The sequence below is a fragment of the Micromonospora sp. B9E7 genome, from assembly GCF_039871815.1.
Classification (GTDB): domain Bacteria; phylum Actinomycetota; class Actinomycetes; order Mycobacteriales; family Micromonosporaceae; genus Micromonospora.
In genome coordinates, this window is sequence record NZ_JBDPLX010000011.1 from 56,615 (window position 1) to 171,957 (window position 115,343).

A 115,343-nucleotide genomic window follows, 5' to 3' on the forward strand; every position below is an offset into this window, starting at 1 on the left:
GAGCCGGCTGCCGAGTGCGGCGGCCCGCTCCAGGTTGACCGGGTCGCCGACGCTCAGCGCGCCGAGCGCGGAACGGCGCAGCGTCTCGCCCATCACGTCGGCGGTGAAGACCCCGTCGGCCACCTCCACGACGGTCAGGCAGACGCCGTTGACCGCGATGGAGTCGCCGTGCCGGGCGTCCGAGGTGACCAGCGGGCCACGTACGCCGATCAGCGCGGAATCGCCCGCCGTCGCCGTGACCCGGACGATCTCGCCCAACTCCTCGATAATGCCGGTGAACATGTCAGCCCTCCCTTTTGCGGGGCAAAGCGGTGATCCGGATGTCCGGACCGATCTGCGTAACGTCGACGAACTCCAGATCGATGGCCTCAGCGATGGTGCTCACTCCCGCGTCGACCAGCGCGGTCGGGCCGGCGCCGAGCAGCCGGGGCGCGACGTACCCGATGACCTTGTCGACCAGGCCGGCCTGCAGGAACGCGCCGGCCAGCCGAGGGCCGCCCTCCAGCAGCAGGGAGCGGACCCCGCGCTGGTGCAGCGCCGCGAGCAGCGCCGGCAGGTCGACCCGGCCGTCCGGACCGGCGCCGACCTCGTCGGCGGTCGCGATCCACGTCCGCGCGGCGCCGTCGCGGACCCGGGCGTCAGCCGGGGTACGCCCCGAGCTGTCCACCACCACCCGCAGCGGCTGCCGGATGGCCAGGCTGCCGTCGCGCAGGTTGCGAGCGGTCAGCCGGGGGTCGTCGGCGAGCACGGTGCCCACCCCGGCGAGCACCGCGTCGACGGTGCCCCGCAGCGCGTGCACGTCGATCCGGGCCGCCTCCGAGGTGATCCACATGCTGGTGCCGTCCAGTGCGGCGGCGCGCCCGTCGAGCGTGGCGGCGTACTTCCAGATGACGTACGGCCAGCCCCGGCGCATCGAGGTCAGCCAGGCGACGTTGCCGGCCTCGGCCTCCTCGCCGCGTACCCCGAGATCGACGCGGACCCCGGCGGCGCGCAGGGTGGCGGCGCCGCCGGAAGCGACCGGGTTGGGATCGGGTACGGCGATGACCACCCGGGCGACCCCGGCCTGGACCAGCGCGGAACTGCAGGGGCCGGTGCGGCCGGTGTGGTCGCACGGTTCCAGAGTGACGACGGCGGTGCCGCCCTTGGCTCGCTGCCCGGCCTGCGCCAGGGCGACGATCTCGGCGTGCGGCCCGCCGGCGTACGCGTGGAAGCCCTCACCCACGACCTCGCCGTCCTCGTCGAGCAGCACGCACCCGACCACCGGATTGGGGCTGGTCGTGCCGAGCCCGCGCGCCGCCAACTCGATCGCACGCCGCATCGCCTCGTCGACGGAGACGCTGGCCATCGCCCTGCCCTGCCCTCTCACTCGCCGTCCGCGCGCTGGCGATCAGGGAGGCTGCGGCCATTGGGGCCGCGGGCAGGCGGAGGCGGAGTCCGGGAACGGCACAGCCGCCCCGGGAGGTCGGCACGGCACGCTGAAGGCAGCGGCCGGCTCGGACCGTCCGTCCCGCGCGCTGTCTCCCATCCGGACTGTCTGGGCGCGGACGAACCGCCCCCAACCGTCGGCCCTGGATTTTCACCAGGTCCACCGGGCGGCAGAGCCGTCCGGGTCGCGGGCTGACCACGGTTGGACCGTGGATCACCGCCGGTTCGGAATTTCACCGAGTCCCGCCAGCGCGTGGTGGGTTATACCGGCAGTCTTACACGCTGAAGCGCGTCCGCCGCCACCTAGGCGAGCTACTTCACAGCGGGTTCACGCGTCAGGTGACGCCGCGACGCCGGTCCACGGCCACGTACGACCCGGGTTGGCTCTTGGCGACCGTCTTCATCTCCGAGGCCACCGCGATCACCTCCAGGGGGTCGGTGAACCGCTTGCCGTCGTCGGAGAGGGACACCCCGATGGACAGCGTGACCAGGGCGGCGCGACGGATGTTGCCGCGCCGGTCCTTCAGCTCGACGAAGCCGCGCTCCCGGTCGGTCGGGTCGTAGAGCGTGTCGGCGGCGTTCTCGAAGTCCACCACCGCCTGGGAGGTCAGCGGGCGGACCTGGTCCGGGGCGCAGACGATGACGAAGTCGTCGCCGCCGACGTGTCCGAGGAAGGCCGGCGGTAGACCGACACCCACCACCGCCCGGTGCAGGCTGCGGGCCAACGCGGAGATGAAGTCGTCGCCACGGACGAAGCCGTACCGGTCGTTCACGCTCTTGAACCGGTCGATGTCGACGTAGCCGACGGCGTAGTCCACGCCCTGTCGTACCCGGTCGCTGATCTCCCGCCGGATCCGGCTGTTGCCGGGCAGCCCGGTCAGCGGGGAGACCTCCCGGAACTCCTTGTTGCGGCGCAGCGTGGACGAGACCCGGGCCACCAGCTCGGCGGTGTCGAACGGCTTGACCAGGTAGTCGTCGGCGCCGGCGCTGAGCCCGAGCACCTTGTCGACGGTCATCCCCTTGGCCGTCAACATGATCACCGGCAGGGCGGAGGTCATCGGGTCGGCGCGCAGCCGGCGGGTCAGTTCCAGCCCGTCGATGCGGGGCATCATGAGGTCGACCACCGCCAGGTCCGGACGCTCGCGTTCGATGATCTCGAGGGCTTCCTGGCCGTCGCTGGCGTGGACCACCTCGAAGCCGTGCAGCCGCAGGTTGAACTCGACGAAACGAGCGATGTCCTCGTCGTCGTCGACGACGAGGATGATGTCCTTGCGGTCGCCGTCGGGTTCCACGTCAGGCGCCGGGAGCCGCGCGTTCCGCCAGCGAACGCAGGTGCCGTACCGCCTCCGCCGGGTCGGCGGCGCCGTACACGGCGGTGCCGGCGACGAACGCGTCGGCGCCCGCCGCGGCGGCCTGCTCGATGGTGTCGGCGGCGATCCCGCCGTCCACCTCGATGCGCAGCTCCAGGTGCCCGGCGGAGACGTGCCGGCGGGCGGTACGAACCTTGTCCAGCAGTTGTGGGATGAACCGCTGCCCACCGAAGCCGGCCTTGATCGTCATGATCAGCAGGGTGTCGAAGCTGGGCAGCAGGTCCAGGTACGGCTCGATCGGGGTGTCCCGGTCGATGGCCAGGCCCGCCTTCGCGCCGGCCGAGCGCAGGTCCTTGGCCAGCGCCACCGGGTCGTCCGATGCCTCGGCATGGAAGGTGACGTTGTACGCCCCGGCGTCGGCGTAGCCGGGGGCCCACCGGCGCGGATCCTCGATCATCAGGTGCACGTCGAACGGCATCGCGGTGACAGCCCGCAGGCTCTGCACCACGGGCAGCCCGATGGTCAGGTTCGGCACGAAGTGGTTGTCCATCACGTCGACGTGCAACCAGTCCGCGGCGTCCTCGACGGCACGGACCTCTTCGGCGAGGCGGGCGAAATCGGCGGCCAGAATGCTCGGCGCGACGATCGGCGGCGGTACGGTCACCTCGCCAGTGTACGAACGTGGCCACCCGCGACCCGCATCGCGCCACCTTCGGGGACGCGCTGTGACCCGGCAGTGACCACTGGTGCAGAATTAGTCACTCCGGACCACAGGTTCCGGACGAACAGACGTCAATGGCTGGCCGATCGACGGAAAGGCGACGACACTCCAACCGGGACTGTGCCATAGGCTGCACGCCCGCCGGGGTCTCGCCGCGGGGCGCGGTGACCGGCCGCCAGCTCCCGGGAAGGGCGGACGATGCGACGGTGGTTCCCAGCGCTGGTGCTGGCCGGCGTCACGACGATACTGCTGGCCAGTTGCGCGCCGGCACGAGGCGCGGACGGTGACCTCACCGACGACTGGCCGGCGCTACGGGTTCCGAAGCCGTTCAGCCCGGCCACCGACACCTGCCTGCCCCGGATCATCCCGGTCGTGCAGGCCAGCACGTACGAGACGGTGGACTGCGCGCGTAACCACGTGGCCGAGACCATCCACGTCGGCACGTTCGTGGGGCCCGACGCGCTGACCGAGACCCGGCCCGAGCCCGGCTCGTCGGCGTTGCGCACCGCCCGCGCCGAGTGCGACCAGCGGGCCCGGGAGGTGCTCGGCGGCGACTGGCACACCGCGCGGCTCGCGCTGACCCTGGCGTTGCCGTCCGCGCCCGCCTGGTCCGGGGGCGCGCGCTGGTTCCGCTGCGATCTCAGCGAGACCGGCAGCATCGACAACACCCGCCCGGTCAACCGCACCGGCAGCCTGCGCGGCGCGTTGATCGGCGACAGCCCACTGACGCACCGCTGCTTCGACCCGAAGCTGATCGGCGACAACCTCAACTACATGGCACCCGTGCTCTGCACCGAACCGCACCGCGCCGAGTTCGTGGGCGTCTACGAGGAGCGCGACATGAGCTGGGCCGATTTCAGCAAGGCCGCCGCCCAGGCGCACCAACGCTGCATGGAGCTGATCGCCACGTTCGCGTCCGTGCCGAACAACAGCGAGCTGCCGTACCGGGCCGGGTCCATCTACTACCCACCGTCGCAACGGGAGTGGGAGGAGGGCGACCGTGGAGTGCGCTGTTTCCTGTGGAGCGACGACCGCAAACTCACCCGTTCGATGCGCGGCGCCGGCCCGGAGGGACTTCCGGCGATCTGAGGATCGGTGCCGTATGCTGCTGCGCCGTGGCGCTACCGGCCGGCCGGGTCCGGTCGGCGGCCACCAGCGGCGGGGAGGTCAGGGATGCGACGGTGGTTGACGGCGTTCGCCGGAGGTGCGGCCCTGGCGCTGGCCGGGTGCAACGCGCCCGCCGGACTCGACCGTGACCTCGTCGACGACTGGCCGGCGCCCGTCGCGGCGCAGCAGTTCGTTCCCGCCGCCGACGTCTGCCACCAGACCGCCCAGCAGGTCGGCTTCCTGACCGGCTACAACCCGACGGCGTGCACCGAGTCGCACCGGGTCGAGACCATGCACGTCGGCACCCTCACCGGCCCGGCCGCCGAGCCCGGCACGCCGCCGCAGCCCGGTTCGGCGGGCATGCGGGCCGCGCAGTCCGCGTGCGACACGCAGGTCAACAAGGCGGTCGGCGCCGACTGGCGCTCCGGGCGACTCGGCCTGACCGTCGTGCTGCCGTCGCCGCAGGCCTGGGCGGGCGGGGCCCGCTGGTACCGCTGCGACGTCACCGAGATCGTCAGCATCGACGACACGACTGTCGGCCTGCGCACCGGCAGCCTCCGGGGCGCGTTGTCCGGCGCGGCTCCCCTGGCGTACCGCTGCTTCAACCCGAAGATGGTCAAGGACGACATCGACGAGATGGTGCCGGTCTCCTGCACCGCGAAGCACCACGCCGAGTTCGTCGGGGTGTGGCAGGGGCCGGACGTCAGCTACGCCGAGTTCACCCGCGCCACCAAGCGCACCCACCGGGCCTGCCAGACGATGATCGCCAAGTACGCGAAGGTGCCGGACAACTCCCAACTCGAATTCCGCGCCGGAACGATCTACTACCAGCCGTACGAGGAGGAGTGGAAGAACGGCAACCGTGGCGTGCAGTGCTTCCTCTGGATCTCCGACCGGGACCTGACCCGCTCGATGAGGAACGCCGGCACCAAGGGTCTCCCGGTCACCTGAGCGCCGCCGCTGAAAGGAAGGGTCCCTTATTAACGCTCCGCGTTAATAAGGGACCCTTCCTTTCAGCGAAGCGAATCAGTTTCGACGCAGGACGGCGAGGAACATCGCGTCGGTGCCGTGGCGGTGCGGCCAGAGCTGCACGGTCGGCCCGTCGCCCAGACCGGGCATGCCGGCCGGCAGCAGCGGGCGGGCATCCACGAAGTCCACCGCGACCCCGCTGCGGCGGGCCGCCTCGGTCACCGTCACGTGCGTCTCGACCGTGTGCGGCGAGCAGGTGACGTAGGCGACCAGGCCGCCGGGGCGGACCGCCCGCAGCGCCGCACCGAGCAGCTCCCGCTGCAACCGGGTCAGTGGGGGCAGGTCAGACGGTTGGCGACGCCACCGCGACTCCGGCCGGCGGCGCAGCGAGCCCAGCCCCGTGCACGGGGCGTCGACGAGCACCCGGTCGAAGTGCTGCTCGGGCAGCTTCGGGTCGCCACCGACCTCCCGACCGTCCATGGCCAGCACGGCCACCGGCAGGCCCCGGGTCGCCTGGGACACCAGCCGGGCCCGGTGCTCGGCCACCTCCACCGCGGTCACCCGGGCGCCACGCTGCGCGGCCAGGGCACCCAGCAGACCGGCCTTGCCACCCGGACCGGCGCACAGGTCCAGCCAGCGCCCGTCCGGACCGTCGAGCGGCGCGTCGGCGAGCGCGGCGGCCACCAACTGGGAGCCCTCGTCCTGGACGTGGGCACGGCCGTCAGCCACCGCCGGCACGTCGCCGGGCGCCCCGCCGGGCAGATAGACGGCGTACGGCGAGAAGGCGCCGGGCGCCCCGCCGACCTGGTCGGCCAGCTCGACCGGGTCGATCAGCCCCGGTCGGGCACAGAGGTGCACCGGCGGGCGCTCGTTGTCCTCGATCAGGAGGCGGGCCGTCTCGCCCAGGTCACCGCCGAGCGCCTCGGAGAAGGCCCGCACGATCCACTGCGGATGGCTGTACGCCAGGGCCAGGTGCCCGACCGGGTCGGTCTCCATCGGCGGGGCGAGCTTCGCCACCCAGGCGTCCGCGTCACGGGTGGACACCTCGCGCAGCACGGCGTTCGCGAAGCCGGTGGCACCCGGCGCGACCGAGCGGACCAGGTCCACGGTCGACGAGACCGCGGCGTGGGCCGGCACCCGGGTGTGCAGCAGTTGGTACGCCCCGAGCCGCAACGCGTCGCGTACCGGCGGGTCGATGCGGGCCACGTCCCGGCCGGCCGCGTCGGTCAGGATCGCGTCCAACGTGCCCAGGTGGCGCAGGGTGCCGTAGGTCAGCTCGGTGGCGAAGGCCGCATCCCGACCGAACAGCCCCTCCTCCCGCAGGATGATCGGCAGCACCAGGTTGGCGAACGCGTCGTCGCGGTGCACGGCGGCCACCGCCTCGTACGCGGCACGACGCGGGCGGTCCAGTGGTGGCCGGACCGGCCGGCGGTCCCCGCCACGACCCGCGGGCGGGCCCGAGCGGGTGGGACGGGTCCCCTCCGGGGCCGTCACGCGAAGTCCTCGCCGGCGCCGACGCGCACGCCGCGCGCCCAGTCGGTCGCGCCCATCGCCCGCTTACCCGCGGCACGGACCTCACCGAGGCGCACCGGCACGGTCGCCGTGCCGGCGAGCACCCGGGACTTCTCCACCAGCAACTCCCCCGGCTTCAACTCCGGGCCGTCGGGCACCGGCACGACCGGGCCGAGCTTCACCCGCTCCCCGCGGAACGTGGTCCAGCCGCCCGGGGCCGGGGTGCAGGCCCGGAGCCGACGGTCCACGGCGAAAGCCGGGTCGCCCCAGCGCACCCGGGCGTCGTCCACGGTCAGTTTCGGCGCCAGCGACACCCCGTCGGCGGGCTGCGGCTCGGCCCGAGCGGTGCCGTCGGCGATCGCGTCGAGCACCGCCACCAGCAGCCCGGCGCCGGAGTCGGCGAGCCGCCCCAGCAGGTCGCCGGAGGTGTCGGCGGCGCGGATCTCGTCGGTCAGGGTGCCGTAGACCGGGCCGGTGTCCAGGCCCTCCTCCAACTGGAAGACGCTGGCACCGGTCAGCTCGTCGCCGTGCAGCACGGCGTGCTGAACGGGCGCGGCGCCACGCCACGCGGGCAGCAGCGAGAAGTGCAGGTTGATCCAGCCGTGCCGGGGGATCTCCAGGGCGGCCGGCGGCACCAACGCGCCGTAGGCGACCACCGGCACGCAGTCCGGCGCGAGCGTGCGCAGCCGGTCGAGGAACTCGGGCTCGCGGGGGCGGGCCGGCGTGAGCACCTCGACGCCGTGCTCGTCGGCCCACTCGCCGACCGGGGACCGGGACAGGCCACGCCCGCGTCCGGCAGGCGCGTCGGGTCGGGTGACCACGGCGACCAGCTCGTGCCGCGAGGCGGCGACGGCGGCCAGGGCGGGGACGGCGACGGCCGGCGTACCGGCGAAGACCACACGCATCCGGGTCACCGACCCAGACCGAAGGGGTCGCTGATGTGCGGGCTGAGCTTGACCGTGGGCGGGGCTGCCGCGTCGTACCAGTCGGCCTGGCGGATCGCCTTCATGGCCTCCTTGCGACCGGCGGCGTCCAGCCGGTCCAGGAAGAGCACGCCGTCGAGGTGGTCGGTCTCGTGCTGCACGCAGCGGGACATCAGGCCGGTGCCGACGATCTGCATCGGGTCGCCGAACGCGCTGAAGCCCTTGGCGACGACGTTCTGGCGGCGCTTGGTGTCGAAGTAGAGCCCGGGGATGGACAGGCAGCCCTCGGGGCCGTCCTGCTCCTCCTCGTCGGGGAACTCCAGCACGGGATTGACCAGGTGCCCGAGCACGTCGTCGACGTCGAAGGCGAACACCCGCAGGCTCACACCGAGCTGCGGGGCGGCCAGGCCGGCGCCGTTCTGCTCACGCATCGTGTCGGTCAGGTCGGCGACCAGCCGACGCAGCTCGGCGTCGAAGTCGACCACCGGATCGGCCGGCGTGCGCAGCACCGGATCCCCAAACAGACGGATGGGCTGGACGGTCACGCGGGGTGGCTCCTTCACGGGTCGGAGAGGGGTGCCGTACCAGTCTACGGAGTGCCCCGCCGCGTGCCGGCCGGCGCACCTCGATCGGCGACGGCCGGTGTGCCCAGCGTCACCGGCGGGCTCCCGGGCCCGGGGGCTCGGCCTCGAACCGGGTCAGTAGATCCCGTACCCGCTCGTTGTCCGGATGACCGAGGTCGTCGAGGATGCCCAGCGCCCGCCGCCAGGTACGCACCGCGCCGGCCGGGTCCCCCGCCGCGTGCCGGCTCACCCCGAGCCGGGACAGGGTGTCCGCCTCGTCGTAGCGGTCGCTGATCCGCCGGTACAGCCGCAGCGCCCGCCCGTAACAGCGGATCGCCTCGCGGTGGTCACCCAGCTGGGCGTGGATGAAGCCGAGGCTGTCCCAGGTGTTCGCCTCACCGTGCCGGTCACCGGTCGGGCGCAGCAGCGCCAACGCCTCCCCGCAGTGCGCGAGCGCCGGCCCGTACTGGCCGAGCTGGGCGTGCGCCCAACCCACCGCGTTGCGGGCGCTGGCCTCCCCCGCCAGGTGGCCGGCGGCCTGGTACAGCGCCAGGGCGCGGTCCCCGTGGTCGAGGGCCTCGGCGTACCGGCCGAGCCCGTCGAGCATCGCGCCGAACGCCCGGTGGGTACGCGCCTGCCCGGTGTGGTCACCCAACGACTCGAAGATCACCAGCGCCTGTCGGTAGTTCCTCGCAGCCTCGTCCACCCGGCCCAGCCGGTACAGCACCCGCGCGAGGTCCCGGTGGGCGTTCGCCTGCCCGAGCCGGTCGCCCGCCCAGCGGGCCCCGGCCAGGGCGGCCCGTTGGGCGAGGACCAGGTCGGGCCAACGCCCCCGGCGTTGCAGGAAGTCCACCAGCGTCCAGGCCAACTGCCAGGCATGCCCGTCGAACCCGGTACGCCTCGCGTACCCGACCGCCGCCAGCAGCACCGGGTACTCGACGGTGAACCAGGCGAGCGCCGCCCCGTGGTCGGTGATCTCCTCGGGCACCACGCCCGGCCCGGCGGCGGCCAGGGTGACCGGATCCCGCCCCGGTTGCAGCAGCAACGCGGCCGCGTGCGCGGTGTGCAGGTAGTGGTCGAGGCCTCGTCGGATCGCGGCCCGCCGGGACTCCGCCGGTTCGAGACGTTCGGCCTGCTCGGCCGCGTACGCCCGGAGCAGGTCGTGTGCGCCGAATCGGCCGGGGGCATGCTCGGTGACCAGATGCGCGTGAGCCAGCTCCGCCAGCAGTCGGGGCACCTGGGCCCGGGGCAGCCCGGCCAGGCTGGCCGCTGCGGCGACCCCGATGTCCGGCCCCGGGTGGCAGCCGAACAACCGGAACAGACGTGCCGCCGCCGGCGTCAGTCTCCGGTACGACCAGGAGAAGACGGCCTGCACGTCGGTGCTGGCATCCCCGCCGTCGAAGGAGTCCAGCGGGCGCGGCGCGTCGCGCAGCTCGGCGGCGAGGGCGGCCAGGGAGAACGTCGGATTCGCCGCACCCCTCGCGGCGAGCACCGCCAGTGCCAGCGGCAGCCGCGCGCACCGCTCGATGATCTCGTCCACCGCCTTCGGCTCGACCGTCAACCGCTGGGCGCCGAGCCGCCGGGCCAGCAGTTGCCAGGACTCGGCGGCGCTGAGCAGGCCGACGCCGATCGGCCGGGCACCCTCGGCGGCGACCAGGCCGGCGAGCCGGTTGCGACTGGTGACCAGGACCAGGCAGCTCGGGCTGCCGACCAGCAGGGGCCGAACGTGGTCGATGTCGCGGGCGTTGTCCAACAGCACCAGCATGCGGCGGCTGGCGAGCAGACTCCGGTAGAGGCCGACCTGCGCGGTCAGGTGGGTGGGTATTCGTTCGGGCGGCACCTCGAGGGCCTCGAGGAAGCCGCGTACCGCCTCGACGGCCGTCATCTCCGTCCCGGTGGAGTCGAAGCCGCGCAGGTCGACGTAGAGCTGGCCGTCCGGGAAGCGGTCGGCGACCCGGTGCGCCCAGTACACCGCGAGCGTCGTCTTGCCGACCCCGGCCGTGCCGGACAGCGTCATGATGGTGACCGGCGCCACGCCGCCGTCCTCGGACGGGGCGGGGCTGACGCACTCGGCATCGAGTTGGGCGAGCTGAGCGACACGTCCGACGAATCCGGGTAGCGCCGGGGGCAGTTGGCGGGGAACGGGCAGTCGGGTCGGCGTCGTACCGGCCCGCTGGCCGCCGCCCCGGGCCCGGACCGGCCCGACGCCCGACCGCCCGGTGGTGGCGTGGTCCCGGTTCGGGCGTCGACGTCCCTCCTCGACCCGGTCCCGCGCGGTGGCCAGCACCCCCTGCTCGGCGGGGCTCGCCCCGAGCACCCGGATGAGGGCGTCGAACCGCTCCGGCGGAGGCAGGATGTTGCCGGCGAAGTACTCCCCGATGATCCCGCGTGACCAGCCGGTCTTCGCGGCCAGCTGCCGGTACGTCAGTTGGGTTTCACCCTGCTGCCGGGCTTCCCTGCGGCGCAACTGGCGTAACAGCCTGGCCAGCTCCTGCAGTGTCTGCACGTCGACGGCGGCGCGGGCCACCTCGAACGCTCCGGGCGGCCCCTGCTCCGCCTGCCGAGCGCCGGGAGGTACCCGTTGGTCGGACATGCGGCTCTCACCCCCGGTCACCCGGCCGCCCCGGATGCGCACGGGCAGGCTAATTCCACCTCCAGGGCGATAGATAGGCAGCCGCCGATGTCTGACAGATCCACTTCGGACCGCTGATCGTCCGACGATGTCCGGCGCTGTCCAGTGCCGTCCAGGATGCGCGACGCGGAGCCGACATCCCGTGTCACCGTCCCGGTGCGGGTTCGACCCGCTCCACGATCCCTGGGGGAAGAGGTACCTGATGACCCGTCCACACCCGACCGTCCGACGGTCCACGACGATGCTGCGTCGCGTCGCCGTCACCGCGTTCGGCCTCACGCTGCTCGTCGCGGGAGTGACCGCCGCACCGGCCACCGCCGCACCGGGCGGCAATGCTGGCACCGCCGCCACGGGCGGCAATGCTGGCACCGCCGCCACGGGCGGCAATGCTGGCACCGCCGCCACGGGCGGCAATGCTGGCACCGCCGCCACGGGCGGCAAGGCCGCGAGCACCGGATCGTTCGTCGACAACGCTCCGGTGCCCGGCGGATTCGCCTCCTGGGCGGAGCTGCTCCGCTTGCAGCAGCGGATGAACACCGCCGCCGCCCGGATCACGAACGCGGCGGAGCGCAGCGCGAGATCCGGCTTCGCCGGTGTCGTCGCCGACCCCACGAATCGGCAGCTCCAGGTCTACTGGAAGGGTGAGCCGCCGGCCAACCTGGTAGCCGACGCCCGGGCCACCGTCGCGACCCAGGTGCTGCCCGCGCCGTACTCCCAGCGGGAACTCATCGCCGCGGCCGACCGCCTACGGGCCAAGGCGGGCGACGAGATCACCACGGTCGGGCCGCGCGCGGACGGCGCCGGCCTGCTCGTCGGTACGCAGGACGGGTTCCTCGGTGCGACGGCCCTCGCCGGCGTACCGGTGACCGTGCAGACCGGCGTCGCCGCCTCGCCCGCCACCCGATGGGACGACACGGCGCCGTGGTGGGGCGGCGCCGCCTGGCGCAATGCCACCACCGGCGGCGGCTGCTCAACCGGCTTCGGGGTCTTCCAGGGTGGGGCCGCGCGGATACTCTCCGCCGCGCACTGCGGCAACATCAACAACGCCGCGACCGACCCGACCGGCCAGTCGATGGGCATCGTCGGCACCCGCAACGCCGGCACCGACACCCTGCTGCTGTCGGGCAGCTCGGGTGGCCGGGTCTTCAACAACAGCACGAACGCCGCCGGCCAGGTGGTCAGTGAGTTCAGCAACCAGGTGATCGGCGCGTCGGCCAGCCAGGTCGGCAACTTCGTGTGCACCTCCGGCGCGTACTCCGGCACCCGCTGCTCGATCCAGGTGAAGGCCCGCAACCTGTGCATCAACGTGCGCGACTTCGGCCAGGTCTGCGGCCAGGTCCAGGCGGAGAACACCACCCGCACCAATGCCGTCGGCCAGGGCGACAGCGGTGGCCCGGTGGAGATCGTGAACGCGGCGAACACCCTCCAGGTCTGGGCCACCGGCACCAACACCGCCATCGACGACACCAACACGTCGACGGCCTGTACGGGCTACGTCACCACCGGCCGGGTCTGCGCCTGGCGGTTCTACTACGAGGACATCTTCTCGGGCATGGCCGGCGTCGGCGCCTCGGGCGTGGTCCTCGGCTGAGGAAGCTCGGCTACCCGCCGTCGTCTCCCTTGAAAGGCCGGGCCGGTGCGCATCCCGCGTGCCGGCCCGGCCCTTCGCTGGGCTGGGCTCAGGCGGCGGCCGGGTACCCGCCTACGGAGCGCTCGGCCGCGTGCCGGCCGGCGCACCTCGATCGGCGACGGCCGGTGTGCCCAGCGTCACCAGCAGGCTCTGGTAGCCGCGCAGGGTCAGCCGGGTCCGGTGCCGGGGCGGCTCGATCAGAGCCAACTCGGGGAGGCGGCGCAGCAGCATCGGGATGGCCAACTGCGCCTCCAGCCGTGCCAGGCCGGCGCCGAGGCAGTAGTGCGGGCCGGCGCCGAAGGACAGCGGGTGCGCCTGCTCACGAGTCGGGTCGAAACGCTGCGGGTCGGGAAACCGGCGCGGGTCGCGGTTCGCCGCGCCGAGCAGCAGCAGCGCCGTGCTGCCGGCCGGAAGGTCGAGCCCGCCGCAGCGCACCGGCGCCGTGCTGGTCCGGGTGGTCAACTGCACCGGCGAGTCGTAGCGCAGCAGTTCCTCGACGTACGCCGGGGCGAGCGCGGGATCGGCCCGCAGCTCGGCGGCGGCGGCCGGGTGACGCAGCAGCACGACGAGACCGTTGCCGAGCAGGTTGGTGGTGGTCTCGAAGCCGGCCACCAGCAGCACCACCAGGTTGGCCAGCAGTTCGTCGCCGGTGAGCCGGTCGCCGTCGGCGTCGTGCACCTGGACCAGCGCGGTGGTCAGGTCGTCGGCCGGTGCCCGCCGCCGGGCGGCGATCAGCTCGACGAAGTAGTCGCGCAGCTCGGAGGCGCCCGCGTCGGCGACCGTCAACTCCTCGGGGGTTATCTCCGGTTCCAGCACCCCGGTCAGGTCACCGGCCCAACGGCGGAACAGCGGCCGGTCGGCCGCGGGTACGCCGAGCAGCGCGCAGATCACCCCGACCGGCAGCGGGTACGCGAAGTCGGCCAGGATGTCGACCGGAGCGCCGCCCGCGGCACGGGAGACCATCACGTCGAGCAGTTCCTCGGCCTGAGCCCGCACCACGTCGCGCATCCCGGCGATCCGGCGCGGGCTGAACGCCCCCGCGGCCAGCCGACGCATCCGGCTGTGGTCGGGCGGGTTGGTCCGCAGCATGGACCGCGCGATCGACGACACTGCGGGGCTCTGCCGCCAGTTCGGCCAGACCTGGTCACGTAGCGCGTCGTCGAGCACCCCGAGCCGGGGGTCGCGCAACAGCTCGTCGGCCTCCGGGTAACCGGTCACCACGTACAGGCCCGGCGACGCCTGCACCACGGGCCCGTGGGCGCGCAGCCGCTCGTACGTCGGGTACGGGTCGACGCGCCCCTGCGGCGACATGAGCAGTGTGAACGCTTCGGCAGCTTCCACGGCCGGCCTCCCCCGTCGATGCGTCGGAGGTTCCATCATCCCGGTGCGGCCGCGATCCGGCAGCCCTCGACGCCGTGCGGTCGACGCCGAGGGGTCAGGCACGGACGGCTCGGCGTCGGCACCCAGGGCTCAGGCGCGGGCGCCCAGGACTCAGGCGCCGACGGCCGGGTCCCCGGCGAGCACCGCGTCGCCGCGGAGCAGCGCGGGCTCGGGCAGCGGAAGCTGGATCTTGTGGGCCGCCTCCCAGTCGTAGACCAGGCCGGGACGGACCTGGGCGGCGAAGTAGTCGATCGCCGTCATCCCACCCACGACCGGCTCGTCGACCTCGGCGACCAACTGGGCGGGGACCAGGGAGAACCCGTTCTGCAGGGCGGCGCTGAGCCGGCGGTGACCGTCGACCACGAAGAAGTACTCGCCGGTGAACCCGATCTTCAGCGGTTCGAGGGCCTCGTCGCCGGCCTCGGCCACGTCACCGACGAAGTCGGTGTCCCACAGACCCCGCAGGGTGGCGATGTCCTCGGTCGGGTAGACGCGGGCCGGGTCCAGCAGCAGCAGCGGTGGCGCGTCCCGCAGCACCTCAGCGCCGAGCGTCCCCTCGTACGCGGCGACGATGTGCTCGATCACCTCGGTGGCGGTCGCCCGGGTGGTGTCACAGATCAGGTCGTAGTTGCGCAGTCGGGCCTTGTCCACCCCGTAACGGATGATGAACCGGCTGCGCTCGCTGGCGCTGCGCTCCCGGAGCTTGGCCTTGGCCTCCTCCAGTGAGGCGTAGCTCTCCGCCGGACCGGAGGGCCGGGCGAGCACCCGACGGGCCGCCTCGCCCGGTTCGGTGATCATGTGGACCTTGAGCGCGTCGGTGAAGAAGTGCCAGGCCAGCCGGGAGTCCATGACGAGGCGCTCACCGGAGGCGGCGATGTCCCGCTGGAGCTGGTCGACGTAGCCGTCGACGGCCTGGTCGAGCTCGGCGTGCAGATTGAGTTGCAGAGCGGTCATCTGCCGCTGCTGCGCCATCTCCCGGTAGAGGTCTCCCACGCTGACCCGGCGCATCCCGAGCCGCTTGGCGATCTCGACCGACACGGTGCTCTTGCCGCTGCCGAGGTCGCCGTTGAAGACGATCGATTGTCCAACGGTCACGACTTGTCCACCCCTGATCACCGGCTCATTGACATCATCGACACCGCGTCCGACCGACGCGTTCCCGCCATCGTCGCGCCAACCCGCGGCGGCCCCAACTCGGCGCGTCTGACGCTCCGTCGCGACCTGGAGCCGCCGTACGCCTCGGCATGACGGGCGATGCTACCACTCCGGCGCCACCCCCCTGCCGGACGCGGTGTGCGGGGGCCCTTCCGACGGGCGAGGCCCGCCACCGCCGACACCAGCCGAAACTCCTCAGAACAGGCTCAGCGGGTCGACCTGGAGACGGACCGGGTCGGCGGCCTTGCGGGCGGCGCGAGCGCCGGCCGCCGAGTGCAGCGCCTCGGCGAGCGCGGCAGCCCGGGCCCGGGGCACCCGGACCAGCATCCGCTCCCGACCCTCCTCGGCCGGCACCGGCCCGAGCACCTCGGCGTCCTCGGGCAGCCGGGCCGCGGTGAGCAGGTCCGCCACCGCCTCGGCCGGGCCGGTGACGCTCGCCATCCGGACGGCCGGGGGGAAGCCCAACTCCCGGCGCTCGGCCAGCTCCCGGCCGGCGAACCAGCCCGCGTCCCAGCGCAGCAGCGCCTGCACCGGGGCGAGCGCGCCGTCGGCGACCACCACCACCCGCCCGGCCGGGGCCGGTCGGGCCAGCGCCGCCGCAGCCAGCCAGCGACGCAGCGCCTCCTCGCCGGCACGCAGGTCGGCCCGGGTCAGCAGGGCCCACGAGTCGAGCAGCAGCACCGCGCCGTAGCCGCCCTCGGCGACCGGTTCGGCACCGGGCGTGGCCACGACCAGGGCCGCGCCGCCGGGTACGTCGGTCAGCACCTCCTCGCGCCCGGAGGTGCGTACCGGCACGCCCGGGAACGCCCGGCCCAGTTCCTCGGCGGTCCGCCGGGCACCCGTCACCGCCGCCCGCAGCCGCCGCCCACCGCACTCCGGGCAGGCGTACGCGGCGGCCACCCGAGCGCACCACCGGCAGGCCGGGGTGCCGCCGGCCGAGGGCAGCGCGAGCGGGCCGGCACAGTGCGCGCAGCGCGCCGGGGTACGGCAGTCGGCGCAGGAGATCGACGGCAGGTAGCCGCGCCGGGGCACCTGCACCAGCACCGGCAGGTCCTGCCGCAGGGCGTCGCGGGCGGCCGTCCAGGCCAGGCTGGGCAGCCGGGCGGTGGCGGCCCCGGGGTCACGGGCCAGTTGGGGGTCGTCGCCGGTCGGCGCGATGGCCGGGATGCGCGCCCGCACGGTCGCGCGGTCGGCGACCACCTCCCGAGCCCAACCGGTCTCCAGCAGCAGTTGCGCCTCGGCGCTACGCGCGTAACCGCCGATCAGCGCCCCGGCCTCGGCGAGCTGGCCACGGGTGAGCAGCACGTCCCGGGCGTGTGGGTAGGGGGCCCGGGGTTCGGAGTGCAGGTCGTCGCCGTCGTCCCAGACGGCGACCAGACCGAGGCGGTCCACCGGGGCGAACATCGCCGCCCGGGTGCCGATCACCACCGGCACCTGTCCCCGGCGGGCGGCGAGGAAGGCTCGGTAGCGGCGCGCCGGCCCGAGCGCGGCGGTGAGGCTGACGTGCCGCCCCGGCCCGAGGACGGCGGTGAGCGCGGCGTCCAGCCGGTCGAGGTCGCGGGCGTCGGGCACCACGACGACCGCGCCGCGCCCCCCGGCCACGGTGGCGGCGACCGCGTCGGCGTAGCGGGCCGCCCAGTCCTCGCCCGGCAGCGCCGACCAGACCGCGCGGGGAGCCCGCCCGTCGGTGAGCGCCCGCAGCAGCGCGGGACCGGTCGGGTAGTCCTGCCAGCCGCGCGGGTCGACCAGCGCGTCCTCGGCGACCGCCGCCGGAGCGGGCTGGTCGTCGCGAGGCTCCTTCTCCACCCGCGCGTGCCGGGGCGGCACGGCGAGCCGGAGCACGTCGGCGAGGTTGCCCGCGTACCGGTCGGCGACCGCGCGGGCCAGCCGGGCGATCTCGGGTGCCAGCACCGGTTCCGGCGAGACCACCTTCTCCAGGTACGCGAGACGGCCGGTGTGCCCGGAGTCGTCGGCGCGGGACAGCAACCACCCGTCGACGAGTTGCCCGGCGAAACGCACCTTGACCCGGGTGCCGGGCACCGCCACCTCGTCCAGCTCGGCTGGCACCAGGTAGTCGAACGGCCGGTCCAGGTGCGCCAGCGGGACATCCACGCAGACGCGCGCGACCGGCGACCCGTCCGCGGGTCGCCGGTCGCTACGCCTGGTGGCGGTCAGGCTCCCGCGGCCGACTTGAGGTCGGCGGCCCGGTCGGTGCTCTCCCAGGTCAGGTCCGGCAACTCGCGGCCGAAGTGGCCGTACGCGGCGGTCTGCTGGTAGATCGGGCGGAGCAGGTTGAGGTCCCGGATGATCGCGGCCGGGCGCAGGTCGAACACCTCGGTGACGGCCTTCTCGATCGAGGAGACCGGCACGGTCTCGGTGCCGAACGTCTCGATGAACAGGCTGACCGGGTGCGCCTTGCCGATGGCGTAGGCGACCTGCGCCTCGCACCGCTCGGCCAGACCGGCGGCGACCACGTTCTTGGCGACCCAGCGCATGGCGTACGCGGCCGACCGGTCCACCTTCGACGGGTCCTTGCCGGAGAACGCGCCACCGCCGTGGCGGGCGTACCCGCCGTAGGTGTCCACGATGATCTTGCGGCCGGTCAGCCCGGCGTCACCCATCGGGCCGCCGATCTCGAACCGGCCGGTCGGGTTGACCAGCAGCCGGTAGCCGTCGGTGTCCAGGCCGAGGCTCTCCAGCTCGGGGGCGATGACGTGGTCGCGCACGTCCGGGGTGAGCAGCGAGTCCAGGGAGATGTCCGCGGCGTGCTGGCTGGACACGACGACGGTGTTCAGCCGGATCGGGCGCAGCCCTTCGTACTCGATGGTGACCTGGGTCTTGCCGTCCGGGCGCAGGTAGGGGATCGTGCCGTCCTTGCGGACCGCGGCGAGCCGGCGGGCCAGTCGGTGCGCGAGGGCGATCGGCAGCGGCATCAGCTCCGGCGTCTCGGAGCAGGCGAAGCCGAACATCATGCCCTGGTCGCCGGCGCCCTGCGCGTCCAGCGCGCTCTCCGACGCCCCGGTCCGCAGCTCGAAGGCGTTGTCCACGCCCTGAGCGATGTCCTCGGACTGTGCGCCGATGGAGACGCTGACCCCGCAGGAGGCGCCGTCGAAACCCTTCTTCGACGAGTCGTAACCGATGTCGAGGATGGTCCGGCGGACGATGGTCGGGATGTCGGCGTACGCCTTGGTGGTCACCTCACCGGCGATGTGCACCTGGCCAGTGGTGATCATGGTTTCCACCGCCACCCGGCTGTGCGGATCCTCGGCCAGCAGCGCGTCGAGGATGCCATCGCTGATCTGGTCGGCGATCTTGTCCGGGTGGCCTTCCGTGACCGATTCGGACGTGAAGAGACGGCGTGTCACGGCACTCCTAAGCGTGTGAGGTCGTTCCGCGGCAGTCTAATCACCACTGCGGCCGGTGTCGGGATCGGTCGCGCCCTTTACCACCCGTCAGGAACTGCCGGGCAGCCTCGCCACGACGAGATCCCACACCGCGTCGGCCACGGACTCCTTGGCCTGCTCGGGCAGCTGGGCGACCGAGCCGTCCGCGCCGATGACCGTCACCGTGTTGGTGTCGGCGCCGAAGACCAGGTCCGGACCGACCTCGTTGATCACGATGAGGTCGGCCCGCTTCCGGGTGAGTTTCGCCCGACCGTTGGCCTCGGCGTCGCCGGTCTCGGCGGCGAACACCACCAACAGTTGCCCCGGTCGCTTGCGCTGGCCGAGCTCCGCCGCGATGTCGGGATTCGTCACGAGCTCGATGGTGGGCGCGACACCATCGTCCGACTTCTTGATTTTGCCAGGCGCGTACGTCGCCGGCCGGAAATCGGCCGGAGCCGCCGCCATCACCACCGCGTCGGCCTCGACGGCGGCCTGCACCGTCGCCTCCCGCAGCTCGGCCGTGGTGCCCACCCGGATCAGGTCGACGCCGGCGGGGTCGGGAAGGGAGACGTTGGCGGCGATCAGGGTGACCTGGGCACCCCGGGCGACCGCCGCGCGGGCGAACGCGTACCCCTGCTTGCCGGAGGAGCGGTTACCCAGGAAGCGGACCGGGTCCAGCGGCTCCCGGGTGCCACCCGCGGTGACGAGCACGCGACGGCCGGCCAGGTCGGCGGGGGCGGAGCCGCCCCGGGCCAGCACCTGCCGGGCGACGGCGAAGATCTCCGCCGGGTCGGGCAGCCGCCCCTTGCCGGTGTCGGCGCCGGTGAGCCGGCCCACGGCGGGGTCGATGACCCGCACGCCCCGGGCGCGCAGCGTGGCGACGTTGGCCACGGTGGCCGGGTGCTCCCACATCTCGGTGTGCATGGCCGGAGCCAGCAGCACCGGGCAGCGGGCGGTCAGCAGGGTGTTGGTCAACAGGTCGTCGGCGAGCCCGTGCGCGGCCTTCGCGAGCAAATCGGTGGTGGTCGGCGCGACCACCACCAGATCGGCCTGCTTACCGAGGCGGACGTGCGGCACCTCGTGGACGTCGGTCCAGACGTCGTCGGCGACCGGCTGGCCGGAGAGCGCCGCCCAGGTCGGCGCCCCGACGAACCGGAGCGCCGACGCGGTCGGCACGACCCGAACCCGGTGACCGGATTCGGTGAAGAGTCGCAGCAGCTCGCACGCCTTGTAGGCGGCGATGCCGCCGCCGACCCCGAGGACGATCGAGGCGGACATCGGCCAGCGAGTGCTTACGGCTGGTCGGTCGGCTCGGCGGTGAGCAGGCCCGAGTTGATCTCGCGCATGGCGATGGAGAGGGGCTTCTCCTGGGGGGTGGTCTCGACGAGCGGGCCGACGTACTCCAGCAGACCCTCACCGAGCTGGCTGTAGTAGGCGTTGACCTGGCGCGCGCGCTTGGCGGCGAAGATGACCAGCGCGTACTTCGACGTCGTCTTCTCGAGGAGCTCGTCGATCGGCGGGTTGGTGATGCCTTCGGGGTTGGCGATGGATCCCACGAATTAACCTCTGCGTCTTTCGAGCCGCGCGGACGCGGTGCTGAGTCTCAACAGCGGCCGACCGTCAGCCACGCACGCGCGACCAGGTCGGATCCGGATAAGAAGAACCGAGTAAGCCTACCAGCTCTTCGACGACCCGCTCGGTGAGGTCGTGCGTCAGCGTGTGCTCGAAGGCCGCCGCCACCAGGGCGTCGGGTCGGTAACCCGGTGGGCTCAGCAGCACCAGCCGGGAGTCGGGCAACCGCGCGCGTACCAGCGGCGCACCGGGCAGGTCGAGCGGGAGCAACACCGGCTGCCCGGCGTCGAGCCGGGCACGCAGCGGTGGATACGGGGTGCCCCGGCGGTACGAGCCGATCCGGGACCACTCCAACAGCTCGCCCGCGACGAGCCGGCGATCGAACTCGGCCGGGGCGAGGAAGACGCGGTCGACCCCGTCGACCTCCGACTCGCGGCGCGGCCGCGTGGTCGCCGGCACGGGCAACCACACGGACGGAGAACGCGCCCGGACGAGCTCGACGACACTCTCCCTGCCGGAACCCGAAGGTCCAGCCAGGACAGTGAGCCGAGCCGCCGGGCGCGCCTCGTCATCCGTGCTCACTGCTTGTTTCTACACGCTGCCAGGTTCAGTTGGCGGCGAACTCTCCAAGCAGTGCCTTGCGCTGCTGCTCGCCGAGGCCACGCAGGCGACGGCTGTCGGCGATCTTGAGCTTCTCCATGATCTGGGTAGCCCGGATCTTGCCGATGCCCGGCATGGCCTGCAGGACGGCCGAAACCTTGAGCTTGCCGACGACGTCGTCGCTCTCGGCGCGCTCAAGGACAGCACCGAGGGTGGTCTTGCCCTGCTTGAGCTGCTCCTTCAGCTGAGCACGGGCCTTGCGGATCTCCGCGGCCTTCTCGAGCGCGGCAGCGCGTTGTTCGGGGGTCAGTGACGGGAGCGGCACCAGTTCTCCTCAGGTCCCTATCGCGGCGGGCGGGGCGCACCGCCGCATCTGTGAAACGTGGTGTCGCTGTGAACCAAGGGGTCCGTGGTTCCCAGCGCGGGGAAAACTAGCGGTCAACGGAGCTTTCGGCAACGTGGGGGGCCCATGATCAACGGAAAGTGACCGACCCGTCAGTCAGTCAGCGGGCAGGCAGAACGGCCCGGCAGTCGGCCAGAACCCGGTCCGCAGCGGCCCGCAGGGCAGCGACGTCGGGGCCTGCCGAGAGCACCTCCCGGGAGTACGACGGGAGCACCGAGGCGAGGCTCGAACCGAAGACGGTCCGCAGATCGGCTGCCCCGGCACCCTGCGCGCCGAGGCCCGGGGCGAGTAGCGGACCCCCTACGCCGGAGAGGTCGTGACCGGTGTCGCCGATGGTCGCCCCGACCACCAGACCGAAGCTCCCGAGCGGGCTCGCACCACTGTTGAGCTGGGAAATCTCGTCGATCACGGTTTGCGCCACGGTGCGGCCGTCGGCCGTACGGGCCCGCTGCACGGCCGCTCCCTCGGGGTTGGAGGTGAGAGCCAGTACGAACACCCCGCCGCCGTGCTCGGCGGCCAGTTCGAACATCGGCGCCAGCGAACCGACGCCGAGGTAGGGGCTCGCGGTGACCGCGTCGACATACAACGGGCTGGATGGATCAAGGTACGCGGAGGCGTACGCGCTCACCGTCGAACCGATGTCGCCGCGTTTCACGTCGAGGAGAACGAGCGAGCCAGCATCTCGTAACTGTCGGATAGTTGACTCAAGAATGGCCACGCCGTGGGACCCGAACCGCTCGAAAAAGGCCGACTGAGGCTTGACCACCGCAACCCGGTCACCGAGGGCTTCCACGACGGTCCGGGTGAAGCGGTCAAGGCCCTGAAGGTCGTCGGCGAGGCCCCAACTGGCCAGCAGACCGGGATGCGGGTCGATGCCCACACAGAGCGGCCCCCGCTCGGCGACCGCCCGGTGCAGCCGGGTTCCGAAGCTCTCCATCCGGTGCTCCCTCTCTCTTCTCGTCCGGGCGGCGACGCGCCTCCCGGGGGTACCCGTGGGGGTCAGCCGGCCGCCACGGCCGCCGCCACGCCGGACGCGATCCGGGCAAGGTCGGCGTCGTCGGTGACGTACGGCGGCATCGTGTAGACCAGATCGCGGAACGGGCGCAGCCACACCCCCCGCTCGGCCGCGGCCGTGGTGGCCGCGCCGAGGTCGACCTCGTGATCGAGCTGGACCACCCCGATCGCGCCGAGCACCCGCACGTCGGCAACGCCCGGCGTACCGCGCAGCGGCTCCAGGCCGGCGCGCAGGCCGGCGCCGACCCTGGCGACCTGCCCGGCCCAGTCCCCGGCCCGCAGCAGGCCGATGGAGGCGTTGGCCACCGCGCAGGCCAGGGGGTTGCCCATGAACGTGGGTCCGTGTGCCAGCACACCGGCGGCGGAGATGCCCCGGGCGACCTCCGGGGTGCAGAGCGTCGCCGCGAGCGTCAGGTAGCCTCCGGTGAGCGCCTTGCCCACGCACAGCACGTCCGGGGTCACCCCGGCGTGCTCGGCGGCGAACATCGCACCGGTACGGCCGAACCCGGTGGCGATCTCGTCGAAGATCAGCAGCACCCCGTTGGCGCGGGTCACCTCACGCAGCACCTGGAGGTAACCCGGGTGGTGGAAGCGCATCCCGCCGGCGCCCTGGACGACCGGCTCGACGACCACGGCGGCCAGTTCGTGGGCGTGCCGCTCGACGGTCTCCACCAACGCCGCCACGTAGGCGTCGTCGGGTGGGTCGTCGAAGCCGCCCGGCGGCACCGGGGCGAACACCTGTCGGGGCAGCACGTCGCCCCAGAGGTGGTGCATCCCGCCCTCCGGGTCGCAGACGCTCATCGGGTGGAACGTGTCACCGTGGTAGCCGCCCCGCCAGGTCGCCAACCGGCGCCGCTGCGGCTGCCCGACGGCCCGCTGGAACTGCAGGCACATCTTCACCGCCACCTCGACGCTCACCGACCCGGAGTCGGCCAGGAACACGTGCTCCAGGCCCTCCGGTGTCAGCTCGACCAGGGTGCGGGCGAGCTGCACGGCGGGCTCGTGGGTGAGCCCGCCGAACATCACGTGGCTCATCCGACCGAGCTGGTCGGTGACCGCCGCGTCCAGCACCGGGTGCCGGTACCCGTGGATCGCCGCCCACCAGGACGACATCCCGTCCACCAACTCACGCCCGTCGGCCAGCCGCAGCCGTACGCCCTCGGCGCTGCGCACCACGTAGGGCGGGTTCGCCGGTGGCAGTGCCGCGTACGGATGCCAGACGTGGGCCCGGTCGGCGGCCAGGATCTCCTCGGGGGTCACACGTACTCCTCTCGGGCGTGAAGCGGCCGCACGGCGGACGTCCCGCGGCCGGTCGAACCACTCCGTCGCCGCCTTTGCTCTGCACCCGCGGGCGCGACACCCGGTGGCCGGGTGCCGCGCCCCGGGGTGACGCACCCACGGGTGCAGAGCGACCGGGCGAAGGTGGTGCACCCACGGGTGCAGAGCAAAGGGTCCGTAGCGGGGGTGGGCTCCCTGGCGGGAAGCCGGCTCGGCGCCGGGTTGGGCCGAGCCGGCACCACGCCGGGTACGGTCACCGGCCGGCGACCCGATCCGGTGCCGCCGTCGTGGCCGACGCGCGGGCGACGGCACGGACCAGGGCCGGACCCCGGTAGATGAAACCGGTGTAGAGCTGGACCAGTGCGGCGCCGGCATCGAACATCCGCGCCGCGTCGTCCGGGTCGAGCACCCCGCCGACACCGACGATCGGTAGCCGGCCGCCGGTCTCGGAGTGCACGAAGGCGACCACCTCCCGAGCGCGCCCGGTGAGCGGACGACCGGAGAGACCACCGGCCTGGGCGCCGCGCTCGACGTCCGCCGAAGCCAGCCCGGTACGGGCCAGGGTGGTGTTGGTGGCGATCACCCCGGCGGCGCCTCGAGCCAGGCAGACCTCCAGCAGTTCGGCGATCGCCGCCTCGGTCAGATCAGGGGCGATCTTGACCAGCACCGGCTTCTCCCCCACCAGCGCGCCGAGCAGCGCGTCCAGGTGGGCGCGATCCTGCAACGAGCGCAGGCCCGGAGTGTTCGGTGAGGACACGTTCACCACGAAGTAGTCACCGTGCCCGCGCAACGCCCGGTACGAGGCGAGGTAGTCCTCGACCGCCTCGTCGAGCGGGGTCACCTTGGACTTGCCGAGCGAGATGCCCAGCGGCACCCCGAGCGGGCGCGGCAGCGCCGCCAGCCGGGCGGCCAACGCGGCGGCGCCGGCGTTGTTGAAGCCCATCCGGTTGACCACCGCCTCGCTGGCCGGCAGGCGGAACAGCCGCGGCCGGGGATTGCCCGGCTGGGCGTGCGCGGTGACCGTGCCGACCTCGACGAAGCCGAAGCCGAGCGCCGGCCAGGCCGGCAGCGCCGCCCCGTCCTTGTCCATCCCGGCGGCCAGCCCGACCGGGTTGGGGAACCGCACACCGAACACCGTGCGCGGCGCGTCGACCGCGTACCGGGCCCGCAGCGCGGCCAGGGCGGCCGGACGCCGCGACACAGTGGCCAACCGCCGCAGTGTCCACTCGTGCGCCGCCTCGGCGTCCCCGCCGCCGAGGCGGAACAACCGGGGTCGTACGACCCGCTCGAACAGGGTCACTGGGCCGCCCGCAGGGTGGCGTGCAGATCCTGCAGGGGGCGTACCCGCATGTCGCCCCGGAGCCGCGCCTCGATGCCCATGACGGCAGCGGCGGCACCGGGGACGGTGGTGATGCAGGGGATGTCCGCGGTGACGGCCGCGCTGCGGATCTCGTAGCCGTCGGAACGGGCGCTGGCACCCGAGCCCTGCGGCGTGTTGATCACCAGCGCCACGTGGCCGCCGCCGATCAGCGACACCGCGTCGTCGCCCTCGCCCGCCTGGTAGTGCTTGCGGATCTGCTCGCAGGCGATGCCGTGCCGGCGCAGCACCTCGGCCGTGCCGGCGGTCGCGACGATCTCGAAGCCCAGGTCGGCCAGCCGCTTGATCGGGAAGATCATGCCGCGCTTGTCCCGGTTGGCCACCGACACGAAGATCTTCCCGGCGGTCGGCAGCGAGCCGTACGCGGCCGACTGGCTCTTGGCGAACGCGTGCCCGAAGTTGGTGTCGATGCCCATCACCTCACCCGTCGACTTCATCTCCGGCCCGAGCAGCGAGTCGATCCCCTTGCCGGAGCGGGTCCGGAAACGCTTGAACGGCAGCACCGCCTCCTTGACCGCGACCGGCGCGTCGGCGGGCATCGTGCCCCCGTCACCGGTCGCCGGCAGCAGACCCTCGGCGCGCAGCTCGGCGATGGTGGCGCCGAGCGCGATCCGGGCCGCCGCCTTGGCCAGCGGCACCGCCGTCGCCTTGGAGACGAACGGAACGGTCCGCGACGCCCGCGGATTGGCCTCCAGCACGTAGAGCACGTCGTCCTTGAGCGCGTACTGCACGTTGAGCAGGCCACGGACGCCGACGCCACGCGCGATGGCCTCGGTGTAGCGGCGGACCTCGGCCAGGTGCGAACCGGCGAGGGTGATCGGCGGCAACGCGCAGGACGAGTCACCGGAGTGGATCCCGGCCTCCTCGATGTGCTCCATCACGCCGCCGATGTAGACCTCGCCGTCGGCGTCGCAGAGCGCGTCCACGTCGATCTCGATGGCGTCGTCGAGGAACCGGTCCACCAGCACCGGGTGATCCGGGGAGATGTCGGTAGCCCGCCCGATGTAGTCGCGCAGCGTCGGGTCGTCGTAGACGATCTCCATGCCCCGCCCGCCCAGCACGTACGACGGCCGGACCAGCACCGGGTAGCCGATTTCGTCGGCGATCGTCTTGGCCTCCTCGTACGAGGTGGCCATGCCGTGCGCGGGCGCGCGCAGCCCGGCCCGAGCCAGCACCGCGCCGAACGCGCCCCGCTCCTCGGCCAGGTGGATCGACTCCGGGGAGGTGCCGACGATTGGCACACCGGCGTCCTTGAGCCGCTGCGCCAACCCCAGCGGGGTCTGCCCACCGAGCTGAACGACCACCCCGACCACACCCGGCCCGCCGGCCGCCCGCCCGGACGAGTCCTCGGCGTGCCAGACCTCCACGACGTCCTCGAAGGTCAGCGGCTCGAAGTAGAGCCGGTCGGCGGTGTCGTAGTCGGTGGACACCGTCTCCGGGTTGCAGTTGACCATGACCGTCTCGTAACCGGCCCCCCGCAGCGCCTGCACCGCGTGCACACAGGAGTAGTCGAACTCGATGCCCTGGCCGATCCGGTTCGGGCCCGAGCCCAGGATCAGCACCTTCGGCCGGTTCGACGGCACGACCTCGGTCTCCAGGTCGTACGTCGAGTAGTGGTACGGCGTGGTCGCCTCGAACTCGGCCGCGCAGGTGTCCACCGTCTTGTAGACCGGACGCACGTCGAGGCGGTGCCGCAGGGTCCGTACGCCGTCCTCGGCGGCCAGCTCCGGGCGCAGCGCGGCGAGTTGCCGGTCGGACAGGCCGGCCCGCTTCGCCACCCGCAACAGGTCGGCGTCGAGCACCGGCGCGTCCACGATCTCCGCGCGCAGCTCGATCAGCGCGGCGATCTGGTCGAGGAACCACGGGTCGATCCCGCCCGAGGCCTCGGCGACCTCGGCGATCGACGCGCCGAGGCGCAGCGCCCGCTCCACCGTGTACAGCCGGCCGTCGTGCGGGATCCGCAACGCGGCGAGAGTGTCCGCGAGGGTGACGCCGGCCGGGTCCGGCACGGTCCAGAAACCGGCGGCCTTGGTTTCCATCGAGCGCATCGCCTTGTTCAGCGCCTCGGTGAAGTTGCGCCCGAGGCTCATCGCCTCGCCCACCGACTTCATCGTGGTGGTCAGCTCCGGGTCCGCGCCGGGGAACTTCTCGAACGCGAACCGGGGGATCTTCACCACCACGTAGTCCAGGGTCGGCTCGAAGGCCGCCGGGGTCTTCAGGGTGATGTCGTTGGGGATCTCGTCGAGGGTGTAGCCGATGGCCAGCTTCGCGGCGATCTTCGCGATCGGGAAGCCGGTCGCCTTGGAGGCCAACGCCGACGAACGGGACACCCGGGGGTTCATCTCGATCACGACGATCCGGCCGTCGACCGGGTTGACCGCGAACTGGATGTTGCAGCCACCAGTGTCCACCCCGACCTCGCGGAGCACGGCGATGCCCAGGTCACGCAGGCGCTGGTACTCCCGGTCGGTGAGGGTCATGGCCGGGGCCACGGTGACGCTGTCGCCGGTGTGCACACCCATCGGGTCGACGTTCTCGATCGAGCAGACCACCACCACGTTGTCGTGCCGGTCGCGCATCAGTTCGAGTTCGTACTCCTTCCAACCGAGCACGCTCTCCTCGATGAGGACCTCGTGCACCGGGCTGGCGGAGAGCCCGTCGCCGGCGATGCGGGCCAGGTCCTCCGGGGTGTGCGCCATGCCGGAACCCAGGCCACCCATGGTGAACGAGGGCCGGATCACCACCGGCAGACCCAGCTCGGCGACGGTCGCCTCGACCTCCTCCATCGAGTGGCAGACCCGGGAGCGGGGCACCAGCCCGGTCGGGTCGTCGACACCCAGCCGTACGCCGGCCTTCGCCACGATCTCCTTGAACAGCTGCCGGTCCTCGCCGCGGTTGATCGCGTCGATGTTCGCGCCGATCAACTCCACGCCGTACTTCTCCAGGACGCCGCCCTCGTGCAGGGCGACAGCCGTGTTCAGCGCGGTCTGCCCACCGAGGGTCGCCAGGATCGCGTCCGGGCGTTCCTTGGCGATGACCAGCTCCACGAACTCCGGGGTGATCGGCTCGACGTACGTCGCGTCGGCGAACTCCGGGTCCGTCATGATCGTCGCCGGGTTGGAGTTGACCAGGCTGACCCGGATCCCCTCACTGCGCAGCACCCGGCAGGCCTGGGTACCGGAGTAGTCGAACTCGCAGGCCTGCCCGATGACGATCGGCCCGGAGCCGATTACCAGGATGTGCTTGAGATCGGTCCGCTTAGGCATTGCTGCGCCCCTTGCTGTGGGTCCGGCCCTCGATGAGTTCGGCGAATCGGTCGAAGAGGTAGTCCGCGTCGTGCGGGCCGGCCGCCGCCTCCGGGTGGTACTGCACCGTGAAGGCGGGTACGTCCACGGCCCGCAGCCCCTCGACCACGTTGTCATTGAGGCAGACGTGCGACACCCGTACGCCACCGAAGTCGGTGTCGATCACCTGGTCGGGGACGACCGCGCCGTTGCCCGAGCCGGGGACCTGCACGGCGAAGCCATGGTTGTGGCTGGTCACCTCGACCTTGCCGGTGGCCCGGTCGAGCACCGGCTGGTTGATCCCCCGGTGGCCGTAGCCCAGCTTGTAGGTGCCGAAGCCGAGCGCCCGGCCGAGGATCTGGCTGCCGAAGCAGATGCCGAACAGCGGCACCTCCCGCCGCAGCGCCTCCCGGGCCAGGGCCACCGGAGCGTCCGCGGTGGCCGGGTCGCCCGGACCGGGCGACAGGAAGATCGCGTCGGCGCCGGTGGCGAGGAGCTGGTCGATGGTCGACGACGCCGGCAGCACGTGCGTGGTCACCCCGCGCGTGGCGAGCCGACGGGGCACGTTGCGCTTGATGCCCAGGTCCAGCGCCGCCACGGTGAACCGGTGCTCGCCGAGCGCCTCGACGACGTACGGCTCGGCGGTGGTCACCTCGGCGGACAGATCCGCGCCGGCCATCTGCGGCGCCTGGCGGACCCGGGTCAGCAGGCTCTGCGGGTCGCTGTCGACGCTGGAGATGCCGACCCGCATGGCGCCCCGCTCACGCAGGTGCCGGGTCAGCGCCCGGGTGTCCACCCCACTGATGCCCACCACGCCCTCGGTGGCGAGGCGGTCCTCGAGACCGCCGGTGGCCCGCCAGTTCGAGCCGATCCGGGCCGGGTCGCGCACGACGTAGCCGGCCACCCAGATCCGGCCGGACTCGTCGTCCTCGCCGTTGACGCCGGTGTTGCCGATGTGCGGCGCGGTCTGCACCACCACCTGCCGGTGGTACGACGGGTCGGTGAGCGTCTCCTGGTAACCGGTCATGCCGGTGTTGAAGACCGCCTCGCCGAAGGTCTCCCCGACGCTGCCGTACGCCTCACCGGGGAACGTGCGCCCGTCCTCGAGCACCAGGATTGCGGGTCTGCGCTTGACCATTACTTGACAGCCTTTCCGTCCAGGACCGTCGGCTCGCCACGCAGGAAGGTCGCCACGATGCGACCCGGCAGCGTCATGCGGGCGTACGGGGTGTTGCGACTGCGACTGGCCAGCTCCGCCGGGTCGATGGTGCGGCGGGCGGCCGGGTCGACCAGGGTCAGGTTGGCCGGAACGCCGGGTGCCGGGTCGACGCCGTGCCCGGTCAGCCCCGCGATCCGGGCGGGGGTACGCGACATCCGCTCGGCGATCAGGTCCCACTCCGGGCCGAGCACGTCGAGCGCGATGGACAGGGCCGTCTCCAGACCGAGCATCCCCGGCCGGGCGTACGCCCACTCGCACTCCTTGTCCTCCACGGCGTGCGGGGCGTGGTCGGTGGCGATGATGTCGATGACGCCGTCGGCGAGCGCGGCGCGCAGCGCGGCGATGTCCGCAGCCGTCCGCAGCGGCGGGTTGACCTTGAAGACCGGGTCGTAGGTCTCCGCACGCTCGTCGGTGAGCAGCAGGTGGTGCGGGGTGACCTCGGCGGTGACGCGGACCCCGCGTGCCTTTGCCTGGCGCAGCACCTCGACGCTGCCGGCGGTGGAGACGTGGCAGACGTGCAGTCGGCTGCCGACGTGTTCGGCGAGCAGCACGTCGCGGGCGATGATCGCCTCCTCGGCGACCGCCGGCCAGCCGATCAGCCCGAGCCGGGTGGAGACCTCGCCCTCGTGCATCTGGGCGCCCTCGGTGAGCCGGGGCTCCTCGGCGTGCTGGGCGATGATCCCGTCGAACGCCTTGACGTACTCCAGGGCCCGGCGCATCAGCTTCGGGTCGGCGACGCAGTGCCCGTCGTCGGAGAAGATCCGCACCCGGGCCGCGGAGTCGGCCATCGCGCCCAGCTCGGCCAGACGCTCGCCGGCCAGCCCGACGGTGACCGCGCCGATCGGTTGCACGTCGACCAGGCCGGCTTCCCGGCCGAGCCGCCAGACCTGCTCGACCACACCGGCGGTGTCCGCGACCGGGGAGGTGTTCGCCATGGCGCAGACCGCCGTGTAGCCGCCCAGGGCCGCCGCGCGGGAGCCGGACTCGACGGTCTCGGCGTCCTCCCGGCCGGGCTCGCGCAGGTGGGTGTGCAGGTCGACGAGGCCGGGCAGGGCGACCAGCCCGGTGCCGTCGACGCCTCCTGCGTCCGGCGCGGACAGGCCGGAGCCGACCTCGGCGACCACGCCGTCGCGGATCAGCAGGTCGGTCGGCGGGCCACCGACGACACTCACGTTGGTGATCAGGTACGCGCTCACCGGTTGTTCCCTCCGAGCAGCAGGTAAAGGACAGCCATCCGCACGGAGACCCCGTTGGTGACCTGTTCGACGATGGTGGAGCGGGGTGAGTCGGCGACCTCGGGAGTGATCTCCATCCCCCGGTTCATCGGGCCGGGGTGCATGACGATCGCGTGCTCGGGCAGCCGGCGCATCCGAGGGCCGTCCAGCCCGTAGCGGCGGGCGTACTCGCGCGCGGAGGGGAAGTAGGAGTCGTTCATCCGCTCCCGCTGCACCCGCAGCATCATCACCACGTCCACGTCGGGCAGCACGGAGTCGAGGTCGTAGGAGACGTCGGTGCCGGGGGCGAGGGCTCCGACGATGTCGACCGGGATGAGGGTCGGCGGGCCGACCAGGGTGACCTTGGCGCCGAGGGTGGAGAGCAGCAGCACGTTGGAGCGGGCGACCCGGGAGTGCAGCACGTCCCCGACCACCGCGACCGACAGGCCGGCCAGCCGGCCCAGCCGGGCCCGCATGGTGTACGCGTCCAGCAGCGCCTGGGTGGGGTGTTCGTGGGTGCCGTCGCCGGCGTTGACGACCGACCCGTCGACCCAGTTGGCCAGTCGGTGCGGAGCGCCGGAGGCGGGGTGCCGGACGACGACGGCGTCGGCGCCCATGGCCTGCAGGGTCAACGCGGTGTCCTTCAGGCTCTCGCCCTTGGTGACGCTGGACCCCTTCGCGGAAAAGTTGATCACGTCGGCGCTGAGTCGCTTCGCCGCCGCCTCGAACGAGATCCGGGTACGGGTGGAGTCCTCGTAGAAGAGGTTCACCACGGTCCGGCCGCGCAGCGCGGGAAGTTTCTTGATCTCCCGGCCGGCGACGGTGGCCATCTCGGCGGCGGTGTCCAGGATCTCGGTGGCGGTGGCGGCGTCCAGGTCCGCACCGGAGAGCAGATGCTTGATCATGAGGCGGTTCCCCCGTACAGCTTGACCTCGTCCGTCCCGTCGATCTCGGCGAGCGTCACCTTCACGCTCTCGGCGAGCGAGGTCGGGATGTTCTTGCCGACGTAGTCGGCGCGGATCGGCAGCTCCCGGTGTCCGCGATCGACCAGGACGGCGAGTTGCACGGAAGCCGGGCGGCCGACGTCGTTGAGCGCGTCGAGCGCGGCCCGGACGGTGCGGCCGGAGAACAGCACGTCGTCGACGAGGATGACCCGCTTGCCGTCGATGCCGCCGGACGGCAACTCGGTCGGGCCGACCGCGCGGGTGGCGTGCCGGCGCAGGTCGTCGCGGTAGAGGGTGATGTCGAGCACACCGACGGGAACGGCGACGTCCTCGAAGGTGCTGATCCGGTCGGCGAGCCGCCGAGCGAGGGGGGTACCTCTCGTGGGAATCCCAAGAAGCACCGTGTTGGCGGCACCCTGGGTCTTCTCCAGGATCTGGTGGGCGATGCGGTCGACCACGCGCTGCACGTCGGCGCTGGCGAGGATCACCTTCACCGAGGGTTGTCGCGGTGGTGACGAGCGGGCAGCCGGTGGGTATGCCACGGCGGACCTCCTTCCCCGCCTCACGGGACGGGTCGTTAAAGGATGTCGGGCACCTCCGGCCGGACCGTAGGAACGGACCTGGGCCGGGGCTTCACGCCACGTTACCAGTGGTCACCGGGCCGATGGACGGCGGCCGCTGACCACCGGATCAGCACCACGAAACGGCGATAACTTCCCGGACGCTCCTCAACGGTAGGGTCACGACCACTTGACCACGTGTCGCATTCCCCGTACCGTCACGCTCCGTAGCGATCGACGGGAGAACCCCGAGCAGCACTGGGAGTGTCCGAATGCCCTCTGAATACGCCAAGTCGCTGGGCGCCCGCCTGCGCTCCATCCGCCAACAGCAGGGTCTCTCCCTGCAGGGTGTGGAGGAGAAGTCGAACGGCCGGTGGAAGGCCGTGGTGGTCGGCTCGTACGAGCGCGGCGACCGGGCCGTGACGGTGTCCCGTCTGGCCGAGTTGGCCGAGTTCTACCGTGTCCCCGTCTCGGAGTTGCTGCCTGACGGCAGCGGCGTCCGGCACGAGCCCACCAGCAAGATCGTCCTGGACCTGGAGCGGCTCTACGACGAGGCCTCCGAGGACCTGGCCTACGTCGCGCGCTACGCCCGCGCCATCCAGCAGCAGCGTGGTGACTACAACGGCCGGGTGCTCTCCATCCGCGCCGACGACCTGCGGGCACTCGCGATCGTGTACGACGCCTCACCGTCGGGCCTGATCGAGCGGCTCACCGAGCACGGTGTGCTGGTGGCCGACCCCCGGGCGTTCTTCGCCTCCTGAGCGGTAGCTCCACCCGAAAGGGCCCGTGCCGGATGGCACGGGCCCTTTTCGATCGTGGTGCTGGTGCCGGCTCGATCAGCGGGTGGCGTACTCGGCGATCCGGCCGAGCACCCCGTTGAGGAAGCGCGGCGAGTCGTCGGTGGACATCTGCCGGGCCAGCTCCACGGCCTCGCTGATCGCCACCGCGTCGTCGATCTCGTCGACGTAGAGCAACTCGTAGACAGCGATCCGGGCCAGATTCCGGTCGACGACCGGCATCCGCTCCAGCGTCCAACCCTCGGCGTAGCTGGCGATCAGCTCGTCGATCCGGTTGAGGTTCTCGGCGACACCCTCGACCAGACCCACCGCGTAGCCCAGGTGCTCCGGTCGGGGCTGCTCGATCCGCTGCACGTAGCCGGCGAGCACCTCCACCGGAGGCTTGTCCCGTAGGTCGGCCTCGTAGAGGACATCCAGCGCCCGCTTGCGCGCCTTGCGGCGCGCCGGCATCTGCTGCTTGGAACCCTCAGCCATCAGGCGCGGCCGAGGTAACGGCCGTCGCGGGTGTCGACCTTGATCTTCTCACCGGTGGTGATGAACAGCGGCACCTGCACGGTGGCGCCGGTCTCCACCGTCGCCGGCTTGTTGCCACCGGTCGAACGGTCGCCCTGCAGGCCAGGCTCGGTGTAGGTGACCTCCAGCACAACGCTGGTGGGCAGCTCGATGTAGAGCGGCACCCCCTCGTGCTGGGCGACGGTCGCCTCCGCCTCGGGCAGCAGGTAGTTGGCTGCCTCGCCGACGGTGCCGCCAGGCACGGTGATCTGGTCGAAGGTCTCCAGATCCATGAAGACGAAGTCCTCGCCGTCGGCGTACAGGTATTGCATCGTGCGCTTGTCAACGGTCGCGGTCTCGACCTTGGTGCCCGCGTTGAAGGTCTTGTCGACCACCTTCCCGGACAGCACGTTCTTCAGCGTGGTGCGCACGAAGGCACCACCCTTACCGGGCTTGACGTGCTGGAACTCGACGACGGCCCAGAGCTCGCCGTCCAGGTTGAGTACCAGGCCGTTTTTGAGGTCGTTGGTGGAGGCCATTTCCTGCCTTGATCATCAATTGGCGGACAGACCTGGGAAGTCTACTCTCCGCGCCGGACGTCGGCCGCCGCCGTCTCAGCACCGACGGCCTCGCCCGGGGGCGCCCCCTCCGTACCCGCCGACAGATCCCACGCACATCGCCTACGCCCTTTGCTCTGCACCCGCCGAGGCGACGGTCACGATGAGTTCCGTCATGGTCCCGACCGCCGCGGGCATCGTCGGGCGAAAGCGCAGATCAGCCGGGTGGTGCGGATAGGGCAGCAGAGCAAAGGGAGGCGGTGGGTCGGGATCGACCGGGGCCGTCGCCACTCAGTGTGAGATCAGGGAAGCAGGAGTACGTGCGAAGCCGGCGTGCCGGGCCGCTGTCAGCTGTCGACGCCCAGCGCGGCCAGATCCAACGCAGCCAGATGATGCAGCGCGAGGCGGTAGCCGTCCACGCCGAGCCCGCAGATCACCCCGGTCGCCACCGCGGACACCACCGAGTGGTGCCGGAACTCCTCGCGGGCGTGGATGTTGGAGAGGTGCACCTCCACCAACGGCCCCCGCAGCATGGCGCAGGCGTCCCGCACGGCGTACGAGTAGTGCGACCAGGCGGCCGGGTTGAGCACCACCGCCGCGCCCTCGTCGGCCGCCGTGTGCAGCCAGCCGAGCAGCTCGTGCTCCGCGTCGGTCTGCCGGACCGTCACGTCCAGCCCCAGCTCCCGACCGGTGGCCTCGCACAGCGCGACCAGGTCGGCGTAGGTGGTCGCGCCGTACACCTCGGGCTCGCGGGTGCCCAGCCGGCCCAGGTTCGGCCCGTTCAGGACGTAGACCTTCACGGGACGGCCACCTCCTGGTAGGCGGCCTCCAGCAGCGCGTCGTCCGGGCCCTCCAACATCGCCGGGCGGGCCAGCCCGTCGAGCACCACGAACCGCAGCCGGTTGCCCCGGGCCTTCTTGTCCACCCGCATGGTGGCCAGCAGGCGCGGCCAGGCGTCGGCCGGGTAGCTCACCGGCAGACCGAGCGCGGTCAGGGTGACCCGGTGCCGGTCGGCGGTCGGGGCGTCGAGCCGTCCGGCGAGCCGGGCCAGCGCGGCGGCGTACACCAGGCCGACGGCGACGGCGTGGCCGTGCCGCCACCGGTAGCCCTCGTTCTGCTCGATCGCGTGGGCGAGGGTGTGGCCGTAGTTGAGCACCTCCCGCACGCCCGACTCGCGTAGGTCACCGGCGACCACGTCGGCCTTGACCCGGATCGCCCGTTCGATCAGCTCCCGCGTCGCCGGCCCGCGCACGTCGGTGGCCGCCGCCGGGTCGCGCTCGACCAGGTCGAGGATCGCCGGGTCGGCGATGAACCCGCACTTGACCACCTCGGCGAGCCCGGCCGCCAGGTCGACCTCGGGCAGGCTGTCCAGCGTGGCCAGGTCGGCCAGCACACCGACCGGCGGGTGGAACGCGCCCACCAGGTTCTTGCCGGCGGCCGTGTTGATCCCCGTCTTGCCGCCCACAGCGGCGTCGACCATGCCCAGCAACGAGGTCGCCACCGGAACCCAGCGCACCCCGCGCAACCAGCAGGCCGCGACGAACCCGGCCAGGTCGGTCACGGCACCGCCGCCCACCCCGACCACCGCGTCGGTACGGGTGAACCCGGCCTCCCCGAGCCGGTCCCAACAGGCGGCGGCGACGTCGATCTGCTTGCCCGACTCGGCGTCGGGTACCTCGATCGGCAGCGGCTCGACACCGGCGGCGCGCAGCCGCTCACCGACCGCGTCCGCGAGAGCCTTGAGCGGGGGCGCGTGCAGCACCGCCGCCCGACTCGCGCCGGGCAGCAGGCCGGGCAGCGCGCCCAGCAGGTCACGCCCCACCAACACGTCGTACGGCCGCTCGCCGCCGACCGGAATCCGGGTCACTTCGTCCATCGCCGGCAGCCTAGTCCAGCGGGCGGCGCGGCGACGGCGTCTGTCCACCTGCTGGCCGGGCGGCCCACTCCGCCAGTCGGCGGGCGTGCTCGGCCACGGCGGCGCGCAGCGCGTCCGGCTGCCGCACGGTGAAGGGGCAGCCCAGGCCGGAGAGCAGCGCGGCCATACCGGGCAGGCTCTCCGCCCGGGCCCGCAGCAGCACCCCGTCGGTGGTGGCGGTCAACTCGGCCACGCTGGGCGGGATGCGCCGACGGGCGGCGACCAGGTCGGTCTCCAGCAGCACCTCCACCTCGTGCTGGTACGGCACACCGGCCAGCGACCGGGTCACCCAGGCGACCGCCTCGAAGCCGTCCGGCACGGTGAACATCGCCTCGCCCGGCGTGACGGCGCCGATCCGGTCCAGCCGGAACATGCGGACCTCGCCGCGCCGGTGGTCGTGGCCGGTGACGTACCAACGGCCGGCGTGGAAGACCAGCCCGTACGGGTCGAGCTCCCGGTGCGAGCGCTCGCCCCGCCAGGAGCGGTAGTCCAACGCCACCCGCTGCCGGTGTCGAGCCGCCGAGGCCAGGGTGAGCAGAGTACCCGACGCCGGTCCGCGTTCCTGCTCCGGGCGACGCAGGGTGAAGCCCAGGTGCTCCTGTACGGCGGCGAGCCGGTCGGCGAGTGCCGCCGGCAGCACCCGACGGATCTTCGCCAGGGCGGTGGCGGTGGCCGGCTGCTCGGTGGCGAGCCCGACCCGTTCGGCGACGACCAGGCCGAGCAGCACGGCCACCGCCTCGTCGTCGGTGAGCATGAGCGGCGGCAGCTTGTACCCGGAGTGCAGCCGGTAGCCGCCGTGGCGGCCCCGGTCGGCGGTGACGGGAATGCCCAGCTCGACCAGGGTGGCCGCGTACCTGCGCACGGTCCGCTCGTCGACGCCGAGCCAGCCGGCCAACTCGGTGGCGGTCGCGCGGTGCCGGGCCTGCAGCACCTCGAGGAGAGCCAGCACCCGACCGGCGGGATGTGACACGGGCCACTCCTCCAAACCGGGCGGATTCTGTCCGCATTCGATCGTACGGTCTGTCGGTAACCGAGAGAAGGAGCGACAGATGGCGACGTTCGTGCTGGTTCCGGGGTTCTGGTTGGGCGCCTGGGCGTGGCGGGAGGTGACCACGACGTTGCGCGCGCAGGGCCACGAGGTCCACCCGATGACCCTGACCGGATTGGCCGAGCGCGACCACCTCGCCGGGCCGGAGGTCGGCCTGGAGACGCACACCGCGGACATCGTCCGGCTGATCGAGGTCGAGGATCTGCGCGACGTGCTGCTGGTCGGGCACTCCGGTGGCGGCATGCCGGTCGCCCAGGCGGCCGACCGCATCCCGGACCGGATCGCCCGGGTGGTCTACGTGGAGAGCGGGCCACTGCCGGACGGCACCGCGCAGTTCGACACGGTGCCGCCGGAGGAGCAGGAACGGCTCCGGGCCGCGATCGGTGACGGTGACCTGCTGCCGCCGCCGGCCTGGGATCCGACCGCCGACCCGACAAACCTGGCTGGTCTGGACGAACCCATGCTGGCTCTGCTGCGCGCCCGGGCCACGCCGCAGCCGCTGCGCGCGGCCACCGACCCGGTCCGACGCACCGGCGGCCGTCCGGTGCCGACCGCCCTGGTCGCCAGCACCTTCCCGCTCGCCGTGGTCCGGCAGATGATCGACGAGAGGCACCCGTTCTTCACCGGGCTGGCCGGCGGCCGACTGTTCGAGTTGCCGACCGGGCACTGGCCGATGCTCAGCGAACCGAAGGCTCTCGCCGACATCCTCGACGCGGCCACCCGGGGCTGAGCACAGACCCGAAGTGGGGGCTGCCCGCCCGGCCGGTGGCCCACCGGCCGGGTGCGGGCGTCAGCGCGGCAGCAGCGCGGCGATCTCGGCGACGATCGCCGTCGGGGTCCGGCCGTCGGTGGTCACCGTCTCGGTGGCCACCTCCGCGTAGAGCGGCCGACGCTGGTCCAGAAGGTGCTTGAGGGTGGCCCGCGGGTTGATCGCCAGCAGCGGACGGCCGGCGCCGAGCCCGACCCGCTTCACCGCGTCGGGCAGCTCGACCGAGAGGTGCACCACCCGGTGCCCGACCAGGGCGGCCCGGGTCTCCTCGGCCAACACCGCGCCGCCGCCGAGGGCGAGCACGCCCGTGCCGCCGGCCAGCGCCGCGGCCACCGCGGCCCGCTCCAGGGTACGGAAGTGAGCCTCACCCTCGTCGATGAAGATCTCCGGGATCGGCTTGCCGGCCATCTGCTCGATGTCGATGTCCGTGTCGCGGAACTCCACCGAGAGGGCGTCGGCGAGCGCCCGCCCGACGGTGGTCTTGCCGCAGCCGGGCGCTCCGACCAGCACGACGACCGGTGCCATCAGCGGATGACCAGCGCGTCGAGGTAACCGGCCAGGTTGCGGCGGATCTCGGCGATCGAGTCGCCGCCGAACTTCTCGGTGGCCGCCTCGGCGAGCACCAGCGCCACCATCGCCTCGGCGACAACCGCCGCGGCCGGCACCGCACAGACGTCGGAACGCTGGTTGATCGCGGTGGCCGGCTCACCGGTGGTGACGTCCACTGTGGAGAGGGCCCGGTTCAGCGAGGAGATCGGCTTCATCGCGGCGCGGACCCGCAGCGGCTCGCCGGTGGTGATGCCACCCTCCAGACCACCCGCCCGGTCGGTGACCCGGCGGACGCCGGTGGCCGACGGAATGATCTCGTCGTGCGCCTCCGAGCCACGGGACCGGGCCTGCTGCCAGCCGTCGCCGATCTCCACGCCCTTGATCGCCTGGATCGACATCAGCGCGGTGGCCAGTCGGGCGTCGAGCTTGCGGTCCCACTGCACGTGGCTGCCCAACCCCGGCGGCACCCCGTACGCCAACACCTCGACCACGCCGCCGAGGGTGTCCGCGGCCTTCTTCGCGGCGTCGACCTCGGCGACCATCAGGGCGCTGGCCTCCGGGTCGAGGCAGCGCAGCGGGTCGGCGTCGATGCGGGCGGCGTCGGACGGGACGGGGCGCAGCCCGGGCTTCGCCGCCACCGGGCCCAGCTCGACGACGTGCGAGACGATCTCGATGCCGAGCGCCTGACGGATCAGTGCCTTGGCGACCGCGCCGACGGCGACCCGGGCGGCGGTCTCCCGGGCGCTGGCGCGTTCCAGGATCGGCCGGGCGTCGGTGTGGCCGTACTTCTGCATGCCGGCCAGGTCGGCGTGGCCCGGCCGGGGGCGGGTCAGCGGGGCGTTGCGGGCCTGCCGGGCCAGCTCGTCGGGGTCGACCGGGTCGGCGGCCATCACGGTCTGCCACTTCGGCCACTCGGAGTTGCCGACCCTGATGGCCACCGGGCTGCCCAGGGTGACGCCGTGCCGCAGGCCGCCGAGCAGCTCGACCTCGTCCCGTTCGAACGACATTCGGGCGCCACGGCCGTAGCCCAGCCGCCGACGGGCCAGCTCGTCGGCGATCACGGTGGTGGTCACCTCGATGCCGGCCGGCACCCCCTCCAACATCGCGACGAGGGCGGGACCGTGCGATTCACCTGCAGTCAACCAGCGCAACACGGTGCTCAGTCTGTCACGCCCGGTCGCCGCCCCACCGTGCCGCCCGGCGCGTCCCGCCCTGCGGACGCCGCCGCCCGGTCGGGCCGGGCGGCGGCAGCTCAGATCCCCCGGCCGCGCTTGTGCAGGCTGCGCAGCACCGCGTCGGCGCGGACCACCCGGCCGGCGACGGCGAGCGCCAGGTAGGCGCGCGGCTCGCGGGGATTGCTCCGCAGGGTGCGTCGCGCCCAGCGCAGGGCGCCGCGCCGGTCACCGGAGGCGGCCTGGGCGAACGCGATCTGCCCGGCCACCCGAGCCTCGCCGGCCGGCTGGGTGGCGAACTCCGGGTAGCGCCGCAGCAGCCACTGCAGGGCCTCGGAGATGGTGTCCCAGCGCTGCGCGAAGTACGAGCGTTTGTGCCAGCGGACCAGCACCGACGGCGTCCGCAGGTTGATCAGCGGCGCGCTGCGCGCGGCCCGGAGCAGGAACTCGTAGTCCTCCGCGTAGCTGCCCGGGATCTCCTCGTCGACCAGACCGAACCCGTCGCGCAGCGCGGTGGCGCGGATCAGGAAGGTCGACGGGTGCAGCTCCGTCATCCGGTCGCGCAGCAGGTCGTCCAGGGTGATCCGCTCCTTGTCGAGCACCCGGTCGACGGTGCTGCCGTCGTAGCTGACCCGGATGCCGCAACAGACGAACTCGGACCCCGGGTCGGCGGCCAGCGCGTCGACCTGGGCAGCCAGCTTGCCGGGCAGCCACTCGTCGTCGTCGTCGCAGAACGCGACCAGCTCGCCCTGCGCCGCGAGGGTGCCGCTGTTGCGCGCCCCGGCCAGCCCCGGGGTACGGACGTTGCGGATCACCCGCACCGCCCGATCCGGGCCGCGCCCCAGGTCGGTCAACGACTCGTCCGGAGCGGACTGGTCGAACACCACCACGACCTCGATCGGGCCCGGGTACTCCTGGCCCAGGATCGCACCCACCGCCGCGCGCAGCAGCTCGGGACGGTCCCGGGTGGGCACCACGACGCTGACGTTCGACTGCGGGGTCATCGGGAGGTCTCCTTCGTGCCCGGACGCGGGCGGGGCCGGACCCGCCACCGGGACAGGCGCGGGGTAGAGCCGGCAACCAGGTCGTCGACGATCCGCCCGACCCGGGCCACCGCCGCCCGTCGCGCCTCGTGCGCCTGCGGGTCGGTGGCCACCGCATAGCGGGTCGGGTCGGCCAGCCCGGCGGTCAACGCGTCGTGCAGCGCCTCCCGGGTCTCGCAGAGCGCCACCAGTCCGGCGGCGCCGAGACGGCGGGCGAAGAGGAGCTGGTGGTCGTCGACGTGCTCACCGCGCGCCGGGTTGCGGGGCACCACGATGGGCAGGTGGCCGTGCCGGCGGGCCTCCAGGATGGTCGCCGGGCCGCCGTGGCAGACCACCAGGTCGGCGTCGGCCATCGCCTGCTGGAGCGCGTCATGACCGAGGAACGGCACCGCGCCGGGCAGCGGTGGCACAGCGGTGTGCCCGTGCTGCACGGTCAGCCCGACCGGGTCGGCGACCTGCGCGTGCCACTGCGCCAGCCAGTCGACGAGCCGGTCGAAGGGGTGCTTGTCGGTGCCGACCGCGACCAACACCCGGACCTGGGACGTCGACGTGCTGTCCCGCTGGCGGGGAAGGCGGGGCGCCTCGACGGTCGGCTGCGGACGCCGGGCGGTGCCCGTCTCCCCGGTCACAGCAGCGTCCCCACGACGGTCGCCTCGGGGTACTGCCGGCGCTGCTCGTCCCACTGCACGAGCATCGCGGACAGGAACGGGCGGCAGAGGCGGGCGGTCAGGGTCGGGGTGTCGATCCGGTCGTACACCTCGATGTAGACGGTCGGGATGCGCCGCATCCGGGCCAGCACCACGAACGGGACCGCCACCCCGGCACCGGTGGTGACCACCGCGGCGACCCGCCGTGCCCGCAGGACCCGCCAGGCCAGCAGCGCGTTGCGCAGCAGGTTCGGCACGTTGCGGGTGGTCGGGTGGTGCGCCGGCACCAGATCCTCACCGGCCAGCAGGGACAGCGCCTCCGGAGTGTCGAAGGTGACCCAACAGCGCCGCCACTGCTCGTACCACGGCCTCAGTGCGAGTAGTTGGGCCAGGTGGCCGCCGCTGGATCCGACCAGCAGCAGCACCGGTGCCGCACCGTCATCGTTCTTCGTGTCCACGCGACTCCCCACAAGTTCGCTTGGAATTTCAGTTCACGCCACGCAGAAGCAGATCACACGATGTCCGGTCGTTGAATAGCGCGACCGGACGAGACGTCGATCTCCACATCGGGCTGTCGGACACGCCGATCGTCCAAAGTCCATCGATCGTCATCACCACCTGCGATTTTGTCGTCACTCTGCGACGCATCCCCGACGCCGCGATTCCCCCGGATCAGCCGCTATGTCTTTTCTCGATGACATCCAGCAGTGCGGGATGCAGCGCGGCGTTCCAGCCCGCGCCCGCGTCGGCCAGCCGCCAGGTCCGCAGCCACATCTCCACCAGGTACGCGTCGGCGACCAGCCGCCGCTGCGCGGCGTCGAGGCCGAGCCGCTCGCCGTGTCGGCCCAGGTGTCCGTCGACAGCCGATGCCGCCGCGCCTGCCGACTCCCCCCGCAGCACCAGGGCACGCTGGAACGCGTCGTGCGCCAGGTCGAAGCCGACCGGCACGTCCGGGGCGCTGTGTTCCCAGTCCCAGGCGACCAACCGGCCGGCGTGCCAGCCCAGATTCCACGGCACCCAGTCACCATGCCAGTGGCCGAACTCCACACCGGTGTCGCCATGCCGGCGGGCCAGCGCGGAAACCGCGGCGACCGCCCGCGTACCCGTCGGCTCGGCCGCGGCGGCCCGATCAGCCAGCCCGGCCAACCGGGTCAGGAAGGTCGACCCGGCCAGTGGTCGGGGCGTACCCGCCGGACCGCCACGCCGGGCGACCGCGAGCAGCGCCGCGATCCGCGGAGGGTCGTCGACCGGCACACCGCGTACCGCCGGTGGCAACGGCTCGATCACCGCGACCACCTGGCCCGCCCACGCCGTCTCGCTGAGCAGCCTCGGCGGCGTCGGGTGGTCCGCCACGCCGACGACCGCCCCCAGCCCGCGCAGGGCCGCCGCCTCCGCGGTGACCAGCGCGCGTGTCGCGTCGTTCCAGCCGATCTTCGCGTAGCCGCGCGGACGACCGTCGGCGGTGAAGAGCTGCAGGGTCGGCTTGCCGTTCGGGTCGGGCGGCCGGACCCCGCACGCGGCCAGCAGCGGCGTGCCACCCAGGTCGGCGGCGAGCCGCTCGGTCAGCAGCAACTCGGCCGCCGACGACCCGGCGGGCACCGAGACGGTCAGCGTCGGAAAGGGCGCGAGCCCCACCCGACCGAACCGGGCCAACCCGCCCAGGACCGCCCGCACCGCGCGCACCTTCGGTGGCCGCAGCGCGTTGTACGCCAGCAGCGACGCCGCCCCGGCCCGTGGCGCGCCCAACGGCACCAGGAACCGGGCCCGGGCCACCGACGGCACCACCGCGTACCGGGCCACCGACCGGTGACCGTCCGGCGGGGCGCCGCCCACGGTCAGGCCGACCCGCTCGTCCGGGAAGACCGCGCGGCTCACCCAGCCCAGACCGTCCACCCGGGAGCGTGGGTCGGCGTCCGGGCCCACCCGCGTCGTCACGCCGCCCGGTCCGCCCAGTCGAGGTCCAGCCCGAGCCGCTGACGCAGCGCGTCGTTGTACGGCCGGTAGTAGTCGGTCAGCTCAGCGCGCACCGCCGGCTCCAGCGGTGCCGAGCGCCTGTCGTTGTAGACCTTGAAGTTGGGCAGGTCGTACGCCGGCAGCCCGAGGAAGTCGAGGGTACGCCGGTAGGTAGCGCGGGAGTCGCGGTACAGATCCTCGCTCGGCAGGAAGAGGATCTGGTCGGAGTCGAAGCGCTCCAACCATGGCTCCAGGTGCTCCAGGTAACGCCCCCGGGCCCGGTACGTGTACCAGTCGTACGCCTCGCTGAACGACTCCGGCTCGGCGATCAACCGCTCCCGCTCCCCCGCCGTGCGCTCCGGCTCGGCGGCCAGCGCCGCGGCGAAGTCCAGCGGCTCGATGCCGTGGGTGCGGCGTTCCTTCCAGTGCGAGTACGCCCGCTCCACCGGGTCACGCAGCAACACGATCAACTTCACCGTCGGCATCAGCGCCGAGACCCGCTGCGCGGCGAGGGGATGGAACATGTACAACGGGGCGGCCTCACCGACCCGGACCGGCCCGCCGTGCCGTTTGGCCAGGGCATCCCGCTGCCGTTCGGTCGGGAAGTGCGAGCGGTACCACGCCTCGCCGCGACCCCAGTGCTCCTCGAAGTAGTGCGCCGACTTGGTGTTCCACGCCGGGAACAGGCGGGGCACCAACGGGTGCTGGATGAGGTAGTTCCACAGGGAGGTGGTGCCACCCCGCTTGGTGCCGATGATCAGGAAATCCGGCAGCGGCCGGCGATCACTGGTGCGCACCCCGTAGTCGACAAGCGACTCCTTCAGCCGGGTGGTCACCTGGGTCGGGACCAACTGCTTGACCCGGTCACGGATGGACGCCACGACGGACCTCACCTGCCTCTCGTCGATGCCGGGTTGGGCTCGGCGGCCGTAGCCGCGTGGTCCCCTCCACGGATCTGCCTCATGGTCCCCCGGATGCCGGCGCGCACCCGGGGCAACGTCAACATGCCGACGCAGCCGGCCAGCAGCACCACCAGCGCCACCGCCAGGCCGGGCAGGCCTCGACCGCCCGCCAGCACGCCTGCGGCGGCGGCCAGCCCCACCCCGGCGACCGTGGCGCCGGCGGCCCGCACCATCGCCGCGTCGAACAGCGGCTCCCGGACCACCGACCGGGCGAAGCCGGCCGCGGTGAGGTTCTCGGTGGCGATGCCGGCGGCCCAGGCCACCGCCGCGCCCGTGGCGCCGTAGCGGGGGATCAACCAGAGGCCCAACGAGACGGTCACCGTCAACCCGGCCACGGTGGCCACCAGGTGCAGCCCGCTGCGCCCGCCCATCAACAGCAGGCTCTGCACGTTGCCCACCCCGGTGTTGACCAGCATCGCCAGCGCGAGCACCGTCAGCGCCGGAACGCCAGCGGTGAACTCCGGCCCGAACAGGTGCAGGAACGCCGACGCGAAGACCGCGAGCAGCAGGTACACCGGCCAGGACAGCACCAGCCCCCAGCTGGTCAACTGCCGGTGCACGGCCGCCGCCGCCGCCCGCTCGCCGCGACCGAGCAGCCGGGACAACTGCGGCGACACCGCCACCCGCAGCCCCTGCATGGCCAGTTGACCGGCCAGCACGTACCGGCCGACCGCGCCGAACACGCCGGCGTCCGCCGGCCCGGCCAGCACCGAGGTGAGCAGCACACCCACCCACATGCTGCCCGCGTCGATGGCCGCCGAGGCGGCCCGGGGCAGCGCGAAGCGCCAGAACGTCGACCAGTCGGAGCGGGTCGGTGCGAGCGTCGCGCCCCGGCCCAACCCGAGCGGGCCGGCGACCAGGGTGAGGCAGACCAGCAGCGCCAACGCCGCCGGCACCAACCAGCCGGTCATGCCGGCGAGCAGGCCGCCGCCGGCCAGCGCGGCGGCGCCGACCAGCACCGGGCGGGCGATCGGCAACAGGAGGAACTGCACCCCGACGTACGCCCGGATGGGCCGTACGCAGCGCAGCGCGGCCAGCAACAGGGTCATCGCGACCACCACCGGCACCGCCGCGAACGTGACCGTGAGCAGCGCGTCGCCGCTCGCGCCGGAGCCGCGTAGCAGCCGGGGCGCGAGCGCGTCCGCGGCCAGCACGCCGACGCCGGCGACCAGGAGCCCGGCCAGCAGCGGCGGGATCAGCGCCACCGGGAGCAGCCGCGCCGCGTCCCCACGCGCGCCGGCCGTGCGGCGGGGCAGCGCCCACATCAGACCCGTCTCCGCCCCGAGCGTGCAGACCGCGGTGGCCACCGTGACCACCCCGATCGAGGCGAAGAACGCGCCCGCGCCGGCCGTGCCGTACCCCCGGGTGATGACCACGGCCAGCAGGAACCCGAACAGCCCGCTGGTGGCCGCGCCGAGCAGCCCGGTGACGCCGCTGCGCGCGCTGCGGCGGGTCTCCGCCGAACCTGCCGCCGCGCCTGCGACCGGCTCGTCCGGGACGGCCGGAGGTCGGGTGGCGGCGGTCATGCGGGCACCGCCGCGTCCCGCGTGGCCGGCGGTCGCGGTACGGCCAACCGGGTCAGCCGTTCGCGTTCGGTGAGCGCCATCGCGAAGGCGACCGCGAAGAACGCGACCGACAGGTTCTGGTTCGCCATGCCGTAGAACGGGACCTGGACCAGGCAGACCACCGGCACCACCGCCAACCACTGCCCGGCCGCCGAGGTCGCCCGCGCGCAGATCACCGCGGACGCGACGAACCAGGCCAGGAAACAGACGAGCGCGGGTACGCCGTGACTGAACAGCACCATCCACAGCTGACCCTGGGTGCCGATCGGGGCGGCCGCCGACACGGTGTCGACGTTCACCGGCGCGCCGTAGCCCAACCACGGCGACTCCTGCACCCGACGGATCACCTCGGTGTAGAGCGAGAGTCGATCGGTGTTGGTGTCACTGGAGTCGACCCGCTGGCTGATCAGGTCGGTGATCGGAATGAACAACGTCGCCAACGCGCCGATCACCACGACCCCGACGATGGACGCGGCGACCCGGACGTTGCCGCGCAGGCTGGCCCGCACCCCGAGCACCGCCAGCCCGGCGCCGAGGCTGAGGAACATCGCCCGGTTGAGGGTGAGGAACGCCGGCGCGAGCGACAGCGGCAGCGACGCCAGCAGCGCCCAGCGCAGCACCCCCTGCCGGCGCAGCATCGCGTACGCCACCACGCACGGCATGGTCATCGCGTATGCGCTGCCGTAGTTGTTGGTGTACGCGAACGGCGCGGCCGGGCGGTAGATCGGGTTCAGCGAACGGGCGCTGTACTCAGCCGTGGTCAGGTGCACCATGTCCTGGATGAACGGGGTGCCGGCCACCCCTCCGGGCAGCAGCACCTCCATCGGGGTGGTCATCGCGAGTCGGGGCACCAGCACCCCGAGCCAACCCAGCGCCACCAACCCGAACCAGAACGCACAGAGCGGGGTGAGCACCGCCACCAGGCTGGCCCGTTCCCGGGCGGCGGCGTAGACGTAGACCCCGACCACCAGCGCGGTCAGGTAGAAGGCCAGGCGCAGCGCGAACGTCAGCAGCGAGGCGGGCGACGCGAGCTGGGTGGCGCTGACCAGCACGATGGCGAGGAAGAGCAGCCAGATGCCCACCACCGGTGGCAGCGGCACCCGCCCTCGGGTGAACAGCAGCGCCAACAGCAACGCGCCCAGCAGGGGCCAACCGAGGTAGAACGCTCCGAGCAACCACCAGAGCGGCACCAGGCCGAACATCAGCGACAACGGCCAGATCGGCAGCCGGGGCGGCGCGGGCCGGGGTGCGGGCACGACGACGGCCGGAACGCCTCCGGGCGGCGGTTCGGTCGCCGGGGCGCGGGTGACCGACACGCTCAGGCCCGGCCGTTACGCGTGAGCACGAAGCCCAGCGGGGTGACGCCTGCGGCACGCAGCCGCTCCACCAGGCGGCGCAGGTCGCTCTGCCGGGTGCGGTCCCGTTCCACGACCACCACCGCGCTGCCCTGCCGGGCAACCGCGACGCCGCGCTCGTCGGACTCCGCCGGTGGGGCGTTGAACAGCACGAGGCCGTGGTCCGCGCCCTGTCGCCAGGTGCCGAACCGGACACTGCCCACACCCACGGCCACCTCGTCCGGGTCGGTGACCCGACCGTTCTCCGGGCGGGCCGACGCCACCCGGGGCAGCGTCAGGGTGGCGTCCGGGTCGGTGGACGGACGGGCGCCGGGCGGGTGCGGGGAGGGCCGGCGGGTGGCCGTGCCCTCCGCGCCGCCAGCGGCAGTCGAGGTGCTGCCGGCCGGGCGAGGCTTGGGGACCAGCGGTCGGGACGGGTCGATGGGCAGCCGCCCCCGGTCGGCGAGGACGGCGGTGCGCAGTCGCTCGACGCGCCCGTTGTCGTCGGCGACGAAGACCTCCCGACCGTCGGCGGCGAGCGCCACCGCGAGTCCAGCGGTGAGCGCGGTGGCGTCCTCCCGGGCGGTCACCAGCGCCACCCGGGCGGGTTGGCGGACCCGTTCGGCGACCGCCATCGCCACGTACCGGATATCGGCGTCGACCGCCCGTGGGCTGCCGCGCAGCGCCGGCCGGCGCACCGTGCCGAGCAGCGGCAGCCCGGTGGCGTCCCGGCCGTCGGCGACCGAGCGGACCCGCCGGTCGGTCGACTCCCAGGCGTACGCCAGCACGATGCCGACCAACGCGCCGCCGAGCAGGCCGGCGACCAGGTAGAGCGGCCGGTGCCCGGCGGAGGTGACCAGTGCCTTCTCCGCGGTCTGGGTGACCCAGCCGGGGTTGACGTCGACCGCGGCGATCTCGGTGCGGGCGGCGTTGAGCTGGGTGAGCTGGTTGTTGATTCCGGCCAACTCGGCCACCACCGCGTCCCCCGCAGCGGTGTCCTTGACGGTGCTCGCCCGCTTCTGGAGCGCGGTCTGCTGGGCGACGACCTTGGTGATGCTGGCGTCGTAGGAGCGCAGCATCTCGGCGCGCTGCTGCTCGTACATGGTGCGTCGCACGTCCAGGTAGGCCTGGGCGGCCATGTTGGCGCTCTGCACCGCACGCTGCGCCTCGCCCGCCTGGTAGGTGAAACGCAGGATCTGCCCGCCGGTGGGCACCTCGACCTCCAGCGCGTTACGGATGTCCCGCGGGTCGCCGCCGGCGGAGTTGGCGAGCCGCTGCACCACCTCGGTGCCGGTGGCGATGCCACTCTCCACGTTCATGTTGACCGCGCGGTCGGCACCCGCGCCGCTGGGGGTGAACGCGTCGGTGACCACCGGCCGGACCGCCACCACGGCGCTCGCGCTCATCGCCGCCGGCACGAGCAGCACGTAGCCGAGTGCGGCGAGCAGACCGACCATCGCCACCGCCGCGACCAGCCGTATCCGGTGCAGCGGCACCCGCAGCAGGTCGGTCAGTGTCACGGTGCCGGGGGTCCCCGAGGTCGGGCCGTCCGTGGACCAGGGGCCGGGCGTTGCATCAGTCATGGAACTTCTTCACCGTCTGTTGAGGATTGCCGACGACCACGACACCGGGTGGTACGTCCGTGCGGACCACCGTCGCCGCACCCACGACACTGTCCCGGCCGACCCGGACGCCCTTCATCACCAGTGCGTGCGCGCCGACCCACACGTTGTCCTCCAGCACGATCGGCGCACGGGTGGCCGGGCCGGGCGGCTCGTGCCGCTGCGCGGGCGGCAGGTTGTGGAAGTCGTTGTCGAGCAGCTCGCAGTCCGACAGGAGGCAGCGGTCGCCCACGGTCACCGACGTCCAGGTGCCGATCCAGGTGGCGTTGAGCAGACAGTCGGCCCCGACGCGTACCTCGCCGGGGCCGGCGAAACGGACGAGCTTGTTCAACCGGGTGCGGTCACCGATGGTCACCCGCACCCCGCGGCGCAGCCGGATCCGACCACGGATCTCGACATCGCGGCCGAGCGTCAACTGCCGATAGCGGAGCTGGTACCAGCCGCGTTTGACCGCGAAGATCAGACGCACCGCGCGTTTTCTACGGATGCCAGCGGCGCCGAGCAAGGACCCTCCCCACATCGTGGGGCCGGCAGCGGTGTACCCCGCCGCCGGCCCAACGTGAACAATCTACCGATGCTTCGTTACGAACGGTTGACCGTTACTCTACGGAGAAGAATGTCGATGGGGTAGACCAGGACAACTCGGGCGTCGCCGTGGTGATGACAGTCGCTGCGGCACCGTTGACCGCTGCGGTCGGCGCGGCCGTCGGGTCGAACGGCACGCTACGCAGAGCCCCGTCAGTGGCACCGTAGACGATCCGGCCGCCCACCCACGCCATGCCACGCACTCCGGACCAGGTCACGCCCGTCGTCGGCAGGGTGAACTCGGTGGCACCGAGGTAGTTGCCGTCGATCTCGAAGTAGCGGTAGTAGAGGTTGTTGGCCCCGGTACGGGTGTAGTAGAGCCGGCCGTCGAGGAAGAACGCGCCGGTCAGCAGCGCCGGGTTGTACCAGTCGTTGTATCCGGACGCCTCCCACGGAGAGCCGATCGCCCCGCCGTTGAACAGCGACACGTCGATCCGGCTGCCGGTGGGGGTGCCGGCCACCGTGTGCGACCAGTAGATCCGGTCGTCCACCCGCCAGGTCGCGCCGGCCGACGTGTACGCGGGCTGGCTGACAGTGACCGGGGTGCCCAGCGCGGCACCGTCGAACGGCACCTTCGCCAGGGTGCCCGAGGCGGTGTTCAGGTAGAGGTTGCCGGTGGTGGCGGCGGGCGGGTTCTTCGGCGTGAAGGTACGCCCACCGGCGAGCGGGAACATGCCGAGACGGCCGTGGTACTCCTCGCCCATGCCGTCGGAGTTGTGCCCGAAGTAGAGGCCGTCCGACCCGCGCCAGAGCACCGGCACCGAGGAGCCCCAGTTGCTGGTGCCCGAGGGCATCGAGGCGCTGCCGCTGCGCCGCGGGTTCCAGTTCACCGGCATACCGGTCGCCGGGGTGACGGCGGCGATGCCGAGTCGGTCGACGGCGCCCGAGCCCGCTTTGTCGCTGGCGTTCGGGTTGTTGAGCCAACGGAAGTGCCCGCCCAGGTAGATCACGTTGTCCGCGACCTCGACCGAGGTGATGGTGTCGTTGCCGGTGAAGTCGACCCAGGTGGCGAGCTGGCCGCCGCCCCGCGCGGCGGTCTCGAAGCGGACCAGGGCGTCGCAGTACGCGGACGGCCAGCCGCCGCCGCCGTTCGTGCCGACCACGAACCACGTGCCGTCGCCGCCGAACTTCACGTCCTGCACGTAGTGCACGAAGGTCGCCGGCGACGCGCAGGGCGCGACGAACTTGTCACTGCTCCAGTCGATCAACGTGGGCGTCGCGGAGACGTCCACCAGGGCGATCTGGTTGCGCGCCAGGTCGTTGACGAGGGTGAAGTTGCCGCCGACGACAAGCGTGTCGCCGTCCGGCGTGACGTCGATGGTCCAGACGTACGACGTGGTGCCGTGCCGTCCGACGGTCGCGTCGATGACGAAACTCGGGTCGATCGCGCCGGTGGTCGCGTCGAGCCGGCCGAGACCGACGTGCGCGGTGCCGTTGAGCCAGTTGAACGCGCCGGCGACGTACAACCAGTTGCCGTGCAGAGCCAGGTCACGGACGGTGCCACCGTCGGAGCGCCCGACCCAGCTGTCGATGGTCGCGCCGGTCGACGGGTCGAGCGCGACCAGGTTCTTCCGCGAGACGCCGTTGACGTTCTTGAAGGCGCCGCCCACGATCAGCGTGCCGCCGGGGCCGGCGAGAAGCGTGTTGACCGCCCCGTCGAGCACCGGCAGGAAGGTGGTGGACATGGTCCCGGTGGTCCGGTCGTACGCGAAGAGGTAGCGCTGCGTCACCCACGCGGAGGCGGCGGTCTGCCGGAGCTGGGTGAAGCTGCCGCCGACGAAGACGGTGTTGCCCACCTGTGCGAAGGCACGGGTCTCACCGTCTCGGGCGTGCGGAGTGGTGTCGGCGGGATTCGCCGACACCAGGGTCGCCGTCTCCGGGACCGGTACGACCGCAGCCGACGCGGTGGTGGGCACGCCTAGAACCGCGGCGACGATCGCCAACGCGACCACCCCCGCCCGAGCACGACGTCGTCCTGCAAAACGCCACAAGTGCGAGAGTTTGGGCACGCTGCGCCTCCAGATTGGATGAGAACCCGAGGTAGCGTGCCTCGTCCAGCCTGGTTAACAAAATCCGCCGATTGGGCGGTGCATGAATCCGCTAGCCGACAGAACGCCGGGAGGTCAAGTGCCCGACCCCCGGCGAACGGCGTTCCGTCAGCGCGTCGTCGTGGAGGTCAGCGGCTCCCCCCGGTGGGCTGCCGCAGGTACGGGTCCTGCCCGGCCTTCGCGAAGCCGGCCAGTGCCGCGGCGTTGTGGTTCATCGTCATGTCGCAGGTCGACGTCCGGCTGGTCATGCCGGCCGAGTTGAAGTAGATGGCTGCCTTGATCTTGGGGTGCGCCTTCAGCGCCGCCGGGAACTCCTGGAACCAGCGCTGCTTGGCGCCCGGGTCGGCGGAGTCGAAGTTGGTGCCGAACTCGGCGAGCATCCGGGGCTTGCCGGCGCCGATGCCGTTGTCGTCCAGCCACCGGTAGAAACCGCCCACGGTCGTGCTCGGGCTCTTCCACACCGTGCTGCCGTTGCAGACGTGGAAGTTGTACGGGTCGTAGGCCACCCAGTCGACGTACCGGTCACCGGGGTACAGGCCGGCGTAGCGCGAGTAGTGGCCGGACCAGCCCATCATCGTCCAGACCCAGACCGCGTTGCTCGCGCCGGCCCGGGCGAACCGCTCGTGGACGTAGCGCCAGGCGCGGACGAAGTCGGCGTCGCTGCCCTTGTTCGGCTCGTCCTCGGGCTCGTGGTCGAAGCCCATGAAAACCGGCACGCCGGCGGCGCGGATGCGACCCGCGACCGCGTCGATGGTCTCGTCCTGCCGACCACTGTAGACATCGGACCACTTCAGCGTGGTGCCGGTGGAGAAGTTGCGGGACTCCCAGGCGAAGAACATGAGCCGGCCCTCGCGCATCTGCTGCTGCTCGTACGCGTCCGGGAAGGCGCCGTTGCTGCCGGTGTTGGAGAAGTCGTGGTAGCGGTGCACGATGTCGAACTTGCGGCCGACCTGCGCCTCCACGTCGGTGACGGCCTTGCCGTGGTCCCAGCCGCCGGCAGAGCCGGCCGGCGAGTACATGCCCCACCAGGCGCCGCAGGAGGGAACGAGCTTGTCCGACACGGACCCGCACTTGCCAGTCGGCAGTGTGCTGCTCGCGCTCGGGGTCGCCGTCCGGGTGGGTGCGACGGTCGGCGAGGGCTTCGGCGAGGCGGTGGTCGGCGAGGCGCTCGGCGTCGGCGGCGGTGCGGGCCGGGTGGTCGGCGGCGCTGACGGCCGGGACCCGAGGTCGTAGCTGATCACCAGGCTCGGGCGGAGGTCCGGGCTACGGTTCTCGACCGACGCCCAGTAGATCCGGCTCTCCAGGCCGGCCTGGACCAGCGAGACCGTCCAGATCCCGTTGCCGGTGACCAGTTTGGAGACATCCCACTCGTTGAAGCCCTTGGACACACCGTTCACGCTGTCCAGCACGTCACCGGCCGGGCCGAGGGTCGGCCGCGCCTCCCGGGCGCTCAGCGGCGAGGCGTTCGCCGTCACGGTGGCGGCGAACTGCTGCCAGGCGTGCACCCGCAGCGTCGCCCGGACGTTGACCGCGGCGGCCGGCACCGTGGTCACCGCGAACTCGATGACCGCCTGGCGACCACCGCGCGGGTTGCCGTCGCACCGCGTCGCGCAGGTGGCCAGGGTCGTCTTGGCGGAGTTGTCACCGTCCTGCGACACAGTGGTCGCGGTGGTGTCCGCCACCGCTCGGATCGACAGATCGTCGCTGGCCAGCAGCGGCATCATGGTCGCCACGATGCCGGCCACCACCGACCCGCCGACCACGCCGATGGCGATCGCCTTGCGCCGGGGCCCGGAGCGGAACCGGGTGATGCGGTGCAGTCCGTGCCTGGTCAAGGAAACTCCCTGTGTCTGCGTCCGTAACGGTGAGCAGCGTATCGATGACCAGCGCAGGTCGCAGGTAGGACAGTTTTCCGTAAGCGCGTCTTAACCGTCAGCTAAGGAAATCGACCGACGTCGCCTCTGCCAGCGCTCCGCGCATCGCCTCGACCGGGGCGGTCACACCGGTGAACTGCTCGAACTGGCCGATCGCCTGCGCCAGCAGAAGATCCAGACCGGACACCAGGCGGAGGCCGGCCGCAGCGGCGGAGGCGGCCAACGGCGTCGGCCACGGGTCGTAGATCGCGTCGAAGAGCACCGTCCCCGGCCGCCAGGCCACCGTGCCGGCCAACGGGTCGGCGACTCCCTTCGGCACGGTGGAGACCACCAGGTCAGCGGTGCGGAGGTGGCGGTGTGCGTCGGCCCAGCCCGCGGGTGTCAGCACGACACCCAGTGCGTCGGCCACCGGCCGCAGCTCGTCGATCGCCTCGGGTCGGCGGGCGACCACCGTCACCGCGGGGCAGCCCACCTGCGCGGCGGCAGCCAACGCCGCCCGGGCCGTTCCGCCCGCGCCGAGCACCGTCACCGCGGCACCCGCGCTCACCCCGGCCGCGGTCAGCACCCGCACCATGCCGGCGACGTCGGTGTTGTCGGCATACCAGGAGCCGTCCGGACGGCGTACCAACGTGTTGGCCGCGCCGACGGCGACGGCGACCGGCGAGGCCTGCGCGGCCACGGCGAGCGCGGCCTCCTTGCCCGGCATGGTCACCGACAACCCGGCCCACTCCGGGCCCAGGCCGGCGACCAGATCCGGCAGCTCCGCCGCCGCGCACTCGATCCGGGTGTACGACCACCCGGTCAGCCCGGCGGCGGCGTAACCGGCGGTGTGGATCACCGGCGAGAGGGAGTGCGCGATCGGCTTGCCCAGCACCGCAGCCCGACGGGTCGCCACGATCACCCCGCACCACCCGGGACCCCTGCCGTGTTCCGCATCACTCTCCGCCCTCCCGCAAGACTCGGATCGACCCTACCGAGCCTGCCGGCCAGACCACCAGAGAACCGGGCTGCGGACGACGCTCGACGGCCCGACTTTCGCTTTACGGGCCATCGACGAGAGCGAAAGCATTCCGGCCATCGTACGACCGATCCGAAAGTGGGGAACCTTCTACAAACGCCTTCTGCGTGCCCTTATCGCGATTGCCGCGGTCTTCCGTCCTTCGCTGATCATGGCCCGCGCCCGCGAAGGCCGACCCGGCGGCGGGCAGCTGGTCCGGACGTTCCTGAATTGACGATGACGCGACAGCCGCGCACATATCAAAAGGCTCCCTTCCCGACGCGACCGCATTTTCGGTCAACGGGAGGGGAGCCTTCTGATATCGGCGACAGGGCCGGTCAGATGATGCCGGCCTCCCGGGCCTTCGCCTCGTTACGCTGATGCTGCTCGTACGTCTCGGCGAACTCGGAGTGCCCCTCCTTGTCGATCGCCACGAAGTAGAGCCACTTGCCCGTCGGCGGGGCCATCGCCCCTTCCAAGGCCTGCTTACCCGGGTTGTTGATCGGGGTGGGGACCAGACCCCGCAGCTTGCGGTTGTACGGGTTCTTCTGGTCGTCCAGCTCGGCCGCCGTCATCTGCTTGGACGACTTGGTCGGCTTGCCGATCGACTCCAGGTAGTAGTTGACCGTGACGTCCATCTCCAGGCAGTTGCAGTTGAACTCGCCGTACACCCGGTTGTAGGCCACCCGGGCGACCTTGCCCAGGTCGTCCTTGTTGCCCGCCTCGGCCTGGGCCAGCGAGGCCACGATCAACGCCTCGTACGGGCTGACCTTGCGTTCCTTCTGCACCCGGTCGGCGAACTTCATCTCACCGGACACCGAGAGGAAGTTGTCCACCATCAGCTTGAGGATGCTCTCCGCGGTGGCCTTCGGCGGGATCTCGTAGGTGTCCGGGAAGAGGAAGCCCTCGACGGACTTGACGACCTTCTTGCCGTCCTCGCGCGCGAACCACCAGTCCGGGACGCCGAGCGCCTCCGGGTCCTTCGCGGCGGCCTCGAAGTCCTTCACCGGGATCTTGGTCTTGTCGGAGAGCAGCTTGTAGATGTTCTTGGCGGTACGGCCCTCGGGGATGGTGAGGCCGTTGACGATCTTGTTTTTCAGGTCGAGCATCGCGGTGACCGCGCTGGCGCCGCTCATCTGCTTGCGCAGCTTGTACGTGCCCGGCTGGATGTTCTTGCTGCGTGAGTTGGCCTCGGCCGCCTCGATGAACGCCTTCTGGCTCTTCACCACGTCGGCCGCGACGAGGGCGTCGGCCATGTCGGCGAGCAGCGCCCCGTTCTTGATCTCGACGGTGATCTCACCGGCCCCGGCACCGTCGTAGTCGGGGGTGACGAAGTAGTTCTGGATCCGGTCGAAGCCGTAGAACGCGACGCCGCCGATGCCACCCAACAGGACCAGAGCCATCAACAACGCCAGGAAGGTCTTGCCCCGGCCGCCACCGGACCTGCCGTTGCGCTTGCGGAAGCCGCGCCGGTGCCGGCCCTTCTCCCCCCGCTCCGGCTCGTCGAACCCAAGGTCCAGATCGTCGATCATTACGTCCGCCTCCGCTGCGCGTCCAGCCAGCTCTGCAGAATCTCCACCGCGGCCGCCTGGTCGACAACCGCACGTTGACGTTTACCTCGGACGCCACGCTCGGCAAGCCTACGAGAAGCGACCACGGTCGACATCCTCTCGTCAGTGAGCGTTACCGGGACGGGCGCTATCACATCGACCAGTCGGTCAGCGTACGCCTTCACGTGGACAGCCGCCGGGCCGTGTTTGCCCGCGAGATTGACCGGAAGGCCGACGACAACCGCGACGGCCTCATGTTCGGCCACCAACGCGGCCAGCTCGGCGAGGTCGCTCGGGACCGCGTCCGGTGCCGCCGTGAGGTCACGAGCGAGCGTGACCAGGGGCGTCGCCAGGATCCCGTCCGGATCCGAGCGCGAAACCCCCACCCGCACCTGACCGACGTCGACGCCGATCCGCACACCGCGCGTCATGTCAGCCACCGACGGTCACCACCGGGTGGGTACGAACCAGGGCGGGCCGAAAGGCCCGCCCTGACCGACAGTGATCGTCCATCACGCCTCGGTGATCGCCTTCTCGACGGTGAGCAGCAGGTTCGGCGCCTCGGCCGCCGGCAGACCGCCGCCCTGGGCCAGGTCGGGGCTGCCGCCGCCGCGCCCGGAGAACGCCGCCTTCACCAGATCCGACGCCGCCAGGCCCCGACCGCGCGCGGCCGCGTTGACCGCCACCACCAGGGACGCCTTGCCGTTCGACCGGGCCGCCACGGCGACCACCGCCGGCCGCGCCGGGTCGATCTTGCCGCGGATCTCCTGGGCCAGCGTCCGCACGTCGTTTCCGGCCGCGCCCTCCGGCGCCTCGGTGCCCACGTACGCGACCCCGCGCACGTCCTTGGCCTGCGCCGCGAGCGCCGCCGCGCCACCCAGCACCAGCTGGGCGCGGAGCTTCTCCAGCTCCTTCTCGGCGTCCCGAAGCTGGGTGACGGTCTGCTCCACCCGGTCGGCGACCTGGTCGTTGGGCACCCGGTACAGCTCGGCCAACCGGGACACCAGCAGGTGCTCCTTGGCCAGGAAACCGAAGGCGTCCATGCCGACCAACGCCTCGACCCGGCGGACACCGGAGCCGATCGACGACTCGGAGAGGATCTTCACGAGGCCGAGCTGGGCCGACCGGGCCACGTGCGTGCCACCGCACAGCTCCCGGGCGTAGTCACCCACCTCGACGACCCGCACCTCCTCGCCGTACTTCTCGCCGAAGAGCGCCATCGCACCGATCCGCCGCGCCTCGTCCAACGAGGTGATGAAGGCGTGCACCTCCAGGTCGGCCAGCAGCACCTCGTTGACCTGCTGCTCCACATCACGCAGGACACTCGGCGACACCCCGGTCGGGGTGTTGAAGTCGAACCGGAGCCGGCCGGGCGCGTTCAGCGACCCCGCCTGGGTGGCCGACTCGCCGAGGAAGTTCCGCATGGTCTGGTGCACCAGGTGGGTGGCGGTGTGCGACCGGGAGATCGCCCGGCGCCGAGTCGTGTCGATCTCGGCGAAACCGGCCTCGCCGGCACGCACCTCACCCCGGATCACCCGGGCGCGGTGCACGATCAGGCCGGGCACCGGCTGCTGTACGTCGAGCACCTCGACCTGCCCGCCACCAACGGTGATCATGCCCTGGTCGGGCTGCTGTCCACCGCCCTCGGCGTAGAACGGGGTCGTGTCGAGGACCAGCTCGATGGTGTCGCCCTCGGTCGCCGCCTGACGCGGGCCGTCGGCGCCGAGCAGCGCCCGCACCGTCGACTCGCGGGACACCTCGCTGTACCCGGTGAACGTCACCGGCCCACCCGCGTCCAGCACCGACCGGTACGCCGACAGGTCGACGTGCCCGGTCTTGCGCGCCTGCGCGTCCGCCTTGGCGCGGGTGCGCTGGTCGGCCATCAACCGGCGGAAACCCTCGTCGTCGACAGTGAGGCCCTGCTCCGCGGCGATCTCCAGGGTCAGGTCGATCGGGAAGCCGTACGTGTCGTGCAACTGGAACGCCTTCGCCCCGGAGAGCGCCGAACCGCCCGCGGTACGCGTCTCCGCGATCGCCGTGTCCAGGATCGTCGTGCCCGCCCGCAGGGTGGACAGGAACGCCTCCTCCTCCGCGTACGCGTAGTCCGCGATCCGGTCGAAGTCGGTCGCCAGTTCCGGGTACGACGGGGCCATGCAGTCCCGCGCCACCGGCAGTAGCTCGGGCAGCGCCCGGTCCTGCCAGCCCAGCAGCCGGATCGACCGGATCGCCCGCCGCATGATCCGGCGCAGCACGTACCCGCGACCCTCGTTCGACGGGGTCACCCCGTCGCCGATCAGCATCAACGCCGTCCGCACGTGGTCCGCGATCACCCGCAGCCGCACGTCGTCCGGGTGCGACTCGCTCGCCACGTGGCCGGAGTGCGCGCCGTACCGCTTGCCGGTCAGCTCCGCCGCCCGGGTCAGGATCGGTCGGACCTCGTCGATCTCGTACAGGTTGTCGACGCCCTGCAGGATCGAGGCCATCCGCTCCAGGCCCATGCCGGTGTCGATGTTCTTCGCCGGCAGGTCACCCAGGATCGGGTAGTCCTCCTTGGTCGTGCCCGGACCCCGCTCGAACTGCATGAAGACCAGGTTCCAGTACTCCATGTACCGGTCCTCGTCGACCGCCGGACCACCCTCGCGGCCGTACTCCGGACCCCGGTCGTAGAACAGCTCCGACGACGGACCGCACGGCCCGGGGATGCCCATCGACCAGAAGTTGTCCGCCTTGCCCCGGCGCACGATCCGGTCGGCCGGAACCCCGACCGACCGCCAGATCTCGAACGCCTCGTCGTCGTCGAGGTAGATCGTCGGCCAGATCCGCTCCGGATCCAGCCCGTAACCACCCTCGGAGATCGGCTTCGTGGACAACTCCCAGGCCAGCGGGATCGCGCCGGCCTTGAAGTAGTCCCCGAAGGAGAAGTTGCCGTTCATCTGGAAGAACGTGCCGTGCCGGCTGGTCTTGCCGACCTCGTCGATGTCCGGGGTACGGATGCACTTCTGCACGCTGACCGCCCGCTGGTACGGCGGGGTCTGCTGACCCAGGAAGTACGGGACGAACTGCACCATGCCGGCGTTGACGAACAGCAGGTTCGGGTCGCTGATGGCGGGCAGCGGAGCGGACGGCACCACGGTGTGGCCATTCGCCTCGAAGTGGGCGAGGTACCGCCGCTTGATCTCCGCCGTCTTCATCGCTGGTGTTCCTCCGGAAAGATTTCTCGATCGCCGATTCGCGGGTCTTCCCGCAGGTCGGCGAACTTGTCGTCGAACGCCTCGCCCTGGGCGAACGCGTGGTGGATCTCCTGCTCGCGTTCGGCCATCCCGACCCGGACGTCCTCCACGAAACTACGCAGCGACTCGACCAGCCCGCCAGCGGATTCCGTCAGCGAGCTGGCGATGCCCGCCGGGGTGTACGCCTGCGCGGTCCGGGTCGCCTTGCGGACCACGATCACACCGACGGCCACCCCGATGCCGAGCCAGAACAAGCGCCTCATGTCTCGCTACCTCCTGGTGCGCCGGCCGGTCAGCTGTTGCCGCGTCGCGCGGCCCGTCGCTGCTGCTTGATGGTGTCGCGGACCTCACGCTCGGTCTCGGCGTGCCGGCGGCCGGCGGCGGCCTTACGCACGCCGTAGCCGAACGCGGCCACCTTGACCAGCGGGTTGGCGGCCGCGGCGGAGACGACGGTGGCCAGGTTGGCGATGTTGGCGGTGACGTTCTGCGCGTGGCTGGTCATCGTGTCGACCTTCGCCAACTGGAGGTTCACGCCGTCGAGCGAGGTCTGCACCTGCTCCAGCGCCGTGTTGACGTTCTTCACCGTGGTGTTCACGTCACCGAGCAGCGGCGCGGTCCGATCGTTGAGGTCGTTGATCATCCGGGTGGTGGCGTCAACCGTGTGCCGCAGCCGCAGGATGGGCAGCGTCAGGATGAGCACCAGCACCGCGAACGCGGATGCCGCGATCAGCGCCGCGATCGCTCCAAAGTCGCCCACGCCTGTCCTCCTCAAGCAGAGTTCCGCAGGACCCGACGTCCCCGGAACGCAGAACCATGGCACCCGTACCGGCCGCCACGCCGTCGACGGTCATCGGTAGCGGGCGTGCCCGCCAGCCCCAGACCCTACCGTCCGTGATGGAGCCCGGCTCACGACGGTGAGGGTGTCAGCTCACCCAGCGGATCGCCGCTGACCGTCGGGAACGGATCCTCTCCGGTCAGTGACGGGTCGGTGGTCGGCTGCGGCCTGGTCCGCTCGTCGTCGATCGCGTTACGCACCTTCACCGACACCAACGAGCCGGTGCACTCGGTCGCAGCGGCCGACGGATCGGCAGACGGATCGACAGACGGCACGACGGCCGGCTCGCCGTCGACCGGCGGCGGCACGCAGGTCGGCTCGCGGACCCACAGATCGAGCGTCAACTCGTCGCGCCGCCAACAGGTGTAGCTGCCCTTCGTCTCCTGCTCCGGGCAACGGCTCACCTTCCACGGCTGCCAGCCGTCCTGACGCAACGCGTCCTCGTAGGCCTTCGCCGTCTCCTCCGGCGCCTTCTCCGAGGTGACGGTGCGTTCCCGCAGCCGGCAGTCCAGCAGACACCACCGGCTCCCGCTGACGTCGTCGACCGTCTTCGCGGCCGCCCAACCCGGCACGTCGAGCTTGTCCAGGTTGTCGAAGACCGGATCACGGCTCAACGTCCGGATGCCGAAGAAGAGCGGCACCGCGCCGAGCAGCACGACGCTGACCAGCGCCAGCACCGCCGCACGCAGGCGCCGCCGTTCCCGCGACTCCCGGCGTGCCTCGGACCGGGCGCCCGCCGCGTCGGCGTCACCGGGCGAGCCCTGGTCGGCGGGACGCAGCGCGGGGCCGCCGGCCGGCTCCGGTGCCGGCCGTTCCGCCGGCCCGGACGGGGACGGCACCACGGCGGCGGCACGGGCCACCCCGACGGGATCGCCGGGGCGGCCGGGTGGCGGCACCGGGGCGACGCCGCTCGGTTCGGCGCGGCCGGGCTCCCGATTCGGTGGCAGGGCGCGTCCGGCGGCACGGTCGGAGGGGACGGGTCGGCCGAGCGGCGCCCCACTCCCCCGGTCGTCGGCGAGGGGCGGCTGGGCGGCGCCCGGTGGGCGGACGGCGGCACGAGCCGGACCCTCCGGACGCGGACGCGGTGGGCCGTCCACACCGGGAGGCACCGCGCCACGAGCAGAGCCCTCGGGACGCGAACCCGGCGGGCCGTCCACACCCGGAGGCACCGCGGCACGAGCCGGGCCCTCCGGACGGGCCGCGCCGCGAGCCTCCGCGCCGGGGCGGGGTGGGCCATCGGTGCCGCCACGCCCGGCGCCCGGGGCCGGCGCCTCCCCCGGGCCGGGCCGGACCCGTCCGGGTGGGGTGGAGCGGGCAGCGCCCCGAGCCGGTGCGGCAGGACCGCCGCCGGGTGTGGGTCGTCCAGCGGCGTACGGTTCGTCGCCGCGGGGTCCGGGTCGGCCCGGACCAGCCGGGCCCTCGGGGCCGGACTCGGCCGACGGACGACGTCGCCGGGCGGTCGGATCCGGCGCGGGCGTCCCGTCCGGACCAGGCCCCGCCGCCGCACGACCACGCCGGCCGGTCGGGTCCGGAGGGGACGCCGCAGCACCCCGACCCCGGCCGGGTCGGCCGCCGGGCGACGGTGGATAGGGCAGAGCCTGTTCGCCGGTGGAACCTGACGTGTCCGGCCGGACGGCACGACGACCGGTCGGTGCATCCGCTCCCGGGTCGGTCGGCGGGCCGGCGGGGCGGCGGCCGGCGGGGCGCTCCGCGGCCGGGTCCGGTACGCCGAGTCGACCGGACGCCTGGTCGACGATGTCCCCTGTGCCGCCAGGCGCTGCGGGTCGCCGAGCCGAGGGCGGCGGGGTGGCCGCTCGGCGGTCGACGACCGGCAGACCTGGGTCGGTGTGCGGTAGGCGACCGGCCTGGCGCAGCCAGTCGGCGGGCCGCTCCGGGCGGTCCGCCCGAGATTCGCCGCCGGCCGGCGTACGCCGCTCCGGCTCGTCGGAGGCGGCCCGGCGGCGACCGGTGCCGTCGGCCGGGACGACCGTGGGCGTCGCGCCGCTGTGGCCGCCGGAGGCCGCGGGCACCGGCGGGGCGTTGCCCGAGCGGGGCACCACCGGCTCGTCGGGTTCGGCGGCACGGCGACGGCCGCCGCCTGCCGGGCGGGCGGGCTCGGCGGCACGGCGGCCGGTCGGCTCGGGCGCCCCGGGGTCGACCGGGCCCGGCCGACGCCGGGCGGTACGTGCGTCATGCTCGATGGCGGGGTCGGGCCGCAGGCCGTCCGCGACCGGGGGGATGGCGCCGGCCGGCGGCCGTGCACGGCCAGGCTCGACGGACTCCGGGCCCGGCCGGCGGCCCGGCGGGGCGGCGTCCGGACGGCGCAGCGGGGGCACGGCGTCCGGGTGGCCCCCGGAGGCGGCGGGATCCGGACGACGACCGGGCGGCACGGCGACTTCGGGGCGCCGACCGGTCGGGGGCCCGGAGATCGGCGGGCCCCCGGGTGGGCCGGACGGAGCCGCTGCGGGCCGAGCACGGCCGCCGGGCGCGTCGGGAGTCGGGTGAACGCCCGGTGGTGGGCCGGCCGGGTCACCGCCGACCGGACGGGCGGTGGGTGGCGACGGCGGTACGGCGGCGCGGGCACCCGGGGCCGGCTGCACACCGCGACGCGGCGGCTGGCCCGGGGCAGGAGCGCCGGGGCCGGCTGCGGGGGGTCGGTCGTCCGGGCGGCGGCCCGCCGGCGGTGCCTCTCCCGGCCAGGGGCCGTCTACCGGTCGGCGCGGGCCGGCACCACCCGGGTCGCTCTGCCGGGGCGCGGGCGGCGCCTCCGGCGGCACCGGTGCGCCTGCGCGCGCACCGGGCTGCGGCCCGGCCGGTGCACCCCCGGCGGGGCGGTTCGGCTCTGCCGGGGCACCGTCCGGGCCCAGCTCGGTGCGTTGCTGCTTGGCCGAGCGCAGGTCGTCGATCCAGCCGAACTCCTCGCCGGCGACCGGCTCCTCCGGCTCGGTCTCCGCCGTCCGACCCCGACCCCAGCGGCGAGCCTTGGCGCGGGGGTCGCGCCGCTCGTCCGGGCCCTCGTCCGGGCGGTCCCCACCACGCGATTTCACTGTTGACCCTCTCCTGCGGCGTCGGTGCCGCTGTCCTGCATCGTGCCGGGGGTGCCCGTGCCCGTCGCCGGGCGACCGGTCTCGCCAGCAGGCGCCGACGCGGTCTGTGCCGTCACAGGTGGCTCGGCTGTCGGATTGTCCGGACGGGTGGCCGGGGCCGGCAGACCCCGCACGATCCGGCGCAGCAGGGGCAGCCGGCTGGCCACCGCCCGTTCCGCGCCGTGCGGGCTGGGCTGGTAGTAGTCGGTGCCCACCAGGTCGTCCGGGACGTACTGCTGGGTGACCACGCCGCGCTGGTCGTCGTGCGGGTAGCGGTAGCCGGTCCCGTGACCCAACCCCCGGGCTCCGGCGTAGTGCGCGTCGCGCAGCCCTCGTGGTACGGAGCCACCACGACCGGCCCGGACGTCGGCGATCGCGGCCCCGATGGCGGTGGTGGCCGAGTTCGACTTGGGAGCGGTGGCCAGGTGGATCACCGCCTGGGCCAGGTTGAGCTGCGCTTCGGGCAGCCCGACGTACTCGACCGCGTGCGCGGCGGCGGTGGCGACGCTCAACGCCCCGGGGTCGGCCATGCCCACGTCCTCGCTGGCGAAGATGACCAGGCGGCGGGCGATGAACCGGGCGTCCTCGCCGGCGACCAGCATGCGCGCCAACCAGTGCACGGCGGCGTCCACGTCCGAGCCGCGCATGCTCTTGATGAAGGCGCTGACGACGTCGTAGTGGGCGTCGCCGTCGCGGTCGTAACGCACCGCGGCCACGTCGACCGCCTGCTCGGCGGTGGCCAGGTCGATCCGGCCGGTGCCGAGCGCCGTGGCGGAGGCCGCCGCCGCCTCCAGCGCGGTGAGTGCCTTGCGGACGTCACCGGAGGCGAGCCGGACCAGGTGGTCCTCGGCCTCGGTGGTCAGGGTGAGCGCGGCGTCGAGGCCGCGCTTGTCGGCGACCGCGCGACGCAGCAGGCCCCGCACCGCCTCGTCGTCCAACGGTTGCAGGGTGAGCAGCACGCACCGCGACAGCAGCGGAGAGATGACCGAGAAGTACGGGTTCTCGGTGGTGGCCGCCAGCAGGGTGACCGTACGGTCCTCGACTGCGGCGAGCAGCGAATCCTGTTGGGTCTTGCTGAACCGGTGCACCTCGTCGATGAAGAGCACGGTCTGCGGGCCGCCCGAGCGGCGCTGGCGGCGGGCCGTCTCGATCACCGCTCGCACGTCCTTCACGCCGGCGGAGAGCGCCGACATGGCGACGAAGCGACGGTCGGTGGCCCCGGCCACCAGATGCGCGATGGTGGTCTTGCCGCTGCCCGGGGGGCCCCAGAGGATCACCGACATCGGAGCCCCGCCGGAGACCAGTTGCCGCAGGGGTGCGCCGGGAGCGAGCAGGTGCTCCTGCCCGACCAGTTCGTCGAGGCTCGCCGGGCGCATCCGGACGGGCAGGGGCGAGTCGTCGGCCACCGCGGTGAAGCCGTCGACACCGGCGGGGCCGTCGGGCGCGCTGCGCGACCCGGCGGGTTCACCGAGGGAGAAGAGGGCGTCGGACTCCATCACGAAGACAGTACCGGGCCGGGCCCACGACGCCGGAATCGCGCCGGGGGCCCGCCACCGGTGATCGGTTCCGGTCAGCCACGACCGGGGCGCCGGCCCCGGTACCAGCGGCCGCCACCACCACCGCGCGGGCCGCTGCCCACGCCGCCCAGGTAGAGCGAGAGCAGGAGAAGCCCGATGAGCACGAGAGTGTTCCAGTTGAACAGGTCCGGTGCTCCGAAGTCTGTGTTGAGCAGGTCGAGCAGCAGGGCGAAGCCAAAGACGATGGCCGCGAGAATGGCGAGCATGTCGGTCCTCCGGTGGGGGTTCCCAGTAGGTCGGCGCGTGATGTACCCAATCGGTCGGCTCGCCAATCTCCACGGTGGATTTGGCCGCGTCGACCCAGGCCGGCGTGGGCGTTCCGCCACCGGCTCCTAGGCTGGTTCCCATGATCATCGACGACCAGGTGCTCCTGGGACGAAGCGCCATCCTGGCCGCCGTCGGCCACCACCCGTTCGCCCGGCACGCGCTCGGGCGGGCCGCGCCGGCGCGCGCACACCAGCGCGACGGTGCCGTGCTGTGGCTGGTTCCGCCCGAGCACGGACCGGCCGGCTGCGCGATCGGCCCGGCCGAACCGGCGCTGGACATCTGCGCCGCGCTCATCGCCGACGGCACGCTGCGCCCGGGGCACCGGCTGCACCTGCCCCGGCACGATCGCGGTCTGCTGGTCGACCGGCTGGCGGTGGCCGAGCAGAGCGACTGGGACTTCCACTGGACCGACGAGCCGCCGCCGGTCCAGCCGGACGAGCAGTCCGTCGTACGCCTCACCGACGCCGACCAGCCGGCGCTGGCGGCGCTGGTCGAAGAGTCGTTCCCCAGCAGCACCTCCCGCCCCGGCGACCCACGGGTGGTCGACTGGTACGGCATCCGGGCCGGCGACCGGTTGGTGGCGTGCGGCGCGGACCGCAGCCAGGGCGACATCGGGTTCGTCGCCGGCCTGACCGTCGCCCCCGACCAGCGGGGTCGAGGGCTGGGCGCGTCCCTGACCGCCGGAATGACCCGGGCGCTGCTGGCGCGCCACGGCACCGTGGGGCTCGGTGTCTACACGCACAACGTCGGGGCGGCGCGCCTCTATCGTCGGCTCGGCTTCACGAACACCCTCGCGCTCAGCTCGATCCGCCTCGCCTGACTGGCCGGCTGCCAGTCAGGCGAGGGGCCTTCACTCAGCGCTCGGCGGCGGCCACCGGGACCGCGGTCGGCTCGACGGCCGGGCCGGCCCGGCGGCCGGCCAGCCAGGCGGGCAGGTAGAGCGGCGCGGCCACGGCCAGCACCACAGCGCCGACCACCATCGCGGTGCTCACGCTGGCAGCGGCGGCGATCGCGGTCAGGACCACCCCGCCGAGCGCGCCGGCCGGTGCCGCCATCATCGAGTTCAGCGAGAGCACGCTGGTCCGGTACGGACCGTCGACCTGCCGGTGCAGCAACCCACTGTGCAACGGGTTGGACGCGCCGTGCACGGCGTAGCAGGCCAGGTAGGCCACCAGCACGCCGACCGGCCCGGCGAACAACCCCATCCCGACCACCGTCACGCCCTGGAGGATGCGCAGCAGGGCCGCACCCGGGGCGGCGCCGAACCAGCGCAGCAGCAGTGGAGTCAGTGCCGCGCCGGCCGCCGAGGCGAGCCAGGCGGCCGAGTTCGCCGGCCCGAGCAGCGCCGCCGCGCGTTCCGGGTCGCCGATCACCTCGGCGAGCCGGACCGGCAGCAGCGACTCGAAGGTGACCATGCCGAAGCCCCAGAACAGCTCGACGGCCACCAACGCCAGCAGCACCCGGGACCGACGCAGCAGCCCGACGGCCTGACCGATCATCCGGGGCGCCTGGACCACCGAGGACCGCAGCGCCGCGAACCCGGTGACTGGCCGCTCTTCGACAAGCAGCACGACCAGCGCGACGAGCGCCGCCGCCTGCGCGACGATGGCGGCCAACACGGGCACCGTGAGCGCGCTGACCGGCCCGATCGGGCCGAGCGCGATGAGACCGCCGCTGAGCAGGGCGCCACCGCCGATGGCCCCACCGATGACGGTGCCGGCGTACCCGAGGCCACGCTCGTACTCGGCCTCCGGGTCGGCGGCGAGGGTGGCGTCGACGTACCAGGACTCCAACGGGCCGCTGTCCAACGCCCGGTAGATGCCCTGCAGAGCCCAGACCACGAAGAACAGCACGAACGAGTCGGCCACCGCGAACAGCGCCAACGAGGCGAGGTTGATCGCTCCGGCGGCGAGCAGCACCGGCCGGCGGCCGAGGGCGTCGGCGAGCCCGCCGGTGGGCAACTCCAGCGCCAGCACCAGCAGGCCCTGCGCGGTGCCGACCAGGCCGATCTGCGGCAGCGACAGGCCACGCTCCTGCATCAGCAGGATCATGACCGGGATCATCAGACCCGTGGGCAGCCAGCGCAGGCCGTAGAGCGTGAGGTAACGACGCCGGACCTGACGTACGGTCAGCGCGCTCACGACACCACCTCCGTTCGCGACTGCGGGGCTCGCAAAACCGGCTCACTCCTCGCGCTCACCAGCGCTCGTCCAGCCGTGGGATGCCCGCCAGGAACAGGTGCACCGGCTTTACGTCGGCGCTGTCCGCGACGGGCTCGTCGCGGTAGCGCATCAGCACCGCCCACAACTCGTCGTTGAGTGCCCGCAGCCGGGTCGGGTCGAGCGGCAGCACCAGGTCACTCATGCCGGCGGCATCGCGCCAGTCCCGGGGGTGGTGGTGCTCGACGGCCAGCCACCGCTCGGCCAGGTCGGCCATCACCCGCACCTGATCAGCCTGGATCCACTGCACGGCGGCGCGGGCGTCCGGGTCGTCGTCGAAGTCGGTGGGCTCGAAGTCGCTGATGTCGTGTGCCGCCTGCCACCATCGCTGCCGGCTGGTGCCCCGGTCGGGGTCCTCGGTCACCAGCCCGACCTCGGCGAGCTGGCGCAGGTGGTAGCTCGTGGCACCGGTGTTGGTGTTCAGCTTCTCGGCCAGGGCGGTCGCGGTCGCCGGACCATCGATCCGCAGCGAGCCGAGCAGCCGCATTCGCAGCGGGTGGGCCAGCGTGCGGACCTGTTGGTTGTCCAGATGGACTCGACGTGGCTCGACCGGCCCGCCGGGTGAAGGGCTCTCCATACGTGCACACTATCTCTGCACACTTCATATGCACAAGATCTGTGCATATGAAATGTGCGTCCAGGTTCGACGCTACTCGGTGGCCTCAGGGAGCCAGGAGTTCGCGTACCCCGCGCAGTCGCGTGCGCAGCAGGCCGACGGCGCGAGCGGAGTCGAGGCGTACGTCGAGGGGGCGGGACAGGCCGGTGGAGGCCCCGGTGGTGGTCTTGAGCCCGGCCGCGTCCAGGCCGTCCCGCTCGGCGACCAGCAGGCCCAGCTCGGCCCGGCTCACCGCGTCCGGGCCGGCCACGTTGAGCAGCCCGGCGTACGACGAGTCGACCAGCTCCAGCACGGCTTCGGCCAGGTCGGTGACGTCGATCGGGCAGCGCAGCTCGTCGGAGAACAGGACCGCCCGGCCGGCGAGCGCGTCCCGGCAGAGCTGGATCTGTTTGCTGCCTTCGCCCAGGATCAGCGAGGTACGCACCAGGGCGGCACCCGGGTCGATCGCCCGCACGGCGGTCTCGGCCGCCGCCTTCGCGGCACCGTACGCGTGCACGGGTGTGGGTGGTTCGTCGTCCGCGTACGGCGTGGGACGGCCGGCGTGCAGGGCGTCACTGGACACGTGCACCAGCCGGGCACCCGCCTCGGCGGCGGCGACCGCCACGTTCGCGGCCCCGTCGGCGGTGACCGCCCAGTCGTCGTACCGATAGGGGGTTGCGACCACGGCGTCCGGCCGCACCTCGGCGACCAGCGCGCGCACGGCGGCCCGGTCGGTCACGTCCAGCCGACGTGCCGCGACACCCGGCACGGCAATCTCACCGGAGTAAAACGTCCCAACAACCGACCAGCCAAGCCCGAGGCCCCGCCGACAAACCGACCGCCCCAGTAACCCACTACCCCCGACAACAAGCACCCGCATGGCAGCCCACTCCCCCACCTAGGTCGATCATGAGGTTAACGAGCGACACGCCGACGCGTGGGCCCGCCAACCCCATGATCAACGAGGCGAGAGGAAGGAGATGCGGGTCAGACCGGGTCTGCTACCGGGGCTGCGGGGCCTGCCGTTCCCGTGTGGGCGGCGGGGGTCGGCTTGGGCTTGGCGTCGATGCCGGCCTCGGCGCGCTGCTGGGCGGTGATCGGGGTGGGGGCGCTGGTCAGCGGGTCGAAGCCACCCCGGGTCTTCGGGAAGGCGATGACCTCGCGGATGGAGTCGGCACCGGCGAGCAGCATGCAGACCCGGTCCCAGCCGAAGGCGATGCCGCCGTGCGGCGGGGCGCCGTACTTGAACGCCTCCAGCAGGAAGCCGAACTTGTCCTGCGCCTCCTCGGGCGTGATGCCGAGCAGGTCGAAGACCCGCTTCTGCACGTCACCCCGGTGGATACGGATCGACCCGCCGCCGATCTCGTTGCCGTTGCAGACGATGTCGTACGCGTACGCCAGGGCCCGGTCCGGAGCCTCCTCGAACCGGTCGACCCACTCGGCGTTCGGCGAGGTGAACGGGTGGTGCACGGCCGTCCAACCGCCCTCGTCCGTGCGCTCGAACATCGGCGCGTCGACCACCCAGCAGAACGCCCAGGCGCTCTCGTCGATCAGACCGGCCCGCTTGGCGATCTCGACACGGGCCGCGCCCAGCAACTCCTGCGCCTCCCGGGTGGTGGCGCTGGCGGCGAAGAAGACCGCGTCGCCCGGCTTCGCGCCGACCGCGTCGGCGAGCCCGCCCAGGTGCTCGGCGGAGAGGTTCTTCGCCACCGGGCCGCGCGCCTCGCCGGTCTCGGCGTCCAGCACCACGTACGCCAGGCCCCGGGCGCCACGCGCCTTGGCCCAGTCCTGCCAGCCGTCCAGCTCCTTGCGGCTCTGCGCCGCGCCGCCCGGCATCACGACCGCGCCGACGTAGCCGCCCGCGTCGATCGCTCCGGCGAAGACCCGGAACTCGGTGCCGCGCAGGTAGTCGGTCAGCTCGGTCAGCTCGACGCCGTAGCGCAGGTCCGGCTTGTCCGAGCCGTACCGGGCCATCGCGTCGTGCCAGGTGATCCGTGGGATCGGCTGGCTGATCTCGTGCCCGGCCAGGTCCTTCCAGAGCGCCGAGACGATCGCCTCGCCGAGGTCGATCACGTCGTCCTCGGTGACGAACGACATCTCGATGTCGAGCTGGGTGAACTCGGGCTGCCGGTCGGCCCGGAAGTCCTCGTCGCGGTAGCAGCGGGCGATCTGGTAGTACCGCTCCATGCCGCCGACCATCAGCAGCTGCTTGAACAGCTGCGGCGACTGCGGCAGCGCGTACCAGCTGCCCGGCTGAAGTCGCACCGGGACCAGGAAGTCGCGGGCGCCCTCGGGCGTCGAGCGGGTCAGCGTCGGCGTCTCGATCTCCAGGAAGTCCCGCTCGTGCAGCACGCCCCGGGCGAGGTGGCTGGCGCGCGAGCGCAGCCGCAGCGCGTTCGCCGGGCCGCTGCGGCGCAGGTCCAGGTAGCGGTATCGGAGCCGGACGTCGTCGCCGGCCTCGACCTGGTCGTCCACCGGCAGCGGCAGCGGGGCCGCCTCGGAGAGCACCTCCAGGTCGGTGACGGTCACCTCGACCTCACCGGTGGGCAGCTCCGGGTTCTCGTTGCCGTCCGGCCGGCGGGTCACCTCGCCGACGACCTTCACGCAGAACTCGTTGCGCAGCGCGTGCGCATCTTCCTCACGGAACACCACCTGGACAACACCGGAACCGTCGCGCAGGTCGACGAAGATGACCCCGCCGTGGTCGCGCCGGCGGGCCACCCACCCGGCGAGCGTCACCGTCGAGCCGGCGTCCGCGGCGCGCAGGCTTCCGGCATTGTGGGTACGGATCACGGCTGGCAACTCCTCATCGTGGAACAGTCCTCACCGGCATTCTGTCAGGGGTGGCCGCCCCGCCTCCGGGGCACCCGCCAGGCCGGCGCGATTCGCAGGTGGGGCGGACCCGCGAACCCGACTCGGCCGACGGCCATGCCGGTTAACGTGGCGAAATGCGCGCCGTACCGAACTGGGCCGTCGCCACGGCGGCTGCCGCACCCCTGTTGCTGGTGACCGGCTGGACGGTCGCGGAGGCGCGGCAACCCGCCGGCTACGACCCGGTCCGGGACACCATCAGCGAGTTGGCCGGGCACGACGCCGCCGACGCCTGGATCATGATCACTTGCCTGGTGTTACTCGGCTGCTGCTATCTGGCCGTCGCCGCCGTGCTGCACGCGGCCGGGTTACCCAGCCGTTTCCTGCTGGCCGTCGGCGGGGTGGCGACCATCGCGCTCGTCGCGTTCCCCCGACCCACGGTCGGTGGTTCGCTCAGCCACGGCATCGTGGCGACCGTGGCCGTCCTGGCCCTGGCTCTCTGGCCGGCCGGGTCGGCGCTGTGGCTGCCGCGCGGGCACGACGCCGGGCACCCGAACCGGCCCGAACCGCCCTGGGCGTTTCGCCGGACCGTGGGGCTGAGCGCCACTGTGGCGCTGCTCGCGCTCTTCGGCTGGTTCGCGTTCGAGGTGACCAGCGGTTCCCGCACCGGGCTGGCCGAGCGGGTGACGGCGGTGGCGGTCTCCCTGTGGCCGTTGTTGGCGATCCTCTCCGCTCGGCGGGCGCACCTCGCCTGGGTCGCCGGCGGCGCGGCACCTGCCGGCACGGCTCCGATCGCCGGCGTCGTACCCCCGGATCCCCTGCGGCCGGCGGACGGGCCGGATGGGCTCACCTGAGCCGGGCCGCACACGCGGCGCGGGCCGCCGGAGGAATTCCGGCGGCCCGCGGTCGGTGGTTCGATCAGAAGACGCTGACGCCGTAACGGCTGAGCGCCTCGGTGACCGGCTGGAAGAAGGTCGTGCCGCCGGTGCGGCAGTTGCCGCTGCCACCGGAGGTGAGACCCAGGGCGGTGCCGCCGGCGAACAGCGAACCGCCGCTGTCGCCCGGCTCGGCGCAGACGTTGGTGCGGATCAGGCCGGAGACCGAGCCCTCGGCGTAGTTCACCGTGGCGTTGGTCGCGGTCACCGAGCCGCTGCGCAGGCCGGTGGTGCTGCCGGAGCGCTGCACCGACTGGCCGACCGACGCGTTGCCGGAGCCGGTGATGTCCCGGTAGCTGCCGTTGTAGAGGTAGACGTTGCCGGCGGCGTTAGCCGAGTTGTTGTGCCGCACGATGCCGTAGTCGTTGCCCGGGAAGCTGGTGCCGGCACGGCTGCCGAGCAGCGCGGTCTGGGCGGAGTTCGAGTACCAGCTGGCCGAGATGTTGGTGCAGTGCCCGGCCGTCAGGAAGTAGTAGGTGCTGCCACTGCGCACGTTGAAGCCGAGCGAGCAACGCCCGCCGCCGCCGGCGTAGATGGCCTGACCGCCGGAGATCCGGGTGCTCAGCACGCCCGCCTCGGCCTCGACCCGGACCGCGCCGTTGGCCCGCGCGGCGGCGGCCTTGACCCGCTCCAGCTTCGCCCCGGTGACGGTGCTGTCCACGGAGACCACGACCTGGTTGGTGACCGGGTCGCTCCACCAGGCGGTGCCCGGGATCTTGGCGGAGCGCTCCAGGTCGGCGGTGGCCCGGTTGAGTTCGGCGGCACCGCGGGTGACGTAGCGGACGACGGCGCCGGCCTTGCTCGCCTTGCTGGCGGCGGCGGCGTCGGTCACCGTGACGACGGACTTGCCACTGGCGTCGATGTACGAGCCGGCCGAGCGGTCGCCGAGTTCCGCGGAGAGCGCGGCGGCGGCATCGGGCGAGGCGGCGGGAGCGGCCTGGGCGGGTGCGCCGATGAGCGCGCCGACAACCAGGGATCCGGACACGGCGACGGTGGCCGCGACGCGGAACGAGGACCTCGTGGGTCGCATGTAACAAACCTCCTGGGCGGGGGAACGGGTCTCGCCGTGGGGGACGGCTGACCCGAGGGCAACCCGGCCGATCTGCGAAAACCGGCCGAGTGAACTGAAGTATTCACATACTTAAGATCATTGACAAGGCTTGGATTCGCCCGAATTTGCCGATCTTGATCGATCATCTCGGCGCAACACCACTGACGCACTGGTGAACAACCACCGTCACACCAATGCTGACTTTCGTGCGCACGATCATCGATGTCTGTCGGATGCTCCACGACGAAACACCGACGGCTCGCCTCAGGGGGTACGGCGACGGGCCCCGGGGCCCGGGCGCGGCACGACGTCGCGCAACCGCTGCACGTCGTGCCCGTCGGCACACCGCAGCTCGACGCGTATCGGCGCGTCGCAGTCACGGTGCGTGATGCTGATCGGCGACCCCTCCGAGTCGGCGAGGTGCCGGTCGCCCCATCCGAGCACGGCGACCAGCACCGGCCACAGGTCCAGGCCCTTCTCCGTCAGCCGGTACTCGTGCCGCAACCGGCTGCCCGGCTCCCGGTACGGCTCACGTCTCAGCACACCCTGCTCGACGAGGGTGGCCAGCCGGTTGGTCAGCACCTGACGCGGAATGCCGGTGCGCACCCGCATGTCGTCGAAGCGGCGTACGCCGGTGAACACCTCCCGGAGCACCACCAGGGTCCACCGCTCACCGAGAACCTCCATCGCGCGGGCGATGGTGCAGTTCTCCACCGACCAGTCCAGTGCCGCGGGTCGCATCCGCACAGGCTAGATCTCGTTGACAGACTCAGCAACCTGCTGCCAGGCTGCGTCCATGACGCAGACGCAGGAACCGGGGCGCAGCCGCACCTTCAGCTGGGCGGACCCGGCGGCCAACGCCGCGCAGGTCGGCCGACGCAGCGGCCTCGACATGCTCCGGGCGATGATCGCCGGCGAACTGGCCGCGCCGCCGGTCATGCACCTCATCGACATGACCCGGATGCAGGCCGACGAGGGGCGGGTCAGCGTCGAGCTGACCCCGCAGGAGTTCCACTACAACCCGCTCGGCACCGTCCACGGCGGCGTGCTCTCGACCCTGCTGGACACCGCCGCCGGGTGCGCCGTGCACACCACCCTGCCGGCCGGCATCGGCTACACGTCGCTGGACCTCAACGTGAAGTTCCTCCGCCCGGTCACGGTCGACAGCGGCACGCTGCGCTGCGAGGGAACCGTGCTGCAACGTGGCCGGCGCACGGCCCTGGCCGAGGCCCGCATCACCGACGCGAACGCCCGCCTGATAGCCCACGCCACCAGCACCTGCCTCCTGATCCCCCAACCCTGAAAACCCACCCCCTCCCCTCGCCCTGTTGAGTTGACCAAGAGGTTTGCGTCAGGAGATGGGCTTCCGGTGACCGAAACCTCTTGATCAACGCGCGCAAGGGGGTGGGACAGGGTGGGGTGGGTGGGGTTTAGCGGGGGGCGAGGCGGGCGGCTCTTGCGTCGCGCTTCTCCTCGAAGCGGCTCGCGGCTCGGTCGAGGGTGTCGAGCTGGGCGGCGAGCTGCTCGCGGGCGGCTTCGCCGTCGGCGTCGAGGCCGGTCACGTTGAAGACGTCCCACTGGCGCAGCACCGGCTGCAACACCTCGTCGCGGTGCTGGCGCAGGTCGTAGATGCCGGCCAGGGCGATCGCCACCGACTTGCGGGCGAACCCGTCGATGCCGCTGCCCGGCATCTGGAAGTCGGCCACCACGTCGGCGACGGCCCGCATGGCCTGACTCGGAGCCAGCTCGAACGCGGCGGCGAGCAGGTTGCGGTAGAAGACCATGTGCAGGTTCTCGTCGGCGGCCACCCGGGCCAACAGCGCCTCGCAGGCGGGGTCGCCGGTGGCCTTGCCGGTGTTGCGGTGCGAGATCCGGGTGGCCAACTCCTGGAACGAGACGTACGCCAGCGAGTGCAGCACCTCGTCGCCGTGGGCGTTGGTGTAGCCCTCCGACATGTGCGTCATCCGGGCCCGCTCCAACGCCACCGGGTCGACGGCGCGGGTGACGGTCAGGTAGTCGCGGATCGCGACCCCGTGCCGGCCCTCCTCCGCGGTCCACCGGTGCACCCAGGTGCCCCACGCGCCGTCACGGCCGAACAGGGTGGCGATCTCGTGGTGGTACGAGGGCAGGTTGTCCTCGGTCAGCAGGTTCACGATCAGCGCGGTGCGGGCCACGTCCGGGATCGTCGAGTCGGTCGGCGACCACGCCTCGCCGCCGAGCGGCCCGTCGAAGGTGCGCCCCTCGCTCCACGGCACGTACTCGTGCGGGAACCACTCCTTGGCCAGCGAGAGGTGCCGGTCCAGGTTGCGGGCAACCACCGGCTCCAACTCGACAAGGAGGGCGGTCTGGCTAAGCGTGGTGCTGACGGTCACGAGAAACTCCCTACGGTGGCGTAACTTACGCTACCGTAGGTCCCCGCGGCCGTTAGCGCCAGTGGTGAGACTCATCCGACCGTCGGCTTCAGGTCCCCCAGAGGTGGCATCCACTCCTGCGCACCGGCCGTGACCTGCTCACCCGAGCGGATGTCCTTCACCTCGTCCGGCGCTCCGTCGACACCGGGGAACCAGACGTACGGGATGCCGCGCCGCTCGGCGTAGCGGATCTGCTTACCGAACTTCGCGGCGCTCGGCGACACCTCGGTCGGCACCCCACGCCGCCGCAGCGCCTCGGCGACCCGGTTGCTGGCCGTCCGCTGGTCCTCGTTGGTCACCGCGACGAGCACGGCGGTCGGCACCTCCCGGGAGACCGACAGCTCCCCCGCGCCGAAGAGCAGCCCGAGCAGCCGGGTCACCCCGATCGAGATACCCACCCCGGGGTACGAGACGGCGCCCGCGCTGGCCAGGTTGTCGTACCGGCCGCCGGAGCAGATCGAGCCGAACCGCTCGTAGCCACGCAACTGCGTCTCGTAGACGGTGCCGGTGTAGTAGTCCAGTCCACGGGCGATGCGCAGGTCCGCCACGCAGAGCCCGGGCGAGTGCTCGGCGGCGGTCTCCACCACCCGGACCAGCTCGTCGATGCCCTCGTCGAGCAGCGGGTCGCTCACCCCGAGCGCGCGCACGGCGTCCGCGAACGAGGCGTCCGGAGCGGAGATCTCGGCCAGCGCCAGGCACGCCTTGGCCTGCGCCTCGCTCGCCCCGGCGGTCTGGGCCAGCAGCTCGGCCACCTTCGCCGGGCCGATCTTGTCGAGCTTGTCGACCGCGCGCAGCGCCGCCTCCGGGTCGGTCAACCCGATGCCTCGGTAGAAGCCCTCGCAGATCTTGCGGTTGTTGACCTGGATCGTCACCGGCGGGATCGGCAACGACCGCAGCGCGTCCCCGATGACCAGGGGCATCTCCGCCTCGTGGTGCGGGGCCAGGGTGTCCCGGTCGACGATGTCGATGTCGGCCTGGACGAACTCCCGGTAGCGGCCCTCCTGCGGCCGCTCACCCCGCCACACCTTCTGGATCTGGTAGCGGCGGAACGGGAAGGCCAGCTTGCCGGCGTTCTCCAGCACGTACCGGGCGAACGGCACGGTCAGGTCGAAGTGCAGGCCGAGCTGGTCGTCGCCGCCCGCGCCGTCCGCGTCCGCGTGCAACCGCCGGATCACGTAGACCTCCTTCGAGGTCTCGCCCTTGCGCAGCAACTGGTCCAGCGGCTCCACCGCGCGGGTCTCCAGCGGCGCGAAACCGTACAGCTCGAAGGTGGCCCGGATCCGGTCCAGCACGAACTGCTCGATCATCCGCTGGCCGGGGGTCCACTCCGGGAAGCCGGAAATGGGCGTGGGCTTGCTCATCGGCGTACTCCTTGCGGTTCCGCGCCTGCGGCGCGGTGGTGTCGTGGGTCCGCGCGCGGCGCGGAGAAGGTCTAGAGGCCCCGGGTGGGCGCCGCCGGTCGGCCGCCGCCGACCTGCGCCACCTCGACGAGGTACGGGTTACTGACGCGCTCGCGGCCGATGGTGGTGGTGGGCCCGTGGCCGGGCAGCACGACCGTGTCGTCGGCCAGCGGAAGGATCTTGTCGCGCAGGCTGGTGAGCATGGCCGGCATGCTTCCGCCCGGCAGGTCGGTGCGGCCGATCGACCCGGCGAAGAGGACGTCACCGGAGAGGCACAGCTCGTCAGCCTCCCAGCCCGACCCAGCGCCCGGCAGCCGGAACAGCACCGACCCGCCGGTATGGCCCGGGGCATGGTCGACGGCGATCTCCAGACCGGCGAGGGTGAGGGTGGCGCCGTCGGTCAGCTCCGCCACGTCCTCCGGTTCGGTGTAGCTCAGCCGGCCCCCGAAGAGCGACGTCAGGTCGCTGGAGAGGCCCTTGGCCGGGTCGGCCAGCATCTCCCGGTCACCGGGGTGCACGTAGGCGGTGATGCCACGCGCGCCGCAGACCGGCGCGACCGAGAAGGTGTGGTCGAGGTGGCCGTGGGTGAGCAGCACGGCGGCCGGATGCAGGCGGTGCTCGGCGAGCAGCGCGTCGAGCTGGTCGAGCACCCCGATGCCGGGGTCGACCACCACGCACTGCTCCCCCGGCGCGGTGGCGACCACGTAGCAGTTGGTGCCGAAGGCGTCCGCGGGAAAGCCGGCCACGAGCACGGGCGCTGTCCTCTCCGTCGAGCAGTCGTCGTCCTGCCCAGCAGCCTAACGGGCGTGGCGAGGGACTTTGCCGCGTCCGCCTCAGGGGCCCCGCCGGGCACAGTGACAACACCCGATAAGCGCTGCTCGGGATGGGGTGGAACCTCGTACACCACATTCCCAGTCGCTAGCCGTACACTCTGGCGGGCGTGTGGCGCGACACACGTGACGCCAGGACGGGCCGGGACGCCCGGCCGCCGGCGACGACCAGGTAGAGGAAAGGGGAGCACGGGTGGCTTCCAGCAGGGACCGGCAGCGCAAACTGGCGCGGGCCAAGCTCGACCGGCAGTTGGCTCGCCGGGCCGCCGCCACACGGCGCCGTCGGCAGATCCAGGCCGGGGTCGGGGCCGCTCTGATCCTCGTGCTGGTCGTGGCCGGCTCGGCCTGGGCGCTCGGGGCGTTCGACTCCGACCCGAAGCAGAACACGGCGGCGGCGGAGACCTGCATCTGGACGCCGCAGGACGCGACGGCCAACACGAACCTCAAGGACGTGGGCACGCCGGCGACCAAGGACCTGCCCACCGACGGCACCCGGACGATGACGGTGACGACCGACCAGGGCGCGCCGATCACCGCCGAGCTGAGCCTGACCAACTCCCCGTGCGCGGCGGCGAGCATCGCCCACCTGGCGAGCCGGTCGTTCTACGACAACACCAAGTGCCACGAGATCACCGCGGAGGGCGCGTTGCGCTGCGGCGACCCCAGCGGCACCGGCCTCGGTGGGCCGACCTACTCGTTCTACGACGAGGAACTGCCGACCGTGCCGTCGGCGTCCCCGTCGGCCAGCCCGGCCCCCGGCCAACCGCCGACGTACCCGAAGGGCACCGTGGCGATGATCTCCAACCCGCCGGGCAGCAACGGCAGCCAGTTCCTGCTCTTCTTCAAGGACTTCACCACCACCGACCCGAAGTTCCCGGTGATCGGCCGGGTGACCGGCGGACTGGACGTGGTGGAAAAGATCGGCGCCCTCCCGACCGTGGACAATGGGACCGGGGTCAAGGTCAAGCCCAGCACCGACGTGACGATCCAGAGCCTCACGGTCGGTGAGCCGGTCACCGGTGCGGCGCCCCCGGCCAGCGGCGCTCCGGTCAGCAGCCCGAGCGCCGGCTGACCGGTCGCCACCACCCACCCAGTCGGCACTCAGCAGCAGACAGCCAGGAGGATCCAGGCGTGACGTCCACCAGAGAGCGGCAGCGCGCGGCGGCACGCGCCCGGCTCGAGAAGGAGATGGCCGAGCGCTCGGCCAAGGCCCGCAAGCGCCGGCAGACGCAGGCGATCGTCAGCGCGGGTGCCGCGCTGGTGCTCGTGGTCGCCGGCACCGTCTGGCTGGCGGTGAGCCTGGGCGGTGACGACGACAAGCCCGCCACCAACGCCGCCGCGCCCGGAGCGTCCGAGTGCGCGTTCAACGCACTGCCCACCGAGCAGCGGCCCCCGCAGATCAAGGACGTCGGGGTGCCGAGCAACGAGCAGTCCGGCACCGGTGTGCAGACCATGACGATCGACACCAACCTCGGTCCGATCACCGCCAAGGTCGACCGTTCGCTGGTGCCGTGCACGGCGGGCAGCTTCACCTACCTCGCGGAGAAGAACTTCTTCGACAACACCAAGTGCCACCGCCTGGTGACCGAGGGCATCAAGGTGTTGCAGTGCGGCGACCCCAGCGCCACCGGCAACGGTTGGCGGGAGACCGACGGCCAGGGCGGCCCGAGCTACCGCCTGCCCGAGGAGAACCTGCCCACCGACAAGCGCCCTCCGTACCCGGAGGGTGTCATCGCGATGGCCAACTCCGGCCAGCCGGGCAGCACCGGCAGCCAGTTCTTCATCGTCTACGGCGACTCGCCGCTGGACCCGGCGTACACGGTGCTCGGCACCATCACCGGTGGTCTGGACATCGTCAAGGACGTGGCCAAGGCCGGTGACGACGGGGCGTTCGCCCAGCAGGCCGGTGGTGGCCACCCGAAGAAGGAGGTCATCATCAAGGACCTCACCATGAGCAACCCGCAGGGCTGACACCCGAGCGACGACGAAGCGCCCGCCGGCTGAGCCGGCGGGCGCTGTCGTTTACGGGGTACGCGTCGAGCCCCGGGACTGATCCGGTGGGCGTCAGGCCCCGGAGGTGACCCGGTAGGCGTCGAAGACGCCGTCGACCTTGCGGACCGTGGCCAGCAGATGGCCCAGGTGCTTCGGGTCGGCCATCTCGAAGCTGAACCGGCTCACCGCCACCCGGTCGCGGGTCGTGGTGACGGTGGCGGAGAGGATGTTGACCCGCTCGTCGGAGAGCACCCGGGTGACGTCGGCCAGCAGCTTGTGCCGGTCCAGTGCCTCGACCTGGATGGCGACCAGGAACGTCGAGGCGGAGGTGAGCTTCCAACTCACCTCGACCACCCGCTCGCTCTGCGCCCGCAGGTCCTCGGCGTTGGCGCAGTCGTCGCGGTGCACGCTCACCCCGCCGGAGCGGGTGACGAAGCCGAACACCGAGTCCGGTGGGACCGGGGTGCAGCAACGGGCCAGCTTGATCCAGACGTCGCTGACGCCCCGGACCACGACACCGGGGTCGCTGCTGCTCTGCCGGCTGCGTGGTGGCCGGGTGGCGACGGCGGTCTCGGCGATGTCCTCCGCCGCGCCCTCCTCGCCGCCGTACGCGGCCATCAGCTTCTGCACCACCGACTGCGCGGAGACCTGACTGTCGCCGACCGCCGCGTACAGCGACGCCACGTCGGCCAGGTGCAGGTCCCGGGCGATCGACATCAGCGCGTCGGAGGTGAGCATCCGCTGCAGCGGCATGCCCTGCTTGCGCATCGCCTTGACGATCGCGTCCTTGCCGGCCTCGATCGCCTCCTCGCGGCGCTCCTTGTTGAAGTACTGGCGGATCTTCGTACGCGCGCGAGGGCTCTTGACGAAGCCGAGCCAGTCCTGCGTCGGGCCGGCGGTCTCCGACTTGGAGGTGAAGATCTCGATCACGTCGCCGTTGGACAGCGTCGACTCCAGCGGCACCAGCTTGCCGTTGACCCGCGCGCCGATGCACTTGTGCCCGACCTCGGTGTGCACCGCGTACGCGAAGTCCACAGGCGTCGAGCCGGTCGGCAGCGGGATGACGTCACCCTTCGGGGTGAAGACGTACACCTCCTGGCTGGACAGGTCGAAGCGCAGCGCGTCCAGGAACTCGCTGGGGTCGGCCGCCTCACGCTGCCAGTCGAGCAGTTGCCGCAGCCAGGTCATCTCGTCGATGTGCGCGGGCGGGCCGACGATCTGGGTGCCCTTGTGCTCCTTGTACTTCCAGTGCGCGGCGATGCCGAACTCGGCGGTGCGGTGCATCGCGTACGTGCGGATCTGCATCTCCACCGGCTTGCCGGTGGGCCCGATGACCGTCGTGTGCAACGACTGGTACATGTTGAACTTGGGCATGGCGATGTAGTCCTTGAACCGGCCCGGCACCGGCTGCCAGTTGGCGTGGATCACACCCAGCGCCGCGTAGCAGTCCCGAACCGTGTCGACCAGGATCCGCACGCCGACCAGGTCGTAGATGTCGTTGAAGTCGCGACCCCGCACGATCATCTTCTGGTAGATCGAGTAGAGGTGCTTCGGCCGACCGGTGGTCTCCGCCTTGATCTTGGCGGCCTTCAGGTCGGTGCCGACCTTCTGAGTGACCTGCCGCAGCAGCGACTCCCGCTGCGGCTGGTGCTCCCCGATCAGCCGGTTGATCTCCTCGTAGCGCTTCGGGAACAACGTACCGAAGGACAGATCCTCCAGCTCCCACTTGATCGTGTTCATACCGAGCCGGTGCGCGAGGGGCGCCAGGATCTCCAGCGTCTCCTTGGCCTTCTGCTCCTGCTTGGGGCGGGGCAGGAAGGTCAGGGTGCGCATGTTGTGCAGCCGGTCGGCCAGCTTGATCACCAGCACCCGAGGGTCCTTGGCCATCGCCACGACCATCTTGCGGATCGTCTCGGCCTTGGCCGCGTCACCCAGCTTGACCTTGTCGAGCTTGGTGACGCCGTCGACCAGCAGGGCGACCTCGCCGCCGAAGTCGGCGCGCATCTGGTCGAGAGTGTATTCGGTGTCCTCGATGGTGTCGTGCAGCAGCGCGGCGACCAACGTGGTCGTGTCCATCCCCAGGTTGCCGAGGATGGTCGCCACGGCGAGAGGGTGGGTGATGTACGGGTCACCGGACTTGCGGTACTGCCCGGAGTGCCACCGCGCGGCCGTGTCGAAGGCGCGCTGGAGCAGCCGGGCGTCGGCCTTGGGGTGGTTGTCCCGGTGGCTCGCGATGAGCGGCTCCAGCACCTCGCTGACCTGCGAGGTCTGCCAGGGCGCGTTGAACCGGGCCAGCCGGGCCCGCACCCGCCGGCCGGTGGGTGCGTTGGACAGCCCGAAGCCCCCGCTCGGCGACGGGTCGATGCCCGCGTCCGTCGGGAACGGCACCACCACCCCGTCGGCGCCGGGCGACGCCTCGGCACTCGGCGGGGCGCTGATCGGGCGGGCCGTGCTCTCGCCCGCAGCCCTGCTGGAGCCGTTGCCGGTGCCCGTCACCCGGGCCGGCACGTCGCCTGTCCGGTCGGTCACCGAGCCGTCAGCGTCGCCTGTCGGGTGCACCGTGCCCTCCGCCGGAGGGACGACATCGTGGGACACCGGCCTCCTCACCGCTCGCCGGAAACACACCGACCGAACATCGGCCGGCCTGGTCTCGCCTCGCCGGACGTACGCCGGGCTCAGCAAAGGGCAATGCTACCCGCACGGACGGCCCCCTGCCGCTCCGCCGGACGGTCGGCACCGGCTCCACCTCGACGGACCTGGCATCAAACGGTCAGCGACGCGTCGACCGACTCAAACGGTCAGCAGGGCATGGACGGGACGCTGCGCCAGCCGCTCCCGCCCACCCAGGAATCCGAGTTCCAGCAGCACGGTGAAGCCGGTGACGGTCCCACCGGCCCGCTCGACCAGATCCAGCGTCGCCTCGGCGGTGCCGCCGGTGGCCAGCACGTCGTCCACGACCAGCACCCGGTGCCCGGCCGTGAAGGCGTCCTCGTGCACCTCCAGGGTGGCCTCGCCGTACTCCAACGCGTAGGAGACCGAGTGCGCCGGGCGGGGCAGTTTGCCCGCCTTACGCACCGGCACCACGCCGACCCCGGCCGCGTACGCGACGGCTGCGGCGACGACGAAGCCACGCGCCTCGATGCCGACCACCACGTCGAAGGCGTCCCGCCCGTGGTACGCGACGATCCCGTCGACCACCTCACGGAAGACCTTCCCGTCGGCGAACAGCGGCATCAGGTCCTTGAACAGGACGCCGGGCTTGGGGAAGTCGGGCACGTCCAGCACCCGGCTGGCGACCAGTCGGGCGGTCTCCGGGCCGCTGTCCCCGCGCGCCTCGGTGCTGTGGGTCTCCGTCACGGCTGTTCCGCTCTCCTTCAAAGACGACGGCGTCCGGCAATGCTGCTCGCTCGCACAGCATGCCGGACGCCGTTCGGGTGTTTCCGTTCGGGTGTTTCCGTTCGGGTGTTTCCGGTCAGGTCAGCGCCGCTTGGCGCCACCCGGCCGGTTGCCGCCGCCACCAGGGCGACCGCCTCGGGCTCCGGTTGGCCGCTTGCCTGCCGGCCGTGCGCCCACCTTCGGGGCGGCGCCGGCCAGCGCGGCGGCGTCCGGGTCGAGCGGCTCGTCGGCCGCGTCGGCCTGGGCCGCGGGGCTCGCGGCAGCACCCTTGCCGGTGACCTCGCCGCGGGCGAGCCCGCCCCGCCGGGTCAGGACGCGCTTGTTGTGCGCCTGGATCCGCGGGTCGTAGTTCTTCAACAGCGCCAGCAGCGGCGTGGCCACCAGGATGGAGGTCAGGAACGCCACCGCCATACCGACGAACAGCACCAGACCGAGGTCCTTCAGCGTGCCGGCGCCGAGCAGACCGGCACCGATGAAGAGCAGACCGCCGACCGGCAGCAGGGCGACCACCGAGGTGTTCAACGACCGCATGAGGCTCTGGTTGATGGCCAGGTTGGCCGCCTCGCCGTACGTCTGGTTGTTGTTCGCGGTGATGCCGCGGGTGTTCTCCTGGACCTTGTCGAAGACCACCACCACGTCGTAGAGCGCGAAGCCCAGGATCGTGAGGAAGCCGATGATCGTCGACGGGGTGACCTCGAAGCCGACCAGCGAGTAGATACCGGCGGTCAGGATCAGGTTCGTGATCAGCGAGGCGACCGCGGCGACCGCCATCCGCCACTCGAAGCGCAGGATCAGGTAGACCATCACCAGCGCGATGAAGATCACCAGACCGAGCACGGCCCGCTCGGTGACCTGGCTGCCCCACGCCTCGCTGACCTGGTTGCTGCTGATCTGGCCCACGTCGATGCCGAGGTCCTCGGCGATCTGGGCCTTGACCGCGGTGGTCTGGTCGGCGCTGAGCTGCGGGGTACGCAGCTCGTAGGTGTCGCCGCCGGTGCCGCCGACCTTCTGTGCGGTGACCACCTCGATGCCGGTGTTCTCCGTGGCGAGAGCCGAGTTGACCTCACGCTCGGCGTCCTCGAGGGTGCCGACGCTGGCCGGCACCTGGAACGAGTTGCCGCCGGCGAACTCGATGCCGAGGCTGAAACCGCGCAGCCCGAAGCTGAGGATCGCGATCAGGATCAGGACCCCGGCGACGCCGAACCAGAGCTTTCGGCGGCCGACGATGTTGAGACCGGCCTCGCCGTTGTAGAGGCGGCTCGCCAGACCGTTTTCAGCCATCTCAGGCCTCCTTGGCGCGCGGGTTGCGGGGCTGCTGAGTCGGCTGGTTGCGAGCCGGGAGCGCCCGGCCCAGACCGCTGACCCGCGGGGACAGGAACGCCCGGGTCCGGGCGAACATCGTCATGATCGGGTGCCGGAAGAGGAACACCACCACGAGGTCCAGCACCGTGGCCAGACCGAGTGCGAAGGCGAAGCCCTTGACCGTGCCGACCGAGACCACGTAGAGCACCACTGCGGAGAGCAGGGTGATCGCGTTGGCCGAGATGATCGTCCGACGGGCCCGGATCCAGGCACGGGGCACCGCGCTACGCGGACTGCGCCCCTCGCGGATCTCGTCCTTCAACCGTTCGAAGTAGATGACGAACGAGTCCGCCGCCACACCGAGTGAGACGATCATGCCGGCGATGCCGGCGAGGGTGAGCGTGAAGCCGATCTGCCGGCCGAGCACCACCAGCGCGCCGAAGACGAGCAGCGCGGAGAGGATGAGGCTCAGGAAGATCACCGAGCCGAGCAGCCGGTAGTAGAAGAACGAGTAGATGATGACCAGCAGCATGCCGATGCCGGCCGCGAGCAGACCGGCGCGCAGGTGGCTGGCACCCAGCGTGGCGGTGACGTTCTGCGCTTCCTGCTGCTCGAAGGTCACCGGCAGCGCGCCGTAGCGGAGCTGGCCGGCGAGGGTGCTGGCGTCCTTCTGGGTGAAGGTGCCGGTGATCTGGGAGTTGCCGGTCAGCACGCCCTGGATCTCCGGGGAGGAGACGATCTCGTTGTCCAGCACGACGGCCACCCGGCACTTGCCGTCCTGGCCCAACGCGGTCGCGTCGCAGGCCTGGCCCTCGTTGTTGAACGCCTCACGGGTCAGCGCGGTCCACTTGCCCTGGCCGTCGCCGGTGAAGTCCAGGCTGACCACCCAGGAGTTGGTCTGGTCGAGCACCGCGTCCGCGTCGGACACGTCGGTGCCCAGCACCTTGGCCTGGTCGAGCAGGTACTTCGAGGCGCCGTCCTCGCAGGAGACCACCTGCTGCTTCGCGTCGGAGATCGACGCCGGGGGACGCTGGTCGAGCTGCGCGCAGCCGATCGTCGGCACGTTGAACTGCATCTGTGCCGGCAGCACGGCCACCTCTCGCGGCGTCAGCGTGCCGAACGGCTTGAGCTTGTCGGCCAGCGACGGGTCGGCGGTCAGGTCGGCCGGCCCCTGCAGCCCGTTGGCGGCCTGCCACGAGGCGGCGCCGACCTTCTGCTCGACGGCCTTGCGCTGCTCCTCGATGCTGGCCGGCACCGGCTCCTCGCTGGCGCTCGGCGAGGGCGCGGCGGCACTCGGCGAGGCGGAGGCCGACGGGGTCGGCGTGGCGCTGGGCGACGCCGGGGCCATTCCACCCTGACCGCCGCTGGGGGACGCGGTCGCCTTCGGCGCGCCACTGCCCGACGGGGTCGGCGACGCGGCACCGGACGGGGTCGGCGAGGCGGCACCGGACGGCGTCGGCGTGGCGGCCGGCGGTGGCACCGCGGCCGTCCCGCTGCCGTCGGCGGCCTTGAGCACCTTGCGGAAGCGCAGCTCAGCCGCTTCGCCCACGTCGTCGAGGTTCCGGTTCTCACCGGGCAGGGAGATGACGATGTTCCGGTTGCCCTCGGTGACCACCTCGGCCTCGGCCACGCCGAACGCGTTGACGCGGCTCTCGATGATCTGGCGGGCCTCCTCGAGGTTCTCCGCCGTCGGGGGCTTGCCGTCGACGGTGTTGGTCGCCTCCAGCGTCACCCGGGTCCCGCCGATGAGGTCCAGACCGAGCCGGGGCTCGAGCCGGTCCTTCAGGCTGCCGCTGGCACCCGAGAAGAACACCAAAAGATAGAGGACGACGAAGATGAACCCGAGCACGGCGAGCTGCCGCCCGGGGCGCATCTGTCCCTGAGGTGGTGCCACGGCTGTCCTGTCTCCCTGTACGGTCGCGCCGCTCTACGCAGCGACGGCGGTGCCGGGCCGGTGATCCCGCCCGACGGGTCTGCCTTGAGCCGACGAGATGCCGACACGAGGACCGGGCACCCGGCGCGAATCGCCGACGGTAACGGGAACGTGCCGACGCCCGGCGTCGACCCAACTATCCAGTTTTCACGTCTCGTCCGCTGCCCCGTCCGGGCACAGCGACCCGGAAGCCGGGTGGGCCGGCCGTACGCCGGACCCAGCCACCGGGAGGAGACGGTCAGTCCTTGGCGGTGTCCGCGTCCTCGGTGACCGGCTCGCTCGGCAGCTCCGCGCGGGTGACGACCCGGGCGATGGCCGGACGGGCGTAGCGGGTCTGCACGCCCGGTGCGACCTCGATCAGGACGGTGTCGTCCTCGATGCCGGTGACCGTGCCGTAGAGCCCACCGATGGTCACGACCTCGTCGCCGGGGCCGAGGCCGGACTGCATCGCCTCCGCCTCCTTACGGCGCTTCTGCTGGGGCCGGATCATCATGAAGTACATGACACCGAAGAGCAGGGCGATCATCAGGATCGGCGTGATACCGCCGGCCCCGCCACCCGCTGCTGCGTAAGGCACGGTTACTGACCTTCCCATTGGCCGCCATCCCGGCACCGGGGGTGCCGGAGCGGAGGCGGATTCTCACGTCCTGTACAGACCGCGGCGAAGTCTAAACCCTGCACCTGAGAACACCGAATGCGGCACAGATCACGTTCACATCACGGCTGATCGGTATCCAACGAGAACAGATCGGGCACGGGCGGACTATCTGCACCGAATGTACCATTCGGCGGAGTTCGTCCCAGATGCCGCCAAGCGGCTTCGGTGGCCACCCGACCCCGGGGCGTACGCGCCAGCAGACCGGCCCGGACCAGGAACGGCTCGCAGACCTCCTCCACCGTGTCCGGCTGCTCCCCCACCGCCACCGCCAACGTCGACAACCCCACCGGCCCACCCCGGAACGAGTCGACCAGCGCGGTCAGCACCGCCCGGTCCAGCCGGTCCAGACCCAGCGCGTCCACGTCGTACACCGTCAGGGCCTTACGGGCGGTGCCCAGGGTGACCACGCCGTCGGCCCGGACCTCGGCGTAGTCACGGACCCGGCGCAGCAGCCGGTTGGCGATCCGCGGGGTGCCCCGGGACCGGCCGGCGATCTCGGACGCACCGTCGGCCGTGATCGGCACACCCAGAATCCGGGCCGAACGGTGCAGCAGCGTCTCCAGATCGGCCGGGGCGTAGAAGTCCAGGTGCGCGACGAAGCCGAACCGGTCCCGCATCGGCCCGGTCAACAGACCCGAGCGGGTCGTCGCACCGACCAGGGTGAACGGCTCGACGTCCAGCGGGATCGCCGTCGCCCCCGGACCCTTGCCGACCACCACGTCGACCCGGAAGTCCTCCATCGCGCTGTAGAGCAGCTCCTCGGCCGGCCGCGCGATGCGGTGGATCTCGTCGATGAAGAGCACGTCGCCCTCGGCGAGGCTGGTCAGGATCGCCGCCAGATCACCGGAACGCTCGATCGCCGGGCCGCTGGTCACCCGGATGCCCGCACCCAACTCGGCGGCGACGATGTTGGCCAGACTCGTCTTGCCCAGCCCCGGAGGGCCGGAGAGCAGGATGTGATCCGGCGGCGAACCCCGCCGCATCGCGCCCTGCAACAACAGGTCGAGCTGGTCGCGTACCCGGTCCTGGGCGATGAACTCAGCCAGTCGCCGCGGCCGGACCGTGGCCTCCGCGTCCCGGTCGGCATCGCTGACGTACGCCGAGACGAGCCCGTCGGTCTCGCTCACCGTGCCGTCTCCGTTCGCGGCCGCGGGGCCCGCAAAGCCAACCCACTGCTCGGGCTCATCGCGCCGCCTCCCGTTCGCGGCCGAGGGCTCATCGGGTACGGCCCAGCAGGCGGATGGCCTGCTTGAGCAGGACCGGCACCGGCGGCGTCGGACCGTCGATGGTCTCCGCGACCGCGGCCACCGCCTGGTCGGCCTGACCGGCCGTCCAGCCCAGCCCGACGAGTGCCTGCCGGACCTGCTCCGGCCAGGCACCGCCGGTCACGCCGGCGACCCCGTCGGCGCCGATCGGCACCGGGCCGATCCGGTCGCGCAGCTCCAGCACCAGACGCTCGGCACCCTTCTTACCGATGCCGGGCACCCGGGTCAGCGCCGCCGTGTCGGCGTTGGCGATCGCCTTTCGTACCGCATCCGGGGTGTGCACCGCCAACACCGCCTGCGCCAGGCGCGGGCCCACCCCGCTGGCGGTCTGCAGCAGCTCGAACAGCGACTTGGCGTCGTCGTCGGCGAAGCCGTAGAGGGTCAGCGAGTCTTCCCGCACGATGAGGCTGGTGGCGAGCCGGGCGACCTGGCCGACCCGCAGGTCCGCGAGCGTCCCGGGAGCGCAGTGCACGGCCAGACCGACACCGCCGACCTCGATCACGGCCTGGTCCGGACCCGTCGCGGTCACCGTGCCGCGCACGCTGGCGATCATCGTGCTCCTCCTCGTCGTGCCCGGTCGGCCGCCGCCGCCAACTTCGAGCGGGTCCCGCCGCGCCAGACATGGCAGATCGCCAGCGCCAGCGCGTCGGCGGCGTCGGCCGGCTTCGGTGGCTCGGCCAGCCGCAGCAACCGGGTCACCATGGCGGTCATCTGCGCCTTGTCGGCCTGACCGGACCCGGTCACGGCCGCCTTCACCTCACTCGGGGTGTACGTCTGCACGGGCAGCCCGGCGCGCGCCCCGGCCAGCACGGCGATGCCACTGGCCTGCGCGGTGCCCATCACCGTCCGCACGTTGTGCTGACTGAACACCCGCTCGACGGCGACGCTCTCCGGCTGGTGCTCGGCGACCAGCTTGTTCAGCGACTGGTCCAGGTGCAGCAGGCGCAGTGGCAGTTCGTCGGCCGGATCGGTGTAGACCACGTAGTACGCGATCAGAGTGCAGGGCCGCCCCGGCACACCCTCGACCACGCCCACACCGCACCGGGTCAACCCCGGGTCGACACCGAGCACGCGCACGCCGCCCCCTCCCCAGCCGTCAGCAGTACGTGTGTTCGACACCCTAACCGTCGCACCCACGACGTTCGCACGGGACACGCCCCACGCCCCACGCCCCACGCCCCACGCCCCACGCCCCACGCCCCACGCCCCACGCCCCACGCCCCACGCCCAAGATCCGAACAACTTCCCCGATGTTGCTGCCTCCGACACGCGGGAGACACCAACATCCCCGATGTTGCGCGGATCTTGGAGCGCACGACAGCGCGGCGCGGCACGACAGCGCGACAGCGCGGCGCGACAGCGCGGCGCGACAGCGTGGGCGGGGCCCGGCGACAAGGGCGGGAGCGGGGCCGGCTGCGGGCGGCGAGGGCAGGTGGGCCACACAGCTTCGACCTGGAGTATGTGTCGCCGGCCCATGTGCCGGGGAGGACACAGCTCGTAACTTCTTGCGCCATGACGGCAGAACCCGTGGCGGTCCCCCACGTCGTACAGGTCGACCTCGCCGGTCGGACCGCCCTGGTCACCGGGGGTGGCAGCGGCATCGGGCGAGCGTGTGCCCTGCGGCTGGGTGCGGCCGGCGCGAAGGTCCTCGTGGTGGACCGCAACCTGGAGGCGGCCAAGGCGGTAGCGGCCGAGGCGGGCGGCCGGGCCGAGGGTGTGGACCTGTCCGACGCGGCGGCGGTGGACCGCCTCGACGTGGACGTGGACATCGTGGTCAACAACGCCGGGCTTCAGCACGTCGCGCCGCTTCAGGACTTTCCCGTCGAGCGCTTCGAGTACATCCAGCGGGTGATGGTGGAGGCGCCGTTCCTGCTGATCCGCCGGGCGCTGCCGCACATGTACGCCCGGGGCTGGGGTCGCGTCGTCAACATCTCCTCGGTGCACGGGTTGCGTGCCTCGCCGTACAAGGCGGCCTACGTCTCGGCCAAGCACGCTCTGGAGGGCCTGTCGAAGGTGGTCGCGCTGGAGGGCGCCGCGCACGGGGTGACGGCCAACTGCATCAACCCGGCGTACGTGCGCACGGCCCTGGTGGAGAGCCAGATCGCCGACCAGGCGGCCAGCCACGGCATCGACGAGACCGAGGTGATCGAGAAGATCATGCTGGCCCGGGCGGCGATCAAGCGACTGATCGAACCGGAGGAGGTGGCCGAGCTGCTGGCGTACCTCTGCTCGCCGCCTGCGGCGTTCATCACCGGCGCGTCGATCGCCCTCGACGGGGGCTGGACGGCCAACTAGTGGGCCCGAGCACAATGTCGACCATGTCATCGCCGGTGGAGTTCCTGGAACTGCTCGCTCGGGAGGCCGCGGCGGTCGAGTTCGAGGGACCGTTGGTGGCCGCGCGCGCCGCCGGGCTGCCGCCCGACCGGCTGGCCGAGCTAGAGCAGGCCAAATCGGTGGCGTTGCGGGTTCGCGCGTTGTTGGAGCGTCGGCGCCGCCGCGAGACCGAGCTGTCCGGCCTGTACGACACGGTCAGCGACCTGGCCGGGCTACGCGACCTGGACGACGTGCTGCGGGCGATCGTGCACCGGGCCCGCAATCTGCTCGGCGCGGACGTGGCGTACATGACGCTGAACGACGACGAGCGCGGCGACACCTACATGCGGGTGACCGACGGGTCGGTCTCAGCCCGCTTCCAGCGGCTCCGCCTGCCGATGGGTGCCGGCCTCGGTGGTCTGGTGGCCCAGTCCGGCGCTCCGTACGTCACCGCAAACTACGGAGAGGACGCGCGCTTCCACCACACCGGCGAGATCGACGCCGGGGTCGGGGAGGAGGGGCTGGTGGCGATCCTCGGGGTGCCGCTACGGCTCGGCTCCACCTCGATCGGTGTGCTCTACGCGGCGAACCGTTCGGCTCGGCCATTCGTCCGGGAGGAGGTGGCTCTGCTGGTCTCCCTCGCCGCGCACGCCGCGGTGGCGATCGACACCGCCCGGCTGCTGACCGAGACCCGGTCGGCGCTGGCCGAGCTGTCGGCGGCGAACACCACCATCCGGGCGCACAGCAGCTCGGTGGAGCGGGCCGCGGCGGCACACGACCGGATGACGGCGCTGGTGCTGCGCGGCGGCGGTGTGGAGGACGTGGCGGCCGCGGTGACCGAGGTGCTGGGCGGCGCCCTGCTGGCGCTGGACGCCGAGGGCCGCCTGCTGGCCCGGGTCGGCGAGATCGACGAGCCGGACCGGGCGGACATCGTCGAGGCGGTGGCGGCGTCCCGCACCGAGGGACGCAGCGTGCGGCGCAGCCCACTCTGGTACGCGGCGGTGGTGGCGGGCGCGGAGAACCTGGGTGCGCTCGTGCTGCGTCCGGACGACGAGTTGGTCGACGCCGATCAGCGGATCCTGGAGCGCGCCGCGCTGGTGACCGCGCTGTTGCTGTTGTTCCGCCGGACGGTCGCGGAGGCGGAGGGGCGGGTCCGTGGTGAGCTGCTGGACGACCTGATCGCCCGCCCACTACGGGACACCGACGCGCTGCGCAGCCGGGCCCGCCGGCTCGGGGTGGACCTGGACGCGCCGCACGTGCTGGTGGCGGTGGGCGACGACGCGATCGCCGCGACCGGCTCGGCTCGGCAGCGGGTGCTGTCCTGGGCCACCACGTACGCCTCGGCGCGCGGCGGGCTGGCCGCGGCGCGCGACGGCCGGGTGGTGCTGATGCTGCCGGGGCTGGACGCCGGTGGCAGTGCTCGCGCGGTCGCACGGGACTTGTCCCGGGTGACCGGACGACCGGTGACCGCCGGGGCGAGTGGCCCGTCGAACGGGCCGGGGGCGCTGGCGGCCACGTTCCACGAGGCGGACCGGTGCCTGACCGCGCTGGGCGCTCTGGGCCGCGCCGGTCAGGGTGCGAGCACGGTGGAGCTGGGCTTCGTCGGGTTGCTGCTGGGGACGGTCGGTGATCGGGGCGAGAAGGACGTGACCCAGTTCCTCAGCGCCACCGTCGGGCCGGTGGTCGACTACGACGCCCGGCGGGGCACGGCTCTGGTGAAGACGCTGGAGGCGTACTTCGGGGTGGGTGGCAGCCTGGCCCGGGCCGCCGAACAACTGCACGTGCACGTCAACACGGTGACCCAGCGGCTGGAGCGGGTGGGACAGTTGCTCGGCACCGACTGGCAACGACCCGATCGGGCGTTGGAGGTGCAGCTCGCGCTGCGCCTGCACCGGCTGCGCGCCCCGGCCGGCTGACCGACGCCGGCCAGGGGCCGGCTCAGCGGACCTGAATGCCCTCCAGTACGGCGTCGACGACCCGCTCGGGAAGGGTCTGCTCGTCCAGGTCCGGATTCCACTGCAGCACCCGCTGGATCAGCATGGGCCCGGTGAGCAGCGCCATCGTCACCTCCACGTCGATGTCGGCGCGGAGCACACCCTCGTCGATGCCGCGTCGCAGCACCTCGCGCATCAACTGCCGGCGGGGCGAGATGATGTTCTGGTAGAGCTGGAACTGGTCGGCGCTGCGGTTCACGGCGGGCGCCAGGCAGGGCATGATCTTCGCCGCTCGCGGGTCGACGTTCTGGCCGATCGCGCCGACCAGCAGCACCAGGTCGTCGCGGACGGAGTGACCGGCCGGCTGCGCCAGGACGCCCTTGAGTCGCCGCAGCGCGTCGAGCAGCAGCGCGTCCTTGCCGGCCCAGCGGCGGTAGATGGTGGCCTTGCCGACCCCGGCACGGGCGGCGATGGCCTCGATCGAGAGCGCCTCGATGGTGCTGCCCTCGGCGAGCAGGTCCAGGGTGGCCTCGATGATCGCCTCGTCGGCGCGGAGGCTCCGCGGTCGCCCGGGCGACCGCGGAGCATCGGCAGTGGACGTCATGTCCGACATTCTCCCCGAACCTATGCCGTGCCGGCCAACTCGGGCTCGGCGACCGGGGCCGCCGGGGCGAGGCTGGTGTCCTCCTTGCCCGGCATCCAGCGCAGCACCACGATGATTCCGAGTGCGGCGATGATCCCGGAGAGCCCGGCCGCCCAGTGCATGGCGGTGACGAAGGCGTCGTTGGCCGCCGAGATCAGCGCCGGCGCCGCCGGGCCGAGCTGGCCCGCCGCCGCGTACGCCCCGGAGATCGACTCGTTGGCCGCGTCGCGGGCCGGCGTGGGCAGGCCGGTCAACGCGTCACCGATGTCGCTGCGGTAGACCGCGGAGAGCACCGAGCCGAGGACCGCGACGCCGAGCGCGCCGGCCACCTGACGGATGGTGTTGCTGACCGCGGAGCCGACGCCGGCCTTCTCGCGGGGCAGCGCCGACATGATCGACTCGGTGGCCGGCGGCATGATGTTGGCCATCCCGGCGCCCTGGATCAGGAAGACGAGCAGAACGATCCAGATCGGGGTGGAGGCGCCGATGAACACGAACGCGGCGAGCGAGATCACGGTCAGCGCCAGCCCCACGGTGGCGACGGCACGGCCGCCGTAGCGGCGGACCATCGCGGCGCTGCGCGGCGCGAAGATCAGCTGGGCGCCGGCGAAGGGCAGGAAGAGCAGACCGGTCTGCAGCGGGCTGTAGCCGCGCACCAGTTGCAGGTAGAACGAACCGAAGAACATCGAGCCCATCGCGGCGAAGAACACCAGGCCGACGATGGCGACCGGCGCGGCGAACCGGGGCACCTTGAACAGCCGGACGTCCAGCGACGGGTGGTCGCTGCGCCGCTCGTGCTGCACGAACCAGGCCAGCACCGCGATGCCGACCAGGATCGAGCCCCAGGCCAGCGGGCGGTCGAAGCCGTGCTCGCCGCCGTCGATGATGCCGTAGGACAGGGCGACCAGGCCGACCACGGAGAGCAGGACGCCGAGCACGTCGACCCGGCTCGGCCGCGGGTCGCGCGACTCGGGGACCAGCAGGGCCACCAGGATCACGCCGGCGACGACCACCGGCACGTTGATCAGGAAGACCGAGCCCCACCAGAAGTGCTCCAGCAGCGCGCCGCCGAGGATCGGGCCGATGGCCACGGCGAGACCGACCGCGCCGGCCCAGACGCCGATGGCGCGACCACGCTCACGCGGGTCGAAGACGTTGGAGATGATCGACAGCGTCACCGGCATGATGGCCGCGCCGCCGACGCCCATCAGGGCGCGGGCCGCGATGAGCTGGCCGGGACTCTGGGCGTACGCGGAGAGCAGCGACGCCAGGCCGAACAGCGCCAGACCGATCATCAGGAAGCGCTTGCGGCCGGCGCGGTCGCCGAGAACTCCGAAGGTGAACAGCAGCCCGGCGAAGACCAGCGTGTAGGAGTTGATGGCCCACTCCAGCTCACCCTGGCTGGCGCCGAGGCCGTGCACCGGGTCGGCCAGAGTGCGCAGGGCCACGTTGAGGATCGTGTTGTCGAGGACGACCACGAGGAGGCTGATCACCAGCACCCCCAGGATCGCCCACCTCCTCGGGTGGCCCGTGTTGTCGTGCAGCTCCATGCCTGGTTTCCCCCCACGCTTCACCCGCGGCGCAATACGATACGGGTCAGACTCGTAACGTGGGTCAGCCTACGACCCGTATTAACGATACGGCACCGATCCGTATCGTATGTGGTGGGCATCACGCCCTGGTGGCACGGCCAGACAGGCGGCGACCGCGTCCGACAGCGAGTCGAGACGCGCCGACGGCGCGGCGAGCGGCTCGATCCAGCCCGGCCCCGCGCCGTACACCCGAAGGCGCGGGAAGTCCCGGGCGAAGCGCACCAGGCGGTACGCGCGGCCGGTGACCGGCGTCTGCGACCAGAGCACGACGGTGTGCGGGCGGGCCCGGTGCACCGCGCTGGGCAGCGCCGGCCAGGGCAGCGCCGGGCCGAGATTCAGACAGCCGCGACCCTGCTCGCGCAGCGCGGCGGCCAGAGCCTGCAGGCCGAGGCTGTGCGCCTCCTTCTCGACCCCGGCCAGCAGCACCCCACCGGTGGGCAGCGACCGGCCCGGCTCGCGGCGGTAGACGTCCAACCCGACCCGGACCCCCTCGCAGAGGGCGTGCTCGACGACGACCTCGGCGGCGCTACGCCCCGACAGCCGGGCCAGCAGCGGACGGCAGACCTGCTCCCAGAACGCCGGCACGCCCCACGCCTCGACCAACTCCAGCAGCAAGGAGGCCACACCGTTGGCGTCCACGTCCTCGGCCGCCAACGACACCTGTTTGTGCGCGATCTCCACGGCCTCCGCCGGCATCGGATCGGTCAGCACCAGACGTACCCCCGGGTAGATGGTTTTTCCACCCGGGGATTCGCTGAAACGACGCGCGGCGGATGCGCCGTCGCGGGATTTACCGGCGGCGGGCCGCCAGCCGGTGGGCCAGCGCGGCGACGCTGCCCCAGATGCCCCGGCGGAACAGCACCACCACGAGGACGAAGATGCCGCCGGTCACCAGTCCGATCGTCTCGAAGCCGGAGAACGACAGCCAGTCCTCCAACCGGACCACGATGCCGGCGCCGAGCACCCCACCCCAGAGGGTGCCGATGCCGCCGAGCACCACCACGATGACGGCCTTGCCGGAGGTGGTCCAGTGCAGTACGTCCAGCGAGACGAACCGGTGGCCGACCGCGAACAGCCCACCGCCGAGGCCGGCGATGAACCCGGAGAGCACGAACGCGGTGAGCTTGTAACGATGCACCGGGTACCCCAGAGCCCGTGCCCGGGCCGGGTTGTCCCGGATGCCGACCAGCACCCGACCGAACGGGGAGTGCACGATCCGCCAGGCGGCGGCCAACCCGAGCAGCACGATCGGCAGGATCGCGTAGTAGAAGAAGTAGTCGTCGGTGAGATCGAGGCCGAACAGCTCGCGGGGCACCCCCTGGAGCCCGTTCTCGCCCTGGGTGACCGAACGCCACTCGTTGGCCACGTAGTAGACCATCTGCGCGAAGGCCAGGGTCACCATGGCGAAGTAGATGCCGGTCCGCTTGACCGCCAGGTAGCCGATCGGTACCGCCAGCACCGCCGCGGCGAGCGCCCCGGCCAGCACGGCCAGGGGAAACGGCAGGCCCGCGTGGATGGCCACCAACCCGGTGACGTACGCCGAGGTGCCCCAGAACGCGGCGTGACCGAAGGACATCAGCCCGGTGAAGCCGAGCAGCAGGTCCACCGCGACGGCGAACAACGCCCAGCAGAGGATGTCCACCGCCACCGCCGGGTAGAGGCCGTTGGGCAGCCACAAGGCCACGACCAGCCCGACGGCGAGCAGCGCGTAGCGCGCCCAACCGGGGGCCCGGGCCACGGCGATCAGCCCGGACGGCGGAGTCGGGCGGGACGCGTCGGCGGGAGTGTCCACGGTGCTGGTCATGCGGGAGCCTCCTCACGACCGAACAGGCCGGCCGGACGCCAGAGCAGCACGCCGGCCATCACGACGAAGACGATGGTCTGGGAGACGATGGGAAAGGCGGACAGGTACGCCTCACCCCACGCCTGCACCAGGCCGATGCCGAAGCCGGCAGCCACCGAACCGAAGATCGAGCCCAGTCCACCGATCACGACCACCGCGAACACCACGATGATCAGGTCAGCCCCCATCAGCGGGTTGACCGCGCGCATCGGCGCTGCCAGCACGCCGGCGAGGCCGGCCAGCCCGATCCCGAAGCCGAAGACCGGCGTCACCCAGCGCCCGACGTCGATGCCGAAGGCGCGGGTCAGGTCGGGTCGCTCGGTGGACGCGCGGACCACCATGCCGATCCGGGTACGGGTCAGCACCCACCACACCGCGACGCAGAGCAGCACCGCGAAGCCGAGGATGAACACCCGGTACGTCGGGAAGTCGAACAGGCCGAAGTTCACCGACCCGCTCAACAGCGACGGGGTCTGGTACGGGCTGGACTGCACGCCGTAGCGCAGCTTCACCAGGTCCTGAAGGATCAGTGTCAGGCCGAAGGTGAGCAGGAAGTTGTAGAGCGGGTCGAGCTTGGTCAGCCGGTGGATCACGGCGCGTTCCAGCGCCATGCCGAGCAGTCCCAGCCCCACCGGCATGATCACCAGTGCCGCCCAGAACGGCACGCCCGCCTCGGTGAGCAGCACGTACGCCCCGAACGCGCCGAGCATGTAGAACGCCCCGTGCGCGAAGTTGACCACGCGCAGCATGCCGAAGATGACCGCGAGCCCGAGGGCGAGCAGGGCGTAGAACGCCCCGCTCACCAACCCGTTGAACGTGTTCTGCGCGAATCCGCTCATAGCTTGCAGTCCGCCGAGGGCGCGCGGAACGCCTCCGCGGCCGGGATCGTCTTGAGCACCTTCACGTAGTCCCACGGCTCGGTGACCTCGGACTGCGGCTTCACCTGGGCCAGGTACGCGTCGTGCACCACCCGGTGGTCCTCGGCGCGGATCTTGCCGTTGCGCAGGAAGACGTCCTCGACCGTCTTGCCCTCCAGGCCCTTCACCACCGCGTCCGCGTCGTCGGTGCCGGCGGCCTGCACCGCCTCCAGGTACTGCAACGCCGCCGAGTAGTTGGCGGCGTGCGCGAACGTCGGACGAGTGCCGGCCTTCTGCTGGAACCGGTCGGCGAACTCCCGGTTCTTCGCGTCGAAGTTCCAGTACCAGGCATCGGTGTACGTGGTGCCGGCCAGCGCGGCCGGGGTGAGCGAGTGGATGTCGGTGAGGAACATCAGGCCCACCGCGAGGCCCACGCCCTTGTCGCGCAGCTTGAACTCGTTGTACTGCTTCACCACGTTGACCAGTTCCGCGCCGGCCTGCATGGTGCCCAGCACGTCCGGCTTCGGGTTCAGGTTCGGCGCCTTGAGCAGGAAGGTGGAGAAGTCGCCGCTGGTGTTCGGGAACGGCGCGCCGTCCTTGCCCACCACCGTGCCGCCGGCCGCCGTGATCGCGGTGGAGAAGCTCTTCTCCATGTCCTGACCGAAGGCGTAGTTCGGGTACAGGATGTACCAGTTCTTGCCGATCTGCTCGGTGGTGGTCTTCCCGGTGCCGTTGGCCAGCATGTACGTGTCGTACGCGTAGTGGAACGTGTACCTGTTGCAGCTCTTGCCGGTCAGGTCGGTGGTCGCCGCGCCGATGTTGAAGTAGAGCTTCTTCTTCTCCTTCGCCACGTCGGCGACCTTCAGCGCCGCCGACGAGGTGGGCACGTCCAGGATCAGGTCCACGCCCTTGCGGTCGTACATCTCCTGGGCCTTGGAGTTGGCCACGTCCGGCTTGTTCTGGTGGTCGGCGGTCTCCACGGTGATCTTCTTGGTCACCGCCTTGTCGCCGTACTTCGCGGTGAAGTCGGCGATGGCCATCTCCACCGCCGCCACCGAGTTCTTGCCGGACAACTCCGAGTACGCCCCGGACTGGTCGTTGAGCACGCCCAGCACGATCTTGTCGCCGGTCAGCTTCTGGTCGCCACCCGACTGGGGGCCACCGCCGCCGCAACCGGCGACCAGCACCACCGCGGCCGACGCCACGGCCACACCCACCGTCCTGCGCATGCCCACTCCATCCATCCCACGCGTCGTCGCGCGGGTCGTCGTTGAGAACATTCAGATCCCGAGGTACGCGAGCAGTTCGCGTTCGCGCGAGCGCACCTCGGAGTTGTCCATCGCCTCGGCGACACGTCCCTCGGCCAGCAGGTAGTGCCGGTCGGCGACACCCGTGGCGAAGTGCAGGTTCTGCTCCACCAGCAGCACGGTCACCCCGTGCCGCTTGGCCTCGCGCAGCAGGTCACCGACCTGCTGCACCAGCAGTGGCGACAGCCCTTCGGTGGGCTCGTCGCAGAGCAACAGCCGGGCGCCCATCCGCAGCACCCGGGCCAGGGCGAGCATCTGCTGCTCGCCGCCGGAGAGCATCGTGGCCGCCGAGTCGCGCCGGGTGTAAAGGGCGGGAAATGCCTCGTACACCCGCTCCAGCGACCACGGGTCGGGGCCGACCGTCGGTGGCAGGGTGAGGTTCTCGGTGACGGTCAGGGTGGCGTAGCTGCCCCGGTCGTCCGGCACCCAGCCCAGCCCCAGGCGGGCCCGCTTGTGCGCGGGCAACCCGGTGATGTCGCGACCGTCCAGCTCGACCGTCCCCCGCTGGCCGGGATGCAACCCCATCACGCAGCGCAGCAGGGTGGACTTGCCGGCGCCGTTGCGCCCGACCAGGGTGACCACCTCGCCGGCGGAGACCTGAAGGTCGACGTCCCGCAGCACCTGCGCCTCGCCGTAGAAGGCGGACAGGTTCTCAACGCGCAGCATCGGCGGCTCCCAGGTAGGCGGTGATCACACGCTCGTCGGCGCGAACCTGCTCGTAGGGGCCCTCGACGAGGACCCTGCCGGCCTGGAGCACGGTGACGGTGTCGGCGAGACGGCCGACCACGCTCATGTTGTGCTCGACCATCACCACGGTCCGGCCCTGGCGGACCCGGCCGATCAGCTCGACGGTGCGGTCGACGTCCTCGAGGCCCATCCCGGCGGTCGGCTCGTCGAGCAGCAACACCTTCGGGTCCAGTGCCAGGGCGATGGCCAGCTCCAGGGCCCGCTTCCGGCCGTACGCGAGGGCCGCCGACGGGGCCTGCGCCAGGTCGGCCAGCCCGACCATGGCCAGCAACTCGTCGGCCCGCTCGGTGTAGCGGTCCATCAGGGTGGCCGAACGCCAGAACCGCCAGCCCAACCCACTGGACGACTGCAACGCCAGCGCGACGTGCTCGCGGGCGGACAACTGCGGGAAGAGGCTGGTGATCTGGAACGAGCGGGCCACGCCGAGCCGGGCCACCCGCTCCGGGGGCAGCCCGGTGACGTCCCGCCCGGCCAGTTCGATCCGGCCGCCGCTGGGACGCAGGAAGCCGGTGAGCAGGTTGAACAGGGTGGTCTTGCCCGCGCCGTTCGGGCCGACGAGCGCGTGCACGCTCTCCGGTGCGACGTCGAGGTCGACGTCGTCGACCGCTCGGAAGCCGCGGAAGTCGCGGGTCAACCCACGCGCCGACAGGAGCGCTTGCCCGGCCATCGCCTCATCCTCCGCAGGGTCGCGGCGACGGTCGGTGCGGTGACCGTGGTCACAGGCCCGTCGCGTGGACGAAACCTACGGGGGGCCGCACACGTCGAGCTATGTCGATGACCTCCACATTCGACGGGTGGAGGACGTGCGCGAACTCCACTCCCGCGCGCCGCCAGGTTGACCGGGTCTCCTAGGTTGATGATCCACACAGCCCACCGGAAGGTCCCCACCCCATGCCCGTCGGCTTCACCATGGCGATCGTCCTCGCCGCCGCCCTGGCGGTCAGCGCCGTCCTGGCTCTGGTCACCCCCGCGCGACCGTTGAAGCGGATGGCCGCCCTCTCGGCGCTCGTCTTCCTCGCCCTCACCCTGCTGGTCGGTGTCACCACCAGCGCCCACTCGGTACCCATCCGCTCGGTCGGCATCGTCACCAGCTTCGGCAAGCCCACCGGCGAGGTGACCGGCTCGGGCCTGAAGTGGGTGGCGCCGTGGCAGAAGGTCGGCGAGTGGGACGCGGGCCGGCAGAAGTACGACCACATCGGCGGGAACAACTGCGTACGGGTGCGCACCGGCACGCTCGCCGACGCCTGCGTCGAGGTGCTCGTCGAGTGGCAGGTCAAGCCGGAGAACGCGCCGAAGCAGTTCATGGACTACAAGGGCGACTTCGGCAGCTTCCGCGGTCAGCGGGTGGGTGTGCAGCTCGACAGCGCGGTCAACGACGCGTTCGCCGCGTACAACCCGCTCGAAAAGATCGACGTCCAGACCGGCGACCTCAACGTCGACCTGAAACCGTTCGCCGCGAACATCAAGACCAGCGCGGAGACCCGGCTCGCCACCGACGTGGACATCCTCTCGGTGACCATCACGCGGGTGAACCACGACGACAAGACCGAGGGCAACATCAAGGCGTTCCAGGACAAGCTGGCCCAGACCCGCAACCTGGAGCAGGACCGCAAGAACGCCGAGATCTCCAAGCAGATCACCGAGACCAACGCGAAGGTCGACAAGGTGACCCGTTGCCTGGAGATCGCGGAGAAGAACGGCGCCAACCCGGGGCTCTGCATCAACCCGGGCATCGTCACCGGCAAGTGACCTGGGAGCCGGACCGCGACTGGACGCCGGAGCCGGCGGGATTTGGCGTCATGTCGCGCCGAAGCAGACCGTAGATCACCATGTCCACGAAGCCGTCGCCGTCGTACTCGCGCTCCCGCTGGGTGCCCTCGTGCGTGAAGCCGCATGCCTCTGCGGTCCGCCGCATGGCCGTGTTGCTGGCCAGCGTCTCCAACTCCAGACGGCGCAGGTTGCGGTTGCGGAAGCCGTAACGGCAGAGCAGCCGGATCACCTCGATCCCGTACCCCTGGCCGCGCGCCTCGGGCAACAGTGAGATGCCGAGGTGGGCGTACTGGTTGAACGCGTTGATCCCCCACAGCACACTGCCACCGAGGAACGTGCCGTCGGCCACGGTCTCGGCCACCAGCGACACACTGGTCTGACCGTCGGACGGGTCGGTGACCCGCTTCTCCAGCCGAGCCCTGATCTGACCGACGTGGCGCGGCACGAACGGCTCGCCGTCGGTGATCAGGTGCAACTCGGGATCCCCGTACAGACGGAACATGTTCGGCGCGTCGTCGGGCGTCGGCGGGCGCAGTCGGACCCGCTCGGTAGCGAACATGGGGCGACGCTAACAGCCGCCACGCAGACCCACGACCGGGTTTCAACCGGGACGCGGCTACGGCCGCAGCGAAGGCGCTCGTCATCCGCTCTGGCTGGCGCGCCAAGGCGGTGTGCTGTTGAGCGATATACCGCAGAGGTATGAATATGACTCTGCGGTATATCGCTCGCCACCGCATTCCACCCCGCCGGAGGTGACGGACGGTCACCTGCCCCTGGGCACCTGGCTGAGCGCCCTGATCCAAGAGTGTCCGCCGACCAGCACCCAGGTCAGTCCAGGGTGACCACCCAGCGGGCACCCTCGCCCCGGGCCAGCCGGTCGAACGCTGTGGGCGCCTCGTCCAGCGGGATCGTGCCGCTGACCAGTACGCCCAGATCCAGCGAGCCGTCGGCCAGTTCGGCGGCCAGCACGGGCACCTCGCGATCCGGGTCGGACGAGCCGTACACCGAGGAGCGCAGGGTACGGGCTGAGTGGAAGACGTCGAGCGCGCCGAGGCTGAGCATGTCGTCCTTGGCGCCCATGCCGACCACGGTCACCGCTCCCCCGCGCCGGGTGAGTCGCCAGGCCGCCCGGATGGTCGCGGCCCGCCCGACGCACTCGAAGGCGTGGTCGACGCCCCGACTCTCGGTACGAGCCCGTACCTCCTTGGAGAGCCGGTCGTCGGAGAGCAGGAAGTCGGTCGCACCGGCGGCCATGGCCAGATCGCGCTTGGCCTCGGCGACGTCGACGGCCAGGATCGTGGTGGCTCCGGCCCGGCGGGCCGCGGAGAGCACGGCGAGCCCGACCCCGCCGAGCCCGATCACCGCCACCGACTCGCCCGGAGCCACCCGGGCGGTGTTGCCGACCGCGCCGACGCCGGTGAGCACCGCGCAGCCGAGCAGCGCGGCCCGCTCCGGGGGCAGACCGGCGGGAATCGGGATGACGGCGTTGTCGGGCACCACCACCGCCTCGGCGAGCGCGCCGAGGCCGAGGGTCAGGTGCAGCGGGAGGCCGTCGTCGGTCTCCCCGCGCGGCACCGTCGGGGACGTGGTGTTGGCGCAGAGCCACGGCTCGTCGCGGCGGCACCACCAGCAGGAACGGCAGGCCGGCGCCCAGTTGAGCACCACCGGGGTGCCGACCGCCAGCCGGCTGCCCGGCCCGGTCTCGGCCACCACCCCGGTCGCCTCGTGCCCCAGCACCAGCGGGAACCTCGCGGCGAGGGTGCCGTTCACCATGGACAGATCGGAGTGGCAGACACCGGCGGCGCGGATCGCCACCCGCACCTCGCCGGGGCCGGGCGCGGGCAGGCGTACCCGCTCGATTCGCAGCTCGGCGCCGGATCGGCGCGCGACGAGCGCGCGGACGGTGACCGGCGCGCCCGCCGGCTCGCTGCCGCCGCCCGGCGCGACCGGGGACGACTCGGCGTGACCCGACGGCGCGGGCGGGGACGACTCGGGGGCGCTCATCGCTGGATCGCCTTCAGCTCGCAGAACTCCGCGAGGCCGTGCACGCCCAGCTCCCGACCCAGGCCCGACTGCTTGTAGCCGCCGAACGGGGCCAGCGGGTTGAACGAGGCGCCGTTGATGTCCACCGCCCCGGTGCGCAGCCGGCGGGCCACCGCGAGCGCCGCGTCGGTGTCGGCGGACCAGACCGCCCCGGCCAGCCCGTACTTCGAGTTGTTGGCGATGGCGACCGCCTCGTCGGTGTCGGCGAACGGGAGCACGGCGAGCACCGGGCCGAAGACCTCCTCCTGGGCGAGTGCGCTGTCGGGGTGCACGTCGGCGAAGACTGTCGGCGCGACGAAGTGCCCCTGCGACGGCACCGGGGCGTCCGGGCCGCCGGCGACCAGCCGCGCGCCGTCGGCCAATGCCCGGTCGATGTGGCCACGCACCCGTTGCGCCTGGGCTGCGGAGACCAGCGGGCCGAGACGGGTGGCCGGGTCGAACGGGTCGCCGAGCCGGTAGCCGGCCACCGCCGTGGCGATCAGGTCGAGCGCTTCGTCGTACCGGTCGCGGTGCACCAGCATCCGGGTCCACGCGGTGCAGGTCTGCCCGGAGTTGAGCAGGGCGTTGCCGACGCCCACCTTGACCGCGGTGGCCAGGTCGGCGTCGGGGAGGATCACGTTGGCGGACTTGCCGCCCAGCTCCAACGCGACCCGGGCGATCCGGTCGGCGGCGAGCCGCATGATCCGGGCGCCGGTGGCGGTGGAGCCGGTGAACGACACCAGGTCGACGTCGGGATGCCCGGCCAGGGCCTCGCCGACCACCGGCCCGGTACCGGTGACCAGGTTGAGCACCCCCGGCGGCAACCCGGCCTCGCTGACCGCGTCGAAGAGGAGGTACGCGGTCAGCGGGGTCAACTCACTGGGCTTGAGCACCACCGTGCAGCCGGCGGCCAGCGCGGGGGCCAGCTTCGCCATCACCTGGTGCAGGGGGTAGTTCCACGGGGTGATCGCGCCGACCACGCCGATCGGCTCGCGGACGACGAGGGAGTTGCCGATGCTCTCCTCGACCGGTGGGCGGGTGGCGAGCGTGACGTGGTCGCGCAGGACGGTCAGCGGCAGCCCGACCTGCACCCGGGTGGCGAGCTTGAGCGGTGCGCCCAGCTCCACGGCGATGGTGCGGGCGAGGTCGTCGGCGCGCGCGGCGAGCGCGGCGTGCAGCCGGTCCAGGTGGGCGGACCGCTCGGCGGGGGCGGTGGCCGACCAGCCGGGGAACGCGGCGCGGGCCGCGGCCACGGCCGCGTCCACGTCGGCCGGGGTGCCGGCCGGCACCTGCCCGACCAGTTCGCCGGTGCTCGGGTTCTCCACGTCGATCAGCTCGGCGTCGGCGGGAGACGTCCACTCGCCGCCGAGGTGCAGGTGGCGCCGGAGGCGCAGGGCGTCGGACAGCGGCGACGGCGGGGCGGCGAGGTCCATGTCGTCCCTTCGGGGGTGGGCGATGGGCGATGACGACGGGGTCGCACTGGGCGATAGCGACGGGGTCGCGACGGGCGATGAAACTAGCGCTGGGAGTTTGGACGCTACCCGTTGGGCCGGGCGGACTCCACCGTGCCGACGGTGCGGGCGGGTTCGGCCGTGCCGACGGTGCGGGCGGGTTCCACCGTGCCGACGGTGCGGGCGTACTCGGCGGCCAGGCCGTGCAGCAGTGCGTCCAGGCCGAGGGCGAAGGCACCCTCGTCCACGCTCTGCTGGTGCTCGGCGAGCCGGTGGGCCTGACGCAGGTGCGGGTAGTGCGCGGCGTACAGCTCCGGGTCCTCGACGAAGCCGCGGGCGAACGAGCCGAGGGCCGACCCGGCCACGAAGTAACGCAGGGCCGCGCCGATGTGGGTGGCCCGGGCGGGGGGCCAGCCGGCGCGGACCAGGCCGCCGTAGACCGCGTCGGCCATGGCGAGGGCGGCTGGTCGACGACCGGGCCCCTGCGCCAGGTACGGCACGATGTTCGGGTGCGCGGTGAGCGCCCGCCGGTACGACCAGGCCCAGTCGCGCAGCGCCGCGACCCAGTCCCGGCTGGCGAAGCCTCCGGTGTCGACGGCCCCGGTGACCGTGTCGGCGATCGCGTCGAGGATCTCGTCCTTCGTGGCGAAGTGGTTGTAGAGCGACGGGCCACGGACGCCCAGCTCGGCGGCGAGCCGGCGGGTGGAGAAGGCGGGCAGGCCCTCGGCGTCGATGAGCGCGGTGGCGGTCTCGACGATCAGCTGCCGGGTGAGCCGGGGCTGGCGGGGTCGGGGCACTGCGCTCCTTGAGGTCTCGGCCGTCAGGTCTGGACGCGGCAAAACTTGCACCGCTAGTTTAAGGGTGACCGGCTGCACCGACGCCAGGAGGACCATCGTGGACTTTTCGCTGACCGACGAGGAGCGGGCGGTACGGGACACCGTCCGATCGTTCATCCGCCGCGAGGTGATGCCTCTGGAGGCGGAGGTGCTCCGCCGGGAACGGGCGCACCAACCGGGCCTGGACCACTCCGAGGTGCGTGAGCTGCAACTCAAGGCGCGCAAGTTCGGCTTCTGGGGCCTGGCCACCCCGGAAGAGTACGGCGGGATGGACCTGCCGGCGGTGCTCCAGTCGTTGATCTGGACGGAGCTGGGCCACACGTTCGTGCCGTTCCGCTTCGGCGGCGAGGCCGACAACATCCTCTTCCACGCCACCGAGGAGCAGAAGCAGGAGTTCCTCATCCCGACCATCGAGGGCGAACGGCGCTCCTGCTTCGCGATCACCGAGCCCGGTGCCGGGTCGGACGCCGCGAACATCCGGCTCTCCGCCCGCCGCGACGGCGACGACTGGATCCTCGACGGCGAGAAGACCTTCATCACCGGTGGGCACGACGCCGACTTCGCCATCGTGGTCGCGGTGACCGACCGGGAGAAGGGCGCCCGCAACGGCGGGGCCACCGCGTTCCTGGTGGACCGGTCGATGGGCTGGCGCTCGGAGTTCATCCAGACGATGGGCGAGGGCGGGCCGGCGTCGCTCATCTTCGACGGCGTACGCGTGCCGCACCGCAACATCCTGGGCGAGATCGGGCAGGGCTTCACGCTGGGCATGGAGTGGATCGGCAAGGGCCGCTACACCATCCCGTCGCACGCCATCGGCATTGCCGAGCGGGTGCTGCAGATGGCGATCGACTACGCCAACACCCGGGAGACCTTCGGCACGAAGATCGGCGCCAACCAGGCCATCCAGTGGATGATCGCCGACTCGGAGACCGAGCTGGAGGCGGCCCGCTGGTTGGTGCTGCGTTCCGCGTGGACGGTCGACCAGGGCCTCGACCCGCGGCACGCGTCGTCGATGGGCAAGCTCTACGGCGCCGGCATGGTCAACCGGGTGGTCGACCGGGTGCTCCAGATCCACGGCGGCATGGGCTACACGCGTGAGTTGCCCATCGAGCGCTGGTACCGGCAGGTCCGGCTCTACCGGATCTTCGAGGGCACCGACGAGATGCAGCGGCTGATCATCTCCCGGGACCTGCTGCGCGGCTACACGAAGATCGGCGGCCACCTGGCCTAAGGCCCCACGCCCGCCCATGCCCGCGCCCGCGCCCGCGCCAAGATCCGCGCAACTTCCCGGATGTTGCTGCCTCCGCCACGCTGGAGACACCAACATCCCTGATGTTGCGCGGATCTTGGCGGGGGTTTCGACGCGGAGCAGTCGGCGCGGCCGGCCGGTCGTGAACCAAGTGGGTCGGTCGGCCATCTACCCCAATGAACACCCACCAAGGGATCAGAGGGGGAACGCTCATGCACCGACTCATCAAGGCCGCCGCGCTGGCGATGGCCATCGCCACGTTCGGCGCCGTCGTCACCGCGGCCGCGCCGGCGTCCGCGAGTGTCAGCCAGGGCTACGTCGCGGGTTCCGGCACCTGGACCGACGACTGGAACGACGAGGGTCCCATCTCCGCGTCGACCCGCTCGTACAGCAACGTGGTCGCCATGTGGCAGATGATCCTCTGGGCGGACGGTTACCTCGCCTACTCGGGCGTCGACTGCCAGTTCGGGCCGGTGACGACGGCCGCCACGAAGAAGTGGCAGACCGCCCGAGGTCTCGTCGCCGACGGCGTCGTCGGCCCGAAGACCCTGGCCAGGGCGGCCACTCGGCTCGATGTGTACGAGGGCGAGGGGTGGTACTACTACGACGGCGCCGGCAGCGAGATCGTCCACTTCGGTCGCCTCGCCGACGGCCGGTGGGACATGAGCATCGGCATCGGTCTGGAGTGGCAGCCGCTCTCCTACGCCGCCGCGACCTTCGACCGCTGCTCCTGACGCACCACTGCTCCTGACGCACGGGGGGACGGCCGACCGTGGAGTCGGCCGTCCTCCGCACCGGGATCAGCCGGTCAACGCCGCCAGGGCCGCGTCCACGTCGGCCTCGGTGGAGTAGACGTGGAAGGAGGCCCGGACCCGTCCGGCGCGTACCGCCGCCCGGATGCCGGCCGCCGCGAGGCGCTGCTCCGCGTCCGGCACGTCCACGGTGACGATGGCGCTCTCCCCCGGTGGCCGGCCCAGCCCGGTCAGGAACCGGTTGGCCAGCGCCACATCATGCGCCTGGATCGCCGGCACGCCGATCTCGGCGACCAACTCCAGGGCAGGTGCTGCCCCCACCCAGCTGAACCAGGCCGGTGAGATGTCGAACCGGCGGGCGTCGTCGGCCAGCCGCAGCGGCGGGCCGTAGTAGGAGGCGTGCGGGTCGCGGCCCGCGTACCAGCCGGCGGCGTCGGGGCGCAGTCGTTCGCGCAGTTCCGGGGCGAGGTAGGAGAAGGCGGTACCGCGCGGGTTCATCAGCCACTTGTAGCCGCCCACCGCCACCACGTCGGCCGAGCGCCCGTCGAACGGCAGCCAGCCGCACGCCTGGGTCGCGTCCACCACCACCAACGCGTCGTACGCGCGGGCCGCGGCCACGATGGCGTCGTAGGCGGCGACCGCGCCGTCGGCCGACTGCACCAGGCTGAACGCGACCAGATCGGTGTCCGCGTCGATGGCGTCGACAAGCGACTCCATCGGCACCGCGCGGACGGAGATGCCACGCTCCTCCTGAACGAGCCAGGGGAACAGGTTGGAGGTGAACTCGACGTCCGGGACCACCACGGTCGCCCCGGCGGGCAACGCCGCCGCCACCGGCGCGAGCATCTGCGACACGGAGGCGCCGACCGCCACGTCACTCTCCGGCACGCCGATCAGGCCGGCGAACGCGGTACGGGAGCGCTGCACCGAGTCGCCCCAGCCCTCCCACGAGGTGCTGCCGACCCGCCACTGGGCGAGCGCCTCCTGCAACGCCGTCCAGGCGGGCTCGGGCGGCAACCCGTAGGAGGCGGTGTTCAACCAACCGGGCTCCGGCTTCCACAACTGCTGCGCCTGCTCGATCTCCATGTCGTCGACGGTAGGCGGACCGGGGTGGAACGGGCACGGCCAATCGGCGACCGGCGGCCCCTCAGCCCTGCCAAGTTCACCTGGCAGGTGTCGCTCGCAGCCCGTCGACGGTCAGCCCGAGGACGCGGTCGCGCTGGGCGTCGTCAACGTACGAAACCGTGCTGACGCCGGAGATCATGCGCAGAATGTCGTCGATCGACGGTTCCGGGCGCGCGACCCCGGCCCGTTGCGCGCGTTCGAGCAGCGGGCTACCGGCCTCCCGCATCGCCCGACGGCAGGCCTGGAAACTGTCACTGGTGCGGTTGAGCGCGTCGGCGAAGGCGAGTTTGGTGCCGATGTAGTCGACGAAGCGGCGGAGCCAGGTGACGAGCGCGTCCCAGGGTTCGAGGTCGCCGAGCTCGGCGGCCGCCCGGCACAACGCCTCGACCTCTTCACGGTGGACCTCCTCGACGAGGTCCTCCCGGGTGGGAAAGTTGCGGTAGAGGGTGGCGATGCTCACCCCGGCCCGTCGGGCAATCTCCTCGAGCGAGGCCTGCGCGCCGTCTTCGGCGAAGGCGTCCCGGGCGGTCACGAGCAGGGCGTCGAAGTTGCGGCGCGCGTCCGCGCGTTTCGGCCGCCGCGACGTGGGGATCGCCACCATGCCACCTCCCGCTGTTGTCAAACGTAGGCACCCTACGGTTAAAGTGTAGGGGCACTATCAGTTCTGATCCTACGTGCCTTTCACCTGGGGGAGCGACCACATGTCCGCTAAGAAGATCGCGCTGGTCACCGGCGCCAACAAGGGTGTCGGTCTGGCGACCGCACGTCAGCTCGCCGAGCGCGGCCTCACCGTTCTCCTCGGCAGTCGTGACGCCGAGCGCGGTGCCTCAGCGGCCAAGGAGCTCGCTGACATGGGGCTCCCTGTGCGCCCGGTACAGATCGACGTCACCGACGATGCGTCGGTTGCGCAGGCGGCCGAGTTCGTCGACCGCGAGTACGGCCACCTCGACGCTCTGGTCAACAACGCCGGCGTGCTCATCCGCAAGCCGGCCCTCGAGGTGACGGCCGAGGACCTTCGTCCGGAGTTCGAGACCAACGTGTTTGGCACCGTCCGGGTCATCCATGCCATGTTGCCCCTGCTGCGTAGGTCGCCGTCGGCGCGAATCGTCAACCTCTCGAGCGATTCGGCGATCTTCGCGAAGGCCACCGAGAAGGGCTCGATGTTCGCCCGCTCGCACGAGTCGTTCGCCTACTCCGCCGCCAAGACCGCGGTGAACATGCTGACCGTCAAGTACGCCAACGCCTTCCTCGACGACCCGGAGCTGGCGCACGTGAAGATCAATGCGGTGACCCCGGGCTACGTCGCCACCGATCTGAACAACTTCAAGGGCGTGAAGAGCACAGACGAGGGTGCGCGCGCCTCGGTGCACTGGGCCACCGTTGACGATGACGGGGAAACCGGTGGCTTCTTCGACGACAACGGTCCGGTGCCGTGGTGATTGCGATCAGGCCCTGACCCTGCTCCACGAACGCCGAACGCCGACGACCCGGCGCGTCAGGGCTCGTCGCGGCGGCCGGTCGCCCCGCCAGCAGCGGGCCGGCGGATCGCGGCGACACTGTCGGTGAGACCGGCGAGCCACCGGTCGACCTCAACCAGGTGCCGGACCATCTGCGGGTCTGCCTCACCCAGCAGCGGACGGATCCGGTCCAACTCCTCGGCACAGGTGGTCGCGGCAGGCGGCGGGCCGGAAAGCCGCCCGTGTGCCACCTCCTCGGCCAGATCGTCGTACGCCGAGCGCAGGTGCCCGGCGGTGTCCCGCAGCAGCGCCGCAGCAGCGGGCCAGCCGGCGAGGCAGCCGGGCGGGTTGCGCCGCAGCAGCGACTCCGCTCCGGGCACGACGTGGTGCCCGGCGCTCAGGACAGCATCCCAGTCGACCTGCTGACGGTGGGGATCGTGCCGCTCCGAGTGGTACTGGCAGTACGACGAGTCGATCAGGACCATCCGTCGCCGGACCCGGTCGATGGCCCGCTGCGGTGCCGGAGCACCGCCGAGCACCGCCTCGACGGTCTGCTCGACCGCGTCCGCGCTGGCCGCGAGGTAACGGGCGGCGTTGTGCCGCAGGTCGTGGCTCGCGCCGCGCGGCCACATGGCCACCCCGGCGAGCACGCCGATCACCGCGCCGAGCAGCACGTCGACGAGGCGCGCCTCGGCGAGCCGCCACCCTTCCGGGTGGAGCTGGGTGAAGACGCCCGTCAGCAGCACGGTGAACAGCGCCTGTTGCCAGATCGGACCGAGCAGGCGCCCGACGCCGAAGGCCAGGATCAACGTGACCGGCAGGATGACGGCGTAGACGATCGGCTGGTCGACGACGAGCATCACCCCGCCGCTGACGAGGGCGCCGACGATCGTGCCCAGCACGGCCGGCCGCAACGCGGTGCGGGTGTCGGCGGCCGAGGTACGCAGGACCGTGAGCGTGGCCAGCAGCACCCAGAAGCCGTGGGTGAGGTGCAGCATCCCGGCGGCCACCCGGGCGATGGCGAGCGCCACGGCCAGCCGCAGCGAGCTGTGCAGGTGGGCGGAGCGCGGTGCCAGGTGCGAGCGGAACTGCCACCAGTACAGCGTCCACTGGCGGTGCACCGCGTAGTCGAACAGGGCTGGCGGGGCGTCCACACCGTCAGGCCGGGACCCGGTGGCCAGCCGGGCGCCGACGGCGAAGACCCGCACCTGGTCGGCGAGGGCCAGCGCCGCGGCGTCCCGGCACAAGCGGGGTACGTCCGCCGCGTTGGGGCCGTCGCCCTCGCCCACGGGGTACGTCGCCTCGGCCCTCCCGATCGCGGCGTCCAGACCACCGAGGTCCACGGGTGCGCCGCCCGGTGTCAGGCTGCGGCCGGCGGCCCGGGTCGTGTCCGCGCCGACGCGCAGCAGTCGCGCCGCCGTCAGGTCCGGGATCGGCTCCGGTGGGGCGTCCGCCGCCAGCCGGTCCGCCTCGGCCAGCACGTCCCGCAACGCCGCCGCGCAGATCCGCAACGCACGGTCCTGGGCGCCCGCCGCGGTGGGTGCCCACGCCGGAGGGTTGCGGCCCAGGTCGAGTGGGCCGAGCACGTCGTACGCCCGCTCGCGTCGCGCGTCCCGGTCGGCGTCGTCGGCGTGCGGCTCGGTCAGCGCGGTGGCGGCGCTGTCGAGGAATGCCGCGACGCCGTCGGCCGCTTCGGCGAGTCGCTGCCGGTAGGAGACCGGCACCGGGTCGGGCCAGACGAGCACCTCCGCCGCGGCGAGGAGCACGATGGCGAGTGTGACGCCGCCGAGACGTTCCGGCAGGGTGCCCGGCTGGTACGGCGGGAAGGACGCCAGGATGTAGAAGAGTTGGAACGCGCTGGCCCACCCCACCAGTCGCGGGTTGACGACCCCACCGAACGCCACGGCGAACCCGATGACCAGCATTCCGCCAGCCGCCGCCCACGTGCTCCAGGCCAACAGCGAACCCGCCGCGATCAGCGCCCAGATCGCCGGCAGGGAGGTGACCAGGATCCGTGCCCGTTGCGTCGCGGGACCGGGCAGCTGCGCGAACGACCCGGCGGCGATCGTGCCGAACAGACCGTACGTGGCGAGCACCGAACTGCCCGCGCCATAACGGCAGCCGTAGAACACGATGGACGCGACGAGCGTCAGCCGGGCCGCGCGTCGCAGGACGGCGTACCCCGGGTCACGGCGGCGAAGCCGGCCAAGGAGGCACGTTGCGAGCACGCCTGCTCCCCCGGGTCCGTCGCGACAGCCCTCCCCCGGCAACCCATTCTCCCCGGAGCCTGCCGGGAACGACGGGTTTCGCGACGAATCGGCGCCGGGAGTTGACGAGTCAGCCTCGAGTGCTCCGCAGCAGGCCGAGCCGGAGCGCACGGAGCAGGGTGCCGGGGCGGCCCAGGGTCGCCGGATGGTCGAGCATGGTGGTGACCCGAGCCAGCCGGGCGTTGAGCACCGGATCGGTCAGCGACGTCCGGAAGAGCAGGTCACCGAACCACTTGGTGACCCGGTACCCCGGCGGGTACGGCCCGTCGACGTGCGGAAGCTCGATGTCGGCGGTGGTGGAGACCTGCCAGGCGGCGTCGACGACCACCCGGACCTGGTCGAAGTACGCCCGCGCCGGCTCGTCGTGCGGCTTCGGGCCGGACCGCAGGTACGCCGACAGGCAGGAGGCGTGCAGCGTCGCGGAGGTCATTCCCTGGCCGTACACCGGGTTGAAGGACGCGACCGCGTCGCCGGCCGCGACCAGCCCGGCGGGCAGCCGGTCGAGCTTGTGGAAGTCGCGGCGTCGGCTGTCCGCCTGGTGGTACGTGACCACCCCGCCCAGCATCTCCCCGTGCTCGGCGATGTCGCCGAACATCTGCGGGTAGTGCTCCCGGCAGCGCGCGGTGAAGTCCGCGACGTCGCGGCTTGGCCGGTCCTCGTCGTAACCGGCCACCAGCATGATCCAGCGGTCTCCCTCGACCGAGTTGATCCCGCCGATCCGGGCGGTACGCCCCTTGCCGGCCATGGTGTGGAAGACCGCGACCCACGCGTCGCTGACCTTCTCGTCACGCCGGTAGAGCGCCGTCGCGTAGTTCAGTTTGATCGGCATCCGTTGCATCGGCGGGCGGGGCCACCCGTGCTCGGCCAGCCAGTCACCGAGCCGGCTGGACCGTCCCATCGCGTCGACCACCAGGTCCGCCGGTGCGACGACCGCCTCGCCGCCGCCCTCGGGCACGTACCGCGCGCCGGTGACCCGCCGTTCGTCGAAGAGCAGACCCTCCGCCCGGCCGTACACCATGCGGATGTTGTCCACGGCGAGGGTCCGCCGTCGGACCAACGCCTCCAGGAACGGACGGGTGGTGATCAGCGCCGGCCCGGTGCCGGTCACCACCGGTGGCAGCCCGAGCACGCCGTTGACGAAGACCTTCGCTGTTCCCTGGTCGCTCGGCGGCGGAGGAGCACCGAGCGCGAGCGCCTCGTCGGCGATGCCGGGAAACCAGCGTTCCAGCTGGACCTGCCCGGCGGGCAGCAGAGCGTGCACCTGACTGCCCTGGGGCACCCCCGGCCGAGGCCCGGCATCGGCATCGGACGGGTCCCGTTCGATGATCAGCACTTCCTCGGCGTGGTCGCTCAACACCCGCGCGGCCATCAGCCCGGCCATGCTGCCGCCGAGCACCACCGCACGTCGCATGACCACACGTGTCTCGGCCGGTCGTTCGGCAGTCGCTATCCGCGAGAACAGCCGGGACGGAGAGGGGGACATGCGATCACTCCTCGGACGGTCGGGGAACCAGGGCATCCACGACCGTAACCATCAGAGCGCCCGCCGTCAGCGCTCAGTTGGCCCGCCACTTCTGGTTGGCGTTGCCGGTGCACTGCCAGATCTGCAACCGGGCGCCGTTGTCCGGGTTCGCGTCGAGCACGTCGACGCACCTGTCCGCCTTGGTGTTCACCAGGTCGTAGGCCTTGTTGAGGGTGAACTTCTGCGACGACGCACCGGAGCAGTCGGCCAGCAGGACGGCAGCCCCGTCCGCAGTGGAGTGGCCGGCGACATCCAGGCACTTGCCCATCGAACGGACCGTGCCGTCCGCGGGGAAGGTCCAGAGCTGCTTCGCGGTACGACGGCAGTCCCAGATCTGCAACCGGACGCCAGCGGTGGCGTTGCCGTCCGGGATGTCGATGCACCGGTCGCTGGCGAAGCTGGAGATCTGCTTGCCGGCGGGCGTGCTGGCCTGTGTCGGCGAGGCCGGCGGCGGGGCCGGCGGCGGGGCCGGCGGCGGGGCCGGCGGCTGCTGCACCGAGGTCCCCGGACCTGTCGTGGTACCGCTGCCCGTCCCCGGCGACGGCTGCCCCGCGCTGGTCGACGGCGGCGGGCCGGCGGATCCCGACGGTGGACCACCCGCCACCGGCAGGCCCTGGAAACCATCCGCGATCAACGCGAAGACGGCGGCGCTCGCGGACCATTCGGCGGCGGACGTGGTCCAGTCGATCGAGTACGCGTGCCCGTTGTGGCCGACGAACACCCGGCTCACCGTCTGCGTCGGCGTCCCGTCCCCGTCGGTGTAGGTCCACTCCCACTCGGCGGCCCGCAGCTGGTAGGGCAGTGCGGCGAGCCGGACCCGGCGATAGTCGGCGTACCGCTTGCGGTGCGCTGCCTCCCGCGCCCGCACCTCGGCGACCAGGTCCGTGGGGACGGACCGGAGTTCGTCGACGACGAGCACCCGGCTGCCGTCCGGCTCACGGAACTCGGCCCGCGCACCGTCGCGCCGCGCCTGCCAGCCGTCCGGAACCAGCACCAGGAAGCGGGGATCGTCACGGTAGTAGCGCCAGCCCGCCGGTGGCGGCGGCAGTACCCAGGACACCGGCGTCTCGGCAATCGCAGACGGGTTCGCGGTCGGCCCCGCCACTCCGCCGTCACCCGTGCCGTTGGACGGCCCGTGGTTCAGCAGGGCTGCGGTAGCCAGCAGGACGAGCAGCAACGCGGCGGCCGCCACCGACCCGATCAGTCGGACCCGACGCCTGCCGCCCGGCTTCGACGGCGTCGGACCGGCGGCGGCCGGCGGCGCGCCTGGGCCGGGCTGGGCGGGTGGCGCCGGCGGGCCGCCGTTGGCCGGTGGCACGGGCGGGGGCGCTGGCGTGGGCGGGCCGGCGTTGGCCGGTGGCGCGGGCAGGGCCGGTGGCGCGGGCGGGCCGGCGTTGGCCGGTGGCGCGGGTGAGACCGGCTCGGCCGGCGACGCGGGTGGGCTGGGCTCGGCGCTGACGAACTCGGGCACGATCCTGGGACGGGGTCCGCCGCCGGTGGTGTTCACCGGGGCGACCGGTCCGGTGCCGGTGGTGCCCACTCGGGCGGTTGTCGTGTCCGGCTCTGCGGCCTGGCGGAGCAGCCGCTCCGCCTCATCCGCGGTGATCCGCTGATCCGGCTCCCGGCGCAGCAGTCCTTCCAGGAGTGGCGTCAGCCGACCGGCCCGCTGGGGCGGCGGTGGCGCTTCGGTGGCGAGGGCTGCCAGCGTGGCGATCGGAGACGAGCGGTGGTACGGGGTGCGCCCCTCGACCGCCGCGTAGAGGGTGGCGCCGAGCGACCACAGATCGGCGGCCGGCCCCACGTCGCCGTCGGTGGCCCGTTCCGGCGCGAGGAACGCCGGCGAGCCGAGCACCATCCCGGTCTGGGTCATTCGTGGGTCTCCGGGAAGGGTGGCCAGACCGAAATCGGTCAGCACCACCCGGCCGTCGTCGCCGAGCAACACGTTCGCGGGTTTGACGTCCCGGTGCAGCACACCGGCCCGGTGCGCGGCCCGGAGCGCACTCAGAACCCCCAGCCCGATCCGCGCGGCGCGATCCGCCGGCATCGGGCCCTCGGCTTCGAGCACCTGGTGCAGGGACCGGGACCGGACGAGCTCCATGACGATCCAGGGGTCGTCGCCCGAGTGCAGCACGTCGAAGACGCGTACCACGTTGACGTGACCCAGACGGGCGACGGCCCGCGCCTCGCGCATGGACCGCTCGCGCAGCT

The 115,343-nt window shown here is 72.1% G+C and carries 101 protein-coding genes, 1 pseudogene and 1 riboswitch (2 of these 103 running past the window's edge); of the genes and pseudogenes, 16 read left to right on the forward strand and 86 right to left on the reverse strand.

Annotated elements, in window-relative coordinates:
- The 4 genes from ABGB10_RS19325 to rpe all read right to left on the reverse strand — a co-directional run.
- Window positions 1-282, reverse strand: the 5' end (the start) of a protein-coding gene (locus tag ABGB10_RS19325; RefSeq protein ID WP_347662244.1) for a riboflavin synthase. 363 nt of this gene lie to the left of the window's left edge; only the first 282 of its 645 coding nucleotides appear in the window; the start codon lies at window positions 280-282; its stop codon lies beyond the left edge, outside the window.
- 1 nt (window position 283) lies between these two features.
- Window positions 284-1,345 carry a bifunctional diaminohydroxyphosphoribosylaminopyrimidine deaminase/5-amino-6-(5-phosphoribosylamino)uracil reductase RibD gene (gene ribD, locus ABGB10_RS19330; RefSeq protein WP_347662245.1) on the reverse strand — a complete coding sequence of 354 codons (1,062 nt, stop codon included), beginning with the start codon at window positions 1,343-1,345 and terminating at the stop codon, window positions 284-286.
- A gap of 164 nt (window positions 1,346-1,509) precedes the next feature.
- Window positions 1,510-1,680, reverse strand: a riboswitch (FMN riboswitch).
- An 80-nt stretch (window positions 1,681-1,760) separates the two neighbouring features.
- The gene (locus ABGB10_RS19335; RefSeq protein ID WP_347662246.1) at window positions 1,761-2,717 is read right to left on the reverse strand and encodes a response regulator; all 957 of its coding nucleotides are present in this window, start codon (window positions 2,715-2,717) and stop codon (window positions 1,761-1,763) included.
- Window position 2,718: 1 nt separating this feature from the next.
- Window positions 2,719-3,399, reverse strand: coding sequence for a ribulose-phosphate 3-epimerase (rpe, locus tag ABGB10_RS19340; RefSeq protein ID WP_282260834.1), 681 nt, complete (start codon window positions 3,397-3,399; stop codon window positions 2,719-2,721).
- A gap of 255 nt (window positions 3,400-3,654) precedes the next feature.
- Here rpe and ABGB10_RS19345 point away from each other — a divergent pair, with 255 nt between their 5' ends.
- Together ABGB10_RS19345 and ABGB10_RS19350 are read left to right on the forward strand one after the other, a co-directional pair.
- Window positions 3,655-4,545 carry a septum formation family protein gene (locus tag ABGB10_RS19345; RefSeq protein ID WP_347662248.1) on the forward strand — a complete coding sequence of 297 codons (891 nt, stop codon included), beginning with the start codon at window positions 3,655-3,657 and terminating at the stop codon, window positions 4,543-4,545.
- 84 nt (window positions 4,546-4,629) lie between these two features.
- Window positions 4,630-5,514 carry a septum formation family protein gene (locus tag ABGB10_RS19350; protein WP_347662249.1) on the forward strand — a complete coding sequence of 295 codons (885 nt, stop codon included), beginning with the start codon at window positions 4,630-4,632 and terminating at the stop codon, window positions 5,512-5,514.
- Between the two features lie 75 nt (window positions 5,515-5,589).
- Here ABGB10_RS19350 and ABGB10_RS19355 read toward each other — a convergent pair whose 3' ends face one another.
- The 4 genes from ABGB10_RS19355 to ABGB10_RS19370 form a co-directional block, all read right to left on the reverse strand.
- Entirely contained in the window at window positions 5,590-7,026 is a 1,437-nt protein-coding gene (locus ABGB10_RS19355; RefSeq protein ID WP_347662250.1) for a transcription antitermination factor NusB, read from the reverse strand.
- Window positions 7,023-7,949: a methionyl-tRNA formyltransferase gene (gene fmt, locus ABGB10_RS19360; RefSeq protein WP_347662252.1), complete on the reverse strand. Its 927-nt coding sequence runs from the start codon at window positions 7,947-7,949 to the stop codon at window positions 7,023-7,025. Before fmt ends, ABGB10_RS19355 begins: the two co-directional genes overlap by 4 nt.
- A 5-nt stretch (window positions 7,950-7,954) precedes the next feature.
- Window positions 7,955-8,512 carry a peptide deformylase gene (def, locus tag ABGB10_RS19365; protein WP_347662253.1) on the reverse strand — a complete coding sequence of 186 codons (558 nt, stop codon included), beginning with the start codon at window positions 8,510-8,512 and terminating at the stop codon, window positions 7,955-7,957.
- A 109-nt stretch (window positions 8,513-8,621) separates the two neighbouring features.
- Window positions 8,622-11,123 carry a tetratricopeptide repeat protein gene (locus tag ABGB10_RS19370; RefSeq protein ID WP_347662254.1) on the reverse strand — a complete coding sequence of 834 codons (2,502 nt, stop codon included), beginning with the start codon at window positions 11,121-11,123 and terminating at the stop codon, window positions 8,622-8,624.
- Window positions 11,124-11,364: 241 nt separating this feature from the next.
- On the opposite strand from ABGB10_RS19370, the gene ABGB10_RS19375 reads away from it, so the two are divergent.
- Entirely contained in the window at window positions 11,365-12,753 is a 1,389-nt protein-coding gene (locus ABGB10_RS19375) for a hypothetical protein (RefSeq protein WP_347662255.1), read from the forward strand.
- A 111-nt stretch (window positions 12,754-12,864) separates the two neighbouring features.
- On the opposite strand, the gene ABGB10_RS19380 is transcribed toward ABGB10_RS19375, so the two are convergent.
- The 16 genes from ABGB10_RS19380 to pyrR form a co-directional block, all read right to left on the reverse strand.
- Entirely contained in the window at window positions 12,865-14,133 is a 1,269-nt protein-coding gene (locus tag ABGB10_RS19380; protein WP_347662256.1) for a cytochrome P450, read from the reverse strand.
- A 150-nt stretch (window positions 14,134-14,283) separates the two neighbouring features.
- Complete coding sequence (locus tag ABGB10_RS19385) at window positions 14,284-15,267, reverse strand: AAA family ATPase (RefSeq protein ID WP_347662257.1); 984 nt, start codon at window positions 15,265-15,267, stop codon at window positions 14,284-14,286.
- A 255-nt stretch (window positions 15,268-15,522) separates the two neighbouring features.
- The gene (locus ABGB10_RS19390; protein ID WP_347662258.1) at window positions 15,523-17,439 is read right to left on the reverse strand and encodes a primosomal protein N'; all 1,917 of its coding nucleotides are present in this window, start codon (window positions 17,437-17,439) and stop codon (window positions 15,523-15,525) included.
- 59 nt (window positions 17,440-17,498) lie between these two features.
- Complete coding sequence (gene metK, locus ABGB10_RS19395; protein WP_347662259.1) at window positions 17,499-18,692, reverse strand: methionine adenosyltransferase; 1,194 nt, start codon at window positions 18,690-18,692, stop codon at window positions 17,499-17,501.
- An 87-nt stretch (window positions 18,693-18,779) separates the two neighbouring features.
- Complete coding sequence (gene coaBC / locus ABGB10_RS19400; protein WP_347662260.1) at window positions 18,780-19,988, reverse strand: bifunctional phosphopantothenoylcysteine decarboxylase/phosphopantothenate--cysteine ligase CoaBC; 1,209 nt, start codon at window positions 19,986-19,988, stop codon at window positions 18,780-18,782.
- 14 nt (window positions 19,989-20,002) lie between these two features.
- Window positions 20,003-20,266, reverse strand: a complete 264-nt coding sequence (gene rpoZ / locus ABGB10_RS19405) for a DNA-directed RNA polymerase subunit omega (RefSeq protein WP_030335666.1) — start codon at window positions 20,264-20,266, stop codon at window positions 20,003-20,005.
- A gap of 64 nt (window positions 20,267-20,330) precedes the next feature.
- The gene (locus ABGB10_RS19410; RefSeq protein ID WP_347662261.1) at window positions 20,331-20,864 is read right to left on the reverse strand and encodes a guanylate kinase; all 534 of its coding nucleotides are present in this window, start codon (window positions 20,862-20,864) and stop codon (window positions 20,331-20,333) included.
- Window positions 20,865-20,889: 25 nt separating this feature from the next.
- On the reverse strand, window positions 20,890-21,207 hold the full coding sequence (mihF, locus tag ABGB10_RS19415) for an integration host factor, actinobacterial type (RefSeq protein ID WP_030335662.1): 318 nt from the start codon (window positions 21,205-21,207) through the stop codon (window positions 20,890-20,892).
- Window positions 21,208-21,385: 178 nt separating this feature from the next.
- A complete protein-coding gene (gene pyrF / locus ABGB10_RS19420) occupies window positions 21,386-22,222 on the reverse strand; it encodes an orotidine-5'-phosphate decarboxylase (RefSeq protein ID WP_347662262.1) in 837 nt (278 codons plus the stop codon).
- 62 nt (window positions 22,223-22,284) lie between these two features.
- On the reverse strand, window positions 22,285-23,559 hold the full coding sequence (locus ABGB10_RS19425; protein ID WP_347662263.1) for an adenosylmethionine--8-amino-7-oxononanoate transaminase: 1,275 nt from the start codon (window positions 23,557-23,559) through the stop codon (window positions 22,285-22,287).
- 271 nt (window positions 23,560-23,830) lie between these two features.
- Window positions 23,831-24,877: a quinone-dependent dihydroorotate dehydrogenase gene (locus ABGB10_RS19430; protein ID WP_347662264.1), complete on the reverse strand. Its 1,047-nt coding sequence runs from the start codon at window positions 24,875-24,877 to the stop codon at window positions 23,831-23,833.
- The gene (gene carB / locus ABGB10_RS19435; RefSeq protein ID WP_347662265.1) at window positions 24,874-28,221 is read right to left on the reverse strand and encodes a carbamoyl-phosphate synthase large subunit; all 3,348 of its coding nucleotides are present in this window, start codon (window positions 28,219-28,221) and stop codon (window positions 24,874-24,876) included. Before carB ends, ABGB10_RS19430 begins: the two co-directional genes overlap by 4 nt.
- Window positions 28,214-29,377, reverse strand: coding sequence for a glutamine-hydrolyzing carbamoyl-phosphate synthase small subunit (carA, locus tag ABGB10_RS19440; RefSeq protein WP_347662266.1), 1,164 nt, complete (start codon window positions 29,375-29,377; stop codon window positions 28,214-28,216). The genes carB and carA overlap by 8 nt, the downstream gene beginning before the upstream one ends.
- A complete protein-coding gene (locus tag ABGB10_RS19445; protein ID WP_347662267.1) occupies window positions 29,377-30,654 on the reverse strand; it encodes a dihydroorotase in 1,278 nt (425 codons plus the stop codon). Before ABGB10_RS19445 ends, carA begins: the two co-directional genes overlap by 1 nt.
- Window positions 30,651-31,577, reverse strand: a complete 927-nt coding sequence (locus tag ABGB10_RS19450) for an aspartate carbamoyltransferase catalytic subunit (RefSeq protein ID WP_347662268.1) — start codon at window positions 31,575-31,577, stop codon at window positions 30,651-30,653. The genes ABGB10_RS19445 and ABGB10_RS19450 overlap by 4 nt, the downstream gene beginning before the upstream one ends.
- A complete protein-coding gene (gene pyrR / locus ABGB10_RS19455; protein ID WP_196922317.1) occupies window positions 31,574-32,158 on the reverse strand; it encodes a bifunctional pyr operon transcriptional regulator/uracil phosphoribosyltransferase PyrR in 585 nt (194 codons plus the stop codon). Before pyrR ends, ABGB10_RS19450 begins: the two co-directional genes overlap by 4 nt.
- A gap of 290 nt (window positions 32,159-32,448) precedes the next feature.
- On the opposite strand from pyrR, the gene ABGB10_RS19460 reads away from it, so the two are divergent.
- Window positions 32,449-32,937, forward strand: coding sequence for a transcriptional regulator (locus tag ABGB10_RS19460; protein WP_007458348.1), 489 nt, complete (start codon window positions 32,449-32,451; stop codon window positions 32,935-32,937).
- A gap of 75 nt (window positions 32,938-33,012) precedes the next feature.
- On the opposite strand, the gene nusB is transcribed toward ABGB10_RS19460, so the two are convergent.
- The 5 genes from nusB to ABGB10_RS19485 form a co-directional block, all read right to left on the reverse strand.
- Entirely contained in the window at window positions 33,013-33,423 is a 411-nt protein-coding gene (nusB, locus tag ABGB10_RS19465) for a transcription antitermination factor NusB (protein ID WP_278142245.1), read from the reverse strand.
- Window positions 33,424-33,446: 23 nt separating this feature from the next.
- Window positions 33,447-34,004: an elongation factor P gene (efp, locus tag ABGB10_RS19470; RefSeq protein WP_088990319.1), complete on the reverse strand. Its 558-nt coding sequence runs from the start codon at window positions 34,002-34,004 to the stop codon at window positions 33,447-33,449.
- A 365-nt stretch (window positions 34,005-34,369) separates the two neighbouring features.
- Window positions 34,370-34,822, reverse strand: a complete 453-nt coding sequence (gene aroQ, locus ABGB10_RS19475) for a type II 3-dehydroquinate dehydratase (protein WP_347662269.1) — start codon at window positions 34,820-34,822, stop codon at window positions 34,370-34,372.
- Window positions 34,819-35,898: a 3-dehydroquinate synthase gene (aroB, locus tag ABGB10_RS19480; RefSeq protein WP_347662270.1), complete on the reverse strand. Its 1,080-nt coding sequence runs from the start codon at window positions 35,896-35,898 to the stop codon at window positions 34,819-34,821. Before aroB ends, aroQ begins: the two co-directional genes overlap by 4 nt.
- Before the next feature lie 10 nt (window positions 35,899-35,908).
- Complete coding sequence (locus ABGB10_RS19485) at window positions 35,909-36,907, reverse strand: YafY family protein (protein WP_347662271.1); 999 nt, start codon at window positions 36,905-36,907, stop codon at window positions 35,909-35,911.
- A gap of 79 nt (window positions 36,908-36,986) precedes the next feature.
- Between ABGB10_RS19485 and ABGB10_RS19490 the strand changes: the two genes are divergently transcribed.
- Window positions 36,987-37,715 (forward strand): alpha/beta hydrolase, encoded by a 729-nt coding sequence (locus ABGB10_RS19490; RefSeq protein ID WP_347662272.1) that lies wholly within the window; start codon window positions 36,987-36,989, stop codon window positions 37,713-37,715.
- A gap of 60 nt (window positions 37,716-37,775) precedes the next feature.
- Here ABGB10_RS19490 and ABGB10_RS19495 read toward each other — a convergent pair whose 3' ends face one another.
- The 22 genes from ABGB10_RS19495 to ABGB10_RS19600 form a co-directional block, all read right to left on the reverse strand.
- Window positions 37,776-38,279, reverse strand: a complete 504-nt coding sequence (locus tag ABGB10_RS19495; protein ID WP_347662273.1) for a shikimate kinase — start codon at window positions 38,277-38,279, stop codon at window positions 37,776-37,778.
- Window positions 38,279-39,457 (reverse strand): chorismate synthase, encoded by a 1,179-nt coding sequence (aroC, locus tag ABGB10_RS19500; protein WP_347662274.1) that lies wholly within the window; start codon window positions 39,455-39,457, stop codon window positions 38,279-38,281. The genes ABGB10_RS19495 and aroC overlap by 1 nt, the downstream gene beginning before the upstream one ends.
- Window positions 39,458-39,555: 98 nt before the next feature.
- On the reverse strand, window positions 39,556-40,479 hold the full coding sequence (locus ABGB10_RS19505; RefSeq protein ID WP_347662275.1) for a glycosyltransferase family 2 protein: 924 nt from the start codon (window positions 40,477-40,479) through the stop codon (window positions 39,556-39,558).
- On the reverse strand, window positions 40,476-41,147 hold the full coding sequence (locus tag ABGB10_RS19510) for a glycosyltransferase (protein ID WP_347662276.1): 672 nt from the start codon (window positions 41,145-41,147) through the stop codon (window positions 40,476-40,478). The genes ABGB10_RS19505 and ABGB10_RS19510 overlap by 4 nt, the downstream gene beginning before the upstream one ends.
- Window positions 41,144-41,635, reverse strand: a complete 492-nt coding sequence (locus tag ABGB10_RS19515) for a UDP-N-acetylglucosamine--LPS N-acetylglucosamine transferase (RefSeq protein WP_347662277.1) — start codon at window positions 41,633-41,635, stop codon at window positions 41,144-41,146. Before ABGB10_RS19515 ends, ABGB10_RS19510 begins: the two co-directional genes overlap by 4 nt.
- 202 nt (window positions 41,636-41,837) lie before the next feature.
- Window positions 41,838-43,100 carry a hypothetical protein gene (locus tag ABGB10_RS19520; protein ID WP_347662279.1) on the reverse strand — a complete coding sequence of 421 codons (1,263 nt, stop codon included), beginning with the start codon at window positions 43,098-43,100 and terminating at the stop codon, window positions 41,838-41,840.
- On the reverse strand, window positions 43,097-43,999 hold the full coding sequence (locus ABGB10_RS19525) for a sulfotransferase domain-containing protein (RefSeq protein ID WP_347662360.1): 903 nt from the start codon (window positions 43,997-43,999) through the stop codon (window positions 43,097-43,099). The genes ABGB10_RS19520 and ABGB10_RS19525 overlap by 4 nt, the downstream gene beginning before the upstream one ends.
- Window positions 44,000-44,007: 8 nt before the next feature.
- Window positions 44,008-45,606 (reverse strand): polysaccharide biosynthesis C-terminal domain-containing protein, encoded by a 1,599-nt coding sequence (locus ABGB10_RS19530; protein ID WP_347662280.1) that lies wholly within the window; start codon window positions 45,604-45,606, stop codon window positions 44,008-44,010.
- Window positions 45,603-46,961 (reverse strand): O-antigen ligase family protein, encoded by a 1,359-nt coding sequence (locus ABGB10_RS19535; protein ID WP_347662281.1) that lies wholly within the window; start codon window positions 46,959-46,961, stop codon window positions 45,603-45,605. Before ABGB10_RS19535 ends, ABGB10_RS19530 begins: the two co-directional genes overlap by 4 nt.
- Window positions 46,962-46,963: 2 nt before the next feature.
- Window positions 46,964-48,562, reverse strand: a complete 1,599-nt coding sequence (locus ABGB10_RS19540; protein WP_347662282.1) for a lipopolysaccharide biosynthesis protein — start codon at window positions 48,560-48,562, stop codon at window positions 46,964-46,966.
- Complete coding sequence (locus tag ABGB10_RS19545; protein WP_347662283.1) at window positions 48,555-49,121, reverse strand: DapH/DapD/GlmU-related protein; 567 nt, start codon at window positions 49,119-49,121, stop codon at window positions 48,555-48,557. Before ABGB10_RS19545 ends, ABGB10_RS19540 begins: the two co-directional genes overlap by 8 nt.
- A gap of 79 nt (window positions 49,122-49,200) precedes the next feature.
- Complete coding sequence (locus ABGB10_RS19550) at window positions 49,201-51,138, reverse strand: hypothetical protein (RefSeq protein ID WP_347662361.1); 1,938 nt, start codon at window positions 51,136-51,138, stop codon at window positions 49,201-49,203.
- Between the two features lie 224 nt (window positions 51,139-51,362).
- Complete coding sequence (locus ABGB10_RS19555) at window positions 51,363-53,069, reverse strand: glycoside hydrolase (protein WP_347662284.1); 1,707 nt, start codon at window positions 53,067-53,069, stop codon at window positions 51,363-51,365.
- Between the two features lie 97 nt (window positions 53,070-53,166).
- Window positions 53,167-54,006 (reverse strand): shikimate dehydrogenase, encoded by an 840-nt coding sequence (locus tag ABGB10_RS19560; RefSeq protein WP_347662362.1) that lies wholly within the window; start codon window positions 54,004-54,006, stop codon window positions 53,167-53,169.
- Between the two features lie 437 nt (window positions 54,007-54,443).
- Window positions 54,444-55,637, reverse strand: coding sequence for an endolytic transglycosylase MltG (gene mltG, locus ABGB10_RS19565; protein WP_347662285.1), 1,194 nt, complete (start codon window positions 55,635-55,637; stop codon window positions 54,444-54,446).
- On the reverse strand, window positions 55,637-56,095 hold the full coding sequence (gene ruvX / locus ABGB10_RS19570) for a Holliday junction resolvase RuvX (protein ID WP_347662286.1): 459 nt from the start codon (window positions 56,093-56,095) through the stop codon (window positions 55,637-55,639). The genes mltG and ruvX overlap by 1 nt, the downstream gene beginning before the upstream one ends.
- Window positions 56,096-56,167: 72 nt before the next feature.
- A complete protein-coding gene (gene alaS, locus ABGB10_RS19575) occupies window positions 56,168-58,846 on the reverse strand; it encodes an alanine--tRNA ligase (RefSeq protein WP_347662287.1) in 2,679 nt (892 codons plus the stop codon).
- Window positions 58,843-59,148: a hypothetical protein gene (locus ABGB10_RS19580; RefSeq protein WP_091401860.1), complete on the reverse strand. Its 306-nt coding sequence runs from the start codon at window positions 59,146-59,148 to the stop codon at window positions 58,843-58,845. Before ABGB10_RS19580 ends, alaS begins: the two co-directional genes overlap by 4 nt.
- Window positions 59,149-59,177: 29 nt before the next feature.
- Complete coding sequence (locus ABGB10_RS19585; RefSeq protein ID WP_347662288.1) at window positions 59,178-59,642, reverse strand: DUF948 domain-containing protein; 465 nt, start codon at window positions 59,640-59,642, stop codon at window positions 59,178-59,180.
- A gap of 149 nt (window positions 59,643-59,791) precedes the next feature.
- Window positions 59,792-60,499: a hypothetical protein gene (locus ABGB10_RS19590; RefSeq protein WP_347662363.1), complete on the reverse strand. Its 708-nt coding sequence runs from the start codon at window positions 60,497-60,499 to the stop codon at window positions 59,792-59,794.
- A gap of 2,264 nt (window positions 60,500-62,763) precedes the next feature.
- Window positions 62,764-64,302, reverse strand: a complete 1,539-nt coding sequence (locus ABGB10_RS19595) for a replication-associated recombination protein A (protein ID WP_347662289.1) — start codon at window positions 64,300-64,302, stop codon at window positions 62,764-62,766.
- A gap of 74 nt (window positions 64,303-64,376) precedes the next feature.
- Entirely contained in the window at window positions 64,377-64,589 is a 213-nt protein-coding gene (locus tag ABGB10_RS19600; RefSeq protein ID WP_030488373.1) for a hypothetical protein, read from the reverse strand.
- 140 nt (window positions 64,590-64,729) lie between these two features.
- Between ABGB10_RS19600 and ABGB10_RS19605 the strand changes: the two genes are divergently transcribed.
- On the forward strand, window positions 64,730-65,470 hold the full coding sequence (locus ABGB10_RS19605; protein ID WP_347662290.1) for a GNAT family N-acetyltransferase: 741 nt from the start codon (window positions 64,730-64,732) through the stop codon (window positions 65,468-65,470).
- 34 nt (window positions 65,471-65,504) lie between these two features.
- On the opposite strand, the gene ABGB10_RS19610 is transcribed toward ABGB10_RS19605, so the two are convergent.
- The 4 genes from ABGB10_RS19610 to aspS form a co-directional block, all read right to left on the reverse strand.
- The gene (locus ABGB10_RS19610) at window positions 65,505-66,791 is read right to left on the reverse strand and encodes an MFS transporter (protein ID WP_347662291.1); all 1,287 of its coding nucleotides are present in this window, start codon (window positions 66,789-66,791) and stop codon (window positions 65,505-65,507) included.
- Between the two features lie 55 nt (window positions 66,792-66,846).
- Window positions 66,847-67,446 (reverse strand): helix-turn-helix domain-containing protein, encoded by a 600-nt coding sequence (locus ABGB10_RS19615; protein ID WP_347662292.1) that lies wholly within the window; start codon window positions 67,444-67,446, stop codon window positions 66,847-66,849.
- A gap of 85 nt (window positions 67,447-67,531) precedes the next feature.
- Window positions 67,532-68,344, reverse strand: a complete 813-nt coding sequence (locus ABGB10_RS19620) for a sugar nucleotide-binding protein (RefSeq protein ID WP_347662293.1) — start codon at window positions 68,342-68,344, stop codon at window positions 67,532-67,534.
- Window positions 68,345-68,451: 107 nt separating this feature from the next.
- Window positions 68,452-70,257 (reverse strand): aspartate--tRNA ligase, encoded by a 1,806-nt coding sequence (gene aspS, locus ABGB10_RS19625; RefSeq protein WP_347662294.1) that lies wholly within the window; start codon window positions 70,255-70,257, stop codon window positions 68,452-68,454.
- 155 nt (window positions 70,258-70,412) lie between these two features.
- On the opposite strand from aspS, the gene ABGB10_RS19630 reads away from it, so the two are divergent.
- On the forward strand, window positions 70,413-71,129 hold the full coding sequence (locus tag ABGB10_RS19630; RefSeq protein ID WP_347662295.1) for a DUF998 domain-containing protein: 717 nt from the start codon (window positions 70,413-70,415) through the stop codon (window positions 71,127-71,129).
- Window positions 71,130-71,193: 64 nt separating this feature from the next.
- Here the strand turns inward: ABGB10_RS19630 and ABGB10_RS19635 are convergent, their stop codons facing one another.
- Together ABGB10_RS19635 and ABGB10_RS19640 are read right to left on the reverse strand one after the other, a co-directional pair.
- Window positions 71,194-72,240, reverse strand: coding sequence for a S1 family peptidase (locus tag ABGB10_RS19635; protein WP_347662296.1), 1,047 nt, complete (start codon window positions 72,238-72,240; stop codon window positions 71,194-71,196).
- A gap of 285 nt (window positions 72,241-72,525) precedes the next feature.
- A complete protein-coding gene (locus ABGB10_RS19640) occupies window positions 72,526-73,002 on the reverse strand; it encodes a helix-turn-helix domain-containing protein (RefSeq protein WP_347662298.1) in 477 nt (158 codons plus the stop codon).
- 55 nt (window positions 73,003-73,057) lie between these two features.
- On the opposite strand from ABGB10_RS19640, the gene ABGB10_RS19645 reads away from it, so the two are divergent.
- The gene (locus ABGB10_RS19645) at window positions 73,058-73,564 is read left to right on the forward strand and encodes a PaaI family thioesterase (protein WP_347662299.1); all 507 of its coding nucleotides are present in this window, start codon (window positions 73,058-73,060) and stop codon (window positions 73,562-73,564) included.
- 127 nt (window positions 73,565-73,691) lie between these two features.
- Here the strand turns inward: ABGB10_RS19645 and ABGB10_RS19650 are convergent, their stop codons facing one another.
- From ABGB10_RS19650 to ABGB10_RS19660, 3 genes are all read right to left on the reverse strand, one after another.
- Window positions 73,692-74,633, reverse strand: a complete 942-nt coding sequence (locus tag ABGB10_RS19650; RefSeq protein WP_347662300.1) for an acyl-ACP desaturase — start codon at window positions 74,631-74,633, stop codon at window positions 73,692-73,694.
- Window positions 74,634-74,704: 71 nt separating this feature from the next.
- Window positions 74,705-76,033 (reverse strand): histidine--tRNA ligase, encoded by a 1,329-nt coding sequence (gene hisS / locus ABGB10_RS19655; RefSeq protein ID WP_347662301.1) that lies wholly within the window; start codon window positions 76,031-76,033, stop codon window positions 74,705-74,707.
- Between the two features lie 71 nt (window positions 76,034-76,104).
- On the reverse strand, window positions 76,105-76,824 hold the full coding sequence (locus tag ABGB10_RS19660; protein ID WP_347662302.1) for an MBL fold metallo-hydrolase: 720 nt from the start codon (window positions 76,822-76,824) through the stop codon (window positions 76,105-76,107).
- A 271-nt stretch (window positions 76,825-77,095) separates the two neighbouring features.
- Here ABGB10_RS19660 and ABGB10_RS19665 point away from each other — a divergent pair, with 271 nt between their 5' ends.
- Entirely contained in the window at window positions 77,096-77,974 is an 879-nt protein-coding gene (locus ABGB10_RS19665; protein WP_347662303.1) for a peptidylprolyl isomerase, read from the forward strand.
- A gap of 59 nt (window positions 77,975-78,033) precedes the next feature.
- Window positions 78,034-78,873 (forward strand): peptidylprolyl isomerase, encoded by an 840-nt coding sequence (locus ABGB10_RS19670; protein WP_347662304.1) that lies wholly within the window; start codon window positions 78,034-78,036, stop codon window positions 78,871-78,873.
- Window positions 78,874-78,966: 93 nt separating this feature from the next.
- Here the strand turns inward: ABGB10_RS19670 and ABGB10_RS19675 are convergent, their stop codons facing one another.
- The 8 genes from ABGB10_RS19675 to ruvC form a co-directional block, all read right to left on the reverse strand.
- Window positions 78,967-81,489 (reverse strand): bifunctional (p)ppGpp synthetase/guanosine-3',5'-bis(diphosphate) 3'-pyrophosphohydrolase, encoded by a 2,523-nt coding sequence (locus ABGB10_RS19675; RefSeq protein WP_347662305.1) that lies wholly within the window; start codon window positions 81,487-81,489, stop codon window positions 78,967-78,969.
- Window positions 81,490-81,684: 195 nt separating this feature from the next.
- Window positions 81,685-82,251: an adenine phosphoribosyltransferase gene (locus ABGB10_RS19680; RefSeq protein WP_278145000.1), complete on the reverse strand. Its 567-nt coding sequence runs from the start codon at window positions 82,249-82,251 to the stop codon at window positions 81,685-81,687.
- A gap of 120 nt (window positions 82,252-82,371) precedes the next feature.
- Window positions 82,372-83,571: a protein translocase subunit SecF gene (gene secF, locus ABGB10_RS19685; protein ID WP_347662306.1), complete on the reverse strand. Its 1,200-nt coding sequence runs from the start codon at window positions 83,569-83,571 to the stop codon at window positions 82,372-82,374.
- 1 nt (window position 83,572) lies between these two features.
- Window positions 83,573-85,486: a protein translocase subunit SecD gene (gene secD / locus ABGB10_RS19690; RefSeq protein WP_347662307.1), complete on the reverse strand. Its 1,914-nt coding sequence runs from the start codon at window positions 85,484-85,486 to the stop codon at window positions 83,573-83,575.
- A 277-nt stretch (window positions 85,487-85,763) separates the two neighbouring features.
- Window positions 85,764-86,120, reverse strand: coding sequence for a preprotein translocase subunit YajC (gene yajC, locus ABGB10_RS19695; protein ID WP_347662308.1), 357 nt, complete (start codon window positions 86,118-86,120; stop codon window positions 85,764-85,766).
- Between the two features lie 122 nt (window positions 86,121-86,242).
- On the reverse strand, window positions 86,243-87,310 hold the full coding sequence (ruvB, locus tag ABGB10_RS19700) for a Holliday junction branch migration DNA helicase RuvB (RefSeq protein WP_347662309.1): 1,068 nt from the start codon (window positions 87,308-87,310) through the stop codon (window positions 86,243-86,245).
- Between the two features lie 88 nt (window positions 87,311-87,398).
- On the reverse strand, window positions 87,399-88,001 hold the full coding sequence (gene ruvA / locus ABGB10_RS19705) for a Holliday junction branch migration protein RuvA (protein ID WP_347662310.1): 603 nt from the start codon (window positions 87,999-88,001) through the stop codon (window positions 87,399-87,401).
- The gene (gene ruvC, locus ABGB10_RS19710) at window positions 87,998-88,525 is read right to left on the reverse strand and encodes a crossover junction endodeoxyribonuclease RuvC (RefSeq protein ID WP_347662311.1); all 528 of its coding nucleotides are present in this window, start codon (window positions 88,523-88,525) and stop codon (window positions 87,998-88,000) included. The genes ruvA and ruvC overlap by 4 nt, the downstream gene beginning before the upstream one ends.
- A 435-nt stretch (window positions 88,526-88,960) precedes the next feature.
- Between ruvC and ABGB10_RS19715 the strand changes: the two genes are divergently transcribed.
- Complete coding sequence (locus ABGB10_RS19715) at window positions 88,961-89,743, forward strand: 3-hydroxybutyrate dehydrogenase (protein ID WP_347662312.1); 783 nt, start codon at window positions 88,961-88,963, stop codon at window positions 89,741-89,743.
- A gap of 14 nt (window positions 89,744-89,757) precedes the next feature.
- Window positions 89,758-91,677, forward strand: coding sequence for a helix-turn-helix domain-containing protein (locus ABGB10_RS19720; protein ID WP_347662313.1), 1,920 nt, complete (start codon window positions 89,758-89,760; stop codon window positions 91,675-91,677).
- A gap of 22 nt (window positions 91,678-91,699) precedes the next feature.
- Here the strand turns inward: ABGB10_RS19720 and ABGB10_RS19725 are convergent, their stop codons facing one another.
- From ABGB10_RS19725 to ABGB10_RS19760, 8 genes are all read right to left on the reverse strand, one after another.
- Window positions 91,700-92,308 (reverse strand): TetR/AcrR family transcriptional regulator, encoded by a 609-nt coding sequence (locus ABGB10_RS19725; RefSeq protein ID WP_347662314.1) that lies wholly within the window; start codon window positions 92,306-92,308, stop codon window positions 91,700-91,702.
- Window positions 92,309-92,319: 11 nt separating this feature from the next.
- A complete protein-coding gene (locus ABGB10_RS19730; protein WP_347662315.1) occupies window positions 92,320-93,888 on the reverse strand; it encodes an MFS transporter in 1,569 nt (522 codons plus the stop codon).
- Between the two features lie 81 nt (window positions 93,889-93,969).
- Entirely contained in the window at window positions 93,970-94,641 is a 672-nt protein-coding gene (locus ABGB10_RS19735; protein ID WP_347662316.1) for a transcriptional regulator, read from the reverse strand.
- A 79-nt stretch (window positions 94,642-94,720) separates the two neighbouring features.
- A complete protein-coding gene (locus ABGB10_RS19740; RefSeq protein ID WP_347662317.1) occupies window positions 94,721-95,734 on the reverse strand; it encodes a branched-chain amino acid ABC transporter permease in 1,014 nt (337 codons plus the stop codon).
- Window positions 95,731-96,612 (reverse strand): branched-chain amino acid ABC transporter permease, encoded by an 882-nt coding sequence (locus ABGB10_RS19745; RefSeq protein ID WP_347662318.1) that lies wholly within the window; start codon window positions 96,610-96,612, stop codon window positions 95,731-95,733. The genes ABGB10_RS19740 and ABGB10_RS19745 overlap by 4 nt, the downstream gene beginning before the upstream one ends.
- Window positions 96,609-97,859 (reverse strand): ABC transporter substrate-binding protein, encoded by a 1,251-nt coding sequence (locus tag ABGB10_RS19750; protein WP_347662319.1) that lies wholly within the window; start codon window positions 97,857-97,859, stop codon window positions 96,609-96,611. Before ABGB10_RS19750 ends, ABGB10_RS19745 begins: the two co-directional genes overlap by 4 nt.
- Window positions 97,860-97,910: 51 nt before the next feature.
- A complete protein-coding gene (locus ABGB10_RS19755; RefSeq protein ID WP_347662320.1) occupies window positions 97,911-98,603 on the reverse strand; it encodes an ABC transporter ATP-binding protein in 693 nt (230 codons plus the stop codon).
- On the reverse strand, window positions 98,590-99,351 hold the full coding sequence (locus ABGB10_RS19760) for an ABC transporter ATP-binding protein (RefSeq protein ID WP_347662321.1): 762 nt from the start codon (window positions 99,349-99,351) through the stop codon (window positions 98,590-98,592). The genes ABGB10_RS19755 and ABGB10_RS19760 overlap by 14 nt, the downstream gene beginning before the upstream one ends.
- Before the next feature lie 224 nt (window positions 99,352-99,575).
- On the opposite strand from ABGB10_RS19760, the gene ABGB10_RS19765 reads away from it, so the two are divergent.
- Entirely contained in the window at window positions 99,576-100,433 is an 858-nt protein-coding gene (locus ABGB10_RS19765) for an SPFH domain-containing protein (RefSeq protein ID WP_347662322.1), read from the forward strand.
- Here ABGB10_RS19765 and ABGB10_RS19770 read toward each other — a convergent pair.
- From ABGB10_RS19770 to ABGB10_RS19785, 4 genes are all read right to left on the reverse strand, one after another.
- Entirely contained in the window at window positions 100,420-101,013 is a 594-nt protein-coding gene (locus tag ABGB10_RS19770; RefSeq protein WP_347662323.1) for a GNAT family protein, read from the reverse strand. The genes ABGB10_RS19765 and ABGB10_RS19770 overlap by 14 nt on opposite strands.
- Before the next feature lie 269 nt (window positions 101,014-101,282).
- A complete protein-coding gene (locus ABGB10_RS19775) occupies window positions 101,283-102,458 on the reverse strand; it encodes an alcohol dehydrogenase catalytic domain-containing protein (RefSeq protein WP_347662324.1) in 1,176 nt (391 codons plus the stop codon).
- The gene (locus ABGB10_RS19780) at window positions 102,455-103,909 is read right to left on the reverse strand and encodes an aldehyde dehydrogenase family protein (protein ID WP_347662325.1); all 1,455 of its coding nucleotides are present in this window, start codon (window positions 103,907-103,909) and stop codon (window positions 102,455-102,457) included. Before ABGB10_RS19780 ends, ABGB10_RS19775 begins: the two co-directional genes overlap by 4 nt.
- Window positions 103,910-104,013: 104 nt before the next feature.
- Entirely contained in the window at window positions 104,014-104,724 is a 711-nt protein-coding gene (locus ABGB10_RS19785) for a TetR/AcrR family transcriptional regulator C-terminal domain-containing protein (RefSeq protein WP_347662326.1), read from the reverse strand.
- Between the two features lie 97 nt (window positions 104,725-104,821).
- Between ABGB10_RS19785 and ABGB10_RS19790 the strand changes: the two genes are divergently transcribed.
- Both ABGB10_RS19790 and ABGB10_RS19795 read left to right on the forward strand, forming a co-directional pair.
- Complete coding sequence (locus ABGB10_RS19790; RefSeq protein WP_145783865.1) at window positions 104,822-105,994, forward strand: acyl-CoA dehydrogenase family protein; 1,173 nt, start codon at window positions 104,822-104,824, stop codon at window positions 105,992-105,994.
- A 230-nt stretch (window positions 105,995-106,224) separates the two neighbouring features.
- Complete coding sequence (locus ABGB10_RS19795; protein ID WP_347662327.1) at window positions 106,225-106,746, forward strand: peptidoglycan-binding domain-containing protein; 522 nt, start codon at window positions 106,225-106,227, stop codon at window positions 106,744-106,746.
- Between the two features lie 66 nt (window positions 106,747-106,812).
- On the opposite strand, the gene ABGB10_RS19800 is transcribed toward ABGB10_RS19795, so the two are convergent.
- A complete protein-coding gene (locus ABGB10_RS19800) occupies window positions 106,813-107,850 on the reverse strand; it encodes an aminotransferase class V-fold PLP-dependent enzyme (protein WP_347662328.1) in 1,038 nt (345 codons plus the stop codon).
- 76 nt (window positions 107,851-107,926) lie between these two features.
- Window positions 107,927-108,490: a helix-turn-helix domain-containing protein gene (locus tag ABGB10_RS19805; protein ID WP_347662329.1), complete on the reverse strand. Its 564-nt coding sequence runs from the start codon at window positions 108,488-108,490 to the stop codon at window positions 107,927-107,929.
- Window positions 108,491-108,590: 100 nt separating this feature from the next.
- Here ABGB10_RS19805 and ABGB10_RS19810 point away from each other — a divergent pair, with 100 nt between their 5' ends.
- The gene (locus ABGB10_RS19810) at window positions 108,591-109,328 is read left to right on the forward strand and encodes an SDR family oxidoreductase (RefSeq protein ID WP_347662330.1); all 738 of its coding nucleotides are present in this window, start codon (window positions 108,591-108,593) and stop codon (window positions 109,326-109,328) included.
- 56 nt (window positions 109,329-109,384) lie between these two features.
- Here the strand turns inward: ABGB10_RS19810 and ABGB10_RS19815 are convergent, their stop codons facing one another.
- The 4 genes and pseudogenes from ABGB10_RS19815 to ABGB10_RS19830 form a co-directional block, all read right to left on the reverse strand.
- The gene (locus ABGB10_RS19815) at window positions 109,385-111,574 is read right to left on the reverse strand and encodes an FUSC family protein (RefSeq protein ID WP_347662331.1); all 2,190 of its coding nucleotides are present in this window, start codon (window positions 111,572-111,574) and stop codon (window positions 109,385-109,387) included.
- Window positions 111,575-111,683: 109 nt separating this feature from the next.
- On the reverse strand, window positions 111,684-113,096 hold the full coding sequence (locus ABGB10_RS19820) for an FAD-dependent oxidoreductase (RefSeq protein ID WP_347662332.1): 1,413 nt from the start codon (window positions 113,094-113,096) through the stop codon (window positions 111,684-111,686).
- 73 nt (window positions 113,097-113,169) lie between these two features.
- Window positions 113,170-113,739, reverse strand: a complete 570-nt coding sequence (locus ABGB10_RS19825; RefSeq protein ID WP_347662364.1) for an RICIN domain-containing protein — start codon at window positions 113,737-113,739, stop codon at window positions 113,170-113,172.
- Window positions 113,737-115,343, reverse strand: a pseudogene (locus tag ABGB10_RS19830) (serine/threonine-protein kinase) (its annotated part continues 169 nt past the right edge of the window); the annotation flags it as partial. The gene ABGB10_RS19825 and the pseudogene ABGB10_RS19830, both read right to left, overlap by 3 nt.

What these genes read in the sequence shown, in the direction of transcription:
- ribD (WP_347662245.1), bottom strand. Translation starts at nt 1,345, where the DNA reads ATGGCCAGCGTCTCCGTCGACGAGGCGATGCGGCGTGCGATCGAGTTG.
- ABGB10_RS19345 (WP_347662248.1), top strand. Translation starts at nt 3,655, where the DNA reads ATGCGACGGTGGTTCCCAGCGCTGGTGCTGGCCGGCGTCACGACGATA.
- ABGB10_RS19350 (WP_347662249.1), top strand. Translation starts at nt 4,630, where the DNA reads ATGCGACGGTGGTTGACGGCGTTCGCCGGAGGTGCGGCCCTGGCGCTG.
- fmt (WP_347662252.1), bottom strand. Translation starts at nt 7,949, where the DNA reads ATGCGTGTGGTCTTCGCCGGTACGCCGGCCGTCGCCGTCCCCGCCCTG.
- ABGB10_RS19370 (WP_347662254.1), bottom strand. Translation starts at nt 11,123, where the DNA reads ATGTCCGACCAACGGGTACCTCCCGGCGCTCGGCAGGCGGAGCAGGGG.
- ABGB10_RS19375 (WP_347662255.1), top strand. Translation starts at nt 11,365, where the DNA reads ATGACCCGTCCACACCCGACCGTCCGACGGTCCACGACGATGCTGCGT.
- coaBC (WP_347662260.1), bottom strand. Translation starts at nt 19,988, where the DNA reads ATGTCCGCCTCGATCGTCCTCGGGGTCGGCGGCGGCATCGCCGCCTAC.
- pyrF (WP_347662262.1), bottom strand. Translation starts at nt 22,222, where the DNA reads ATGGAGAGCTTCGGAACCCGGCTGCACCGGGCGGTCGCCGAGCGGGGG.
- carB (WP_347662265.1), bottom strand. Translation starts at nt 28,221, where the DNA reads ATGCCTAAGCGGACCGATCTCAAGCACATCCTGGTAATCGGCTCCGGG.
- carA (WP_347662266.1), bottom strand. Translation starts at nt 29,377, where the DNA reads ATGGTCAAGCGCAGACCCGCAATCCTGGTGCTCGAGGACGGGCGCACG.
- ABGB10_RS19450 (WP_347662268.1), bottom strand. Translation starts at nt 31,577, where the DNA reads ATGATCAAGCATCTGCTCTCCGGTGCGGACCTGGACGCCGCCACCGCC.
- ABGB10_RS19460 (WP_007458348.1), top strand. Translation starts at nt 32,449, where the DNA reads ATGCCCTCTGAATACGCCAAGTCGCTGGGCGCCCGCCTGCGCTCCATC.
- nusB (WP_278142245.1), bottom strand. Translation starts at nt 33,423, where the DNA reads ATGCCGGCGCGCCGCAAGGCGCGCAAGCGGGCGCTGGATGTCCTCTAC.
- efp (WP_088990319.1), bottom strand. Translation starts at nt 34,004, where the DNA reads ATGGCCTCCACCAACGACCTCAAAAACGGCCTGGTACTCAACCTGGAC.
- aroB (WP_347662270.1), bottom strand. Translation starts at nt 35,898, where the DNA reads ATGGACGAAGTGACCCGGATTCCGGTCGGCGGCGAGCGGCCGTACGAC.
- ABGB10_RS19490 (WP_347662272.1), top strand. Translation starts at nt 36,987, where the DNA reads ATGGCGACGTTCGTGCTGGTTCCGGGGTTCTGGTTGGGCGCCTGGGCG.
- ABGB10_RS19495 (WP_347662273.1), bottom strand. Translation starts at nt 38,279, where the DNA reads ATGGCACCGGTCGTCGTGCTGGTCGGAGCGCCCGGCTGCGGCAAGACC.
- ABGB10_RS19505 (WP_347662275.1), bottom strand. Translation starts at nt 40,479, where the DNA reads ATGACCCCGCAGTCGAACGTCAGCGTCGTGGTGCCCACCCGGGACCGT.
- ABGB10_RS19530 (WP_347662280.1), bottom strand. Translation starts at nt 45,606, where the DNA reads ATGACCGCCGCCACCCGACCTCCGGCCGTCCCGGACGAGCCGGTCGCA.
- ABGB10_RS19540 (WP_347662282.1), bottom strand. Translation starts at nt 48,562, where the DNA reads ATGACTGATGCAACGCCCGGCCCCTGGTCCACGGACGGCCCGACCTCG.
- ABGB10_RS19545 (WP_347662283.1), bottom strand. Translation starts at nt 49,121, where the DNA reads ATGTGGGGAGGGTCCTTGCTCGGCGCCGCTGGCATCCGTAGAAAACGC.
- mltG (WP_347662285.1), bottom strand. Translation starts at nt 55,637, where the DNA reads ATGATCGACGATCTGGACCTTGGGTTCGACGAGCCGGAGCGGGGGGAG.
- alaS (WP_347662287.1), bottom strand. Translation starts at nt 58,846, where the DNA reads ATGAAGACGGCGGAGATCAAGCGGCGGTACCTCGCCCACTTCGAGGCG.
- ABGB10_RS19580 (WP_091401860.1), bottom strand. Translation starts at nt 59,148, where the DNA reads ATGAGGCGCTTGTTCTGGCTCGGCATCGGGGTGGCCGTCGGTGTGATC.
- ABGB10_RS19595 (WP_347662289.1), bottom strand. Translation starts at nt 64,302, where the DNA reads ATGGAGTCCGACGCCCTCTTCTCCCTCGGTGAACCCGCCGGGTCGCGC.
- ABGB10_RS19600 (WP_030488373.1), bottom strand. Translation starts at nt 64,589, where the DNA reads ATGCTCGCCATTCTCGCGGCCATCGTCTTTGGCTTCGCCCTGCTGCTC.
- ABGB10_RS19605 (WP_347662290.1), top strand. Translation starts at nt 64,730, where the DNA reads ATGATCATCGACGACCAGGTGCTCCTGGGACGAAGCGCCATCCTGGCC.
- ABGB10_RS19615 (WP_347662292.1), bottom strand. Translation starts at nt 67,446, where the DNA reads ATGGAGAGCCCTTCACCCGGCGGGCCGGTCGAGCCACGTCGAGTCCAT.
- ABGB10_RS19620 (WP_347662293.1), bottom strand. Translation starts at nt 68,344, where the DNA reads ATGCGGGTGCTTGTTGTCGGGGGTAGTGGGTTACTGGGGCGGTCGGTT.
- ABGB10_RS19630 (WP_347662295.1), top strand. Translation starts at nt 70,413, where the DNA reads ATGCGCGCCGTACCGAACTGGGCCGTCGCCACGGCGGCTGCCGCACCC.
- ABGB10_RS19635 (WP_347662296.1), bottom strand. Translation starts at nt 72,240, where the DNA reads ATGCGACCCACGAGGTCCTCGTTCCGCGTCGCGGCCACCGTCGCCGTG.
- ABGB10_RS19640 (WP_347662298.1), bottom strand. Translation starts at nt 73,002, where the DNA reads ATGCGACCCGCGGCACTGGACTGGTCGGTGGAGAACTGCACCATCGCC.
- ABGB10_RS19645 (WP_347662299.1), top strand. Translation starts at nt 73,058, where the DNA reads ATGACGCAGACGCAGGAACCGGGGCGCAGCCGCACCTTCAGCTGGGCG.
- hisS (WP_347662301.1), bottom strand. Translation starts at nt 76,033, where the DNA reads ATGAGCAAGCCCACGCCCATTTCCGGCTTCCCGGAGTGGACCCCCGGC.
- secF (WP_347662306.1), bottom strand. Translation starts at nt 83,571, where the DNA reads ATGGCTGAAAACGGTCTGGCGAGCCGCCTCTACAACGGCGAGGCCGGT.
- yajC (WP_347662308.1), bottom strand. Translation starts at nt 86,120, where the DNA reads ATGGGAAGGTCAGTAACCGTGCCTTACGCAGCAGCGGGTGGCGGGGCC.
- ruvA (WP_347662310.1), bottom strand. Translation starts at nt 88,001, where the DNA reads ATGATCGCCAGCGTGCGCGGCACGGTGACCGCGACGGGTCCGGACCAG.
- ABGB10_RS19715 (WP_347662312.1), top strand. Translation starts at nt 88,961, where the DNA reads ATGACGGCAGAACCCGTGGCGGTCCCCCACGTCGTACAGGTCGACCTC.
- ABGB10_RS19720 (WP_347662313.1), top strand. Translation starts at nt 89,758, where the DNA reads ATGTCGACCATGTCATCGCCGGTGGAGTTCCTGGAACTGCTCGCTCGG.
- ABGB10_RS19725 (WP_347662314.1), bottom strand. Translation starts at nt 92,308, where the DNA reads ATGTCGGACATGACGTCCACTGCCGATGCTCCGCGGTCGCCCGGGCGA.
- ABGB10_RS19730 (WP_347662315.1), bottom strand. Translation starts at nt 93,888, where the DNA reads ATGGAGCTGCACGACAACACGGGCCACCCGAGGAGGTGGGCGATCCTG.
- ABGB10_RS19740 (WP_347662317.1), bottom strand. Translation starts at nt 95,734, where the DNA reads ATGACCAGCACCGTGGACACTCCCGCCGACGCGTCCCGCCCGACTCCG.
- ABGB10_RS19745 (WP_347662318.1), bottom strand. Translation starts at nt 96,612, where the DNA reads ATGAGCGGATTCGCGCAGAACACGTTCAACGGGTTGGTGAGCGGGGCG.
- ABGB10_RS19750 (WP_347662319.1), bottom strand. Translation starts at nt 97,859, where the DNA reads ATGCGCAGGACGGTGGGTGTGGCCGTGGCGTCGGCCGCGGTGGTGCTG.
- ABGB10_RS19755 (WP_347662320.1), bottom strand. Translation starts at nt 98,603, where the DNA reads ATGCTGCGCGTTGAGAACCTGTCCGCCTTCTACGGCGAGGCGCAGGTG.
- ABGB10_RS19760 (WP_347662321.1), bottom strand. Translation starts at nt 99,351, where the DNA reads ATGGCCGGGCAAGCGCTCCTGTCGGCGCGTGGGTTGACCCGCGACTTC.
- ABGB10_RS19765 (WP_347662322.1), top strand. Translation starts at nt 99,576, where the DNA reads ATGCCCGTCGGCTTCACCATGGCGATCGTCCTCGCCGCCGCCCTGGCG.
- ABGB10_RS19770 (WP_347662323.1), bottom strand. Translation starts at nt 101,013, where the DNA reads ATGTTCGCTACCGAGCGGGTCCGACTGCGCCCGCCGACGCCCGACGAC.
- ABGB10_RS19775 (WP_347662324.1), bottom strand. Translation starts at nt 102,458, where the DNA reads ATGAGCGCCCCCGAGTCGTCCCCGCCCGCGCCGTCGGGTCACGCCGAG.
- ABGB10_RS19780 (WP_347662325.1), bottom strand. Translation starts at nt 103,909, where the DNA reads ATGGACCTCGCCGCCCCGCCGTCGCCGCTGTCCGACGCCCTGCGCCTC.
- ABGB10_RS19795 (WP_347662327.1), top strand. Translation starts at nt 106,225, where the DNA reads ATGCACCGACTCATCAAGGCCGCCGCGCTGGCGATGGCCATCGCCACG.
- ABGB10_RS19800 (WP_347662328.1), bottom strand. Translation starts at nt 107,850, where the DNA reads ATGGAGATCGAGCAGGCGCAGCAGTTGTGGAAGCCGGAGCCCGGTTGG.
- ABGB10_RS19805 (WP_347662329.1), bottom strand. Translation starts at nt 108,490, where the DNA reads ATGGTGGCGATCCCCACGTCGCGGCGGCCGAAACGCGCGGACGCGCGC.
- ABGB10_RS19810 (WP_347662330.1), top strand. Translation starts at nt 108,591, where the DNA reads ATGTCCGCTAAGAAGATCGCGCTGGTCACCGGCGCCAACAAGGGTGTC.
- ABGB10_RS19820 (WP_347662332.1), bottom strand. Translation starts at nt 113,096, where the DNA reads ATGTCCCCCTCTCCGTCCCGGCTGTTCTCGCGGATAGCGACTGCCGAA.